Consider the following 115,343-nt stretch of genomic DNA (forward strand, 5'->3'; position numbering starts at 1 on the left):
TGAGCCTGGTAATCTGCTTCATTCTGTGGTTTGCCTATCAGCAACTGATCGTCGACAGTAAAAGAACCCTCGGTCATTTTTTTCTCAAGCCAATAAGGTTGACTAACCGGTTTGGTGGCAAAAACGTATAACGACTTTTGCAGGTTCAGGTTCTTATTGCGTTCCAGCATTGTTGCCAGCGTAGTATCCAGCACATCGAGTGTTATGCGGTTCAGTTTTATATTAGCGCCGAGGCGGTTATTGGCCGATATATTTACTTTTATCGTATCGCCCTCAACAGCCATTTCATTATTGGTGGTCGCCTCCAGCCATAACCCGCTGCATATTTCAATCAGTTGTTGTACTTCCTGCAGTTTTTGCGATCTCCAGTAATTATCGGGCTGCGCCGATAATGCCTTATACAAATTCACCAATGCAGGTACCGAGTTTTCGGGGCTCGATAAAGAATAGTTTTTTATCACATCATCGATCATGGCCTCAATAGCTGCGCTACCTTCTACCCTTGCCCATCCGGTGTTTACTCCGTCCATCAGGTCGTTCTGCGCGGCATCGCCTTCAGTTAAAGAAAAATATTCAAGCTGTGCGCCCCGGCTGCCCGGTACGCCAAATCCCTGGCTCTTATGCTGACTACGGCTTTGTGCTGCAATTTCACCATAGCTTTTACCTACCAGTGCATTATAACCGCCTACATCAATTTTCATCTGATCGTTGCTGGTAGTATTGGTTGAGCCGAAGTTGAATGTATTCCAGAATATCCGTTTTGCCTTCCAGGGTTTTACGCCATATTTAAATTGTTCAGGGAAACGGGTAGGATCTGCGGCAGCACGAAAAGCTTCATGCGCTATTACGGCAGAAGCCGAATGATGTCCATGCCCTGCCCGGCTGTCTTCAGGAAAACGGGTAATGATCACATCGGGTTGAAATTTGCGAATAACCCAAACCGCATCACTGAGTATTTTTTCTTTGCCCCATTTTGCTAATGCTTCATCGGTACTTTTACTGAATCCAAAATCAAACGCCCGGCTGAAAAACTGTTCGGCCCCATCCGTTCTGCGCGCTGCCAGTAATTCCTGGGTTCGTATCAACCCAAGATCAATGCCCTGTTCATCACCAATGAGGTTTTGGCCCCCATCGCCGCGGGTTAATGATAAATAGCCGGTACGATACAGCCGTTCCCTTGCCAGCCATGCCAGCAACCGGGTATTTTCATCATCGGGATGCGCCGCGATGTACAATACCGATCCTAATACTTTCAGTTTTTTTAATTGAAGATATATGTCTGCCGACGTATAGGAAGCAGGCGACTGGCCCAAAACAGGCAGCACATACAACAGAGCAAGCAATATTATAAATCGCTTAGGGTATAAAACATTCATTCATTTAGTTTTGATCTAACCACTTTATTAATTCAACCGAAAATTTGCCCGGACTTACAGAGGCATTTGTTAACACCACTACAGCTTTACCCGATTCAGGATTAAAAATCATTGAGCTGCAATACCCGCCTGTTTGACCGTCGTGCGCAAGATAATTTTTTCCGCCGAGGTTAAACAAGTGCCAGCCAAGACCAACCTTATTTTGACCATATTCAAATGTAAGCTGATGCGTTAATTGAATAGCCTGTTGAAGCTTTGTATTTTGTTTATTTACCTGTGCTTTGGCGTACAGCAACATATCATTAATGCACGACCTGATGGCGCCGCAACCGGCCAAAGACATGAACTCCCATGAATGAACAGGTAGCAATTGTACATTATAGCCAATGGCAAATTTCGATGTATCGCTGCCGGAAAGATTAACCCGGGTATTTTTCATTTGCAGCGGCTCACAAATAATTTCCTGTACCAGTTGTTCATAGGGCTTACCTGAAATTCTTTCCAATATTACACCTAATAAACCTACAGCCAGGTTTGAATATTCATATTGGGCGCCCGGTTCGCGGTATGGTTTAAAATGGGCGAGAAAAGAAAACAGGCGATCATCGTCATATTTTTTATACGGGTTCGAAGGATCAGCATTACTTAACAGGTTGTCAGGTATGCGGGGCAAACCCGATGAGTGATTGGCCAGCGATTGAATGGTCAAAGGTTTGCCATTGTACTGCAAGTTCACCACCGAATCGGGCAGGTATTTATTTACCGCATCGTTTAATCCTATTTTCCCCTCGTTTACAAAATATGCCAGTATGGTTGAAGTAAATGTTTTTGTAATACTACCGATCTCGAATAATGTATTTTCATCGGGGATTAACTGGTTATCTTTTGCCGTTTCACCATAGCCGTAAACATGCGTTTGACCGTTTTCGAGCACACCAAGGGCAAGGCCGATGGTATTGCCTTTTTTCATAAAAGGGGCAACGAGCGAATCAACTTTTTTATCGAGCGTCGAATGCAGCGGGTTATAAAAAGAAACGCCGCCGGCCCTGGGTGGCATATCGGGCTCGTACGGTTGCAATAAAAAAGTTTCCAGTTTGTTGCTACTATCAAGACTTACCCGCAGGGTCAGCATTACATTACCGAAGTTTGCTTTGTATTTGGATATCTTATTATTAACCGATTCAAACTGCCAGGAACCGAAATTGCCCGCCTGCTGGTACAATCCCTGTGCAACCTGGGTAAACTTTTGCTGATCAATAGTTGCTTTAAACTTATTACCGGCGAGGCTGTATAAAGAAGAAATATCTTTTTGATTATAATATTGCTGAATAAGGCGGGTTACCGAATCGGTCCTTTTCTGCAACAATGGCTGGGCCAAAGCTGATTGGATTGTTAATATGCTTACTATGACCGGTAAAATTCTCATACAGGTAACAACGCTTACATAAATACCGGGGCAAAGTAACACAATGCATGCAAGTGCGCCAATCCGCTTGTAAATTTTAACACCTCATACAATATCGAATATTAAATATCGAATGATGTATATCGAAGTGGTTTTCCCTTCGACATTCGAAATTAATTATTCAATATTCGTTATTTCTACTGTCCTACCATAAATACAGCGTTACTGAACAGCAGTTTGCCGTTTTCCCAGAAGCTGCGGAATAAAGGATCATCGGCCAGGAAAATTACATTACCGCGACCTATGTCCTGAACACCGAATAATAATCCGTCTTTGAGTTTATCTTTCAGTTTTGAACCAACAAAGCCGGCTACCTGGTTATCTTTTTTAACTATGCCTACGTTCCAGCCACCTTCTTTAAAAAACTCGTAAATGGTATTGTCCTGCTTCAGGGTGTAATAGGCACCATCATAGCCAAATGCCAGGGGATGCGAGTTATCCAATTCAACTTTATAAATGGAACCGGGGTTAAAGCCCGGAATAAAATCGCGTTCGCGGTTCTCGTACCGGCGCAGTGCACTATAATCTTCTTTTTTATCTTCCTGCTTGTCGCTTTTTTCGTCATCAGATTTTTTGACTTTAATACCCCAATCGGCAGCAGCCAGCTGCGCAACGGCGCCTTCGATAGCTATTAGTCTGCCACCACTGCTTACCCAGTCTTTCAGCGCTTCATTCATTACCCTATCAGATAAAAATCGATAATTGCCATCGGGCATAATTAATACATCCAGCTCCTTCAGTATATTTTTAGTAAGATCGTTCGACCATATAATGTTTACCGGATAACCAATCTGTACTTCAAAAAAATGCCAAACCTCTCCCATTCCCAAAGAAGAAACGCCCTCACCGGCCAGCAGTCCAACTTTGGGCGCCTGCATGCCATGCACTTTTTCTGAACCAAAATCAAATCCTTTGTCAACGAACGTTGAAGAAACTGAGGTAACTGTTATGCCGGCTTTTTGAGCAGCAGCCACAATTATATTGCCCAGTGTATTACCGAGCGATTGATTGCTGGTGCGGGTAATGATGAGTGTTCCTTTGTCGTAATCTTCGTTACCGGCTTTGAATGGTTGTTCGGCATACCGCACTTTTACCTTATGCTTCATGATCTCGCTTAAAAACTGAACACTGTTCAATCCGTTCCAGCGAACCAGCCAGGCCACTTTATTTTCACCATTCAAACCAGCTGCAGGTTGATTTTGTGTTTTCGTTAAACCGGTAACATAGTTGTTCAATCCGTAAGTGGTTAATCCGTATGCAAACGGAATCGACCAGGCAGTGATATCGTAGGTAACCGAATCGCTGAGGTGCGAATTTCTTTCGAAAAGAACGGTCAGTAAATTGGCATTGGGTTGATTGGCATTGATAATAATATCGCGGTTATCGGTTTTTACGGTTGCCATTTTTCCGGTAAAATAATTGATGCCGTTATAGCTTGCGCCACCTGCATTGTACCATTCAATATTATTCCGGTTAAGCAATTCGGTCAAACGCCCTATCTTATTTCCTTCATCGGCCTTTATTACATAGGCTTTAAATTCACCGGGGGGCGCTGTGCGTGCTTTATCATAATACTTTTTAAATTCCTGCACCAGCCTGCCGGCATTTTGTGAAGAAATTTCTATGGTCGACATGCCGGTTGTAAAGTGATGATACAGGCGGTCCCACAAGGTAAGCGTATCGCCATCCTGGTTAATAACAGCAGTGCCGCTACGGCTATGACCTCCCTGTTCAAAGGTCATTCCAATAGCGCCTTTATATAAGGGATAAGTATCGCCATAGCTTGGATAAAACAAATCGAATCGTTCTTTTGTAAAAAACAACCAGCCATTTTCATCAAAATACTTTGCATTGTTTTTTCCGATGGTGGTTTGAAATTCCCGTTGCCAGCCGGTAATCACCTCATGGTAAGGTTCGGCAGCAGGTGCAAAATAATAGGGGTTATTATAATTTTGTTCGTGGTAATCAACGTGTACCTGTGGCAGCCATTCATTGTATTTCACAATGCGTTGGCGGGTTTCAACCTGCGTTTGCCAGGCCCAGTCGCGGTTAAGGTCGAAATAATAATGGTTTGGTCTTCCGCCAGGCCAGGGCTCCGAATGTTCGCGGGTATATGGTTGCGGGTTGGCCTGCTGTCCTACCACCGAGTTAAACCAGTTCACGTATCTGTCGCGCCCATCGGGATTGATACACGGATCGATAATTACAACGGTATGCTGCAGCCACTCTTTTGTTTTTGTATTCGATGGATTAACCAGTTCGTACAGGGTTAGCATAGCAGCTTCGGAAGAAGATGTTTCATTGCCGTGCACATTGTAGCTCAGCCAAATAATTGCAGGGCCTTTTTCGTCGGGCGCCATTTTATCGCGGGTCATGCCCGCCAGTCGCAGGTTATTTTGCCTGATGGCCTCGAGCCTCGACAAATTTTCGGGCGACGTTACATATAACAGCAACAAAGGGCGGCCTTCATTGGTATTGCCATACTGCTCAAGCTTTACCATATTGGGCACAGTCTCTGCTACCTGCTTACAATAATTCACAATATTATAGTGGGGCGTATACCTGCTACCTAACTTATATCCCAGAAACTGTTCGGGAGATTTAACCTGTGCCAAAGCCATACTGGTGATTAACAACAACGCTACGCCTGCAGGAATTTTTTTCATAATTCAAATATGTTCTGTGAAAATAACTAAATCGGGCAAAAACGAAAAAACCATTTACCGCCCTGAACTGAGCCGGGAAATATGTCCTGCATAAGCGTCCGGCCTTCTTTTCGGAATATTTAAATTTTCGTGGAGGTATTACAGTTGATCAGCCGATGAAACTTTTTGAATAAAATAATCAGTACAAATCAACCTAATAATCAACCCTTAACCAAACAAAAAAGCACTCCGCCGAAACGGAATGCCTTTTATTTTCTCATGTGACTACTATGTTTTTGTATTAAATGGAAATTATCAGTTGATTTGAAATGGCCGTTATAAACACTGGCCCTGTCGATCAGGCACAACATATTGAAGTGAGCCTGCCTGAATTTGTAGGCTGGTTATATTATTAAACCTTATATATGTTACAGAGGATGCAAAAAAACGCAAAAAGTACAATATGGAATAAGAAAAGGAGGTTGTTACACGCTGTAATGTAATGCGTTTACTCATAAGCTCATGTACTTTGGGAACCCGAATTAGTTTTTGTTACTCAGTTTTAAAATTAAAACTTTTAACCGGATTATAAAAAAAAGCGACAGCTAATTTTGGTTCGTTAATTTTAGCATCAACTCATTCATTATACTATGACCCGATCATTTTTATATGTCATTCCCGTGGCAATACTATTTTGTGCCTGTTCCACTACCCGTTCAACCATTTCGGTACCGGTTAACCCATATGAATACACTATACAAAAAAAAGTAACCGGTTCAAACGGAGCTGTAGTTTCGGCCCATCCACTCGCCAGCGAAACCGGCATTGCTATTATGAAACAGGGCGGTAACGCCATAGACGCGGCCATCGCCACCCAACTGGCACTGGCGGTAGTTTATCCGGCAGCCGGAAATATCGGTGGTGGCGGATTCACCATCATTCATTTAACCAACGGATCGAATATCGCCATCGATTCACGCGAAAAAGCACCCGGCAATGCGAATCGCGATATGTACCTCGATAAACAGGGTAATGCACAAACCTCGCTAAGTCAAAATGGTCATCTGGCAGCCGGGGTTCCGGGAACAATTGCCGGCATTTTCGATTGCATGAAATACGCCACCCTTCCATTTAAAAAATTAATACAGCCGGCCATCGACCTCGCCGAAAAAGGATTTGTAATTACCGAATCTGAAGCAAAAAATCTGAATGATACAAAAGGTGCCTTTATCAAATACAATACGGTTACCCCGGTTTTTGTAAAATCCGGTGGCTGGAAAGCCGGCGATACCCTGGTGCAAAAAGATCTGGCCAATACCTTAAAGCGTATTCGTGATAACGGACAAAAAGGGTTTTATGAAGGCGAAACGGCCCGGCTGATCGTTGAAGAAATGAAACGCGGCAATGGCATTATCGGTTACGACGACCTGAAAAATTATGAAGCTAAAGAACGGCAACCAGTTGTTTTCGATTACAAAGGATATACATTAATTACCATGCCATTGCCCAGCAGCGGCGGCATATTGTTGCCGCAAATGCTGCACATGCTCGAAGACAAACCCATTAAAGAATATGGGTTTCAGTCTGCACAGGCGGTGCAGCTGATGACCGAAATCGAACGCCGGGCTTATGCCGACCGGGCCAAATACCTGGGCGATGCAGATTTTTATAAAGTGCCTGTAAAAATGCTAACCAGTAAAGCCTATGCTGCCGAAAGAATGAAAGACTACAATGCGCAAACAGCAGGCAGCAGCCAGACAACCGGGGCAGGCATTATTCCCGAAAGCGAAGAAACTACTCACTTCAGTGTGTATGATAAAAATGGTAATGCTGTATCAGTGACCACTACCCTAAACGGAGGTTATGGCAGTAAAACCATAGCAGGCGGCGCCGGCTTTTTATTGAATAATGAAATGGACGATTTCAGCATTAAACCGGGCGTGCCCAATCTGTATGGCGCCGTTGGCGCCGATGCCAATGCCATTGCACCCGGCAAACGCATGCTGAGCTCCATGACCCCCACCATCGTTTTAAAAAACAATAAACCGTATCTGGTGGTTGGCACTCCGGGCGGCACCACCATCACCACCTCGGTATTTCAAACACTTGTTAATATTCTTGAATTTAACATGAGCATTGATGACGCGGTAAACAAACCGAAATTCCATCATCAATGGTTACCTGATGAAATTATGGTTGAGCCGAATTTTCCGCAGGCAGTACGGCAACAGTTGCAGCAAATGGGTTATAAAGTTACCCAGCGAGGTTCCATTGGCCGTACCGAAGTAATTCGAATTGATGCCAATGGCAACATCGAAGCTGTTGGAGATCACCGGGGCGATGATGCAGCTGCAGGGTTCTGAGTTCTAAGTTTTGGTATACTATTGTTAAAAAATGGCAGTGGGTTTTGGGCAATGAGCAGCATGTCAGAGGTTGCTTATTGTTTTCGCTTTTTCGAACCGCCAACTACAAACCACAAACAATAAACCACAAACTACTAACTTTATAATAAAAAAATGTCAGCTTCATTTGCTACCGAATACCTGCAAACAGCTATTAAACGGCTGCGGTATTATAAACAGCTGGGCGAACAAACATTCGACCAGTTAACCGATGCCGATTTTCATTTTAAACCGGGCGAAGCATCTAACAGCATTGCCCTCATCATTCAACATTTGAGTGGTAATATGTGTAGCCGGTGGACGAACTTTTTAACAGAAGACGGAGAAAAAGACTGGCGCAATCGTGATGAAGAATTTGAAGTGCATAATTACTCCAAACAACAATTGATCGACATGTGGGAAAAAGGATGGTCGTGCTTTTTGAACAGCCTCAGTTCACTAACCGGCGACGATCTGTCAAAAACAATTTACATAAGGCAGGAACCGCTATCGGTTATTGATGCCATTAACCGGCAACTGGCGCATTACCCCTATCATGTTGGACAGATTCTTTATATCGGAAAAATAATTAAAGACACGAACTGGAAAAGTTTATCGATTGAAAAAGGAAAATCGGAAGCGTATAACAAGAGTTCAGATATAAAGGACCCGGCGAAAAGATTTTAACGGTTAAGAGAACTTGACCATTATCAATCAGCGCATATTCATATTTGTTGTATATTTCAAATATAAAATATACTAAATATGAGTAGCAGTAAAGTAATTGTAGTGAAAGAAACTCCTGTTACAATTATTGAAATAAACCAGCAGGACTATATTTCGTTAACGGATATGATAAAAGCGTTCGGGGATGAAAACCTGATTTATAGCTGGATGCGCAACCGGAATACAGTTGAATTTCTGGGGATATGGGAACAGCTTCATAACGATAATTTTAAAGGTAACGAATACGTTACCTTTAAAATGCAGGCCGGCCTGAACAACTTTAACCTTACGCCACGCAAATGGATCGACGCCACCCAGGCCATTGGCATCGTTTCCAAAGCCGGGCGGTATGGCGGAGGCACCTACGCCCACAAAGACATCGCCTTTGAATTCGGCAGCTGGCTCAGCGCCGAGTTTAAGTTATACCTGATCAAGGAGTTTCAACGGTTAAAAGACGAGGAAAGCCAAACCCATCACCTTGAATGGAGCCTGCAACGCACACTGGCCAAAATCAACTACCGCATTCATACCGATGCCATTAAAGAAACGTTAATACCCCCTCAAATTACCCGCCAGCAAACAGGTACCATTTATGCCAGCGAAGCCGACCTGCTAAATGTTGCCTTGTTTGGCAAAACCGCCGCTGAGTGGCGTAAGGATAATCCGGGAAAGGCAGGCAATATACGCGATGAGGCTTCCCTTGAACAATTAGTGGTGCTCACCAACCTCGAAAGCATTAATGCCGTGCTGGTTCGACAGGAGCTTTCGCAACCTGAAAGATTGCAGAAACTGAATGAAATTGCTATTTCTCAAATGAAGTCCCTGCTTTCGAACAATTCTATGAAAAAATTAAAATGAAACCAGATCGTAATTTCCCAACGGCTTTTACGAAGCTTTCATACTCCCCAGTTACCCTGGTATTGCATTTCAATCATTTCTCATACCGGTATTTTTACCCACATCACGCATGATTCTCCGTTTTCCGGTGTCTTATATCCACTCAACCATTTACATAAATTATACGTTAAAAACCAGTAAAATAACCAACCTTCGCAAACCGTTATCAGTATGTATTATAGCAACGCAAAAATCACCCAAACTTTTCACTGTGTTAAAGCCTCTGAAAAGTTGATCGAAAGCAAGTCATTGGTATTGATTTTGCGCAATAAACACGTTGGTTTTATTACATTTACACCTAATACGCTCCAACCCTGAGAAAGTTTTGGAAAATATCCCGGACCGTTCTGCTGATACTGATCGGCCTGATCATAATGGCGTGGTTGGCTATTCAAACTACGTTTGTCCAAAACTGGCTTGTAAATCAGGTTACAGGCAAATTGTCTAAAAATCTCCACGCCACCGTTCGCATTAAACATGTTGATTTTGCCTTATTTAACAAAATGCTGCTCGAAGGAACCCTCGTTAACGACCAGCATAACGATACCCTGCTATATGCGGGTACCGTAAAAGTAAACCTTACCGACTGGTTCTTTTTGAAAGACCGGATCGTTTTAAGCTACATTGGCCTGAATGATGCCGTTATTCATCTGAAACGCAGCGACAGCACCTGGAACTATCACTTTCTGGTTGATTATTTCAGCAGCCCTCAAAAAAAAGAAGTTAAAAAGCAGGACGATATCGACCTTGACCTCAATACGGTTGAATTTCGGAATGTAAAACTGATGCAAAAAGATGGATGGCGCGGTGAAAATATGTTGCTTCAGCTTGGTTCGCTCGATGTGAATGCCGAAGAGATCAACCTGAAGAAAAAACTGGCCCATATCAAAAGTATCGATATCGAAAAGCCTTTCTTTTCAATTTATAACTATACCGGCAACCGCCCCGATTCGTTGCGGCCTAAAGACGATACCACCGCCATTGTTAACGATCCCAAACATCTTCGCTGGAATGCCGGCAACTGGGACATTGTGATGAACCGCATGACCCTGAACAAAGGCACCTTCAGCAACGACGTTCAAACCGACAGGCAACCTTACCCGTATTTCGACGGCAATCATATTCTGTTCACCAATATCAACGGAGTTTTTAACCAGGTAACCTTTAAACAGGATACCATAACTGCCGGTGTTCACCTGTCGACCAAAGAACGCAGCGGCCTCCTGGTTAAAAAACTGAATGCCCTTATGGTATGGCATCCCGAGGCCATGGAGTTTCACCGGCTCGACATTCAAACCAATCGCAGCCATTTACAGAATTACTTCGCCATGCGCTATGCCACCTTCGACGATATGAGCGACTTTGAAACCAAAGTGCGTATGGAAGGCGATTTTACCAATGCCGATCTGAACAGCGACGACATTGCCTACTTTGCGCCCGAGCTGCAAAGCTGGAAAAAACAAATACGGATTACCGGCAAAGCAAAAGGAACACTCGAAAATCTGGTGGCCCGCAAACTGGTTATTCAGGCCGGTAAAGACACCTACCTGAACGGGAATGTAAGCCTTAAAAGCCTTACAAATATCGATAAAACCTATATCGACTTCGAGGCCAATGATTTCAGAACTACCTATCGCGATGCGATTGCCATTATTCCTTACTTAAAGGAAATTCAGCAACCCCGCCTCGATAAACTGGAATACCTGCGCTTCAGAGGCAACTTCACCGGATTCATAAAAGACTTTGTTACCTACGGTACCCTCGAAACAAAACTGGGCGTGGTAGTGAGCGACGTGAACATGAAATTCCCCGACAATGGACCTACCGTATATACCGGTGGCTTGGAAACACGTTCATTTGCACTCGGCGAATTTGTTGATGTGCCGCAGGTTGGGAAGATAAATTTCACCGGATCGGTAAATGGTCATGGACTTAAAGCCAGTACCCTCAATGCAAAACTCGATGGCAACATCCGCTCGCTCGATATAAACGACTATACCTACCAGAACATAGTGGTTAAGGGAACTATTGCCAAACGACTGTTCAATGGTGAACTGGTAAGCAACGACCCCAATTTAACCATGCACCTGAACGGATTGGTTGATTTCAGCAAACAGGTGCCCAACTTTAAGTTCGATGCCGAGGTTACCAAAGCCGATCTGAAAAATATTAAAGTATCAGAAGACAGCATCGATGTAAAAGGTAAGTTCAGGATGAACTTCACCGGTAACAGCATCGACAACTTTTTGGGTACAGCCCATATTTACGAAGCATCTGTTTTAAAGAACGGCAAACCCATTTCATTCGATTCGCTGAGCATTGAATCGAAGGCTATGGGCAATAACAAAGTAATTACGGTGGTGAGCAATGAGTTCGATGGGGCTCTTGTAGGTGAGTTTTCGATCAGGGATCTGCCCGCTGCCTTCAGAACATTTTTGAATAAGTATTATCCCAGTTACATTAAACCGGCAGATCATCCGGTTCAAAAAAACGAAAACTTCAGTTTTGTTTTCACCACCAAAAAAGTGGATGAATACATGGGCTTTATCGACAAAAACCTCAGCGGTTTTAACTACAGCACCGTTACAGGCCGCATAAACAGTAAAGAAAACCTGCTCGACCTGAATGTTGAAGTACCCCAGTTCAGTTATAAAAACACGTTCTTTTATAACGTAACCCTGAAAGGTACCGGCAACCTCGACACACTGTCGATGACCAGTTCCATTGCCGATGTGTACATCAACGACAGTTTGCATTTTCCCGGTACCGAGGTGAAAGTACGTTCGGCCAATGATATGTCGCTGGTTCAGCTAAAAACAGCGGCCAATCAAACCCTTAACTCGGCCGACCTTGCAGCACGCGTGCAAACCATGCCTACCGGTGTGCGCATTCTGTTCAATGAATCGAATTTTGACCTGAATGGTAAAAACTGGACGATCGATAAAAACGGTGAACTGGTTTTAAGTAAGGAACTCGTTTCGGCCGAAGGCGTAAAAATTTATAATGGCCAGCAGGAAATTATGGTAACAACCGAACCTGCTCCCGATTTTGGAAGCGCCAACGATATTAAAATAGAATTGAAAAAAGTAAATATCGGCGACTTCGCTCCGTTTGCGGTTACCAGCAACCGGCTTGAGGGTTTGCTGTCGGGTACCGTAAATATCATTGATCCCTTTGGCAAACTACAGGTTGACCTGAACGGGGAAGCCGATATGTTCAGGCTCGACAACGACTCCATTGGTAAACTGGAACTTAAAGGCAATTACAGCCAGCAAACCAAAAAGATAAATTTTGAAACCGTTTCCGACAACGATCAATACAATTTTAACCTGAAAGGTTTATACAACCTGGCCGATACCGCTAATACCAGTCCGTTAGACATTGCAGGCAATTTCAGGAACACCAAAATAAACGTGTTGCAAAAGTACCTGAGCGATGTGTTCACCGATCTTGATGGATATGCCACCGGCGATTTGCGCATCGTTGGCCCAACAGACAATTTAAAATACCTCGGGCGCATGCAATTGCACGATGCCCAATTACGGGTTATTTACACCAATGTATTGTATAAAATTCCATCTGCTGTTTTTGATTTCAAAGACGGCTCCATAGATTTCGGCTCCTTTGCATTTAAAGACGAGTTTGGCAATACCGGCCATATTAGCAAGGGTATATTAAAGCACCAGGCCTTCGATGACCTGTATTTTGATTTTGCCTTAAATACCAGTAAACTGCTGGTATTAAATACGCCCAGTACCAGCAAGGATCCATTTTTCGGAACCATGTTTGCCAGGGCTACCGCCACCTTTAAAGGGCCGATCGAAAATATGCGGCTTGATGTTCGCGGCGAACCGGCCGACAGCTCAAAACTGTACATCCGCTCACAAACCGGCCGCGAAAGCGGACAAGCCAGTTTTATTGTATGGAAACAATATGGTAACGAAATGAAAGCCGTGCGCAGTGCCGAAGAAAGCAGGCTGAACGTTTCGCTCGATATTATTGCCAACCAATATGCCAACATGTATGTGATATTGGATGAACTTACGGGTGATATCATTCAGGCTAACGGGCACGGTAATTTGAAAATACAGGCCAGCACCGAAGGCGATTTTACTATCACCGGCCGGTACGATATCGACCGCGGTAATTACAACTTTAACTTTCAGTCGCTGTTGCGCAAACCCTTCAAATTACGCGAAGGTGTGGGTAATTACATTCAATGGCGCGGCGACCCATACGATGCCACGATTAAAATCGATGCAGAATACGTTGCAGATGATGTTCGCTTCAGCGATCTGGCTACCGATGCGGTAACCAATGCCAATTCAATGGTTCGCAAATACCGTGGTAGTGTAATTGTTGTTGCCCAGTTAAGCAAAAAGCTGATGCAACCCGACATACAGTTCCAGATTGAGTTGCCACCAAACAGTTCGATAAAAGACGACCCCGACGCACTGGCCATTTTGCAGTTGATCCAACGCGACCAGAACGAATTGAATAAACAGGTGGCATTCCTGATCGTATTTAACAGTTTCGGACCAGTATCGTCTTCGAGCAACCAGAGTGCTTTAGGCAATAATATTATTAGCGGCGTGGTAGTAAATAGTATTTCAGGCGTGTTGTCGAACGCCCTGAGTCGTCAGTTTTCAAGCATTTTCCAAAAGATATTTAACGATAAAAGCATAAAGATCAACTTCAACGCGCAGTTGTACAACGGTTCAAACCTTGTCGACAACGTGAATAAAACTTCATTGGTCGATCGTACCAATCTGAACTTTAATATCGGTAAAAGCTTCATGAACGAACGGCTTACGTTTAGCTTTGGAAGCGCTGTTGATTTTGGCTTATCACCCCAACAGGTGCAGGCAACCAAAAACCTTCAGTTCTTACCCGATATTACAGCCGACTGGAAAATACGCCAGGATGGAAAACTGGTGCTGACCTTCTTTTACCGCGATTCATACAACTATCTCACTGGTACTACCGGCGCCCGCCAAAACCGTTCCGGCGCCAGCATCAGCTATCGCCGCGACTTCGACCGCTTAAGCGATTTGTGGAGAACCGACAGAAAGAAAAAACCCAAAGTTCCGCAGGTAAATGATACTTCGAAATCGGATACAGGAAGTTATTAGTAAATAGGCACCAGGCAATGGGCAATAGGCAATGGATATGCCTGGTAAAGTGTAAGAAGTAAAGTTTATGTACCCTGCTATATATTACTAATGAGCTTTCGTTGCGTCGCACACTTCAGCGTTCAGAATATACTTCAGCTGATTCGAATAAATAAATAAGGCGTGTATGATTAAAAAACCATTACACGCCTCAATATATTTATATTTTACAGTAGATAAATCCCACCTCTTCACTACTGCCTGTTTCTTACTATCTACTGCCTACTGCCCATTGCCTACTGCCTACTTCTTTAATATCTCATGCCCCAGCTTATCTCTTTTTGTAGTGAGGTATTTTTCGTTATGCGGATTGGGAACTACTTCTATGGGAACGGTTTCAACCACTTCGAGTCCGTAACCCAGCAGGCCGGCGCGTTTTTTAGGATTGTTGCTCATCAACCGCAATTTGGTAACGCCCAGATAACGGAGAATCTGAGCTCCAATGCCGTAATCGCGTTTATCCATCGGAAAGCCAAGGTGCAGGTTGGCTTCAACGGTATCGAACCCGCTTTCCTGCAGTTTGTAAGCTTTCAGTTTATTCATCAGGCCAATGCCCCTGCCCTCCTGGTTCATATATAAAATAACGCCTTTACCCTCTTTTTCAACATGTTGCATGGCAGCATGCAGCTGCTCGCCACAGTCGCACCGCATTGAACCCAGTATATCGCCGGTAAAGCATGAGGAGTGTACCCGAACCAGCACCGGTTCATCTTTTTGCAACTCTCCTTTTATAAGGGCCAGGTGTTCGTTCGTAGTATTTTTTTCGTTAAAGGCCACCAGTTTAAAGTTGCCGTATTTGGTAGGCATATCAACCCGAACAATTTCTTCTATCAGGCTATCGGTTTTCAGCCTGTATTCGATCAGGTCTTTGATCGAAATCAGCTTCAGATCAAACTTTTTGGCTATTTCGCGCAGTTCGGGCAAACGAGCCATAGAACCATCTTCGTTCATGATTTCAACCAAAACACCGGCGGCTTCAAAACCTGCCAGCCGGGCCAGGTCGATAGTAGCTTCAGTATGGCCGGCTCGGCGTAAAACGCCTCCTTTTTTTGCCCGCAGGGGAAAAATATGGCCGGGGCGGCCCAGATCTTCAGGTTTGGTAGTGGGGTCAATCAGCGCCTGAATGGTTTTAGAGCGGTCCTGTGCCGAAATACCGGTGGTACAGCCATGGCCCAGCAGGTCGACCGAAACGGTAAAGGCGGTTTCGTGCAGGGCGGTATTATTATTTACCATCAGGTCGAGCTGCAGTTCTTCGCACCGTTCGTCTATAATAGGGGCGCAAATCAGTCCGCGCCCGTGTTTACTCATAAAGTTCACTACCTCAGGGGTAACATTGCGGGCGGCCGTGATAAAATCACCTTCATTTTCACGGTCTTCATCATCCACTACAATAATCAGCTTGCCTTTTTTTACGTCTTCAATGGCACTTTCTATAGTATCCAGCATGTTAACAAATTTGGGCAAAGTTAGCATAAATGCGGTTAGTAATCAGGCCGTGGGCCGGTGTAGCCCGGCCTGGCCGATTACCTGTACGTTAGCGGCAGCGGAAGGGTTGCCATAGGGATATCCCAGAGATAAGCCAGAGATAACCCACTGATAAGCTACTTCTTTAAAGAAATGGGTTATATATAGGTTATCTAAGAGTCAACTGTGGGATAACTATAAAGGATTCATAAATCATTCAGGCGGATGCAGTAACCGAGCCTTTTTGGCCCGTTGACCAGCCCTTCATGCAGCCTTTTAAGTCCGGCAGTTGCCTGTATAGCAAACAGGGCAGCATCAACATACAAAACACCTCATCCTGATAATTTTATTCAATTATCAGCACTTATGTTTTCAGGGTAAAATTTAAAATTTAGTGTATATGTTGGCGTGAATAACTGGTGAACTGCTTTCTAACGGGATTATGTGTTTAAAATCCATTTTCTACTACATTTGCCGCAGAAACAAATAGATAATCACCCTAATGGCATGATTCTGTAGTGCTTTGCTTTCAAAAAAATATCCGGGAAGTACCAGTAATCCAACACCTGCGTTGATTCAGCATGACTTATGGCATACATGAAAAGTTTAATAAGGTGTTTCATAACGCTAACATTATCAATTAGGTGAATTAATCTTTTGATAATATTCTTCTTGCCGGTTTACATCCCATACCTATGATTTTTGCAATCAAAAATTAAACATGCATATATGAGAAGTTACACGACCTATTTATTAACCCTGTTACTCGTATGCACCGGGATGCTGAAGGGATATTCCCAGGTAACCACCAGTAGTATGAGTGGGATAGTAAAATCTGCTACCGGAGAGCTTTTAAACGGAGCCACTGTTAAAGCTGTTCATACGCCTACCGGAACAGTTTACACAACAATCACCACAAAAGACGGTGGATACAACATTGTAAACATGATACCAGGAGGCCCATATACGTTAGATATTACATATGTTGGGTATACCGCTTTTTCCGAATCGAATATTACACTCCGGTTAGGTGAAACGGGCAGGATTGATGCCAGCCTTTCAACCACCGGAAAAACACTCGAAAATATAGTTATAACAGCTACGGCCGGCGGTGGTACAAGCCGCAAAAAAACCGGTGCGTCTACCAATATTGGCAGGGAGCAGATCGCTTCATTGCCAACATTGAGCCGCAGTCTTCAGGATTATACCCGTTTGGTACCCCAGGCAAATGGTAATTCGTTTGGAGGAGCCAGTAACCGGTTTAATAACATCACCGTTGATGGTGCAGTAAACAATGATGTATTTGGCTTATCTGGTTCAGGTACGCCCGGTGGTCAGGCTTCAACCACTCCTATTTCACTGGATGCTATTCAGGAAATACAGGTAGTACTGGCGCCCTATGATGTTTCCTATGGCAATTTTACCGGCGGCGGTATTAACGCAGTAACCCGTTCAGGTACCAACAATTTTGAAGGATCGGCTTATTACTTTTTGCGTAATGAAAATACAGTTGGCAAAGACCCTGTAACACGCATAAAAACTGCCGATTTTAGCGATAAACAATATGGTTTGCGCTTTGGCGGCCCCATCATTAAAAACAAATTGTTCTTTTTTGTAAGTGGCGAACTGGCACGCAGAACAGCACCTACTATTTATAATGCCGGTGATTCAAATTCAGTGTTAACAGTTGCAGAAGCGCAACGGCTGGCTGATACATTAAAACAAAAATACAATTACGACGTAGGAACATTTAATGCTTTTGAAGCCCAAACCCAAAGCGATAAATTATTTGGCCGTATCGACTGGAACATTAATTCAAAGCATCATCTCACCGTTCGCCATAACTATATTAAAGCGTTTGATGATAATAGTACCCGCTCAACTACTTTATTTCGTTTTGGCAACAACACGTATCGTTTCAATAACAAACAAAATATTACTGTTGCTGAATTAAGAAGCCGCTTCAGCAATATGGTTTCAAATAACCTGATCCTTGGTTTACACCGTATCAGGGATTTCCGTTCGGTTTATGGCGCATTATTTCCTTCAATCGAAATTTCAAAAGGCAGCGGTACCATTCAGTTAGGTTCTGAAAGAAGCTCTGCAGCCAATGAACTTGACCAAGACATTTTTGAAGTAACCGATAATGTGAAACTATTTACAGGTAAACATACCATTACTATCGGTACGCATAATGAGTTCTTCAAATTCAGGAACCTGTTCATCAACAACTACAATGGCCGCTGGCGCTATAATAACCTGAATGATTTTTATGGCAACTTCCCCCGTGCATTTGATGTAACCTATTCGGGAGATAAAGCGGCCGATGCAAGGCCTGCAGCCAAATTCAACGCAGCACAACTTGGATTTTATTTACAGGATGAATACCAGATCAATTCCAAATTAAGGGTAACAGCAGGTATTCGCTTTGATATTCCCATTATTGGTACCGACCCTGCTTATAATTTAATGGTTGATACAACCTTTAAAGGCAAGTACAACACATCCAACACGCCGAGTGGCCAGGTTTTATTTGCACCCCGTGCCGGGTTTAATTACGACATAACCGGCGATAAAAGTAAGATCATTCGTGGGGGTGTGGGTATATTCAGCGGCCGTGTACCTTTTGTATGGCTTTCGAACCAGTTCGCCAACACCGGTTTGTTGCTGAAAACAACCAGCCAAACCGACGGAACGCCTACAGCCCCTCCTTATACTGTAAACAATGGCGCCGGCTTTAACCCCGATGTAAATGCCCAGAGCACCATAGGTTCTGCAGGTAATACATTTGAAGCTGATCTTATCGATAAAAAATTCAAATTACCGCAAACATTAAGAGCCGATCTGGCATTTGATGTAAAACTTCCCGGTGAAATCAATGCCACCCTGGAAGGTATTTACTCAAAAACCGTTAACAACGTTTTATACAAAGACGTTAATTTAACCGATCCCGTAGGCGTTGTTGATCCTGCTTACAACCTGGGCGCCGATAAAAGAATTGCCTATGCAACCAGCACCAATGCAAGAAGGAAAAACACCAACATCACCAATGCCCTTTTAATTTCAAATACCAGTAAGGGATATGCGTACAATATTGCGCTCACTTTAAGCCGTGCCTGGCCGCACATATTTGCCCAGGCAGCATACAACTACAACAGAGCAAAAGATGTAAACAGCGGCGCCAATTCAACAGCGCTTTCCAACTGGGAATTTGTACAGGTTGTAGGCGATCCGAATAACCCACCACTGGCAACATCTAACTACGAGCTCAGACATCGTATTACTGCAATACTGTCGTTCAATTATAGTTTTGCCAAAAACCTGAAAACCTCACTTTCATTCTTTTATTCAGGCAACTCAGGACAACCCTTTACCTATCTCGTAAATGGCGACCTGAACAGTGACGGACGTTTTGGCAATGATCTGTTATATGTACCAACTGATCCCAGCCAGATCAAGTTTGTAGACTATACCAAATCAGATGGTACATTAGTTACAGCAGCCCAGCAGTCTGCAGCTTTCGAAGATTTCATCAACAACGATAAATATTTATCAAAAAGAAGAGGTCAGTATACCGAAAGAAATGGCAGAAGCACCCCCTGGGAGCATGTTATCGATGCCCGTTTTGCGCAGGATTTTTCTGTTAATGCCGGCGGTAAAAAACATACGTTGCAACTTACGTTTGATGTTTTCAACCTTACAAATCTGTTGAATAAAGACTGGGGCCGCCAGTACTTTGTGACCAATCAGGCTTACTCAATATTAACTGTAGTTACTACACCTGTAAAAGGATATAATTATACCATTGGCCAGGATCCCTGGACAACAAACTTTGGTTCAAGATGGCAGGGCCAGATTGGCGTGAGATACAGCTTCAATTAAATAAAATAATAATATAACAAAAAAAAGTCCCGCCACGGCGGGGCTTTTTTTTGTTATAAATACAATTAAAACCAGTATCAGCCCGCATTTTGGTGAATAACCTGTGTACTTTTTTCGCATCAACATTTCTTAAATTGAATGTTAAATTCTATTATATTTGTCGCTGGCCCTGAAAAAAAATATCCTTATGTCTGACCTGAAGGACCTTGAGTTACCCTCCCCGATTGTTGCCAGCTAACGCCTGAAAAACAAAAGTTAACACCGGTATTCTTTTATTGCTACATGAACATCAAATGATAATTAATCATTTGATAATGACGTATTTCATAAATACGCTATACAACCTTGTTCCTTTGCGCCCGAAACAAAACCAAACAAGTCAATATGAGAAGATTCACTTTTTTCCTACTGATGTCCGTACTATGCCTTGGAATAAGGAGTTATGCTCAGGAAACAACTTCCGAAATCCGGGGTACTATTACAGACGATAAAAGTGCTCCGCTATCCGGCGCCACAGTAGTAGCCCTTCACACCCCATCAGGTACAAAGTATGCCACCACTTCCCGTAAAGATGGCCGTTTTAACTTACCCAACCTCCGCATCGGGGGGCCCTACACAATTATAGTAACCTATGTTGGCTTTAAACAATCACAGCAGGATAATGTGACTCTTTTACTTGGACAGGAGTTTAAAGCCGATTTTTCGCTGAGTGAGCAAACAAAAGAACTGAAAGAGATAACCGTTGCAGCATCGCGACAAAATAAAGTATTTAACTCAGGCCGTAACGGAAGCCAGGAAATCATCAATCGTGCACAGATTGAAAGATTACCCACCATCAACCGTTCGTTACAGGACTTCACCAAATTAGAACCAACTGCCAACGGTTTAAATATAGGTGGCCGCAGCAACCAATATAATAACATGACGGTCGACGGCGCCAATTTCAACAACTCATTTGGTTTATCTTCTGTATTGGGAGGTCAAACCGGTTCACAGCCTATCAGTCTCGACGCCATTGAACAAATACAGGTAAACATTTCGCCCTATGATGTTACACAGGGCGGATTTACCGGTGCCGGTATTAACTCTGTAACCCGTAGTGGTACTAACAAATTCAAAGGGTCTGTATACACTTATTTAAAGGGAGCAGGAACACAGGGATACAAGGTTCAAAATGCAACGGTTGCGAAAACGCCCATTAACTATAATTTACGCGGATTTACTATCGGAGGTCCGATCATAGAAAACAAAGTATTCTTTTTTATAAGCGGCGAACAGGTACGGCAGGAATTGCCCGCTACAAGTTTTACGGCATCAGATGCGTTGAACCCTGCTGTAACCGGCAGTGTATCAAAAGCGAATAAAGATTCTCTGGAAGCATTGATTTCATTACTAAAATCAAGCCCCAAATTAGGTGGTTATGATCCCGGCGCTTATCAGGGTTATAACTTTCAAACTAAAAGCGATAAACTTACCATAAAGCTTGATTGGAATATCAACCGCAACAACACATTGACTTTTAAATACAATTACCTTAAATCCTATGCCGACCAGTTTCCAAGCACCAGCCGGCCTAATAACGGATCATCACTTATCACCAGCGGTTCCGGTTCATCAAACAATAATGCCATGCCTTTTTATTCTTCAGGTTACGGCATCAACAACAACTTCAACATTTTTATTGCAGAGTTAAATACCCGTTTCAGCAATTCAGCATCTAATAAATTACAGATCGGATATACTGCTTTAAGAGATTTCCGTTCGCAACATTCACCTTCCGACACTATGCCTTTTGTTGATATCCTGGATGGAGGAAGCAATATCTTTACCTCATTCGGATATGAAATGTATACGTACAACAACAAATTAAACACAGACGTATACCAGCTTACCGACATTTTTAAATTGTATAAAGGGGCACATGAACTAACGTTTGGTACACAGGACTATTACAGAAAATATCAGAACGCGTTTGCACCCGGATACATGGGTGTATATCAGTTTAAAAGCTTGAACGACTTTAGAAATAGCTTGCTGTATGGTGCTGCCAATGCATCAAATTACTATTTACAGTATTCAGCCCTACCCGACGGCGCTTTCCCATGGGCATACGCCGGCTCTACTGAATTGGGCGTGTTTGCACAGGATAAATGGAGTGTTCGCAAAAATTTAACCGTAACCCTGGGCATTCGTACAGATCTGACTATCTACAAACAAGCGTTTACCGATAACTCAAATTTTGATGCTTTAAAATTCAAAGACGGAAAATCCTATAATATAGGTAAAGCACCAGGCAATGCATTAATCATATCTCCTCGCCTCGGTTTCAATTGGGATGTATTTGGCAATAAATCAATGCAGGTGCGCGGCGGAGCCGGCATATTTTCAGGCCCACCACCCTTTGTATGGATAAGCAACCAGGCAAGTAACAATGGTATTCAGTTTGGAGCTCTGCAAACCAGCAATGTACCTTTTGGCTATAAACCAACTACCAGTGGCGCTAATACCAGTTATAGTGTTGCATTGGTTGATGATAACTTTAAATATCCCACCGTATTTAAGACTAATATAGCAGTAGATAAAAAATTCGCGGGTGACTGGGTATTAACGGTGGAAGGAAGTTTTTCCAAAGACATTAATTCAGTATACTATTCGAATCTTAACCTAAATGAAAGTAATGCTATTGAAATGTTGGGATCGGATAACAGACAGCGGTATTTTACAGGCTATCTTAATTCTACATCAAGTACTTCAAATACCTACGCACAGTATACAAGCAACAAATATTATTACAATAAGCCGTCTATAACCAGTTTTACAGGAAACACCTTAGCAGATCCCTCTATTGGCACTGCTATATTAATGAGCAATTCACATAAAGGATATGCCTATACAATAACAGGGAGAGTAGAAAAAACCTTCAAAAACTTATATACCAGCATTGCCTATACTTACAGCCAGGCGAAAAATGTAGCTGAAGGCGGAAGCACGGCCTCTTCTTTATGGAGCGCAAGGGCTGTTAGCAATAGGGACCCTAATGCCGATAACCTGGCCTATGCTTCTTACTACCAGCCACATCGTGTAATTGCTGTAGCGTCGTATAGAATTGAATATGCGAAGTATTTTGCTACTTCAATCGGCGCCATCTTTGAAGCAGCTCCTTCAGGCGTCAGCTCTTATATTTATACAAATGATCTGAACGGTGATGGCAATACAAATGACCTTATATATATTCCCAGAAATTCAAGTGAAATCAATTTAATTGCGGCAGGTTCATATAACAACTCAACACATACAGGTTCAACTACAGGTACTACTGCAGACCCCAGAACAGCTGCACAAATATGGACGCAATTAGACAACTATATTAAACAGGATAATTATCTGAATGCTCATCGTGGTGAATATGCGAAAGCTAATGGTTGGGTATTCCCTTTTTATAAGAAGTTAGACCTGAATATTACGCAGGATGTTTATTTCTACACTAAAAATAAGGGAGACAATGATAAGCATACATTGCGTTTAAGCCTGGATATTATTAATTTCGGCAACTTTCTCAACAAAAACTGGGGACTTGTTAAAACACCAACGCTTACAAGCAATTCTTCCGGATACCAGCTTTTAACTTTTGAAGGTATGGCCGCAGATAATAAAACACCGTTATTCTCATTCCCTTATTCAGATGCTTCCAGCCTGGCTCCACGTACCAATAGCTTTACTAACAGCACAGGTATTGGTTCACGCTGGCAAATGCAATTCGGTATCAGGTATTTGTTTAACTAATGCATATACAAAGGCTGTTAAGCCAACAGCCTTTGTACTCTTTTAATTTTATAACCCAAAAGAATTATGAGAAATATATTTTTATTGATAGTAATAGCAGCAATTGGTTTTATGGTTGCGTGCAGTGACCATGATACGCTGCCACCATATACTACTTCCAACATCTTTGTGGTAAACTCCGCTATGACACAGGTAAGAGACACTATTTTGAGTGGTGGTGATACCGTTAAGATCAAAGCAAGCGGATTTATAAACGATACAACAAAAATGTATTCCATATCCTGCACATTAAAAGGAACAGATACAACCACTGCTCTTAACCTTATCAGTGGCAATTATATTAAGTCAGTGGCTGTAAAGTTTGATACCGTTGGATCTTCAGCAAACAACAACCTATTTCACTGGTATACTGATACCATTCGTACCGCCGTTTATACACCCAACGCCTATATGACTATTCCCGCAGTACCAGCCAAAACAAAAATCCAAATTACAGCGTTGTTTACCTATGGTTTAAACCTAAGCAGCCAAACGGGTAACACTACCGCTACCAGCAAAAAATTTGTGTATGCCAAATAGTTTATAGCTTATTCACAGTCCGAACTCTGGAAAAGGAAGATTCAATAAAAAACCGTCCCGACTTATCGGGACGGTTTTTTTATTTACTATCTTATTTCATCCTTCTTACTTCTTCAACCTCCATCCCCATTTCAAAAACACCGGCAGCGCTTTGGCCCAGGAGCGAACGTCGTGCTTGCCATCGGGTATTTGCAGGTAATGCATATCTTTTCCTTCGAGATAACCCTTGGCCAGCAATTCGCGCATGAGGTCAATGGTATCGTCGATTGAATCAATTACGCCATTGTTGTTGCGATCTTCTGTTTCATCCAGCTCACCGCATTCAAAAAAGAATTTCAGATTGGGTTTATAATCACCAAAACGTACCTGGCGATGCATTAAACGGTCGTTGGCTTCGCTAAAGTCTTTGTCTTTACGGTCTTTCGAACGCCACCACAGGGAACCCGAAAACACGCCCACTTTGCTGAATATATCGGCATGATTCCATACCAGATCAAGCGCACTTAAACCGCCCAGCGAAAATCCGGCAAAAGCCATTTCTTTGAAAGTAGTATTATAACGCTGATGTATAGCAGGTAATAATTCTTCAACAATAAACTGCCGGTACAAAGCGCCTTTGGCGCCCCTGCCTTTGAAATCGGCACTGCTTATCATTCCGTATTCCTGCAAACGGTCTTCGCCACAATGAATACCAACGCACAATAAGGGCGTAATGGTTTCAGTTTGAAACAGGTAGGCCAGCATTTTATCAAAGCCCATGGCTTCAATATCCTGACCGTCGTTCAGCAATAAAAGACTAAGGGAATTATTCTCAGTTATATTTGAGGGTCCGTATAGATTAATGGTTACGGTACGTTGGAGCGGTTCAGATTGCAATTCAATCGTTTCTACCATAACTCCGGTACTTACTTCTGTTTGCATAGAGGGCCAAAATTAGGTAAATATGCTAAAGGAGAAATGCAAAAACTGCTATAATTGTTCACGCATAAGAGAAATCCGCCATACCTGATCAGGGTAAAATTGGAGGCCCCGAAGGCTGAGGTCGGAAGAACGATGTCTGAAGTCGGAAGTCTGAAGTCTGAAGAACCTGCGGTTTGGTTCTGTTCAGTGTATTAAATTTCGGAGTCTTCTGACTTCAGATCTCAGACTTCGGACATCTGTTTAGCATGTTTAACCTTCGGGGTCTTCTGACTTCTGACTTCCGACTTCCGACATCAGACTTCACTTCTTATTTGTTTATTAATCGCCGTTCCGATAAATTTGGTTACAGGGTTTGCAGCTTCACTTTGCTAAATAAAAATGGAACGGTATGAAAAAGATAGGTATACTCTTCGGAAAAGAAAGATCATTTCCAATGGCTTTTATTGAACGGGTCAACAGTCGCAATGCCGATGGCATAACAGCCGAACCGGTTCGTATCGACAAAGTAATTCAGGGCGGCGCTACCGAATACGATGTGATCATCGACCGCATTTCACAGGATGTTCCGTTTTACCGTTCCTATCTTAAAAATGCAGCTATTTGCGGTACCGCTGTCATCAATAATCCATTCTGGTGGAGCGCCGATGAAAAATTCTTTAATAATTGCCTCGCTGTAAAAATCGGCGTACCGGTACCCAAAACTGTTATTCTGCCTTCATATGATCTGCCTACCGATACCAGCGCAGAGTCGTTTGCCAACCTGGCCTATCCTTTAAACTGGGAACAGATTTTTTCGTATGTGGGCTTTCCGGCTTATATGAAACCATTTGCAGGAGGCGGATGGAAAAACGTATACAAACTGCATAGCAAAGAAGAATTTTTTCACAACCATAAAGAAACCGGTCAGCTGGTAATGCTGCTGCAGGAAGAAATTGAATTTGAAGAATATTACCGTTGTTATTGCATCGGCGGAAAGTATGTGCACATTATGCCTTACGAACCCCGCAACCCGCATCACCTGCGATATACAAGCGATTTTTCGCCTTCGCCCGAGCGCATACACCAGATGGAAGATATTGTGCGACGCATTAACCAGTTTCTGGGTTATGATTTTAATACGGTAGAGCTCGCCGTTCGCGATGGCGTTCCATACGCTATTGATTTTTGCAACCCGGCGCCCGATGCCGACCGGCCAAGTGTAGGCGACGATAACTTTGAATGGGTTGTTGAAACAGCGGCCACTTACGCTATTGAAAGAGCGCTTACCCATCAGCCGGGGGTCGATAATCTTACCTGGGGTGAGTTTGCAAAACGCAGCGTTACACGCACACGGCTGGAAGAAATTAAAAATGAAGAATTCGAAACAGAGAAATGAGAAAGGAAATTTTGAATGTTTGAATGTAGCATGTTGAAGGAAAGTAACTTAACTTAGAACTCAGAACTTAGAACTCAAACATGGCAAACATTAACTTTACGCATTTTACGCTTGGCATTGAAGAAGAATACATGGTGCTTGACCCGGCAACCCGTGAATTGAAAAGTCACCACCAAAAAATAGTTACCGAAGGACAAAAAGTTATAAAAGATAAAGTAAAGGCCGAAATGCACCAGGCCGTGGTTGAAGTAGGCTCCGATATTTGTCGTAATGTAGATGAAGCTTATAAAGATGTAAGCAACCTGCGCAGGACTATTTCGCATATTGCCGGCGACCTGGGATTTTGGGTAGGCGCTGCCGGCACCCATCCTTTCAGCCATTGGGAAAGCCAGTTAATAACCGATCATGCACGGTATAAAGAAATTCTGAACGAATTACAGGATGCCGCCCGCAGCAACCTCATTTTTGGATTACACGTGCATGTAGGTATGGAAAGCCGCGAAATGGCCAATCACATTGCCAATTCAACCCGGTATTTTCTGCCGCATATTTATGCGCTCAGTACCAATTCACCTTTTTGGGAAGGCAGAACTACAGGATACAAATCATACCGCACAAAAGTATTTGATAAATTCCCACGCACCGGCATACCCGAAACTTTTGATACCATCGAAGACTATGATAATTTCGTAAAGCTGCTGGTAAAAACCAACTGTATAGATAATGCCAAAAAAATATGGTGGGACCTTCGCGTTCATCCGTTTTTTAATACAGTTGAGTTCAGAATATGCGATGTACCGATGACGGTTCAGGAAACAGTGGCCATTGCTGCTTTATTCCAGGCTATATGCGCCAAAATATACAAACTGAGGTTGCAAAACCTGAACTTTATACAATACTCACGCGCTTTGATCAATGAAAATAAGTGGCGCGCCAGCCGGTATGGTATCGACGGCCTGCTTATTGATTTTGGTAAGGAAGAAGAAGTGAATACCCGTGTGCTCATTTACGAATTGCTCGATTTTGTAGATGATGTTATTGACGATCTGGGCAGCCGCCATGCCATAAACTTTATTACAAAACTGCTCGAGGAAGGCACCGGCGCCGACCGGCAGCTAAAAGTGTTTCAGCAAACCAATAGCCTGGTGCAGGTGGTGGATTATATTCACAGCCAGTTCCTCAGCGGAGTGTAAATCATTGTTACAGGTTACAAGGTACAGGTTACAGGGAACCCCATGACCTCAAACATTCATCAATTGTATTATCATTTTTCATAACATATTTTGCCCCGTGGAGCCTTGTAACCTGCAACCTGAAACCTCCAACCAACCAGCAACAGCAACAATATTTACATACATTTGGCCGTTATTACGCTTCCAATCCCCTCCCTACTCCGAAAGTATTTCAGAAAAAAGATATATTTGAGATAGCAAATCTGTTCCGGTATGAAAAAGTTCCTGGTTAACTGGCCTGTCGCTCTGTTATTGGTATTGGTAGCATCTTGTGGGAAGGAAAAAAGTATAGAAGAAGATTTTTCACAATACTTCATCAAATGTAAGATAGGCGGCGTAGATAAAACATTTAATGTTTCTGCTGTAGCATCCAAACAGGATCTTGGCAATGGTACCAGCCAGTATTCTGTTTTTGGTAAAGCCGCACAGGACCCTGCCGACCTCCAAAGTCTTGGTTTTACAATACAAATATCTATTCCTTTTAAAACAGGAACGTATAAAGAAACAGATCCAACTACCGATTATTACCTCGCAGGTATTTACAATCCCAATACAAACAATACCAACAGCATATTTGCCAGCCGCTACAGCGACACAAATCCTTTTCAGATAACCTTTACAGATATCAGCAACAATGTATTAAGCGGCAGCTTTCAGGGAGCACTGTTTGTTAATTCATCCGACCCGAATGCCGATTCAACAATGATATCAAACGGACAGTTCAAGGTGAAGATACAATAAACAATAAGCAATTGACAATATGCAATGCCTGACATGCAACCATAGTTGTATTGCCTATTGCCCTTTTTCTATTGCCCATTGACTATCCTTCAACCCAACTCCCGACAGTTTCAGTCGCAGCGATTCATGTATGAGGAAAAATATTTTTTCGGCAGCGGCCGTATAATTTAATCCTTCGGGCCTGATATTCGATATGCAGTTGCGCGATTCATCTGTTAAACCAGGTGCAGGACCATAGGTAAGATATACACCTAAACTATCGGGCGAGCTGAGCCCGGGCCTTTCGCCGATCAGCACTGCCACCAGCTTTGCCTTCATCAGCCAGCCTGTTTCATCGCCAATAGCTACCCTGCCCTCCTGTACAATACAAACCGGCGCTACCGATAAACTGGCCTTTTCAAATCGTGGTAATAATTCTTTTAAAACAACAACAGCATGGTTGTTGATGGCGGTAGCTGATAAGCCATCGGCCACTACAAGGCATACATCATAACCTGTACTGTTAAATTCTTTCAACTGGTCAACAGACTGATCGTTCAGTCGCCGGCCGCGATCGGGATATTGCAGGTATTCGTGCCGGTTACCTGCCTGCGAATGCAATAAAAAAGCAGGCAGATGCAATGTTTGTAATTCATTCAGCAATTGCTGTTGCTCCAGTACAGCATATACCGCATCCCGGGCATTAGCATGTGCCAGCCTAAACTGCAACATAGCCTGCAAAGGTTCGGCATTGCCGGTTCGGCCCAATGCAATACGAGCGGCTGTAAAAGCCTTTAAATCAGCCCAGGGATCGGGTGTAACAATTGGTTTTTGTATGTTGTTGCTGTTGCTCAATTAATAAGTTGTAATAGTTTATGCTGGTCCTGTACAGGAAGCACTTTTCCATCTTCAGCCATTATACCCTGCTGCAGCAGCCATTGCTCAAACTCAGGTGCAGGCCGCAACCCCAGCACATTTCGTACATATAAAGCATCGTGAAAAGAGGTAGACTGATAATTCAGCATAATATCATCTGCACCCGGTACACCCATAATATAATTGCAACCTGCAACTCCCAATAAAGTAAGCAGGTTATCCATATCATCCTGATCGGCTTCGGCATGATTGGTATAGCATACATCCACCCCCATAGGCAGGCCCAGCAGCTTACCACAGAAATGATCTTCCAGCGCTGCGCGTATGATTTGCTTACCATCGAACAAGTATTCAGGACCAATAAAACCAACCACTGTGTTCACCAGTAGCGGCGAAAACTTTCTGGCCACGGCATAGGCCCTCGCTTCACAGGTTTGCTGATCAACGCCTTCATGAGCATTGGCCGATAACGAACTCCCCTGCCCCGTTTCGAAATACATTACATTATTACCAACTGTACCGCGCTGCAACGACAATGCAGCTTCATATGCTTCCTGCAGCATGTTTAAATGTATACCGAAACTTTTATTCGTTTTTTCGGTACCACCTATAGATTGAAACACTAAATCAACCGGCGATTTTCGCTGTACGAGTTGCAGGGCGGTGGTAACATGACACAACACACAACTTTGCGTAGGAATATTAAACCGCTCAATGATCGCATCGAGCATTTGCAGCAATGTATGCACATGATCGGGCGAATCGGTTGCGGGATTGATGCCAATTACCGCATCACCGCTGCCATACAATAATCCATCTACTATGCTGGCTGCAACTCCTTTCGGGTCATCGGTTGGATGATTCGGTTGAAGCCGCACCGAAAATCTTCCTTTTAATCCAAGCGTATTCCTGAACCCGGTAACCACTTCACATTTCCGGGCTACACTGATGAGGTCCTGGTTACGCATGAGCTTTGAAACTGCGGCCACCATTTCAGGTGTTAACCCTGCTGCAATTTGCTGTAATGTTTTGGTATCCGCAGCATCGCTTAGCAACCAGTCGCGCAACTGGCCGGTAGTAAAATGCCCTATTGCAGCAAATGCATTTGCATCATGTGAATCTATTATGAGCCGGGTAACCTCATCATGTTCATACGGGATTACCATTTCGTTCAGAAAGTTTTTAAGCGGAACATCTGCCAGCGTCATTTGGGCAGCCACCCGTTCTTTATAATCGGCTGCAGCTACACCTGCCAGCGCATCGCCCGAACGAAAAGGACTTGCCTTTGCCAGCAGCGTGGTTATATTTTCAAAATTGTAAGTATGGTGTTGTATGGTAAAACGATAACTCATAGCTCTGAACTCAACACTTTTTCAGATTTTCCTAAAATCATAAACCCTATTACTATTAATAACAGCAGGCCAAAGAAAATAATGCTCAGCAATACATTGTACCATATAATGGCGATCAGGCATATTATCGCAAGCACCAGGGCCGTATAGGGAAACCATGGATACAAAGGTACTTTGAATGGCCGAACCATATCGGGTTGTTTGCGGCGCAATACCAGCAAGCTGATCATGCTGATAATATACATTACCACGGCGCCTAAAGCTGATAAGGTAATAACCTGACCGGTTGTACCCGACCATAAGGCCAGAACGCCAACCAGGCCTCCTGCTATCAATGCAACATGCGGTGTACGAAAACGTTTATTTACGATTGCCAGCACAGCGGGCAAATATCCGCTTCTTGCCATGGCATATAACTGTCTTGAATAACTGATAATGATGCCATGAAAAGATGCCACCAAACCAAACAAACCAATACCGGCAAAAATTTTTGTCCAGCCGTTTTGTTTGCCCAGCACTATGCTTATTGCCTCCGGCAGGGGATAATCAATTTTTGCCAGGGAGTGCCAGTTGGTAACACCGCCTGTGAAAATCATTACGCCCAGCGCCAGTAATACCAGTGTTAAAATACCGTAAATGTAACCGCGCGGAATGGTGCGTTGCGGATCTTTAACTTCTTCGGCCACCATGGCTACTCCTTCTATAGCCAGGTAAAACCATATGGCAAATGGCAATGCGGCAAAAACGCCTCCCCAGCCATAGGGCATGGCATCCTGTTTAAAATTCTGCATATGAAAACCGGGCGCCACAATACCCATGAACAATAACAATTCAACCACAGCCAGCAGCGTAACAATAAGCGAAAACACGGCCGACTCTTTAATGCCCAGAAAATTAATAACTGTAAATACTACATAACAACCTATTGCCACCGGCATTACCTCAAACGACGGGTGCAAAAAATGCACATAACTGCCCAGTGCAAAAGCAATAGCCGGCGGCGCCAGCAAAAATTCAACAAGAGTAGCATAACCAGCAATTAATCCACCCAGCGGGCCCAGTGCTTTATGAGCATAAGCAAACGGACCGCCTGCATGTGGTATAGCCGATGTTAATTCGGTAAAACTGAAAATAAAAGTGATGTAAAAAATAGTCACCAATAAGGTAGCGATCAAAAAGCCGCCGGTGCCGGCCACATCCCAGCCCAAGTTCCAGCCAAAATATTCACCGGAGATAACCAAACCAACGGCCAGCGCCCACAGGTGCACCGGCTTTAAAACCTTTTTTAATGATGGGTTGCTTTGCATGCAATTAGTTTTAGTTTATAGCAACCGTGTAATTTTAACAGGTTCAAATTAGGGAAAACTAAATTAAAAGCGCATAAAATTTGAAAATTATGATTGGCTTCATTTATTTTCATCCTCCAAAATTTACCATCATGAGATTACTTCTTTTTATTTCTACATTTACAGTGTTGGCATTAGTAAGTTTCACCCGTATGCAACAAAAAGAACGTATCGTATTTTTTGGCGATTCCATTACCCAGGCAGGTGTACAACCAACTGGTTATATTACTGTGCTGGGCGATATGATAAAACAAAAGGGCCTGCAAAATCAATATGAATTAACGGGAGCCGGTATCGGCGGCAACAAAGTATACGATCTGTACCTGAGAATGGACGATGATGTACTGGCCAAAAATCCTTCAACCGTTGTTATTTGGGTAGGTGTAAACGATGTATGGCATAAAAAAACATCGGGTACAGGAACAGATGCCCCCAAGTTTGAACAGTTTTACAATGCCATCATTAAAAAACTACAGGCAAAAAATATAAAAGTATTATTGTGCACACCGGCCACTATTGGCGAAAGAACAGATTTCACCAATGAACTCGATGGCGATTTGAACAAATACGCCGGTATCATTCGCGATATTGCGCAAAAGAACAATTGTCAGCTTATTGATCTTCGCAAAACATTCCTTGCCTACAACCTTGCCAACAATGCTGAAAATAAAGAAAAAGGCATACTAACTACCGATGGCGTTCACCTCAATGAAAAAGGCAACCAGCTGGTCGCTACAGAAATGATGAAAGCGCTTGTTAAATAGGCAATGGGCAGCAGTGAATAGGCAGTAGAACGTTGAACGCAATCAACCTATGCAAATTTTACTGCCTATTGCCTGATTCGTCATCAACAATTTGCCTTGTGAATTGTTACTATGATATCGATCAGACAATGCAAGTGATATCAATCATGCAATGTAAGGCCTAAAAAAACGTTATGTTTGCATTGATACATCGATACTATGAAAGGTCCAAAAACCATACAGGTAGCCCTGCTCGACCTGTACGAAGGGCAGGCAAATGAAGGAATGCGTTGCATACGTGATATTTTGCGCCAATACGGTAAAAATCATGGTATTAAGCTCGTATGCACCGAATTCGATGTGCGGCAGAAGAATGCAATACCCGATTTAAGCTTCGACCTGTATATCTCTTCAGGCGGCCCCGGTTCGCCCCTGGCCAATGAAGAACATAGCTGGGAGTCTTTATATTTCGACTGGATACAAAAAATTTTGGCCTGGAACAGAACACATGATGTGAAAAAACATGTGTTTTTCATTTGTCATTCATTTCAACTCGCCTGCCGATATTTTAAAGTTGCCGAAGTTACCAAACGAAAATCTACCGCTTTTGGCGTATTTCCGATTCATATATTGCCGGCCGGCAACGAGGAACCCATTTTTACAGGCTTACACGATCCTTTTTATACGGTCGACAGTCGCAATTATCAGGTTGTGCAACCCGATCATGAGCAACTGAACCGCCTCGGCGCTACTATTCTGGCTATTGAAAAAGAACGTCCGCATGTGCCGCTCGAACGCGCCATCATGGGCATTCGTTTTAACGAATATATGGTTGGCACCCAATTTCACCCCGAAGCCGATGCATCCGGTATGAGCCGGTACCTGCAGCGTGAAGACAAAAAACAAACAGTGATCGCCAATCATGGCTTTGAAAAATGGCAAAGCATGATTGAACAATTAAACGACCCCGATAAAATTTCATATACGTATTCGCATATCCTTCCTAATTTTTTGAATACGGCGGTTGAGCAAATACCAGTAACGCTCAATAATGAATATTGAATGTAGAATATTAAATGTCGAAATAATGGATAATGAATGTTTTCATTGAACATTCGACATTCATTATTCGATATTAGTATTTTCGTACCTTCAAAAGAAATTATTGTAACCCATGGTTCCTGCTTTACGAAAAGCATTTAAAGAATCTTTTACCACTGAGCAATACGAGGCATTTTTAAAAGACCTGAACAGCAAATATCCGGGAGCTATTGAATTCAGGTTATCCGAAACACCCGTATTTGTTGATAAAGCCTTCGGTGAAAAAATGATCGATGCCTGCGAGCATATTATCGATATCGTTACCGATCCTTCGTTTAAACAGGTAACCGAACCTGCGATACCTGTACATGAACGCGTGCCCAATGAAAGCGACCGTTGCGAAATGATCGCATTTGATTTTGGCGTATGCCGGACTGAAAATAATGAAATGGAACCCCGGTTGATCGAAATGCAGGGCTTCCCTACTCTTTTTGGATTTCAGGCGTATTACCCCGATCTGTTCAGAAAATATTTTTCTATTCCTGAAAACTATAGTCAGTACCTGAGCGGTTATAACCATGATAGCTATCTGCAAATGCTGAAGGAAGTAATAACAGATGATATACCTGTTGAAAATACCATTCTGCTTGAAATAAAACCGCACGAACAAAAAACACGAATTGATTTTTATTGTACCCAGGAGTACATTGGCATACAACCTGTTTGCATTACCGAATTGATTCAGGAAGGAAAAAAACTATATTACAACAGGGCCGGTAAAAAAACCGAGGTTAAACGCATTTATAACCGGGTGATCTTTGATGAGCTGCAGACGCAGAAAAATACATTAGATCATTTTACTGATATTACACAGGACCTTGATGTGCAATGGGTACCGCATCCCAACTGGTTTTACCGCATCAGCAAATACACCCTGCCGTTTATACATCATCCGTATGTGCCAGCTACATACTTCCTGAATGAAATAAAGCAATTGCCGGCCGACCTGGAAAATTATGTATTAAAGCCATTGTTCTCATTTGCAGGCCAGGGCGTGGTGATAGATGTAACAGCAGCCGATATTGAAAAAATAACCGACCCGCATAACTGGATACTGCAACAAAAAGTGAACTATGCCGATATCATCGAAACGCCCGATATACCTGCCAAGGTGGAGATACGCATTATGTATGTATGGAAGAATGGCTGGGAACGACCCAAACCTGTTATCAACCTTGCGCGCCTGAGCAAAGGAAAAATGATTGGCGTACGGTATAATCAAGACAAGCAGTGGGTAGGCGGCAGTGTTTGTTATTTTGAACGATGAAATCAGTTCTAAGTACTAAGTTTTAAGTTCTAAGTTGTTCTAAAAAGTTTGAATTATGCAACACCTTGATGATATAAAAGGTAAATACATTGTTCCTGGTTTGTATGGCAGATTTGTACACGGCGATAAAATAACGCTTTCGTTTGTAGATATTCAGCAGGGCGCACAATTACCCGAACACAGCCATCCGCACGAACAGATCACCTATATTTTAGAGGGGGAACTGGAAATGACCATTGGCGGCGAAAAAATGTTGCTGACACCCGGCATGGTGCATGTTATTCCGGGCAATACCTCGCACAGCGCATATGCGCATACTTTCTGTAAAGTATTAGATGCATTTTCACCTGTGCGAGAAGATTACAAAATTCAGTAGTAAGTTCTAAGTATTAAGTTATAAGCTCCTTTAATACGAATGCGAACTTAAAACTTAAAACTTAGAACTTATTACTTACAACTCATTTTCCGTCCATCCAGTCGGGATGTTCGTCACTATCTTTTTTACGGGTTACCACATTAATGTTTATGACCCACTGATCGAGCTTGTACAACATCTCCAGCTCTACTTTAAAATTGCGATAGCGTTCGTCGGCTGTTTGTATTTTCAATTCACTTATCAGAAAGTCTTTTTCCTCGGCAGGAGTTTCATAGTTTCCGTCAAGCTCGTATACACTACCATCAACCATTTTTAATTTGCAATGGTTCAGCTGATGATAAAGACGCTTGTATTCCTTTGATGCTTTTTCAAATTCTTCGCTGTGAAACATCAAAGCCTGCCAGCTGGCAGTAGTATCAAGGGCAGAATGATAAATACCAATCAAACAACTTTCGGAACCGGGCAAAGTAACCGTTGAAGCATAATGTTCAATTTCACCTTCGGCTTGTACCAGATCGCCGGTAATATGTTTGTAGTTATAGGGAAAATCGCCTAATACAATTTCGATGCCTTTGTAAAATCCGGTAGGAGCATTGTTGAATAAATTGGGTTGAGCCGAAGCGGTTGCCATAGCCATAAAGGCTAACAGCAGGTTAGTAAGATTTTTCATCGGGTTTTGAAGTTTAGAATTTTGGGTACACAATTATAATGTAATTATATGATTCATTATTGTATAACTGTGACTAATACGTGAAAGTATTTAAGAGAACTTCCTGTAGTCAAGATTTTAAGCGGCAAATGTCGCCGTTTCTGACGACCCCAATCAACAATGCCACAGTTTGAAACCGTGGCACTGCTTTATTCAGGTGTGCCACGGTTTACTTTGCGACATAAACGAACCGTGGCACGGCTACTCCTCTGTTATTCCTCTTCGGCCGAATTCTTCATTTTACCCAGCACTGCATATGCATTCTTAGTAACTATTTGCATATTCAACAATTCAACATTATTACTGGTTATTGCTACACGGTTGTTTTCTCTGATACCGGCTTCTACAGTAACCAGCTGATAATTGTTTTTACCCGTTACCTGCACAATGTATTGCTGATTGCCATACCGAACCACCGCATCCTCAGGCACCGTAAGCGCCGGTACATTTTCAATCTGAATAGAAGCATTCAGGAACATACCCGGCAACAGGTTTTTAGGCCGTGTTTTAAAATGACAATGAATAGTGCCGCTGCGGTTATCATCAACATTACGCGTTACAAGAATCACTTCGCAGTCATATTCCTTTGCCGGATCATCAACAAATGACACTTTTACCAGTTGGTTTACCTTTACTTTAGGCATATCTTTTTCAAACACGGTAAGCGACGCATGCATATCATCGGGATTGATGAGCTCAAATAAAACATCCGTGGCATTTACAAACTTGCCGATGTTTACATTCACCTTCGATACAAAACCATTAATGGGAGAATAAACTGGTACGCTTCGCGAAATTTTATTTTCATTTAATGTAGCCGGATTGACATTCACCAGCCGCAGTTTTTCGGCCAGGCCTTTTACCAGTATTTTTTGTGCCGAAAAATCGCTTTGAACCTGTTGAAAGGTTTTGGCTGCACTTACCTGCTGTTCACTTAATTCTTTTTGCCGCTCAAATTCCTGCTGCAGGTAATTCACCCGGGCAACTGCCATCAGATAATCCTGTTGCAATTGCACCAGCCCCTGATCTTCAATTACACCAATCACCTCGCCCTTATTCACATGCATACCGGGCAGCAGTGTAGTGTTCTTTAAATATCCACCCAACGGAAAACTTACCGAAACGATATTCTGCGGTGGCACATCCACTACACCGTTTACCTTTAACACGGTATTGAGTGTTTGCGATTGTACTGTACCGGTTTCAATGCCGGCATTTTTGATCTGTGCATCCGTTAATGTTACGGCATTGCTATCGTGGGGTGCTGAGGCAACCGTATTTTTTTCGCCGGATTGTTTACAGGATACAGCTAATAAAACAGCAATTATATAAAAAAGCATTTTTTGCATAACGGATCATTTTCCGGTTAAATATTCTAATTCGATAATGGTATTATTCAATGAATGAACAGCCTGCAGATAACCCAGTTCAATATTAACGGCATTATTCATTTGCAACGTCCATTCAACGTAACTAACATCGCCCTTTTCAAAACCAAGGCGGGCATTGCGGGTAATCAAAGCCGCCTGTTGCAATCCGCTTTGTTCATAATAGCGCATCTGGTTGGTATATTTCTTATAGTCTTCACTCAGCTGCTGCCATTGGCTTACGAGGTACTGACTGGTAGCGGCCGCCTCCATTTTAGCGGTTTCTTCATTCAGCTTACCGGCTCGTATACGTGCTTTTACCGCTTTATTAAATAGCGGCAGCCCTACCGAAAGCTGATAAATATTAAACCGGTCGCCACCACCAAAGTATTGCTGGTTGATACCGTCTTTTGACTGATACCCTATTATTGACTGATTGCTATATCCCAGCATAAATCCGGGCGTTAGTTTTGCTTTTTCAATATTGGTTTGGGCGGCTGAAATCTTTACCTGCTGTTGTTGTAATTGCACTGCGGGATGCATAGCAACAGAAGCCGTATCATTTATCCATTCGCTTTGCTTTTGCAAACGGGTATAATCGGGCAGCAGGTTTTCGCGGGTGTTCAGCAACCACTGCAAACGCTGCTGCTCAATACGCAGGTCGGTTGTAACCTGCTCCTGCTGCAGCCGCAATTGCTGCATTTGCGCTTCGGCATTGCTTTTTTCGAGTATAGTGCTTTCGCCTGTTTTTAACCGCAGCGTAGCCGCTTCCAGAAAACGGTTGTACACAGAATCAAGACGTACCAACAACCGCTGCCGCTCCAGCAAATCGACCATATTATAAAAAACGGTCTTTACTTCTTTATGCAACTCCTGTTGTTTTAAAGCTGTTTGCGTAAGAACCGATTGCTCATGAGCCTGGTAATATTCTTTCTGCCGGCGGTATACAACAGGTAAATCAAATGACTGGTTGATATAAAAACGGGTATCGTTCTTCAAACTATTAATATTACCGTACTCGGCCCCTACCTGTGTTCGGGGCAATTCAGCTGTAGCGATTTGTAACTGCTTCCAGTAACCAGCACCTGAACGACTGGCCTGTAACGACAGGTTATGAGCGCCCGCCTGCTGCAACATTTGTTCAAGGCTCATTTTTTGTGAACCGGGTGTTTGAGAAAATGCAGATTTACATAAAACCAGCAATAATATAACAGGTAACACTTTAGAAGTACGTGCCCTTAGGGGTATCCTTTTTTCGAACCACATGTATAATACCGGTAATACTACCAGTGTAAGAAAAGTGGCAGTAACCAGTCCTCCTATAACAACAGTAGCCAGCGGACGTTGCACTTCAGCACCGGCGCCATGGCTCAGTGCCATTGGCAAAAATCCAAGCGAGGCTACCGACGCAGTCATCAATACCGGCCGAAGCCGTATTCGGGTCCCTTCCATAATAATTTCTTTTATATCGTGTATACCCTGATGTTTTAAACGGGAAAACTCTGCTATCAGCACAATGCCATTTAACACCGCTACACCAAACAATGCAATAAAACCAATACCGGCCGAAATACTGAACGGCATGCCGCGCAACCACAAAAACAAAATGCCGCCGATAGCCGATAAAGGAATGGCAGAAAAGATCAGTAACCCGTATTTCAATTTGCCAAATGCGAAATACAGCATTACCAAAATAAGCAGCAAGGCCGCTGGTACGGCAATGGATAATCGCTGGCGCGCTTCAGTGAGATTTTGAAACTGGCCGCCATAGGTTATATAATATCCTGCCGGTAACCGTACCTGTTTAGCTATTTTATTATTGAGCTCTTCAACGATGCTCTGCACATCTCTGCCGCGAACATTAAAGCCTACAATTATTCTTCGCTTTGCATCTTCACGTTGTATCTGGTTGGGACCTTCTTTAATATCAACCGTAGCTACCTGGCTTAAAGGTATCTGCGCTCCTTTGGGTGTTGGAATTAAAAGGTTTTGCACATCTGCCACATCCTGCCGCTGGCTGCCTTCAAGACGAACTACAAGGTCAAACCGTCTTTCGCCTTCATACACCAGCCCGGCGCTTTGCCCGGCAAATGCCGCATTTATCACGCGGTTGATATCTTCAATATTCAAACCATACTGCGCCATGGCAGCCCTGTTGAAACTAATCAGTATTTGTGGTATGCCTGTAACGGTTTCAACATACAAATCGGTTGCTCCTTTAACACCATTTACAATAGCGCCCAGTTTGTTGGCATATTGGGCCAGCGTGTCAAGATCTTCTCCAAAAATTTTACACACAACATCCTGGCGGGCCCCGCTGATCAGTTCATTAAACCGCATTGCTACGGGAAATTGAAAACCAAAAGTGGCGCCGGGAATATCCTGTAAGGCCGCGCTCATTTTTTCGGCCAGTTCATCGAATGATTTAGCGCTGGTCCATTCACTTTTATCTTTTAATATCACTATCAAATCACTCGCTTCAATAGGCATAGGGTCAGTTGGTATTTCACTGCTGCCGTTTTTGCCTACCACTTTTTGCACTTCTGGAAAACGGCTTTTTAAAATATGGGCGGCCAGTGTTAACGTGTGTACCGAAGTTTTAATATTGCTTCCGGTAAGCACCCGCGTTTCTACAGCAAAATCGCCTTCTTCCAAATCAGGAATAAATTCGCCGCCCAACCGGCTGAATATAAAAATGCTTAGCGCAAAGAGTAATAAACCTGAACCGATGATTATTTTGGGATACCCCAGCATTTTTTGAAGCGAATGCTGGTATATTCTTTCTATCCATGTCATCATGCGGTCGCTGAACGTTTTTTTATGCGTCATCTTTTTACTGAGGAACAGCGAAGTGACCATGGGCACATAGGTAAACGACAATATAAAAGCGCCCAGTAAGGCAAAGGTTACGGTTTGCGCCATGGGACGAAACATTTTTCCTTCTATACCCTGTAAAGAATAAATAGGCAGATATACAACAAGAATGATGATTTGTCCGAATATAGCCGCATTCATCATCTTTGAGGCACTCACCTCCACTTCTTCATCCATTTTGGCCTGATTCAGCAGCCGTACCTCTGTAAAATGTTTTGAATGGCTTAACCGGTGCATTACCGCTTCCACAATAATCACAGCGCCATCTACGATCAATCCAAAATCTATGGCTCCCAAACTCATCAGGTTACCACTTACACCAAATACGTTCATCAGAATAATGGCGAACAACATCGATAAAGGAATAACAGAAGCTACCACCAGCCCTGCACGCAAATTGCCTAAAAACAACACCAGCACAAATACAACAATTAATGCTCCTTCAACTAAGTTCTTTTCAACTGTTCCAATAGCGTTGTTCACCATTTTAGTACGGTCGAGAAAGGGTTCTATCATCACGCCTTCGGGAAGGGTTTTCTGAATCTGCTGAATTTTTTCTTTTACCCGTTTTATTACAGCCGATGAATTTTCACCTTTCAGCATCATTACCACGGCGCCGGCTACTTCACCCTTATCATTATATGTCATAGCTCCATAGCGAATGGCGCTTCCCAGCGCAACAGTGGCTACATCATGCATCAGCACGGGAATACCGGCTTCGGTTGTTTTAACTACAATATTGCCAATATCATTTTCACTGGTTAATAACCCTTCGCTGCGAATAAACAATACCGCCGGTCCCTTTTCAATGTACGCACCACCGGTATTTTGATTATTTTTTTCAAGCGCTGTAAATACATCTCCCATGGTAAGGCTATACGATTTCAATCGTGAAGGGTTAACCGCTATTTCATATTGCTTCAGCAATCCGCCAAAACTTGCCACATCGGCCACACCTTTTGTACCCATTAATTGACGCCGAACGATCCAGTCCTGAATGGTACGCAGCTGCATGGCATCGTATTTATCTTCATAGCCTTTTTTTGCCCGAATAACATATTGATATATTTCACCTAAACCGGTTGTCACGGGCCCCAGCTGGGGTTTGCCCAATTGCTCCGGTATCTGGCTTTGGATCAGCTGCAGGCGCTCGGCAATTTGCTGCCGCGCCCAGTACACATCTACTTTATCTTCAAAAACAAGAGTTACCACCGATAAACCAAACCGCGAAAAACTTCTGATCTCTTTCAGGCCCGATATATTACTGTTCGCCTGCTCAATCGGAAATGTGATCAGGCGCTCTACATCGGGCGCTCCCAGTGCGGGTGAAGTGGTGATCACCTGCACCTGGTTATCGGTTATATCGGGCACAGCATCAATAGGCAAACGGGTCGCTGAATAAGCACCCCATACTATCAATGCCAGGATAAATAAACCTATTACAAGTTTATTCTTTATAGAAAAGCGGATAATTGAATTAATCATGAAATGCTTTTTGAGTTGGTCACGCAAGGCGGGATGAATCGCCAATCGGCAAGCCGTGCCACGGTTTGGAACCGTGGTGCGGCTACGGCAAATGGCAAACCCGAAACGGTTATCCGTTAAACGTTTAATTATCCGGTTTCAAATCAATACCGGTTCACAAATTTGTGTTCAATAAGAAAAATGGAATATGCAGTCACAGAATTATGTTAGCGAATTCAATTGCGAATTGCTCCCGGATAGCCGGGATAAACTGTCAACTGCTATTACGCGCAACGGGGAGGTTGAAATATATCTGCTACAGACAACAGGGAGTGACTTTCTTCATCACTTACAATAAATTCATTTTTTGTTTCTGTTGTACGCACCGGCAATTCAATAACGGTATTAACCGGGCACTCGCAGGAAATGCCGGCATTTACAATACAGCAATCAGAATGACGAAAAGGAAGTTGATTGTCTTTTTGATAATCCTCATCCACCACATACTGGTGAATGTAATGCAAACTTAAAAAGTCTAATAATGAAATAGAAGGGTCCTGATGCCTGTGTTCAATAAAATGTTGTATCAATACGGGCATTCTCAAAAACTGATGCAGCTCTGAGAACGACAGCATGTATATACTCATGAAAAAAATGGCAACTGTTTTCTTCACGCGCCAAAGTTACAAAAACAGCCTTTCATTTTCCCTATTTAATTTTGCTATCTTTACTGCATTCTGTATTGATTATTATGGCATTCAACCGGCCTTTTCCATTAGATGCACCTTCGCTGAAATCTTTTCGCTACACGATGTACGCGGCCCTTTGTGTGTTTTTAATATTAGCATTACTGCAACCTTTTGGTCTTGATTCGCTTAACACATCGCAACGAATTGTACACTCTTTATAATATGGCCTGGTAACGTTTGTGATTGCCTCGGCAAATACCGTGTTGTTGCCTTTGATTTTCAGGAAGGTTTATAATGAGCAACGCTGGACGGTAGGAAAAGAATTACTGCATATGTGCTGGCAAATTGTATCCATTGCCATGGGCAATTTGTTGCTCACCCATTGGTTGTACAATACCCGGCTTTCGTGGCACAACCTGTTTATGTTTTTGTGGATCACCCTGGCGGTAGGCATTTTTCCTCTTTGGCTGAATATTTTGTTCAAACAGCAACGATTATTAAAGAAATATCAGACGGGCGCGGCAAGCATTGATCAGCAATTGCACCAAATAAATCCTGTTACTGAAAACGAAACTGTTATTCCCGGTGCAATAACATTTACAAGCGAAAACGGCAAAGAGCAGGTTACGATCGAAATCAACGACATACGTTTCATTACTTCGGCCGATAATTATGTTCGGATATTTTATGTACAGCAACATAAGCAAGCCACTCAGCTGCTGCGCAATACCCTTCGCAAAGCCGAAGAAATGCTAACCGCTTATCCGCAGTTTTTCAGGTGTCATCGCACTTATATTGTAAACCTTTCTGCCGTAGAACATGTTAGCGGCAACGCCCAGGGATACAAGCTGCATTTGAAAGATGTTGAAGAGCTGATCCCGGTTTCGCGCAACCTCAATGCCGTTCTTACGGAGCAAATAACCCTTCGCCCCCGCTTTGGAAATTGATAGATACGACACTATTTTACAGGCATTTCGGCTCATAATTCAGTTATAATAGTATGAGACATGCAGATAAGACAGAAACTGATATGGGTTGCATATGGGAGGACTATGGAAGTACTATGGCTGTACCATGTAGCGTGTATGGAGTTAGTATGGAGTTAATATGGAGTAAGGGGATCTGTGTTGCTATTTGCCCCAAATAGCTGCAACTCGCCCCTTGCATTTGGAAAACGCCCTGAAACACAGGCATTTTTGCATTGACGATTTGCAGCAATAATTTTTAAAACTAAACTCCGTCAATGTATGGCTACCCTGTTACATAGTGCGTTAATTCTTCATATCATCTGCGGCTTTGCATCTTTGACCTGCGGTCTTATTTCGATGATCAATAAAAAAGGCGCACGCATGCACCGGCTTACCGGCAAGATATTTTTTACGGGCATGACCGGCGTGTTTATTACCGCCACTTTTATATCGCTTGTAAAGAACATCCCTTTTTTGTTTATGGTAGGCTTTTTCAGCTATTACCTTACCTGCTCGGGATACCGCGCACTATATTTAAAAAAATTACATATGAATCAGCATCCGGCTTTTACCGACTGGCTGATCAGTTGTACAGGAATTATATCGGGGCTTGCCCTTACCGGTTTTAGTTTTATATGGTTTATGCAACGGGGTATGTGGGGTATGGTGCCTCTTTCATTCGGTATTTTTTGCTTTTTGAGCGGTGTAAAAGACATTCGGCGTTTTTATAAAAGGCCAACCAATAAACAACATTGGTTCTTTACCCATGGCGGCCGCATGGGTGGAGCGTTTGCGGCAACAGTAACTGCTTTTATTGTAGTGAACGTGCAAATAGGTTCATTCACCTGGTTATTATGGATCCTTCCCGGTGTATTGATCGGTTTATGGACGGGGCGCATTTTGAAAGGCTACCGCAGGATTTTTGAAGGTAAACAATCAAAGAAAGATGTTTTGCCGGTTAATGGCTAATTACCTTACTGCATCAATCCCGGATAAATTCGTATAAAAGCCTGTATGGCCCAAGGATTTTTGCCGTATAAAGTTTTTAATGCATCAGTGGCAAAATAAGCAGTAGCCTGCGTGCCGAGCGCTATATTGGTTTTACCAATGGCAAATAATTGTCTGTCAACACCGGCAGTAATGGCGTTTACCGGAAATTTTGCATCATGCCCGAATGTTGCTTCATTAAGCGCAAGCTCCTCAGCCGATTTTTCGACAAATTCATACCGGGCATACAATGCATTCTTTTTAAGGCTATAGGCCGATTCAAACAGTACCGAATGTTCTTTATGTTCTTTATCAACCCGGTTATACCCCCACACCAATGCTGAATTTATGCGGGCACCGTTTGTTAGCTTTTTGGCATGTAAAACGGAAGCGGTTGTTCTATAAATATCTTCGTTGGGGTGTAATTCTTCGGGACTTTTTATGAATCCCTGCGACACCTGCAATGCCCATTGTGCCGATGGATTGTATGATAAGCGGGCCGACCATGAATCAAATCTCGCCTTATCAAAATTATAACGGTCTTCATTAGGCTCGCGGCCGGTGAAAGAAGAACCTTCGAGCTTAAATTGTTTATAGCGCACACCAGCGGTTGCTACACCAAATGTTATGTGCGTTGCATCCTGCCAGTGATGCCCCAGTGGCGCATCGGGATTGAATAACGACGATGGGCAATGCATAAAAGCAGTTGCACCAATAGCCGGTTCGCCGGGATAGCCTAGGTAAACAAACACATCGGCATCTTTACTAATCATGTGCGTATAACCAACAGATAATTCAGAAAACAGATCGTGCGGATGCTGCCGGTTAACCAATGGTTTTCCTTTCCACGTTTCACCCGATTGAAACAATAAAGGATAACCATTACCACCTTCAGTTAACGGATCAAGCGAAAGCATTACATGAAAATTGAATAGCCCTCTTTTGCCAACAAGCGTTTGCCCCATGAGCATGCCCCAGTTTGGCGCATCAAACTTATGGCCACCGCGGCTGCCTGCATTGCCAACATCCTGATTGGTATAACGTAAAAAAACATTGCCATGCAGCATGAACATCCATTTGGGTGTATGAATCATATAAGCGTACATAGGCGATTCATCTGGCAGCCACGATGTACCTGAACCGTTGCGGGTCATCGATAAATTACGGCTAAAGGCATGCGACATAATGCCCATATTGTCATGATTCATAGATGCATGATTATCGGGCATAGTATCTTTTTTCATTGAACCCATTTTCATGGGAACCATGGTTGTATCTTTTTTCGATTGCTGAGCAGGCATTTGGTGATGCTCATGTTGTGCAGCAACAGTTATGGCAACAACACTGAGTAAACTGAGCACTATTGCTTTTTTCATAATACGCTTTTACTGGTATAAGTGATTACTGTAATTATTATGCCACAAAGCTATTAAGTAGTAGAAGGTATTCTATTATAGAATTATGGAAGGGATTTATATTAACTATTCGCTAAGGATTAAATTTTATCGAGCGACTTGCGCTGATTGTGCTTTAAATTTTTAAAATGGCGCGGGGTTAGCCCTGTTACTTTTTTAAACTGGCTGCTCAGGTGCGCCACACTGCTATAGCCAAGTTCCCAGGCAATTTGGGTTAAACTTAATTCATCATATACCACCAGTTCTTTGGCCCTTTCAATTTTTTGCAAAATGAAATATTGTTCAATGGTAATACCTGTAACTTCAGAAAACAATTTGCTTAAAGCGGAATAATCTTTATGCAATTGCTGCGAAAGGTATTGCGACAGATTTTGTTTTTCAAGCTCGTCGGGCTTTTTTACCAGCTCTATGATCAGCGTTTTGATTTGTTCAATAAGCACCGACGACTTATCGCTGATCAGTTCAAAATCAAATTCCTGCAGCTTATGCTCAATTTCGTGCAACTGTTCAGGCGTTACTTCATTCTTCAATTCTACTTCGCCAAGGTTTACAACCATTACCTCATGCCCCAGTTTTTCGAGTTCGGTTTTAACTACCCATTTGCAACGGTTGCACACCATATTTTTTATTCGTAATAACATAGTAATTTTTTATCATCAGTCATGATATGCAAGTTAACTTATAAAGCTAATAACACTTTTTTACAGGGTTTTGTTAACCACCTGTAAGAAAGCAAACATACCGGTACCTTTTTTATATAATTACCGATTTGATTTACAGTATTATGTGTTACCGGAAAGATGGAACATCCTATAGGATTCCCGTAAACTAATTTACAAAGCTCCAGAACACGCCCACCCGTATTTGCATTCCGGGGTAGGGATAATTTATGGTAGGAATATTATTCTTTGTAAATCCTTTACCTGCAGGATTAAAGGTGTTCAGGTTTTCGGCCCGTACATAGGCGGTAAAGCTTTTAATACGGAAGTGCAGATAAGCGCTTATATCAGGTAGTTTTAAACTAACCGTGGCGCTGTCCTGGAAAAAATATTGTCCGTTAACCGGTGAATAGCGTGGCGCTTTGTAAGATGTGAAATAACGCATTTCGGCGCCAAAGCTAATCCGCAGGTTTTTGAAACCAAGTGTTCCATCGTACCCAATCTGGTTGCGGGTGGTAAGCAGCGGAAGGTTAACCGGTCCGTCGCCTAACCGTTGTTGCAGTACCAGCCAGGTTTTCCAGTTCCATTTACCGCCTATTCTGAAAATCTTTTCACCGGTTACCTGCAATACATTAAATAAGGTAGATGCCTGCCCAACAGTTATAAAACCTGAATTATAGGCGTAATTGGTAACCAGATAATAAGTGCCCGAAAGCTTCAGCCGTAATTTAGGCTGTTCAAACGAAGCAAAAAGTGTTGTAATATTTTCTTTTTTAAAATTAACTGCCGCTGTATCGAGGTAAAAGCTGCTGGTAGTATTGTATACAAATGAAGGCGTGCGGTTGGTATTCTGAAACCCTACCTGTAAATAACCGATCTGGCGGCTGATCAGCCGGCGCAGACTTATATATGCATTATAGTCGCCTGCATTAAATCCGTTTACATAAAAATTACCCAGCGCCTCAACGTCCCACTTCTGATTTCGCGTTCGGTTCCGGTATTCGCCGTGTACAAAAAAGTTATAATAGTTCTTAGTGGTAGCATTGTAATACCCTGAATCGAATGTACCCTGCAGTGTTTGAAAAGCAGCGCCCAGCTTCAGGAATTGTTGTGCGTTTTTTGCATCGGGGAAAGTGTATATCGAAAAATCATTTATTACTTCTTTCCAATGGTCACGTAAAAAAATAGTATCAGTAGTTCTGGTTGAGTCGAGCCGCAGTTTTAAAACATACAGTGAATCGTAATAGGTGCTATCTGTAGCACGGTTATCCCTGAAACGATAATTATACGTGCTTAAACTGATAGTATGTTCAAGCCGTAACCGCGGATAAAACAATGGAATAACCGTTGTATCATTAACAACCAATGAATCTTTCTGTCCCACATCATACTGTTGCCGCATCATGTAGGTTGCATTCGTATAAAAAGTACCTGTAAAAATATTTGTGCTGAAAAAATTGCGGCTACCGGGATTATCGGGGCCCAGCTGTGTAGGAATATTCGACCGTTCGTTGTAAGCGCCGCCGGCACTGTCTAAATAATTGGCATTAGTTTTAATACCTCCGTTTTCGCCCGTTTGCAGCTTGTTGCCAACAATAACTATAAAATTCTGGTACCGTTTATTTTTCGACTGGTACCACGAGGTGAACCTGTAATTATTGTGATTGGTGTTCTGGTTTTGAAAAAACCCGGGCGAATTGATCAACCGGTATTCAAATGACATGTTCCAGTTAGGCTTCAGGTTTTGTGTATGCATTAACCTGATCATTTGTTCCGACTTGGTACCCAGCATATAGTTCAGTTCGGCATAAGGCCTGGTAGTATTGTAAAAACGGGCCTCGCTTACGGTGAAATTATAAATATCCAGGGCATGAAATCCATGGTCCCAGCCCGGTTTCATTACAGGAGAAAAAAGTAAGCTGCGCGATGGATTTCCCAAATTACCCAGTGTTACATGATACCAGGGAACCGGCAAACGTTTGGTGAAATCGTATAACACCGAATCAAAGTTCTGCACTCTGCTTGTATCGAGATAACGGAAACGGATAGTGATCGAATCTTCCAGCCCGGTACGGTGGGCAATGCTATCGCCCCCTCCTTTTCCGCCACCCAGGCCGCTGAAGCGTCCCTGAGCCTTACGAAGAATATCATCCTGCCCCTTTGTTGTATTCACAAGGCCGGTCAGTAATATCACTAATAAAAAAGATATATAACGGATATGCAACAAATATGAACGATTATTAAACAAGGCAACAAATTAATAATTAATAAACCGTTCCCGGTTATAAGAAAGTTAATTGTACAAATTACAGTTCGGCCACCAGTTGTTTAAATATTGCGGTAAGTTTTGGTTCGGCTTCCCGGGCGGCCTGTAACACTTCTTCGTGTGTTATAACATTTTCTTCTTCCCGAATACCAATATCGGTAATTACACTCATGGCAAAAACCGGTAAGCCCATATGCGCCGCAATGATCACTTCCTGCACGGTGCTCATACCAACAGCATCACCACCCAGGCGGTGTATCATTTTGTACTCGGCCCTTGTTTCGAATGTAGGTCCTGTAACTCCAAAATAAACGCCTTCCTGCACTTTTACATTCAAATCAACTGCAATTTGCCGGGCTCTTTTAATGATATCCTTTTTATAGGGTTCACTCATATCGGGAAAACGGGGACCCAGTTCAGTATAATTTTTACCAATCAGCGGATTTACCATGCTCAGGCTGATGTGATCGTTGATGATCATAAGGTCGCCCACTTTAAAAGAAGGATTTACTCCGCCGGCAGCATTGGATAACAGTAAATGCCGTATGCCCAGTTGTTTCATTACGCGAACAGGGTATGCCACCTGTTCGGGTGCATAGCCTTCGTAAAAATGAAACCGTCCGGCCATAACTACAATCTTTTTGCCACTTAGTTCGCCAAATATCAGTTTGCCATGATGGCCTTCAACCGTAGAAACAGGAAAATGCGGAATGCTTTCGTAGCCGATTTCCTTTTCAACGATCAGCTCCTGGGCAAAATTTCCCAGGCCGCTGCCTAACACAATGCCGGTTTCGGGAGCATGGGGATAAATACTTTGGATAAAAGAAGTGGTTTCCTGTAATTGCTGGATAAAATTGGGCATAAAAGATAAATAATATTGATAGCGGCACTTACCGATGGTAAAATGCGTGCAAATATAAGGAATACCGGTTACCGGTTGCCAGGAAGCCGGTTACCCGGTCACAGGTTACAAGTTTCAGGTTTCAGAAATTCACTGCGAATTCTAAATTAAAAATCGGAAACAAAGGTGCCGGTAACCGGAAACTGGTAACCGGTAACAGCTTTTTCCCTAATTTCGCCAAAATTTTTACGGCATGAATCTTCACGAATACCAGGCAAAAGAATTGCTCAAGAAATACAACGTACCTGTGCAGGAAGGCATTCCGGTCGACAGGGCCGACGCAGCTGAAGAAGCATATAAGAATTTAAAAGTTCAGTTCGGCAATAGTTTCGCAGTAGTAAAAGCCCAAATACATGCAGGTGGGCGTGGTAAAGGAAAGGTACAAGGCACTGAGCAACGGGGTGTGGCAGTTGGTAAAAATGCCGAAGAAATAAAACAAATCGCTTCGAATATATTAGGCGGTACACTGGTTACCATTCAAACCGGCCCCGCTGGTAAAGTGGTGAACAAAGTACTGGTGGCCCAGGACGTTTACTATCCCGGTCCCAACCCGGTAAAAGAATTTTATTTATCCATTTTGCTCGACCGTACAAAAGGACAAAATGTGATCATGTACAGCACCGAAGGCGGAATGGATATTGAAGAAGTAGCACACAAAACACCTGAAAAGATTTTCAAGGAGTGGGTACATCCCGGTGGCGGTTTGCTGGGCTTTCAGGCACGCAAAATTGCCTTCAACCTTGGTCTTAAAGGCGAAGCATTTAAAAACTGCGTAAAGTTTGTTACCAACTTATACAACGCATATGTAGGACTTGATTGCGCTATGCTCGAGATCAATCCGCTGTTCAAAACTGCCGATGAAAAGATCATTGCGGTTGATTGCAAAATGAACCTCGACGACAATGCGCTCATGCGTCATCCCGACCTCGAAGCATTACGCGATATCAGCGAAGAAGATCCTACCGAAGTAGAAGCAGGTAAATACAACCTGAACTTTGTAAAGCTCGATGGCAATGTGGGCTGTATGGTAAACGGCGCCGGTTTGGCCATGGCTACCATGGATATGATCAAGCTCAGCGGTGGTGAACCTGCCAACTTTCTGGATGTAGGCGGTACAGCCAATGCACAAACCGTTGAAGCCGGTTTCCGCATCATCTTAAAAGATCCGAAAGTAAAAGCAATTTGTATCAACATCTTTGGTGGCATCGTTCGTTGCGACCGTGTTGCCCAGGGTGTTATCGATGCCTATAAATCGATCGGCAACATTACTGTTCCCATCATTGTGCGCCTGCAGGGCACCAATGCTGAGGAAGCTAAAAAGCTGATCGAAGAAAGCGGACTTAAAGTACAATCTGCTATTCTGTTAAGCGAAGCTGCTGCTTTGGTTAATAAAGCTGTTGCTTAGATCGGAAGTCTGAAGACAGAAGCAGAAGAAAGATATAAGAAAATCCCGTCTCGAAAGAGATGGGATTTTTTCATTTAAACACCTGCCTTTTACTTATTACTTACAACTTATTACTTAGAACTTATTACTTAGAACTTATTCATCATCTTTCATATACTTCTTCAGCCACCCTATCATAAAGCTCACCCGTTTGTGTGTGTTTTGAATAAGCTGATCGTATACAATTGATTTTACCGAATCGGGCTTATCTTCAAGCGGAAAGTAGCTACTGCCGTTTTTGCCATTTACTACAAAATGATTTATGGTGTAGCGATAATGACCGTTGCGAATTTCAATTTTCATGCGTAATGAAACCGGTATTGGAGAGGGCATTGATATTCCGTGTTGTTTTGCTTTTACAGTAATATAGCCTGTACCGGTTACCTGCATATCTTCGGGTTGACCTTCGCGCGCTATTGAATCCCAGTGCACCAGAAATGGCTGATTAAAAAATGATCTGGCTTTTTCCATTACACGTGGCATATTTTCGGCAATTATTTCACCCGTATATTCAAATTGTCCTGAATTGGTTCGGGGAATTTGCCCTTGTACGCCTGCCTGCAAAACCAGTAATGAACATATTACAATAAAATGCCGCATAATGTGTATACAAGTTAATGTAATGCAGGCACAGCTAAAAGCCGTTCAGCACATTTTCAGGGGGCATCCAACTATTTTGCCTTTTATCAAGCGGTAGCTAAAGCAAGCTATACCTGCTACCTCGCTTTACTTATCTCCGTACCATCACCGTACCAGGTCCGTAATTTTTATGCTTATGGTACAATTACAGCACGTTGGTCATACTGTTTTAAGGCAACAGTAATACTGTCCAAATTGCAGGCAGATATGTAACAGAAAGGGGGCGGGCTGTAATAATTAAACGTGGCAGGCATTATTAAAGTGAAACAGGCCTAAAATAAATGTCCCCGCAACGGAAAGCGGGGACAATTTTTTTGCGAGACGGTTTTGTTTTCAATTAGGATGCTTGGATTCAGTTCTCAATAGGAATTTCGGATCATTTTGGTTTTCAACAGAATCGGGTTTTGGTTTTTACGGACATTGGACATGGATGGTTTTACACAGGAATACGGTTTGGTTTTTCGGACGTTGGACTGGTTTTTCTATCTGGATTTTGGATTCTCTTATTCTAAACGAATTATTTTGTTTTCCGGTATAAAGATCGAAACATTTTATTCGCTTTTCAAGTTTTTGCTCCTTTTATTCGCTCAACTCGGAGGTAAACTTAGATGCCAATAGGAATAAACCCCTACCTGTATACGTATTATACAATCGTGTACTGTTAACGGGTATTAAAATAAAAAAACCCGTTTGCAATAACAAACAGGAAATTCCTTTGGCGATGACCTCACTGCACATTTTCAATGATGCAGTACCGTTATAAACTATGTTAGCGTTATGTATGTTTTCGGTTTTCACTAAACGTTGGACTTTTTTTTAACGATGCAAAAGTAAGCATTACTAACAAATATCTCATCGCTATTGTAAAGATGTAACGTTAAGTTTATATTAGGAAGTATATCCATGACGAACTTTCGTACATCTGCGATTATTTTAGAAATGGCTACGATGAAATATGTATTACTCGTATAAAGCACAATTATTGTAACTCGTAAATTTACGAGCACCGCATATCAAGTTTCACAATGTGTAACAGACACTGGTTACAGAGATTGCAAAAGTTGCAACGGTCGATTCAAACTGTGGATATTTAATTCCGTTACACTTCTATGAAAAATGCAGCAGGAATATATCTTTGTACTGTTATAATATAAAACCAGGTACAACCACTACCCCTAATAATTACCCCCTATTGTACCGTTAGTACTGTTACGAAAAGCATACCGTATTTTCTGTAATTTAAAATGTTCGTAATTATCTCGTGTGGATAATTCGTGTTTGGCATAGAATTTTATCAAATAAACTGTTAAAGCATTCGTTAACCTGATTAATCTGTAGCAAATGAAAAATCCCGTACGACTATTCTTCGGCTTCATCTTTGTAGCCTATGTCATCATCTATAGTTTGATGGCCATTCTTGCTTAATTCGCACTACTCCCCTTCCCTTATTTATTCTTGATCTTAACTGTATCAGGAATTATCATTGTATAGTTCCAGGGCAATCTGTTTTTCAGCCATTGTAATAGCATGTTCAATTGCATATTACCTTCCTTGTTGCCTCGTTGGCCGATGCCTTTATCCCCTGTTGCCTTAACTTCGCATCATGTTAACCGCATCCATCAGAACCATTCAGCCATCCGATAACAAACCGCTTGCTATTATTGTACGTAATGCATTGGCCGAATTTGGCGCCAATAAACCCGGCACCGTATATTACGATGCCACCACCGATGCCTTATACGAACTGTTTCAAACACCCGGCAGTATTTATTATGTAGCCGAATTAAATAACAACATCCTTGGCGGCGCCGGTATTTTTCCATCTGCCGGTTTGCCCGAAGATACCTGTGAGCTGGTTAAAATGTATTTAACCCCTGAAGCCCGTGGAAAGGGAATCGGTAAAATGCTGATCGAAAAAGCACTGGAGTATGCAGCCGGCACGGGCTATAAAAAAGTGTATATCGAAACCATGCCCGAATTACGAAAAGCTATGTCGGTATACGAAAAATTCGGGTTCCGGTATTTAAATGGCCCCATGGGAAATACGGGGCACTTTGGGTGTGATGTTTGGATGCTGAAAGAATTGGAATGAGTTTCTGGTTTGAGGTTTGTGGTTTGTAGTTGCTTCGCGGTTCGATTACTATAAGCACAATGTTACATCCCTTATTTATAAACTAACACTTTTCAAATAAACGTGTGAATTCAAAACGAAAGAACCACAAACTTCAAACCACAAACCCGAAACAGTATTTAACACGCTTTCACCTCATATATCGGACTAAACAAATACAGCTTCCCGGTTTCCACTTCTACACACTGATATCGTTTGCGCAGCTTCTTTCCTTTTTTAAAAATGCGCCCTTCGCCAATGTCGAACAATTGTCCTTCGGATAAGCTTTCTACCATTACCAGTCCGTTATGCGGATCGAACTGTTTTAATACACGCATCAGGTCTTCATCGGCACAACTGCTTGCCGGCAGGTCGTGCATCGATTGCTGCAATGCCTGCTCAACCAGGGCGGGAAAAATTTGTTTTCCCATAAAATCCTTTAACAACAAGGCATAACAGTTTTTCCATTCACGGCCATGGGGCTGCACCCGGTGGCCATACTCATTAAACGTTACCAAATGCGCCAGCTCATGAATAAGCGTAATCAAAAAAGCGTAAGGATTTAAATTGCCGTTTACACTGATGCGGTGATTTTTGTGCAACGTTGCATGGCGGTAATCGCCCAATACCGATTTGCGTTCACGCGTGATAGTTAAATGTACCTTATACTGGTGCAGAAATTCCAGCACACGGGGTACAGCCGCGGCAGGGATAAATTTACTGAGGTATTCGAGTGGCGCCTGCTTCTTAGACATGCTTATTTTGCTTGCTCAATTTCATCAGAATAGCAACTTCACCAAACGTGTAAAGCAGGTACAGGATCATGCATCCGATTATTGCCCCTTTATTGGCTGCTTTACGCGTTATGCTAATATAAATAAACACAGCAATCAAACAAATCATCATTTTCGCTAATACACCCGAATACACGCTTCGCACAATGGCCTGCGCGTTTTTTGTTTGCATCGAGCGGGTAAACAAATAAAACGAAAGGGCTGTAGCCACAAACAAAATCAGGTTGCCGGTAATTAATACATTCGTGCTCAGGTTCCAGGCAGCCAAACGCGCACTGGCTGTTAAAAACAAAGCATTGGTAATAATAAACATCAGCAACAGCGGAACAAAAGACCTGAAAACCGTTTTATTTGTCATTGTAGTAAAATAAAGGGGGCAAAGATAAGCAGGAACAAGCTACAAGGCACAAGGTTCAAGGCACAAGGAAGGCAGTGGGCAGTAGTCAATGGGCAGTGGGGCTTCGCAGGTTCAATCTTTAAAAGATCTTGCAACCATACCTAATTTTAAGCAAATAGTATCCTTTTTCGATAACTTATGGTTTTCGAAAGATTATTGATTAAATGATAAAACCGGTAACCGAAAGTCAGGCACCAGCACAAAGGTCAACGGCTAAAAGAAACGATGCTCCGTCTTTGTAATCCTGAGCGCAGTCGAAAAACTGAACACAGTCGAAGAACTGAGCATAGCCGCAGGTCTTAGGCTTTCTGTAATTTCTCGGCTTTCTTATCAGCAATTACTTCATTCACCACCCCATTGGTAGCAGAAGTCATGTGGCACTGGCCATTGAAATTGGCGCTTGGCTCTATCTGCAGTTTACCTGCATATAAATTGCCATTTACCTGGCTGCCGCCTTTTAACTGTAATAACTCTTTTACTTTAATGGTGCCGGTTACCTTACCCATGATATCGGCCTGCTGACCCGAAATATCCCCCTCTACAGTACCATTGCTGCCAATTACCACTTTGGCCTGGCATTGAATGTTACCCTGCAGGGTGCCATCGATACGAATATCACCATTGCTGGCAATATCTCCTTTTAATGTAGTTCCTGCTGCAATAATGGTGGCAGCACCGGTGCCCGGAGCAGCGGTTTCACTGTAGGTTTCGGACTTGGATTTTTGATTAAACATACGGAATGGTTGGTTTATTCTTCAATATTTTCAGTGCTGGGAATTTTAAGCGTTGTGGTATCTAACTTAACGCTGATATTTCCCTGCAATACACTTTTTACATTGTCAAGGTACTTGTCTTTATACTGCATCACCTGTTCCAGCGAATCGGTACGCACTTTCAATTCCCTGAGTTCCCGTGCAGCATTTACATCCCCGTAACCGGGAATATACATACGCAGGGGCGTAAACACAATAAGTGCCACAGTTAACCCGGTCAGCAACACAAAAATGGTGCTCAGCGTTACATAAACACTCAGTCTGGATAATTTAAACGTCACAACCTCTTCGTAAGTATCATCGTTCATAACTACCAGCCGGTACCGGTTCTGAAGGCGCTTAAGGGTAGATTGGGCAACGAATTTAGCCATAGAGAGAGTTTCAAAACGCTAAAGGTAATAAGTTATTTTAATTGAATTACATCTGTATAAAATTTAACGGGTACACAAAATATTTTTCTTGAAAATCAGTTAATAAGGTTTAGTTTGCTGATAGAAATAATAAACGGTTTTGACGAGGATATTTGTATTTGTTGTATTACTGCTAACCGCGCTGCCGGAAATATACGGGCAGCCCACGCTTTCTTTTGACCTGAAAAAGCCAAAGAAATACGAAAACCGGAAGCTGGGTTCCGAAAAAACCGAAGAAAAAAAATTCACTATCGTTCGCCGCTTTACCCAAAACGGCATCACCAAATTCAACTGGCACTTTAACGCCAACAAAAAGCTCGAAGAAGTAATTGCCCGCGCCAAAGCACACCACAAAGACGACTACACCCGGCTGCTTTCGTTTTACAATTATAGTCTTGATGTTACCTCAAAAGATAAGGTTGAGCTCGACTCGGTGATTTATAAGGCCAATGCAGGCATCCTGATACACGATTTGCGAAACAGCTGGATCGACAACCTGTATATGCTCATGGGTGAAGCCTATTATTTCAAAAAAGAACTCGACTCGGCCTATTTTAGTTTTCAATATATCAACTACGCTTTTTCGCCCAAGGAAAAAGACGGGTACGATAAACCCATCGGCAGCAATGCCAACGAGGGCGGTAACGCATTTTCCATTTCTACCAAAGAAAGTAACAGCATCACTAAAAAAGTGTGGTCACGCCCGCCCAGCCGAAATGAGTCCTTCATCTGGCAAATCAGAACATTTCTGGCCAAAGATGAAACGCCCGAAGCGGCCGGTTTAATTGAAACGTTAAAACACGACCCGCTTTTTCCTGAACGGCTGAGAACCGATCTGCGCGAAATGCAGGCCCTTTGGTTTTACAAACAACAGATGTACGACAGCTCGGCTATTTATCTTGAGCAGGCGCTCGATAATGCCGAAAACCGCGAAGAAAAGGCACGCTGGGAATACCTTATCGGCCAGATGTATGAAAAGGCCGGAAAACATGAGCAGGCCGGTGATTTTTTCGACAAGGCGGTTAGTCATACCCTTAACCCCGTGCTTGAAGTGTATGCCCGTTTGAACTCGATTCGCCAGCATAAAGGCGACGAAAAAGTGATCCAGGAAAATATCAATGAGCTGTCGAAAATGGCTCGTAAAGACAAATACCTCGCCTACCGCGATATCATTTATTATGCGGCCGCCGAAATGGAACTGGAGCGTAATAATGTACCGGGCGCCAAAGCATTTTTATTAAAAGCAACGGCAGCACAGGGCGATGACAATACCGTTCGTACAAAAGCATTTTTACTGCTTGCCGACCTGTCGTTCAAAGAAAAGAATTATGCCGATGCCAAAAGTTATTACGATAGCATCACCACAGTAAGCCCCGACCTCGCCGATCCGGAAGCATTAAAAAAATTAAAATCGGCACTGGCAAAAATCGTTGCTTATCAAACGACTATCAATCGTGAAGACAGTCTGCAACGTGTAGCCGCCATGCCCGATGCCGAACGCGAGGCCTATATCAAAAAACTGATAAAGCAATTACGTAAAAAACAGGGCCTGAAGGAAGATGAAAACGCTTCAGGCACAGGCAACGGGCCGCTGGATTTTAACAACGACAACGGGCCAACCGATTTGTTTGGATCCACCGCAAAAGGCGACTGGTACTTTTATAATACCTCTCTTAAAGCCAAAGGATATACTGATTTTAAAGGTAAATGGGGCAACAGACCCAATGTCGATAACTGGCAGCGTATGGCCTCCATTAAGCAGGCACTCCCTGTTATGGGCGTTACAGCGGATGCCGGTAAAACCGGTGCAGATCCCGTAGCAGCGGGACCAATTACCTATGAATCGTTATTAAAACAGGTGCCGCTTACCCCGGCCCAGTTAAAAGTTTCGAACGATTCTATTGAAAATGCCCAATTCGGACTGGGCAAAGCCTACCTCGAAGGTTTGGAAGATTACCCCATGACCATCAGTACGCTGGAAGACTTTCTTACACATTTCCCCGACAGCAAAAAGCGGCCCGAAGCGTTGTTCATGCTGGCATATTGTTATTCAAAAACCGGCGATGAAGCAAAGGCAAAAGCTGTTCAGGATGAACTGAAGCAGAAATACGCCGGCACCAGTTATGAAAAAATTGTTTCCAACCCTACCGGTATATCGGCCGACAGCAGTGCCAAACTGGATATGACACGCCGGTACGACAATATTTACAACCTGTTTATTGAAGGCAGTTTTGATCAGGCGCTGGAGCAAAAGAAAATAGCCGACAGCCTTTACAGCAATAATTACTGGACGCCCCAGTTGTTGTACATACAATCTGTTTATTACATTCAGCAGCGGCAAGACACCACGGCCAAAAAAACATTGCAGGATATCATTCGTTTATATCCCGGTTCGCCACTGGCCATTAAAGCCCGCACGTTAATAGATGTACTGGGCCGTCGTCAGCAGATTGAAGATTATCTTACCAAACTGCAAATTGAGCGTCCGGCCGAAGACACTACCGGTATGGCAGAACCTACAGGTATTGTGGTTCCACCCCCTGTTGTGTACGTGCAGCAAACACGCGATACAGGAGCCATAGCCAAACAAACGCAGCAACCGCCACCGGTTGGTGCCAAAAAAGATTCTACGCAAACCAGCGTTCCCAAACCGCAGCAACCGCCGGTGGTTAATAAACCCACCCAGCAGCAGCAACCGGTTGTGGCTAAAACGGATAAACCAGTTACACCTCCGGCGCAAAAGCCTACGCAGCTGCCACCACCACCCGTGGTTAGAAAAGATACGGTGCAGGCCAAAGTGGCTCCGCCCAAAGCATTGGTGCTTACCAACAATGTTGAGAACCCGCATTATGTGATTTTATTGCTCGATAAGGTTGATCCTGTATATGCAAACGAGGCGCGTAATGCCTTTACCCGGTACAACAGGGAACAATATTCATCAAAAGGTTACAGCGTTAATAACCAGGCTGTTTCAGACGATGTTAAGCTGGTATTGATCGGTTCATTCCCCAATGCCAATGCCGCCATCGAATACATCGATAAAAGCCGCAAGCTGGCCGTAAGCGAAATCATTCCCTGGCTGCCGGCCAATAAATACTCCTTTGGAATTATCACCGACAACAACCTCGAAGTGTTGAAAAATACCAAAGACGTTGAAGCGTATAAGAAATTCTTATCGCAGTCTTTTCCCGGAAAGTTTTAAATATTGAATATCGAATTTTAAATGTAGAATGTTGAAGTGAAGAACACTTCGGAGTTCGACCTTCATTATTCAGTATTCGATATTTTTAGCAATTGACTACCAGCACTTTAACAAACCAACCAGGCTGTCAAACAACCGCATTTGGATAAATTAAGAATTCTTTCGTAGCTGTACGCTCTTTTATCGGCTATAAAGCATGATTTTTGCAACTCATAAGCCCAACAAACCGACGATTCCATTTGCTAAATTCCCAGGTATGACGCGCGCAGTTAAAATTTTCTGGAAAATCTTTCTTATCGGATTTCTTATCGTTATCCTCATGCTCACCCTTATAAGCTTTGGCTTATTTGGTGAAATGCCTTCGCTGGCCCAGTTGGAAAATCCTTCCATTACCCTGGCCTCTGAAGTGTATGGCGACGACGGCACCATGCTGGGTAAATATTACAAAGAAAAAGGCAACCGCAGCTTTGTACAGTATAAAGATATTTCGAAACATGTGGTCGACGCGCTGGTGGCTACCGAAGACGAACGCTTTTACGACCACTCAGGCATCGATGGCCGGTCGCTGGCCCGCGCCATTTTCTTTTTGGGTAAAGAAGGCGGTGGCAGTACCATTACCCAGCAGCTGGCATTGAACATGTTCGATGAAAGGGCCGATAACCGCGTGGCCCGTATGATACAAAAATTAAAAGAGAACATCATTGCCGTTAAGCTCGAAAGGAATTTTACTAAACAGGAAATTCTGGCTTTATACCTCAATACCGTTTCTTTCAGTGATAACGTATACGGTATCAGAAATGCCGCCCGCACCTTCTTCTCAAAAGAACCCGATCGCCTGAATGTTGAAGAAGCCGCTGTGCTGATCGGTATGTTGAAAGCTACCGGCACCTATAATCCCCGAACCAATTACAAGTCCTCGTTCGAACGCCGCAACACGGTGATCGACCAGATGGCAAGGAATAGTTACCTCACTACCACCGAAGCAGGTGACCTCAAAAAACAACCTATTCGGCTTAACTATAAAAAATTAAATGAAAACAACGGCATTGCACCTTATTTCCTCGATGTAATACGCGATGATGTGAAAAAATGGTGCAGCGAGCATAAAAAGGCCGACGGCGATAATTATGACCTGTACGAAGATGGATTGCATGTGTACACTACCATCAATCCGCGTATGCAGTTATATGCCGAAGAAGCAGTGGCCAAACACCTGCCCGTACTGCAACGTGTACTGGCCGCCCAAAAAAGCCTGCGTAACGATGCCGTATGGAAGGGCCACGAAAACATTATTGAGAATTACATGAAAAATTCTGATCGCTGGAGGAACCTGAAAGCCGAAGGACTAAGCGATGATGAGATCAGAAAATCGTTCAAACAAAAAGTGCACATGAAGGTATTTGCCTGGAACAACAAGCGGGAAAAAGACACCGTGATGACCCCGCTCGACTCCATAAAATACCATCGCGAAATGCTGCAAACCGCTTTTATGGTAACCGATCCTATGAGCGGACAGGTAAAGGCCTGGGTTGGCGGTATCGACTTTAAAAATTACAAGTACGATCACGCAAATCTTAAAACGAAACGGCAGGTAGGTTCTTCAATAAAACCTTTCCTGTATGCGCTGGCTATTGAAGAATATGGCTTTACCCCCGAAACTATGTGCGAAGCCACGCAGCAGTACTTCCCGGGATCGGGTTATGTGCCTGCCAAACCCAATCCCAAAGTATCGGGCATGCGCAGCATGGCCACCGGTTTGGCCTATTCAATCAACGAAGTGGCAGCTTATATAATCAAGCAAACAACACCCAAGCGGTTTGCCGAATTTTTACATCAGATCAATATTCCAACGAAGGTTCCACCCTACCCTTCAATAAGTTTGGGTTCCTGTGAACTGTCGTTATACGAAATGATGTGGGGCTACAGCATGTTCCCCACCGGTGGTTTTAGTATTAAACCTGTTTATATTACCCGTATTGAAGATAAGAACGGCAATGTGCTGGCGCGTTTCGATACCGAACGCAAAGAAGTGATCAGCCAGGCCTCGGCCTATACCATGGCACGCATGATGCAAGGCCCGGTCGACTACGGTACTGCCGCCGGTTTACGCGGCCGTTTGGGCGTTGCCGAAATGGGTGGTAAAACCGGTACAACCAACGATAATTCCGACGCCTGGTTCTTTGGATTTACACCTCAGTTGATGGCCGGCGTGTGGATCGGTTGCGACGACCGGTTCATTCGACTCGAAAGCGGCCTGGGTTATGGCGGCGCCGCCGCAAGGCCCATCTGGGAATATTTCTTTTCAAAAGCATTTGGCGATAAAACACTGGGGCTCGACAGACAGGCCAAATTTGTGCAGCCCGAGAGCATGAAAAATCAGCAGTTTTACGACTATACTTATCCCATTGAGCAAACACCGCCCCCCGGCGCCGAAGGCGCAGATGTTGGCAATGGCGGCGTAGACGCTTATCTGGGCAAACCCGATACACAAAATATTCCTACCGAATCAAAAGAAGCTATGGAAGAGCAAAAGGTGCTGAAAGAAGCCACCAATGCTAAAAACCAGCTTGGTAAAGATTCTGTGGTAGAAGACGATAAAAAGAAGAAAGGCTTTTTCAGAAGGTTATTCGGTGGTAAAAGAAGAGATGATTAAGAAAGTTACAGGTTACAGGTTTCAGGTTGCAGGGAGAAACCCCCGTAGCTTGTACTTGTAACCCTACATGTTGCAGATAATATTCCCCACTACAACCACAGCAGATTTTACAAGCCTTGTACTCTGCATTCTTTAACCTGAAACAATATCGCCGGAGATAAAATTTCCCGCTTGTAAATACTGCACTATTTGCATCCTGACAACGCCCCCGCTGGTTTTTCACCCCCCCTTTTGCGATAAAATCTGCAAAAAACTTACAACTGCTTTTTACATATAACTGCCATTATGAACAACAGGTTATGGTCTGAAAATTGAATAACTGGTTAATACTGACTTTAATAACCACTATTCTTCTATAAAATTTGCTGGTAATGTCGAACTCGTATCATTATTCACGCCGCCGTTTTATACGTGATGTGTCGCTGGGAGGCACCGCTATATTATCACCGGCGCTTACAACCCTGGCCGCCTATTCCTCAACCCCAAAAAAACTCGGCATAGCACTGGTTGGTTTGGGTAGTTACAGCACATACCAGTTAGGCCCTGCATTGCAACAAACACAGCATTGTTACCTGGCCGGTATTGTAACCGGCACGCCCGCGAAAGAAAGATTATGGGCCGGGATGTATAACATTCCCGCTAAAAACATTTACAACTATCAGCGTTTTGATGAAATAGCCGATAATAAAGATATCGACATCGTTTACATTGTATTGCCCGTTTCGATGCATAAAGAATTTACTATACGGGCGGCCCGGGCAGGCAAGCATGTGATATGCGAAAAACCCATGGCATTGAATGCAGCCGAGTGCGATGAAATGATTGCGGCCTGTAAAAAAGCTAACCGTATGCTGTCGATCGGCTACCGGTTGCATTTTGAACCCTATAACCGCGAAATGATGCGGCTTGGCCAGCAAAAGGTATATGGCGCTGTTCAGGAAATTGAATGTGGTAATGGCATTCGCTGGAGCGATGATACCGATGCCTGGCGGCTGAATAAATCATTGGCAGGCGGCGGCGCATTGATGGACATGGGCATTTATGCCATACAGAGCGCCCGTTATATAACCGGGGCCGAACCAACCTATGTTATGGCAACGGAAGAAAAAACACGCCCCGATATTTTTAAGGAAGTAGATGAAACCATTCACTTTACGCTTGAATTTCCCGGCGGTACTATCGCCAAAGGAACAGCCAGCTACAATAAACATATAAATTACCTGAAAGCCAAAGCCGAAAAAGGCTGGTTCGAATTATCAGAGGCCTACCGCTACGGTGGTATGGTAGGCACTACTCCACAGGGCCCTATGGCTTTCGACGCCAACATCAATCAGCAGGCTTTGCAGATGGACGATTTTTCCCGAAGCATATTGCAGAATAAGCCAAGCTGCATACCCGGCGAAATGGGCCGTCAGGATATAAAAATCATTGAAGCCATTTACCGCAGCATTGAAAGCGGGAAAAAGGAAAAAATATAAACACCTTTAACCCCAACCATCAAACAGGTTAACCACCCAACCACTTCGGCCCGCTTTCAAATTTTCAAATTGATTAATTTCCTTACTCCAAAAAACTAACTGAAATGAAAAAGATTTTGATTGCCTGCTCAGCATTGCTGTTTCATGCTGCTTCGTTTGCTCAATTAATGGTACCTCCTAATGGCGGTAATAAAAAAGCCATGGTGGGCGAACGTTTAGGTATTACCGACATTACCATTCATTACGACCGGCCGGGTGTTAAAGGCCGTGAAGGCAAAATATGGGGCGACCTGGTTCATAAAGGTTTCACCGATTTAGGATTTGGCACCAGTAAAGCCGCTCCCTGGCGTGCAGGGGCTAATGAAAATACAACCATTGAATTTTCTACACCTGTAAGCATCGAAGGACAGGCATTGCCTGCCGGCATCTATGGTTTCTTTATTGCCTATGACCCCGATGAATGCACGATCATCTTTTCAAAAAACTCTACTTCGTGGGGCAGTTTTTATTACGATCCCAAAGAAGATGCTTTGCGCGTTAAAGTAAAACCACAACCGCTCGATAAAAGCGTTGAATGGTTAACCTACGCATTTACCGATGAAACCAATACAGGGGCCACCATTGCCCTGATGTGGGAAAAGCTGAAGATCCCGTTTAAAGTTGAAACGGATTATAACAACCTGCAGCTCGAATCTTTCCGCCGTGAGTTGCGCAGTGAAAAAGGGTTCAACCCCGGATGGCAAAGTTTTAACCAGGCAGCTCAGTTCTGTTTGCAAAACAACGTTAACCTCGAGGAGGGCTTTCAATGGGCCGAAAACGCCATCAGCTTACCATTCATAGGGCAAAAGAATTTTATAACCCTATCAACCAAAGCGCAGTATTTACAAAAAATGAACCGCGAAGCCGAAGCGCAGGCATTGATGAAAGAAGGCCTGGCCATGGGCACCGTTCAGGAGGTTCACGCATATGCCCGGCAGTTACTGCAGCAGAAAAAAGGTAAAGAAGCGTTCGAAGTGTTTAAAATAAACTACGATAAGAATCCCAATGAATTCACCACACAGGTTGGCATGGCGCGTGGATATTCGGCTATAGGCGATTATAAAAAAGCATTGCCATTTGCCCAGAAAGCACTTACACATGCACCCGATAACGGCAACAAAACCAATGTTGAAAAGATGATTAAAACCCTGCAGGAAGGCAAGGACATCAATAATTAGAAATGAGGAATTTGAAATGAGAAATGAATAAGTGAATATCGAATGTTGAATGTTGAAGTGAATACAAAATACAAAAAGAATGGCCGTCTCCGCTGATTGCGGGACGGCCTTTTTATTAAAAGTGCACTTATTATCTCAGCTATTAAAACTTACTTGCATCCTAACAATTCGCATAATTTGCTTTCGAGGTCGGCGCCGCGAAGGTTTTTGCCAACGATCTTTCCGCTGGGATCGATGAGAAAGTTTTGAGGAATGCTTTCAATTTTATACTTGCGGGCAACTTCGTTATTCCAGAATTTCAGGTCGCTCACTTGTGTCCAGGTAAGATTATCATCTTTTATAGCCTGTATCCAGGGGTCGCGGGCTTTATCGAGCGAAACACCAACCACGGTAAAGTTTTTGTCTTTAAAGCGGTTATAGGCCGATACTACATTTGGATTTTCCATACGGCAGGGTCTGCACCAGCTTGCCCAGAAATCGATCAATACATATCTACCCCTGAATGAAGTGAGCGATACCGGGCTACCGGTAGTATCGTTTTGAGTAAAGTCCATGGCATCACTGCCAATCGATCCTATTTTTCCTTCGTTTATGCTTTCCTGCAATATCTTACCGTAAAAACCCTGTTGCACCGGAGCGCTTAATTGACTAAATCTTTTTTCAAGCGTTACGGGGTCCTGCTCCAGCTGCCTTGTTACCAGCAACATGAACGCCGTTACCGGCGAAGCCTTTTTGTCAACAACAAATTTGTCGATAGCGGCTACTATATTGTCATATGTTTTTTTATAGGCTACCATTAATGAATCGGTGGGTTGAAGGGAGCCTCCCCGTGCATTTATTTGCTGGTTCTGGGTGGTAAGTGTTTGAAATAAAGGATTGAAGATGCCCTGAAACTGCATAAAATCATCATTGCCCGGCGATCCTTTTACATCCAGCTTCTGAACATTGTCGATATTGCCCTTAACGGCGATCGTTTCATTACCCATAAACAGCACCGCTTTTTTGCCGGCCACATCAAAGTTCAGTTGATGCAGGTTGGGCTCAGCCAGAGTGCCTTTTAATACAAAACTGCCTTTGCTTACTACGCCCCGCGCCACCGTATCGGTAGGCTTATTTAAATCGGTGAGTGTAACTTTTGAATTTTCGGCAAGTCCGGTTATGGTGCCTTTTATAACAAAGCCCTTTTGTTGGGCAAGCAATGAAACAGGTATTAAAAAAAGTAAAAAAAGCCCTGGTATCAACTTCTTCATTGAAAAACTATTTATTTGAATGGCGGTTTTGCAATATACCAACCACCTGTTGCAAATTATAACCTTTTGCGTTAAGTAATACCAAATAATGGAAAAGCAGGTCGGCGGCTTCGTTTAAAAAAAGGTCTTCATTGCTGTCTTTTGCTTCAATAACCAGTTCCACGGCTTCCTCCCCCACTTTTTGGGCAATTTTATTGATTCCCTTATTAAAAAGCTGTTTAACATACGACTTTTCGTCCTGGCTTTTTTTGCGTAACTCAATGATATCCTGTAGGTAATACAAAAAATCATCGGCATGGTTGCGTTCGCTCCAGCAGGTATCGGCCCCGGTATGGCAGGTAGGTCCAAGGGGGTCGGCCTTTATAAGCAGGGTATCGTTGTCGCAATCGCTCAAAATTTCTTTTACCAGCAGGTGATTGCCACTCTCCTCGCCTTTTGTCCACAGCCTGTTTTTGCTGCGGCTGAAAAAAGTTACTTTTCCTTCGGCCATTGTTTTTTGCAGGGCCTCATCGTTCATAAATCCCAGCATCAGCACTTTATGGGTTTTAAAGTCCTGGATAATAGCAGGCGCCAGGCCATCGGCGTATTTTTTGAAATCTATTTTCATGGTGAATGGTGAATAATTTATTGCTGAAGTTGGCTATTGTAATATGCCATCGGGTTGTGGGTCCGGGGGTTCGAATCCCTCTCTCTCCGCATTGCATCCACAAATTGCCAACTTTATTTATTTTTTTCTTCTTTTCGCTTTCTCAAAATTTCTAATAATTGCTCCTGTTTTTCTTCGAACCGTTCTCTCTTATGAATTTCCCGTTCAGTTTGTTTATGTTTCATATATATAAACACACCTAAAGCAAGGCACAATAAAAAGAGAACAAGGACTATCATACAGGTCGTATAGAAATTTGTTCGTATTAAATTTCTGATGACTTCTACATGACCGCCCTTCGACTACGCTCAGGGCTTAGAAAGTCATCCTTCGACTACGCTCAGGGCCTTATACGGGTCTTATCGAAATTTGTTGCTGCTGCAAATATCCCTTTAATTCCGGAATTGCGATTTCTTTAAAGTGAAATATGCTGGCAGCCAGTGCAGCATCGGCCTGAGCCTGCTCAAACACGTCAACAAAATGTTGCATAGTGCCGCCGCCGCCCGAAGCAATTACCGGCACCGGCAAATTCACCGCAAGCCGCCGGGTTATATCTAACGCAAAGCCCTGTTTGGTACCATCGTGATTCATGGAGGTGAGCAATATTTCACCTGCGCCCAGGTCTACCGCCTGTTTGGCCCAGTCGAAACAACGGGTATCGGTTTTCAGGCGACCGCCATTCAGGTACACATACCATTCACCATCTTCTTCCTGTTTGGTATCGATGGCCAGCACCACACACTGGCTGCCAAATTCTTTCGACAGATCATTGATCAGCTGCGGATTTTTAAAGGCTGCGGTATTTACCGATATTTTATCGGCCCCGTTTTGCAGCAGGGCATTCACATCTTCAACACTACTGATGCCGCCACCTACTGTAAAAGGTATATTGATATGATGTGCAATGCGGTTCACCAGCTCGCGCAGCGTTTTTCGTTTTTCAACAGTGGCTGTAATATCAAGGAATACCAGTTCGTCGGCGCCCTGTTGTGCGTATAATGCACCCAGCTCAACCGGATCACCTGCATCGCGCAGGTTCACAAAGTTGGTCCCTTTCACAGTTCTACCATCCTTAATATCCAAACATGGTATGATTCTCTTACAAAGCATTTTTATTTTTCATTTATAACGTGAACGGCCAATTGCCCGGAGCCGTGCCACAGTTTTGAACCGTGGCACGGCTTGTTCAATTGCCTACTGCCTATTGTTTATTGCTTTCAACTCCTGCAATGAAATTCTATTCTCGTAAATCGCTTTTCCAACAATCACCCCTTTGCAACCTGCAGCGGCCAGCTCTTCGAGGTCTTTTACCGAACTAACGCCGCCACTGGCTATAAAGTGAAGCGATGGAAAACGCTCAATAATTTTTTTATACAAATCAACAGCGGGGCCTGCCAGTAAACCATCTTTACTTACATCGGTACAAAATACCTGCTGCACACCCTGATCGATATACTTCTGCAAAAAATCGTATATCCGGATATCGGTGGTTTCGAGCCAGCCGCCTACCGTGATCTTTTCATCTTTTACGTCGGCGCCTAACAAAAACTTATCGGCACCGTATTGTAACAACCATTTCACAAATTCAGCTTCGTTTTTTACCGCCAGGCTGCCAATGGTTGCCAGCGCCGCTCCTGAATTAAATACAATGTTTACATCTTTTTCTGATTTGATGCCACCGCCAAAATCGATCACCAGAGCAGTTTTTGCGGCAATTGTTTCGAGCACCTTCCAGTTTTTTACGGCGCCTGCTTTGGCGCCATCCAAATCAACGAGATGCAGGCGATGCAATCCCACATCCTCGAATTGTTTGGCCACTTCAAGCGGATGTTCGTTGTAAATTTTCTTTTGTTCATAATCGCCCTGCGTAAGCCGCACGCACTTTCCGTCGATAATATCTATAGCGGGAATGATCTGCATACTTTGTTGCTGTAATTGTTTTTCCATTTTAATAAACTCAATACCATATTTCTGCCAGGTATCGCCAACTGCTTTCATGCCGAACTTTTTGTAAATGTCAATGGCCGATGTTCGGGCATTGCACCAGATATTTTTCTTATTGGTTGTAACCGCCTGATCCATTACATATTTAAGCAAAGCGGTTCCATACCCTTTGCCCTGCATGTTTATTTTTGTGGCAAACTTTCTGAACTGAACAGAACCCTCTTTTTCAAAAACCGAAATCACGGAGATCAGTTCACCGGTTGTGTACAATCCCCAATGCATTCCTCGTTCATCATCTTCAAGTTGTACAAACGACAGGCTTTCGTGTGGATACATTACGCTTTGCCGCATGGCCCATACATCATCAAGGCCAACTCGTTGTATATGCATATTATATACTCAAAAAGTTTTTCAAAATCTGTTCACCGGTCTTTGCACTTTTTTCGGGGTGAAACTGGGCGCCATAAAAATTGTTCTTATGCAGTGCAGCGCTGTACGGTTGTACATAATCGGCAGTAGCTATCGTGTGTTCGCCCAATGCGGCATAATAACCATGTACAAAATAGCAATAACTGTTCTCGGGTAATCCGCTGAACAGTTTTGTTTTCAGGTTGAAGATGTTGTTCCAGCCGATCTGGGGCACTTTCAGACGGCCCCGGCCCCCCCTATCCCCCCCGGTGGGGGGGTATAAAACCCCTTCACTTTTTTCATCAACCTGAGAAGGCTTAAACAGCTTCACCTGCTCATCGAATATACCCAAACACGTGGTATCGTTTTCTTCGCTATAGGCGCACATCAGCTGCATTCCCAGGCAAATACCCAGTACAGGTTGCTGCAGATTTTTGATAATAGCATCCAGCTTATGTTCTCTCAGATACCGCATGGCGCTGCTGGCCTCGCCCACACCCGGAAAAATAACTTTATCGGCCTTTTGAATTTGTTCGTAGTCGTCGGTTACAATGGCGTTCATACCAATGCGCTCCAATGCATACAGCACCGATTGAATATTACCTGCATTGTATTTTATAATTACCAGATCCATTGGTTTATTGCTTTATCAGCTTTTAATATCTGTTATAAATTTTTTCGCAGCCCCTACTACGTCCACCGCACCTTCAATTGCTTTTATGAATGCCGTTCCTATAATAGCGCCATTGGCATGCGCACAGGCCTGCTGAAAAGTAGGTTTATCTTTTATGCCAAAACCTACCAGTACCGGGTTTTTCAGTTTCATGTTCTGCAGCTTTTGCAAAAAGCTGTTCACGGCATTCATGTCTTTGTCTTTGCCGGTGGTAGATGACGATGAAACGGCATATAAAAAGCCGGTGCTTAAACTATCCAGCTTACGAATGCGCTCTTCAGAGGTTTCGGGCGTAACCAGAAATATAAAGTTCAATCCGTAGCGTTGTATAATAGCGCCATATTCGGTTTCAAATTCATATTCGGGTAAATCGGGCAATATCAATCCATCTATAGGAGCATCGGCCGCATGCTGACAAAATTTTTCAAAGCCATACTGCAACACCGGGTTCATATAGCCCATTAAAATAACAGGAACGTATATCTGCTGACGAAAGCCTTTGAGCTGATCGAATAATTTAGCGATCGTCATGCCATTGGCCAGTGCGGTTGTGCTGCTTGCCTGTATTACGGGCCCGTCGGCCAGCGGATCGCTGTACGGCATACCCAGTTCAATCATATCAACTCCGCTTTCCTGCAATGCCTTCATTACCGGTACGGTGCTTTCCAGCTTTGGATAACCGGCTGTGCAGTACACATTGAGAACGTTATTTTTTTTCTGCTCGAATAATTCCTTTATACGGCTCATTTTTTTTTATTAAAGTTCCTTCTTAAAGTAAAGGTTATACACCATGGATACGGTTACAGGTTACAGGTTTCAAGTTTCAAGTTACAGGTTACAGGTTTCAGGGGCCTTGTAACCTGCAACCTGTAACATGTAACAGTTTTATTTCTCCATTGCTTTCATATACGTTGCCATATCTTTATCACCTCTTCCGCTAAGGCAAAGCACTACCACCGAATCGCTTTTGAACTTTGCCCTTTCAGGTATCTGTACTGCTGATGTTTTTGCTTTTACAGGATTCAGGTATTCGAGACTTGCCAGTGCGTGCGAACTTTCCAGCGCCGGAATAATGCCTTCCTGCTTTGCCAGATTAAAAGCGGCCTGCAGGGCTTCTTCGTCGGTAGCGCTTAAAAATGTACCACGGCCACTGTCGAACAAATGCGCATGCAGGGGACCGATACCGGGGTAATCAAGACCGGCCGATATACTATGCGGTTCTACCACCTGTCCATCTTCTGTTTGCATAACCAAACTTTTGCTTCCATGCAATACGCCGGGTTTGCCCAGCTGCGTGGTAGCAGCGCTAAGGCCGCTGTGAATGCCATGCCCGGCAGCTTCAATGGCCACTAATTGCACGCTCAGTTCATCGAGAAAATGATAAAAAGCACCGGCGGCATTACTGCCACCACCCACACAAGCCAATACATGGGTTGGCAACTCACTGCCTGTTTTTTCTTTTAACTGCCATCTGATCTCTTCACTGATCACACTTTGAAAACGCGCCACCATATCGGGATACGGGTGCGGCCCCACTACGCTTCCAATGATATAATGCGTATCAACCGGATTATTGATCCAGTCGCGAATGGCTTCGTTGGTAGCGTCTTTCAGCGTTTTGCTGCCGCTGGTAGCGGGGATCACAGTGGCTCCCAGCATTTTCATACGTGCTACATTCGGCGCCTGGCGTTCAATGTCTTTTTCGCCCATGTACACAATACATTCAACTCCTTTCAGCGCACATACGGTAGCGGTAGCCACGCCATGCTGACCGGCCCCTGTTTCGGCAATGATGCGCTTTTTACCCAGTCGTTGCGCCAGCAGAATTTGTCCGATGGTATTATTTATTTTATGTGCACCGGTATGACACAGGTCTTCGCGCTTGAGGTAAATTTGCGTACCATACTGTTTACTTAACCGTTGGGCAAAATACAGCGGCGTAGGACGCCCTGCATAATCGTGCAACAGAGTTTTAAATTCTTTCTGAAACGAGGCATCGTAAATGATATCGAGGTATTTCGATTTCAGTTCCTCCACATTGCGGTGCAGCATTTCGGGTATGTATGCGCCGCCAAACTTTCCGTAATATCCCTGTGCGTTGGGTTGCTGATATGTTTTTGTTGTGGTCATTTGTAATTCTATTAGCTTCAGTTTTCAGGTTAACAAGAAAAGTTAACCTGTTGGAAAAACTTTTTAACTTGTTAACTTTTCAACCTTTCTACTTGCCAACTGCTGTTCCATGGCAGTAAGCAACGCTGTTATTATAGGATGTGGTTTTTCATATGTTGAACTGGCCTGTGGTATAAACAGTGTGCCAATAAAAAACGGATGATCCTTTAACTCGAGCATCCTCGCTTCATTATGTTTATCACTGGCTACCATGTTGAATCCGGCTTCATGTATTTGCTGCTGATATTCGGGATTCAATCCAAAGTTGCAATAATAATTTTCGACGATTGTATCCGTTTTTAACACCGCATAGGCCAGCGAGCTTTTGTCGATTATTTGTATTTCGAGCGGCTGTCCTTTTAATGAACAGGTTAACGGATTTATGACCAGCTTCGATGCATAGGGATTGGTTTCGGCATGTTCCGCATCCTGTATGCCCAAAACATTACGCGCAAATTCAATAACCATGTGTTGAAAACCACCACAGGTGCCCAGGGTTGGTATTTTATGCAGTCGGGCATATTCAATTATTTTAAGTACGCCCTGCATGCTTTTATACGGACTGGCCGGGGCAATCAGCAAACCGCGATACAACCGGCAAATGGTATCAAACTCCGGTTCAATGCGTTCGGTTCCTACCCATTCGTATCGAAATGGTATTCCCAGTTTTTTTGCGGCATGATCTAATGCATCGTTGGTGGCGGTGTGCGTACCATTCGATGCATCAAAATCGCCCATGATTCCCAGTTGTATCATAACGTATGGTTTAATTATTACTCTGCCGGATTCTCCGGTGTTTTCAGCACCAGTTGCAAAAACTTCAAATCGAGCCAGCGACCGAATTTATAACCAACCTGTTTAAAATGCGCTACCTCTTCAAATCCAAAATGGCGGTGTAACTGAATGCTTGCATCATTGGTGGCATCGATACCGGCCAAAATGGTATGCATGTTTAATTGTTCGGCCGCTTCAATTACCGGTTGCATCAGCAATTTACCAATGCCCTTGCCTCTTTCGCTGGCAGCAACGTATACCGAGTTCTCAACCGAATATTTATACGCCGCCCATGCGCGAAAAGGACCGATAGAACTAAACCCAACCACTTTGCCATTCTCTTCTGCTACAAAAACCGGAAAGCCCTGTTCCAGTTTGGTTGTAAACCATTGCATCCGCATTTCGATCGTATGCGGTTTATAATCGTACACCGCAGTGGTGTTCAGGATGATGTCGTTATATATCAACAACATGCCTTCAAGGTCATTTTCAATTGCTTTTCGTATCTGTACCATAGAATAAGTTTTATCCATTCAGCTTCAGCACAAACTCCTTCACTTTCGCCATATCTTTTATACCGGGAGTTACCTCGAATTTGCTGTTGATATCAACCGAAAACAAAGCTTTGCCAATAGGCAGGTTGGTAAATTCCTTCAGCTTTTCTTCATCACCCGGTTCAATGCCACCGCTTAAAAAAAAGGGTTTACCAATGGTTGCATCTTTCAGCATGTTCCAGTTGAACTTTTTTCCGGTACCGCCATAGCCTGCGCCCATGGTATCGAACATAAACATATCGCACACATCCATATACGGCCGTATCATCCATTCAATATTGTCACTCTCACTGATGCGAAAGGCTTTTACCACCGATACATAGTCGGCAATTTTTTCGCAATACTTGGGCGTTTCATCACCATGTAACTGAACCATGTGCAGGCGGCATTCATCTACCATATGCAATACTTCTTCGATGCCTGCATTTACAAAAACCCCCACCTTATTCACGCTGTTCTCTTTTCTGATTTGACTGGTGGTAAGGTGTTTGAATACATACCGCGGACTTTTAGGGTAAAATATCAACCCCGCAAAGGTGACGCCCATTCCTCCCAATTGTTCTAGTTGTTCAGGCAATGTCATACCGCAAACTTTTACTCGCATAGCGTAGTCAGATTTAAGTGTTAGTTAGGGTTTTGGCCATGCAATCGTTACAATATGTATCATTACAGTTGCGCTATGAATTTACGAAATGCCTCACCTGGCTCCGCTTCCTTCATAAAATTTTCACCAATCAAAAATCCACAAAAGTGGTGTTGCTTAAACAGTTTGATATTGGCAGCAGAGCTGATACCGCTTTCGGCGATCTTAATTTTATCAGCAGGAATGCGCTCAGCCATTTTCAAACTTCTTTCAATATCAACTTCGAATGTTTTCAGATTACGGTTATTAATGCCTACCAGCTTTGTTTCGTCGCAAATATGCTCCAGCTCTTCTTCGCCATGTAACTCGAGCAATACTTCAAGCTGTAGCGAGGTGGCAAAAGCAGCCAGCCGTTTTACTTCGGCGGGTGTTAAACAGGCGGCAATAAGCAAAATCACATCGGCTCCCATTGCCCGGGCTTCTACGATCTGGTATTCATCGATCATAAAATCCTTACGTAAAATGGGCACTTCGTTCACTCTTGCTTTCAGGAGGTCGGCCGTGCTGCCTCCAAAAAAGTTTTCATCGGTTAACACCGATAGGCCCGAGGCACCATAGCGGGCATAGGCCGAGGTTACGGCAACCACATCTGCCTTGTCGTTAATAATGCCTTTTGATGGAGATTTTCTTTTAAACTCGGCAATGATGCCGGTTTTTGATTCATCTAACAAAAATTTTGCAAGCGATAAAACCGGCCGTTTAAACAGTTCCTGTTTTTCAAGTTCCTGAACAGATACCCGTGCCCTGCGTTCGGCAACTTCCTTTTGTTTGTGTTCAATTATTTTATCTAAGATGTTCATGTCGTGAATGGTCAATGGTGAATGATGAATGGTCAATGGTCAATAGTGAATTCGTTCACAACTCAAACCTGCATTCTACCGGCAACCCGCTATTTGCCTGTTGCCTATTGTCTACTTCTTACTTCCTGTTTCCCACTTGCCACTCCCTACCTGCAACCCGCTATTGTAAAGCAATCAGCTTCTTCAGTGCTTCATTAGCCTTTCCGCTTTCGAGGCTTTCAACTGCTTTGGCATAGGCTTCGTCGTAGGTTTTAAAATTGCCGGTGCAATGTAAAGCCATGGCCGCATTGGCCAACACTACCGCATTTTGCGCCCAGCTTCCTTCTCCTTTCAAAATCTTCGCAAATATTTTGGCTGCTTCCTCAACACTATTGCCTCCATAAATATCCGATGGGTTCACCATGCGCTTGCCCAGTTGTTCGGGCGTCATTATCTTTTCGCCGTTATTGGTGATCACTTTGGTATCGTTGGTAAGCGAAATTTCGTCGTACCCATCCAGGCCATGAATAATGGTAAAGGCTTTATTGGTTAACTGCAACAGGTAGTTGTATATGCGCGCCATTTCGAGGTTGTACACCCCCACCAGCTGATAGGGCGGAAAAGCCGGATTTACCATGGGCCCCAGCATATTGAAAAAAGTGCGCATGCCCAGGTTTTTCCTGATGGGCCCTACGGTTTTTAATGCCGGATGAAACAGCGGCGCATGCAAAAAACAAATATTGGCTTCGTCTACTTCTTTTTTCAGCCGGGCTGCATCGTTTTTAAACTTATACCCCAACTGTTCCATTACGTTCGATGCACCACTGATAGATGATGCTCCGTAATTGCCATGCTTGGCCACTTTTTGTCCGGTACCTGCCACTACAAAACAGCTGAGCGTTGAAATATTGAAGGTATTTTTTCCGTCGCCGCCTGTGCCCACGATATCAATCACCGGAAAGCCGTTCAGGTCAACCTTTACACACAGCTCCAACAGCGCATCCTGAAAGCCCTGTAATTCTTCAATGGTAACACTGCGCATGAGGTATACGGTCATAAAAGCCGTTACTTCATGTTCATTGTAAACGCCCTTACCAATGTTTAATAAAACATCTTTCGCCTGCTCACGGCTGAGCGTTTTATGTTCGAACAGAAATTGTAGTATCTTTTTCATCTTGACTGGGATTTGTTACTGGGATTTGTTGGATTTTTGGGATTTGGATAAGGATACCCCAATATTAATGCTGCATAATTTTGTCATTAAATTTTTTATTAGTGAATCTGTGAAACTCTAATCGTTTGCTTCCAAAATTTATTAACAGGCCTATCTCAAGATTGTATGCTTCGAGATAATTCATTGCCTGTGCCAGATGAACGTCTTCCAATTTGATAACTGTTTTCAATTCTACGCTTATTTTACCATCTACTAAAAAGTCTACTCGTCTTGTACCTATTCGCTGATCCATATAATATATAGGCATTTCAAATTCCCGCACATGCTCTATCTGGTTTGTTTTTAATTCCAACTCCAATGCCCGCTGGTAAATCACTTCCTGAAATCCGGTACCCAGCGTATTGTGAATTCTGAAGGATGCTCCGATAATCTTTTCGGTTATTTCCCCATACTTAAAATTTGTCATAAAGGAGGTTTTGCTATAAAACCCCGTGTGCATCTCATATCCCACCTATCCCCAAAATCCCACACATCCCAGTTTAGACAGTTAGCCAGTTTCTTAATATCTCTTCTCCCCGTGGGGTTAGTACACTTTCCGGGTGAAACTGCACACCCTGCACATCGTATGTAGTGTGCTGCAATGCCATGATGTAATTATTGGCATCGCGGGCAGTGATTTCAAGCTCGGCCGGAAAATTTTTTTCACTTATCACCCAGCTATGGTAGCGGCCAACTTCAAATTCATCGGGCAGGCCGGTGAAGAGTGAGTGGTGAGTGGTGAGTGGTGAGTGAGGGTCCTCGGTTATAACCTCACTTGTTTTTGCCGCATTGCCAATTGCCTTTTGCTTATTGCCCACTGACAACTGACCGCTGACCACTGATCTTTCCCGCTTCACGATCTTCACCGGCGTGGCCACGCCATGATACACGGTGCTCAAATTGATCAGCTCACCGCCAAAGGCCTGGCCTATGGCCTGGTGGCCCAAACAAACGCCCAGTATCGATTTGGTGGCGGCATATTCTTTTATGAGGGGCAATAATAAACCTGCTTCTTCGGGTATACCAGGCCCGGGCGATAAAATTATTTTATCGTAGTCTTTTACTTTCTCCAATGGTATCTGGTCGTTGCGGTATACATCTACTTTCTGATGCAATATCTTTTCAACCAGGTGTACCAGGTTGTAGGTAAAAGAGTCGTAGTTATCAAATACAAGTATTTTCATACTGTTCATTTATGATATGCTGCTGAAGTGTGCGACGCAAGGGACGATGACAGCATTACTTCAGCCGGGTACATAATTAATTTATTTCCTGGGCAAACAGAATGGCTTTTTTCAAAGCACCCAGTTTGTTGTTTACTTCCTGTAATTCGCTTTCGGGTTTACTGGCGGCAACCACACCTGCCCCTGCCTGATAAATCAGTTTATTGTTGCGGCTGAGGAAGGTACGTATCATGATAGCATGATTGCATTGTCCGTTGAAACCCATAAAACCGATAGCGCCTCCGTAGTAACTGCGCGATGTTGGCTCATAGGCGTCGATCAGTTCCATAGCTTTAAATTTAGGCGCTCCGCTCAGGGTGCCGGCGGGGAAAGTTTTGGCCATCAGCTCAAAGGGGTTACTGTTAGCCCGCACTTTGCCGCTTACTTCGCTCACAAGATGTATGACATGAGAATAATATTGCACTTCGCGGTAATGCTCAACTTTTACCTCATCGCATAAGCGGCTGAGATCGTTGCGCGCAAGGTCAACGAGCATCACATGTTCGGCATTTTCCTTGGCATCGTGCAACAGGCGTTCGGCTTCGCGCTGATCGACTTCATCATCACCGGTTCGTTTAAACGTGCCCGCTATAGGGTGTACCACCGCCTTACCGTTTTTCATGATCAGCTGTGCTTCGGGCGAAGACCCCATAAGCTTGTAATCGCCATAATCGAAAAAGAAAAGATAGGGCGATGGATTGATACTGCGTAATGCCCTGTATACGGCAAATTCATCGCCGGTAAAGCCCTGTTCAAAGCAACGGCTTAACACGATCTGAAATACATCGCCCCGCAGGCAACTTTGAATGCCCTTCTTCACCATATCCATATAATCAGTATCGGTCATGTTGCTGGCCTCAACGCCTTTTGTTTTAAAAGGATAAACGGGCACATCCTTACTTCGTATCAGCGATTCAACCACAGCCAGTTCGCTTTCGACCCCGTTCATAATGTTTTCGCAGATGAACAGTTCGTCTTTATGGTGGTTGATGGCAATTACATACTGGTATAGGCGGTAACGCATTAAGGGAATAAGGGGCTGGCCGTTGGGCGATTTGCGTTCGATACCGAGGTGAATGGTATCGAAAAACTGCACGGCATCATACGTGGTATAGCCGTATAAACCCTGTGCAAAGCCTGCTTCCCGACTGCCCGGACTTATTTCAAACCGGTTCATAAATTCCCACAGCATTTCGGGCACTTCGGCGGTATTTGAAATGGCCGTTTTTTCGGGTGGCTGGCCGGGCAATTTAAATTCTATGCTTTTGGCAGAAGTGATTTCGATACCTGCAATGGCATTGATGCAAATGAAGGAGTAACTGTTTTCTGCAGCATGGTGATCGGTGCTTTCGAGCAGCACGGTATCGCGAAAACGGTCGCGAACCCGCAGATAAATACCAACCGGTGTAAATACATCGGCCAGTAGTTTTTTACAGTTGGTGGTGATGTTAATCTTTTTCATTATCAATTATGAAATAAAAAAAGCCCCGATTATACATCGAGGCCCTGAATATGGTGTTAAAATAAACAACAATAGCAGCTTACATGCCTCGTTTAAGGATTGTATGCCACCACCAATGATTATTTTGTAATTGCTTTTTCATTATGTTTACAAAAGTGCTTTGCAAAAATGATTTGACCAAATTTTTTTCTTACAATTTATTTTTGCAGCCATGTTCTTGCTAATTTCATTGCTTCCGAATGAGGTATCGTTTTTCCTTCATCAGCCTGTTTAATTGACTCCTCCAATCATTTCAATTGTTCGGTGTTAGTTCATCCAATATATCCTTATTTTCTTTTGTTTTATATTCTACTGTTGCCTCGTGAAGCATATACAATTCTGTTTCATCTTCCAGACTATCAATATATTGGTGAAATTTTTCTTTGAGTTTCTTCTTATCCATACTCAATTATTTCAAATAAAAATACGAATTTTAGCCGTGAATTGACCAGGCGTGGTTATCAGCTGATCTTCATCAGTATAGGCATAACAGCCCTTCAATTTCCCCCTATACCCCCCAGACCGCTTGCCGGTATAAATAATTTTTGCAATTATTACATTGCATTATTCCAAATACATTATGCTTATACAACACAAACTACTCCAGGGAAAAGGTATGTTTTATGTAGGTCAGGATGGCGCTATTGCGGCTGAAATGGTTTATACTATGACGGGCAATAAAATGATCATCGAACATACCGAAGTTGATGACTCCTTATCAGGAAAAGGCGTTGGTAAACAACTGGTTCATACCGCCGTTGAATATGCCCGCACCCATAATCTTAAAATCGTTCCTTTATGCCCTTTTGCCAAATCGGTGTTGGATAAAGAGGAAGAATGGCAGGATGTACTTGTTTAAGGCTCAAGGGCTCAAGGCAAAGGAAAGCAAAACACAAGACTTAAGGAAAAAAGACCCTGAATCAGACAACAAGGAACAGCGAATTATGATGCGAACACATTATTCCCTGTTCCTTTTTTTATTATTTAAAGCAACTGCCGTTTATACAACTGAATGGCATTCTCATACCCAAGATACAACGCATCGCAAATCAATGCATGACCAATTGAAACTTCCAGCAAGCCGGGGATGTGTTGTGAAAAATAAGCCAGGTTATTCAGGTCAAGATCATGACCAGCATTAATACCTAATCCCAGCTCATTAGCCCTTTTAGCGGCTGCCACATAGGGAGCAATGGCTTTTTCTTTATCACTCAGGTAATGCCGCGCAAACCCTTCGGTATACAACTCAATGCGATCGGTACCGGTATCGGCAGCGCCGTTTACCATATCGATAACCGGATCAACAAAAATTGAGACCCTGATACCGGCCGACTTAAATACGCCGATCATTTCGCGCAGGTAATCGCGGTGCTTGATGGTATCCCATCCGTGGTCGGATGTAAGCTGCCCCTCTGCATCGGGCACCAATGTTACCTGATGAGGTTTGTTTTCCAATACCAGGTCAACAAACTTTTGTTCACTGCAGTTCCCTTCGATATTAAATTCGGTACTGATGATCTTTTTAATCGCGCGTACGTCACTGTATCGTATATGCCTTTCATCGGGGCGCGGATGTACGGTTACGCCATCGGCGCCAAACCGCTGGGCATCTATAGCCGCTTTTACCACATCGGGGTTATTTCCACCGCGGCTATTGCGCAGGGTGGCAAACTTGTTGATGTTTACACTGAGCTTAGTCATGCCCAAAATTATTTAAAAAAGTCCGGAAGACGGAAAGTCCGAAAGAAAGTCCGGAAGTAAAACAAATACACAGGATACTTCTTTCCGACTTGCGGACTTTCGGACTTCCCGACTTAAAAAAAAGAAGGAGTCGTTTTTGCAAACAACTCCTTCAGCAGGGGTTAGGGGTTTAATCTTTCACTTTTTATCCTTTGGAAATGAGGGTGCTGTATAATACATCACCTTCCAGATCTACAATGTCGAGCGAATAATTGCCCAATGGCAATAACGATACTTCGCCAATGTTGGTTATATTAATTCCTTTTACAAGAAACCAGCTGAACATTTTTACTATTTTTTCATCTTCATCGAACATTCGCACAATTACATGCTTGCCCTGTGAACAGGTTACGTCGAGTGTAATAGATGTAAAAAATGGGTTTGGGCGCACAATCACTTTAGGGATCATAATTTCGGTGTTTGAATATTCAGAAGTAGCATTATCATCGGTACTTTTCTGGTTAATCTCCAGAATCCGATTCAACTTTTGCATGATCGATAAAGTGCTTTTATCTGACTTGTGCTTTTCCGGATGATTATGGTTTAATGGTATCACAATTAAATAGTTTAAATTAAGGTGGCTAATGCAATGCCATTTTTCAAGTTATTCATAATCAGCCATATACACAATCTATTCCATGCAATTCTGTCTCAGTTTGGGATTAGTTTTTATTAAATTGGGAAATTCGGCAACTGTTTCCTGTAAACGATACAGGTTTCTGCTGTACAATGAGCAGAACCCTGTATCTGTGTTCAATAGTCATTCGTGTTCGGTTGGTCATTTACTTTATTACTTTAGTGCTGCACATAATATGGCCTTTTTCATCCATAACATCCAGCAAATACATTCCATTACCCAGCTTATTAAGGTTATTAATATTGCTGATATTAACGCCCTTCTTCAGCTTCCATAAAAACAAGCTGATGATCTTACCTTCGGTATCCACCATACGAACAACACCGGGTCTGTCTTCCGATGTCGTTATCTCAAGTGTTATAGAGGTTATGAAAGGGTTGGGCCGGGTGGTGATAACATTTGTAGCAATCATAAGAGTTACAGTTAAAGTGAGAGAATTACTATCATCCCTCCATAGGGTTGCTACAACACATCCTATTAAAATGCCAAAAAATAAATCACTGATAAACAAACGCTTAGGTGCATTTGACGGCATATACTGTTCTCGTTTTTGGAAAAAGAGGAATAAATCGGGAAAATGTCTTGTTTGTGGTTTGTAGTTGCTGCCGCGCTAAATTGTGTTTCTGGTTTGTGCCCGCCCGGATGACCCGGTCGGACGGGGTTTGAGGTTTGTGGTTGCTGCCGCGCTTTGGAGTTCATTATTAAGATCAAAATTGCATGGCAAGATTCACTGAAAGAACCACAAACTTCAAACTTCAAACTGAATAAAAGAACCTCAAACTATAAACTGCTTTCGCCTTTGCAGGAAATAAAAATTATTAACTAAACGCCATGGATTGTCTATTGCCTGCTTACTTTAGAACCGTGCCACCAGCTTCAAATTCAGCAAGCGGGGTGTAAGGCGGTTAGGCATGGCATAAACGGTGTTGGAGAAATCCTTGATCAACATGTACGAAATGGTATTGTCGCGGTCGATGAGGTTGAACACTTCGAATGTAGCCCATATATTTTCAAAATTGCGGAAGGGGCTATGGCTGCGGCGATTGCTTTTTTCGCTGTCGAGCAGCAGGGCGCTGAATCCAATATCAATACGTATATATGGTTCTATGATAAGCGCATTGCGATATTTTACACTACCCGGAATATTGTAGGGTAAATTGCTTCCATATAAAAAGTTCAGGTATACCTTAAGGTTTTTATTGGTGCTCAGGTAATCCTGCAAAAACATACCAAAGGTTAAAAACCTGTCGGAAGGCCTGCGTAACCAGCCTGCTTCTTTCAGCGAACTGTCTTTTACCGCACCGGTCGAATCGAGCGTATAATCATAATAGGTATCGCCCTTGATGTTCTCACGTGTACGCATAAGGCCAATACTGATCCAGCTTTCTGCATCTTTTACCAGTTCGCCAAACAAGCGGGTTTCCCAACCCACAGCATAGGCTTTGGCACTGTTTTCACCAAAATACCGCAAACGAACATTGTCAATATCATAAGGCACCACATCCCACATATTTTTATAATAAGCTTCGGTGGTTAACCTGAACGGACGGTTGCCCGATCTGAAATTATAATCGAACCCGGCCGAAACCTGCCAGCTCTTTTGTGCTTTCAGGTCTTTATTAACGGTACCATCGTACCGGCGCAGCTCGCGGTAAAAAGGAGGCTGGTCGTATATGCCAACAGCGCCACGGAAAATAATATCTTTTTTCCAGCGGGCGGGCTTCCACGAAAAACCAACGCGGGGCGATATCAGCAATTCGTTATTTAATGTATTGTAATTGTACCGCGCACCGGCCTGAAGCACTACGCCCATTGAATCGTGTACAATTATATTATCCTGCAAATAGCCCGACAGCCGGGTTATTGACAGATCGGCTTTTGAATTGAGCACTTTGTTCATCACAAGCCCATCGGGATTGTACGGCAGGTTATAGCCGGCTGAATCCTGGTACTCCCATTCGTGCAGCTTATCGTTGATGGTTTGCCGCTCTATGGTTTGCCCCCACTGCAGGTAATGATGCCCTTTATCGAGCATGCCTTTGTGTGAGGCATTCCATACCTGAATATTCAATTTATTGCGGGCGAAGGTTTGATACAATCCGGCGCCAAGCGGGTTGTTGATGAGTCCAAAATCGGGTTTGCTTTTGTCGAATTCGCGTTCGCCGAATAAATAAGCTCCGGTGATATCGATGTTTTCTCTTTCGTCGTTTTCAAAACGGCTCAGCATCCATTTTAACCGCAGGTTCTTTTTAGGCTGCTGTGTTAACGACAAACCAAGCATATTGGTACGGTACTTGTCTTCTTCACGGCCATCAAAATAAATATCCAATCCCAGGTTGGCGCTGAAGTAAGGTGAGAATACCGAAGAAGTAAGCTGACTGTATTCAGGAATAAGCGTAAACTTTGTTTGGGAGATATTACCCAACAGCTCGATGGTATTTTTTGCATTGAGCTGGTAGGTTAGTAAAGCCTGCAGGTCAGAACTTGAAGGCACATAGTTGCCCTGCGTTTCCTGGCTTTTAAGCAAATTGCGGTTGCTGCGGTTGCGAATACCGATCAGGTAAGTGAATTTATTATTTTTTGTTATGCCTTCGAGATGAAAGCCCTGTTCGAGTAACCCTACATAAGCCGATCCCCCAAACTGCCGGGGCTTTTTATATTGAATATCCAGCACCGACGACATTTTATCGCCATACCGGGCCTGAAAACCGCCGTTATAAAAGCTAACATTTCGCGCCAGTTCGGGGTTTATAAAGCTTAACCCTTCCTGCTGACCGCTGCGTACAAGATAAGGCCTGAACACTTCAAAATCGTTTACATATATCAGGTTTTCGTCGTAGTTACCGCCACGAACCGAATACTGGGAGGTTAATTCGTTATTGGAGCCTACAAATACTTTTATCAAACTTTCAATGCCGCCTGTAGGAGAAGGAATATTGATAGCGTTTTTGGGATTGATGACAACCAGCCCCGCCTCGCGACGCTGCCGCTGATCGGTTACAACTACCGGTTCCAGTTCCCGCGTTCCGCGCTCCATACGAACAACCACATATTCCTGTTCATTTTCATTGAGCAGAAGGTTGCGTTGTTCGGATTTATAACCGGTATAGCTGAATACAATGGCAAATGCTTTATCGGCCGGTACCCGAAGTCTGAATGTACCGGAATCTGTTGTAGTAATACCTTTTAAACGCCCCAGCACAACAACCGAAACATTTTCCAGGGGCTGTTCGTTTTCGCCCACCACCCGGCCCGAAACCCAGGCCGTTTTCTTTTGCGCTACTGCTTCACACGAAAAACAAACAGCGAAGGCTATTAGTAAAAATGGGATAAATTTCACCCGGGTTAGTTTTATTGCGGTCGAAATTAGTTGAAATTGGTCTTACTGTAAACTGAAAATGGTCAATTTTATTGTTCGTCGAAGGTCAATGGTGAATGGTCAATGGTGAATGCTTCGCCCACTTTAAGCGTGTTGCTGAGGTTTTAGGCTCCTGCGAAAAAGCTTCATCCGACGCCATAGGCTTTGGCCGACGGTTGTCAGCGCCCGGAGCACAAAGGCGTAAGCTTTATCAAAAGCGGGGGTCAATGGATGTAATAATTATTAAAAACCCACACTAATTAATTAGCCAGACCTTTATATTTACGATCCCAAAGCGCAGGGAAGTACGCGCCCATTTAACCCATATGCCTTACCTGGTTTATTGTTTTGTAGCGTTGCTCATTTTTTGCGGCTGTTATTCACCCGGCAACCGGTCATCATCGAAGCATAGCAAAGATTCTTTTATTTTCAAAGAAACTATTGTAACCGGCAAAGATACCGCCATGAACAGCGTTGCCGGTTTTCAAAAAATAAATATCAGTGATATTCTTTGCCAGCACTGGGAACTGGCTGGCATGAACGATATTTCTTCTATCGAACTGGTAATGGATGAAAAAAATATACGTATCTATCCCGAACTGGCCCTGTTTAAAGATTCGGGCGTAGTGCAAAATCCGCGTAGTCATTTTCGCACAGGTAAGTGGCGCCTGCGCAAATCTAATCAGGGACCGGTTTTAATTCTTTCGTTCAGCGGAAAGAAACAGGAAGAATACCTCATACAACATATCGGTGCATACCGTTTATCGCTTGCCTGTAAAGGAAAGAAAGATTCCTTGTACATCAATTTAACATCCGATGCGCTGAATCATCAGAATATGTACAACGATCCATTTCACCCGGTCAATAATCAGTGGCGCATTAAACCGGCCCATGCTGAAAATGATTCGGCTATCAAACAACGGGTAAAACAATGCATTCGCTTTTATGCCTTGTATTACCGCGATAATATTAAGCGCAACAAAGCCAATATTTCATTTTTGGGATTACCGCATATTTTCGAATGGTACCACCGTGGTATTGGACTGCCCGACAGAGATAAGGTCGACGACTCGTGGATTAACTGTTTTTACAATAATGATCAGGCAATGAAAGGGTATGATATATTACGCGACCTGATTGTACAATATGAATTTGTATGGCCCGACAACGCACCTATATGGGTATATGAAACACACTCGGTACTTGAACAAATGTATCATAAGTTATAACCTAACGCACTATCACACTTGCATTTGATCAATTTTAGTATAAGCCTGCCCTTTATACCGGTAAGTACTTTTATGTACATCTAACCTGCACGCATACTATAGTTGGAAAAGGTTTCCCTTGCCGGGACAGGAATCTTTTTGGCACACCACACAACACAATGACTATCAATATGTTATTTTTTGGCATTTGGTTGGAAATATACATGCCAACAACGCAATCAGCGAAAAGCGCAGAAAAGGAAAAAGAAAATGAGTGAGGTACAAATGGAAATTGGTTGCTGATTGTACGGCCGTGGGGGCCCTGGGGGATTCTTACTTTATACAGTTATATACTTTACAATATTAATTTGGAAGGCGTGTTTTGTAAAGGGGCTGATTTTCTAATCGGGCCCCATTTTTTTTATCGGAAGTCCGAAGTCGGAGGTCGGAAGTCAGAAGACTCTGAAGGTTAAATTCACTCAACAGTATCGAACCGGAGGTTCTTCAGACATCATACATCAGACTTCTGACCTCGTTCTTCAAAAAAAACCGGCGGATATTGCGGGTACGATTTTACTCGTTTACAATAATCCCCCGGTTAACGAAAACGGAACGAATCTATTATTTCAGGGTAATGTCGAAGGTTCGTTGTATCCATCCTGTTGTAAAACCAACCACAATCAACACTACAAGCAATAACAATACAATGGCCCATGCAGGTATGCCCCTGCGATGTACGGCCGAACGCCTGGCAGCAGTATGGCGGTCAGTTATCAGTTCATCATCTTTTACTACTCTTGCTTTAATAATATAACCGGCATAACGGCTGCTGAAAGTATCTGCTTCTGCCTGTGTGTTTACCATTTGTTCTGCCACAAATAATTCGCCGGTAGTTGTTGACTGATACGCCTGTACTACCACTGGAAATTCTTTTTCGTTAATTACCATAACAAACGTATTTGTTTGTCAATAACAATGCAAATCCACTGCCAGCGGGCATTTGATCATTACGCCCTGAAAATTAAGGGAATTGGTTCCTGAGGAAATTATTTCTCAGTTGACTATAAGTTTACAGGTTAACCTGTTAACCAGTTAACATGTTAACTTTTCAACTGATCAACTTTTCAACTTTGTTTACATATTTTCCATCTCAACAGGATCTTTCTTTTTCGATGAAACTTTCTTTTTTGCTTTAACCGGTGTGCGTTTAACAGGCGCCTGGTTAGGTTTTGGTACCACTTTGGTATCGGGCGCCTGGTTAAGATTGGCGGGTTCTTTCTCTAACTGGCCGATTAATTCTTTCAATATCTTAATCAACCTTTTTCGCTGGGCCTTTTCACTGATATTCCATTTGTCGTTATTGGCTCTGCGGTGTGCCAGTTTGTATTTAAGACCTGTAAGCGAAGTCGTGTAACTGTTCGCGTCTAACTTCCGTACATTCTGATGCGCCAGAATGTACCAATGATATTCTGTACCCACCGGTACACCCGAACCTTCGGGCGCCTTTCCTGCCCTGCGTTTGGTAACGGCATAAGATATCGTCCATAGATCGGGAGTTACCTTTGTTTCTTTCCATTCGCCCTGATCATAATACCACTTATGGCTGCGGCCTATTTTCATGCCTGTATAAAGCTGCCCTTCAAATTGCTTAAACTCATTGTATGTTTTGGAAAGATCTTTCTCAACTTCTTTTTTCTCTTTCTTCGTAGCTCTTGTTTTTGTTGCCATAACAAGTTGTTTTATCAGCAGCTCACTGTAACCAGTAGCCTGCTCTTATTTGAAAATAAATCACTCACATATATCTATGCAAAAAATGTCCCGCACTTCTGCGGGACATTGATAAAAGATATTTTTCTGTAGAATTAATTTCTCAAAGTCAATTGGGTGAGAAGTTCCTATTGCTTATTGCCTATTGACCATTGCCCATTGACTACAATGGCCAGCGCACGGGTTTTCTCTCCTTCATCGAGCGATATAAAGCGGTAAACAGTTCAACCGTTTTTCTTCCTTCCTGTGCAGTTACAAGCGGTTGCCGGTTTTCTGATACAGCCAATATGAAATCCCTGATCTGCATACGTATATAATATTCAACCGGATCGCCGGCATTGAACGCTGCGGTGTCGGCCTCATGCCACGATTTCAATAACTGTTCGTCACCCGGTATGGTCCATATATCGTTTAAAGGCGGTTCTAAAATAGATGATTGTCCGGCTATGAACATGGCGCCGCCATCGGTTTGTACACCGGCCGATGCGCCATTCGACCCGTGTATATGCACCTTGCCGTAAATACCCGGTTTTTGCGCATTGCTTACAATGACATTTCCTACTGCTCCGTTTTTAAAACGGATAATAGCAACAGCCGTATCTTCTACTTCAATATAAGGGTGATTGATATTTTGCCATACGCCGTACAGTTCTTCCATTTCGCTGCCCATGTACCATTGCAGCAGATCGAGCTGGTGAGGCGCCTGGTTTACCAGCACCCCGCCTCCTTCTTCTTTCCATTTACCGCGCCAGGGATCGCTGCCATAATATTTTTCATCGCGCCAGCCATACATAACAACCGAACCCAGCATAGGTGTACCCATCTTACCTTCGTCGATAGCTTTTTTTATTCGCATACAGGCCGGAAAAAAACGGCGCTGGCTAACCATTCCCAACTGTTTGTCATAAGTTGCTGCCGCCTTTATCATGGCATCACAATCTTCAAGCGAAACAGCCAATGGTTTTTCGGTAAGCACATGCGCTCCGTTTTGCATGGCAATAACAGCCGCCTCGCGGTGGGCAGGATGCGGTGTACATATCACTACCACCTGCACCTGCTCGCTCCGGATCATTTGTGCAATATCGGTATATGGTTTAACCCCAAAACGGTTGGCTGTGGCAGTTGCCTTTTCTTCATTTCGGCTTTGTACAGCCACCAGTTCTGTTTCATCGATATTTTTTAGGACCTGCGCATGTACCTGCGCAATTTTACCACAACCAATGATAGCCGATCTGAGTTTTTGCATGAGAGATTCTTTTATTTTATTCTGTTGTCCTTCGACTGCGCTCAGGACATGATTGAAGTCCCTTCGACTTCGCTCAGGGATGCAACACCACCTTCATCAATCCCTTCTCTTTTTTATATAATCGTTCAAACCATGAGGCGCCTTCTGCCAGCGGCGCTTCGGCCGATAAGATTGCGCTCATGTTTAATCGCTTATTGGCTATTAAGTCAAGAATAGCCGGGTATTCGCCATTGATGGCGCAGGAACCCTGCAGTCGCAACTGACGTGTAACAACTGCCTGCAATGGTATGGTTACCTCGGGCGACAAATTGCCAAGCAAAGTAAGCGTACCACCTTTTCGTAACAAAGCAATAGCCTGTTGAATGGATGCATTTACACCAACTACCTCAATGGCCACATCTGCCCCGCGTTGGCCGGTGAGCTGCATAATGGTGTTCTGCAATGCTTCATCATCCGGCGTAAAGCAGGCGTTGGCGCCCAGTTGTTTTGCCATGGCCAGTTTATCTTTATCTACATCAATAGCAATTACCTGTTTACATCCTGTAATGGTCAGCAACTGAATCACAAATGTGCCCACCATTCCTGCACCTATAACAATCACTACATCGTTGGTTGTTATGCCGCTTAAATTAATAGCATGCAGAGCCACTGCTGCGGGTTCGGTAAGCGCTGCTTCGGTAAAACTTACGGTATCGGGAATACGATATAAAATATGTTGGGGAACAGTTACGTATTCTGCAAAGGCGCCCTGTTTTTTAAATTCAGGGGTCGAAACGCCCAGCACCATACGTCCATCACTGAGATTGTACATACCGTTTTGGGTAAACCAGTCGTTACGGCGGTAAATGGTTGAATCGAAGGTGACGCGGTCGCCGGGTTGCCAGCCGGATACCTGTTTGCCGGTAGCTTCAATTACACCGGCTGCTTCGTGTCCCATGATAATTGGCGGCAGGCGGCGGCCGGTGCTTCCATCCATACCATGCACATCGCTGCCGCAAATACCCACAGCCTTTACCTTCACCAATACATCCTCCTCTCCCATCTCAGGCATGGGAACATCCTGGTATACCAGCTTCATATATTCTTCCAGCACCAGGGCCTTCATAAAACGTTCATTTATCAAACAATGAAAATGCTAACTAAATACGCAAACCATACTTTCAGCTGTATGTTTCTGATTTCCGACTTCAGACTTCAGACTTCCAACTTCTTTACTCTTCCCAACTTCAGGAAAAGCGGAAAATAAAAATCCATCACATCATCACCACCCCATACCTGCTCAATGGCAGCAGCCAACTCGTTAACCGGATTGTACTGAATAGCTTTTATAAAATGCTGCACGCTCGACCATGTATTGAAATAACCAATCAGTTGCTGCCGGGTCCATTGAACGTTTATCTTAAATTCTTTTGAAGGTAATACATCGTAGGGAAAGGGAACCGTAGTGTAATGGTCATCGATATAGCGTCTTTCCTTATCCCAATAAGGGCCTACTGTTTCGCGGTAAAATGTTTTGATGATATTGTTCAGCGCTTCATGGTCGCAAATCACCAGGCTATATCCCCAAATGGCAATTACAGCTTGTGGTTTTGCCACCCGTACTACTTCTTTATGAAAGGCATCAAACTGAAACCAGTGATAAGCCTGGGCTACGGTGATGCAATCAAAACTGTTATCGGCAAAAGGAGTATTTTCGGCTGTACTTACCTGCCAGATAATTTTTTCGTGCGATGGCGCCTGCTGCAATTGCTTATCGCTGATATCGGTAGCTATAACTTTTTCGAAATACCGGGCCAGTTCAAGGGCTGCCTGTCCGTTGCCGGTGGCGCAATCCCAGGCAGTTTGTTTGTTGTTTACATACTGCAGTATATGATCGAATAATTCGTGCGGGTAACCGGGACGGTATTGCGCATATATCGATGCCTGGTTCGAAAAAAGGTCTTTTGCCATGCAGGTATCACTATATTTTTTTCAATTGAGCGATCGTTGCTTTGGGATCTTTTGATCTGAACACGGTATTGCCAGCTACCAGTACATCGGCGCCGGCGTGTATGATGCTGTGCGCATTCTCTAATGTTACGCCCCCATCTATTTCAATTTTTGTTGATAGTCCTCTTTCGTGTATCATGCGGCGCAGGGTTCGTATCTTTTGTATCGTATTCAAAATAAACTTTTGTCCGCCAAAACCGGGGTTTACGCTCATGATCAGCACCACATCTATATCATCTAAAACTTCGTTCAATGATTCAACCGGTGTATGCGGGTTCAGCGCTACACCGGCCTGCATGCCCAGTGATTTAATCTGTTCAATATTCCTGTGCAAATGCGTGCAGGCTTCAATATGAACCGTTAATATATCAGCCCCTGCTTTTTTAAAGTCCTCCACATATTTTTCAGGTTCAACGATCATCAGGTGCACATCGCATACTTTGGTAGTTGTTTTGCGAATAAAGTTGATGATCATTGGGCCGAAAGTGATGTTGGGAACAAACCGCCCGTCCATAACATCCAGATGAAACCAGTCGGCCTCACTTTCATTGATCATTTTACAATCTGCCTCGAGATTTAGAAAATTGGCCGATAAAAAAGAGGGTGCTACGATTGGCATTGTCTATTAGTTGAAAAGTTAATTTGTTAGTTTACAAGTTGACGAAAGTTGATAAGTTGAAAGGTTGATAAGTTAAAAAGTTAATCAGTCAACCTGTTAACTTGTTAACTTGTTAACTTGTTAACTTGTTAACTGATCAACTTGTTAACCAATCAACTCTTCTTCAATCTCCTGATCCCTTCCCTCGCTTCTTCAAAATTTTTATCAATAGCTAAGGCTCGTTCATAATTCAGCAGGGCCTGGTCTTTTTTGCCAAGCACTTCGTAACAACGCCCCATCCAGAACCAGGCATCGGGATTGGTATTTGATACAGTAGCCGCCATAACAAATACGTTCAGGGCCGAGTCGTATCTTTTTTGTTCATACAACACAATGCCCTTTTCAATGTATGCATCGGCGAACTTCCAGTCGCGGCGAATGCATTCATTAAACAGCGCCATGGCCTTATCGTATTGTTTGGTATCGGAGTAATAACTGCCTTTCAGGTACAATACATCATTCACAATACCGGTGGTATCTTTGTGTATCAGTTCATCGCAAATGGTAAGCACCTTCGGATTTAACGTGGCTTCATACAAACCGGCCAGTGCAAGGCCATTGTAATTGATGGGTTGCAGTTTATATGAATGTTCCAGCGCCTTTATAGCGGCGGCGGTATCCTGTATGCGTGCCAATAAAACGCCTTTTTCATAAAATACTTCAAAATTCAGTGAATCCTGCTGCGCCCACTCATCATATTGCTCTACTGCTTTTTTTATTTGACCGGTTTGTGTGTAAATTTCGCTTAACCGGCGATGCAATTCGGGATTAGCAGGCCATGTAGCTACGCATTCTTTCAATAAACGTACGGCTTCATCGGTACGGTTTACCAGCATCAGATTAGCAACATATTGCAAAGCCACATGTTCTTCGGGTTTCAGTTCCCATGCTTTTTTATAATCGGGCATGGCCAGCTCGTGCCGGTTATTTTGCGAAAGCAATACGGCTCTTTGCAAATACAGATCGGGATTTTTGGGAAATTTACCAATGCTGTCGGTAAGACCTGCATAGGGAGGCGAGCTCAATATTTTTTGGTCCGATGCTGCGTTGTTTTCGCCGGATCTACAACTGCACAACCAACATATACCAATTAATAACAAACCATGTAAGGACAACCTTTTTTTCATCGTTGTATATATATTTATTCAAAGGCCCGCCGGCCGATCGCAAAACTAACCGATTTTTACAAAGTACTTATGACAATATTCCGGCATGCAAAGCTATTTAACAAAATTAACTTCATTTTCGGTGCTCCTTCGCTACGCCCGGCAGTCCCGCCATTTGCGGGACCACGGATTCGCCTTCGGCGCCCCGATATCTTTGCCACAGATTACACAGATAAACACAGATTTATTCAAGGGCAAAATTCAAAATTAATAGCTACTATACGCTCATATAAAAATGTTTATACATGAAAAAATGGATATTCTTCATTATGCTGTTTTGTTCAGCCGGGTTCATAATCAGTTTTAAAAAATTTACCGTTCAGTATGATCTGAAAACTCAACCCGGCGATACGGTTTTATATCCTGAAGAAAAGCATTTTAAGAACATACAACAACTTACGTTTGGCGGCGACAATGCCGAGGCGTATTTCAGCTTTGATGGAAAATGGCTCGTGTTTCAACGTACCAACGCAAAAGAAGGTTTGCCATGCGATCAGTTGTTTATTGGAAAGATACCCGAACCAGGAGCCCCTTTTCAATACAAAATGATAAGCTCCGGTAAGGGCAGAGTTACCTGTGGCTTTTTTACCAAAGACGGCAAACATGTGATCTATGCCTCTACGCAATCTGGTGGTGATAGTTGTCCGCCATTGCCCGACCGTTCAAAATACGGTAATAAATACATATGGCCTTTATACAGCAGCTATGATATTTTCATGGCCGATTTAAACGGAAAGATCGTTAAACAGCTTACACACAGCAAAGGATACGATGCCGAAGCAACGCTTTCGCCCGATGGTAAAAAAATGATCTACACCAGTGTTAAAGACGGCGATATCGACCTGTATATAATGGACCTGCAAACCGGTAAAGAAAAAAGAATTACCAATACATTGGGCTATGATGGCGGCGCCTGGTTTAGTCCCGATGGCAAAAAAATAATATGGCGCGCTTCGCGGCCCCAAACACCCGAAGAAATAAAAACGTATAAAGATCTGCTGGCCGAAAATCTGGTAGCGCCTACACAAATGGAGGTGTTTGTAGCCAATGCCGATGGCAGTAATGCGCAGCAGATCACGCATCTGGGAAAAGCCAACTGGGCGCCCGCTTTTTTACCCGATAGCAAACACATCATCTTTGCGTCGAACCATGAATACACAAGAGGTTTTCCTTTTAATCTTTACACTATAAACGAGGATGGCAGCGGGCTACAAAAGATCAGTCGCGATAAAGGCTTCGATGCTTTTCCCATGTTCAGCCCCAACGGAAAAAAGATCGTGTTCTGCAGTAACCGCAACAATGGCGGCACCCACGATACCAATATTTTTATTGCTGACTGGCAGGATTAAGCAATTTCTGATTTTGTGATTTTTTGATTTAAATCCAGAAATCGCAAAATCCCTAAATCTATATAAATCTTTTTCGCATTTCAGCAACCAGCCTTTAGCTTTGCGCCAAATCACACATATGAATGCTTTAGTTATACTTCATAGTTATCTGCGCTGGGTTTTGCTGGTGCTTTTACTGGCATCAATCGTTAAAAGTTTTTCGGGCTGGAAGAGCAATAAAACGTTATCGGCCGGTGATAAAAAATTATGGTTGTTCACCATGATCTCGGCTCATACTACGTTGCTGGTTGGTTTAATTCTGATATTGTTCGGGCGCTATGGTATGTTTACAACTACCCTGCCAGAAGGTACCAAAGTAATGAAAGATGCTTTCTACCGTTTTTACTGGGTTGAGCATCCGACTATGATGATCCTTGCCATTGTACTGATAACAATTGGGCGGGGACAGGCAAAAAAATCAATTGCCGATACCGTTAAATATAAAAAAGCATTCTGGTTCTTTTTAATTGCGTTACTGGTAGTGCTATCATCTATTCCCTGGCCTTTCCGGGAAGCTATAGGACGCCCCTTAATTCCAGGCATGTAACAATGAATGAAGTCTGAATAATGCTACGGACCTATCCGTGGCATTTTCGTTTCTACAATCGATTTTAGGATTTCGTTATCTGTTTCTCAAAATATATTTACCAAAAAAATGAAGGCCCAACTGCTTTTTCCGGTGGCCATAGCAGCCGCAATATTTTCTGTAGCCTGTCAAACAGGAAAATCATTCACTGCCCCAACTATTTCCCGCGAAGAAATAATGGCTTTTTTGAAGCAATACGATGATGCATGGAACTCAAAGAATATTGCACGGGTTGATTCATTATTTGGTACTTCGTATACCTATTTTACATCTACCGGAAAGGTTAATAAACGCGCCGAATCGCTGGCTATGCTGGCTGCTGATTATTACCGGTTACTCAATGCCAACCGAAGTGAAGTGGAGGTGTTTATCGATGGCTATACAGCAGTAGTAAGTTCAAGATGGAAGGGAAACGGCACCTGGAAGGGTTCTACATTTAAAGATGATCAACGATGCGGGTTGATTATTCAAAAACAAAATGGTCGCATGAAACTGTTGTCGGAACATTGTGTACAGATAGCGAAAGATACTCTATAGCACATTCATTTGCCCGAAAAAACAAAATATCAGCCCTTTCACCAATAATATTATATATTTTTTTCTTCATACATAATTAATATCAAAACAACAGGTAATATAATTACTTAGGTATTAACCGTGTATTGAAGCTTTTGCAGGCCAACGTATTTATACTAACACCCCACGGCAATCCCCATACACCGGCATATGAAATTAAAATAATCCTATTATATTTGCAGCTCAGGTAATGTTCAGTTCAAAGTCGCTCACTTCGTCATTAATATTCTTTTCGTAGAAAAGGAAGCAATATTAGTGATATCGGATACATAAAAACGATATGCTATATCTGCTGCTGCTCCTGCTAATTCATCCGCTTTAAAGATTGATCTTTTGATTAAGGCTATTGCTATTTCGGCAAACTTTTTGAATTTTTATATACAAACGTTAACATGACACTTACCATTTTCAAGCGAATCCGTACCGGCGTTTTATTTTTATTATCGCTGTTATCCATTACAAACCTATGGGCACAAAATCAAACTATTAATGCAGTGTATGCAGGCACTGAGTATGAGTACAATCAAAGCTCAGATGCCGGAGAGATGGAAAGAACCGATTATGTATACTACTTCCGCCCTAATTTCTCTTTTTGCAGTCAGCTCGATAAGCCCGACTGGCAAAAAAGGGTTGATGGCACCTATACTATTACCGGCAACCAGATAAGAATGAAATTCCTCAGCGACGGAGCTGAAAAAATAATTCTGTTAAGCGTTACCGGCGAAACCGGTCAGTCGGGCGCTGCCACTTTTGTTAAGATAGACATTACCGAAAAAGTTCCTGCAGGATTTTTCAAATATATCAGAACCAATGGCCGCCAGGATGGGTTGTCATTTACCGATGCAGGCCGCTTCAGCCGTAATCGCTTAAACGCGCTCAACAATTCGGTTGGAACAAAAAGCGAAGACGAAGGCACCTTTACCATTAAGCAAAGTCAGTTAACCGTGAAATCAGACAAGGGAGCTACCGAAACCTGGAGCTTCTTTTGCAGCAAAAATTCCATTGCAGTGATCGATGGTCGCATATACTATCGCGATGAAGAGAACAACCCTGCAAAAGCACAAACAGGCGATGTTGCTGTCACCAAACCCGCTGCCAAACCAGCCGATATACTCGATGCAGGTATGGCCCTGATGCAAAAAGCCAATGTTACACACGGCGGTAAAAACCTTGATAATTTAACCACGTTAAAAGCAGTGATGAGCAGCAATAACCTTACATTAACCATGATAGCTGATTATCATCGTCAGGCGGTTCGCCTTGAATCTTCGCTGCAGGGTAATGTGATTTTAACCGAACAGCTCGAAGGCAATACCGGCTGGAGCTATGACGGAACCGGGTATACCACCATGTCGCCCCAACGTGTAACCGAATTAAAACGCTTTTTGCTTTGCGGGTTGATTGGTTTGCGTTCCGACATTCTGGCCAAATCAACTGCTACGTTGCAAAGTTCACAATACGATCTGTCGTCGGTTATGGTGCTCGTTGAAAAAGTCCGCGCCGGTTATATCATCAATAACAAAAGCAGCCGCCTCGAAGCGCTTGTAATAGCCGATGCGAATAACAGCACAACAACTGTAACTTATTCTGACTACAAAAGAACAGGCAATATCTTATTGCCATATACCGAAATCATTCAGGCAGGTAAACATGCGCAAACAGTTACCTATGAGAGCTACGATATAAATCCTGCATTATCAGCAGCAGCCTGGGCTAAACCGCAGTAGAAAGCAGTGTCAGGTTGCAGGTTTCAGGTTACATGGAACAGCGTACCACTATTTCATATACAGAGCATTGAGCATTGATTTTTCAATCGCCAATGCTCTTTTTCTTTTTTACTGCTTATCGCTCCCTGAACCTTGTAGCCTGTAACTTGTAACCTGGACTCTGAACCTTGTGCCTTGAATCCTGTATCTTGCAAACAGTATGATCACCTATAATCCAAAAGACTGGTTTACGTTTATTTTCCGTTTTCACAAGGCAGACACGCTGCGAAAACTGGCACCACTTATTATTGGCATTAGTGTATACTGCTGGATCATCGCTTTTCTGGAGCTGCATATTTTTAATATTTCCGATAACAGCCATGTGAAGAACATCATCAGCATGCATACCCTGCTTAGCTTTGTGATTTCGATGCTGCTGGTATTTCGCACCAATACAGCGTACGACCGCTGGTGGGAAGGACGCAAGCAATGGGGCGCGCTGGTGAACAACAGCCGCAACCTGGCCATTAAACTGCATACCATGCTGGGTTATCAGGAAGAAATGCACCGATCCTTCTTTCGTAAAACCATTCCCATATATGCGTCGGTATTGTCGCACCACCTGCATGCCGAATCAACCCGGCTTGAGTTAGATGAAAATGAACATCCCGAACTGGCCGACATAGATAAAAACAAGCATTTGCCCAACCAGGTAGCCACCCTGCTTATTCAACGTGTGAATCGCCTGTATGAAGAAGGAAAAATAAAAGGCGATCAGCTGATCATTCTCAATAACGAACTGCAATCATTTACCGAAATATGCGGCGCCTGTGAACGCATCAAAAACACACCCATCCCCTTTTCTTACAGCGTATTCCTTAAAAAGTTCATCTTCTTTTATGTAATGACACTGCCCTTCAGCTTTGCGCTTAGTTTGGGCTATATTGCCATACCGGTGGTAGCGTTTATATTTTATGTACTGGCCAGTCTTGAACTGGTGGCCGAAGAAATTGAAGATCCTTTCGGCGGTGATGAAAATGATTTACCTACCGGCAAAATTGCCCAGAATATAAAGAAGCATGTAACGGAGATACTCGGCTAAGAGGCAGAACGCATAACGCATAATGCTTAACGCTTAAAATCAGGGAGCATCTGCGTTCAGCGTTTAGCATTCAGCGTTTAGCGTTCAGCGTTCAGCGTTTAGCGTTTAGCGTTTAGCGTATCTCATGAAATATCTTTTTCAACTCCTGATTTTCAGTATTTGCTTCAGGCAATTGCTGAATTTGTTTTTCGATATTGCTGATCCTTTCTTTAAACACCGGGTGGGTACTTAAAAAAAGAGCAGGCTCTGCACCACCGGTTTGCTGTTGCAATAGTTGCATTAACCGCAGCATACCATTTACATTGATATGGTTTTGCGACATCAGCTGTAATCCATTATTATCGGCCTCGGTTTCGAGCGAGCGGGAGTATTGAAGTCCTTTTAGTTCATCAGCATTTTCAATAACGCCCGAAACAATACCCGAATGATTGCCTGTGATCAGCATCAGGAACATGCTGCGGGCCAAACTGCGAAAGATGCTGCGCAGCGAGTGCCGCAATTGTATATGCGAAGCTTCGTGCCCCAATAAGGCTGCGAGTTCATCGGGCGTTTTCATTCTGTCTAAAATTGCATCGTATACAACAATATGACCGCCGGGTATAGCAAAGGCATTCACTTCGCCCGATTCTACAACAGTTATTTGCACCGGATATCCGGTATTGTAATGAAGCTGCTTATAAAACTCATTCAGCATAGCCGTTTTATGGGCATCTTTTTTATATTGCTGCAATACCGATTGATACATTTGTTCGCCTATATTAATCTCTTCTTCTTTCGAAAATCCCATGGCCATGCGTTCACCCAGCCAGGGAACCAGCCACAGATAGGCGATCAGCAATATGGCTACAATAATCCCGGCCACAAGGGCCAGTTTTGTCCATACATTGCCCAGCACACGGGTATGCGCCTTTCCAAACAACCGGTGATGCGCCAGGTTCTTTTTCAGCGCCTGCAACAGCAATTCGTCGCGTATTACAAGTCGTTCGGTTTGGCCTTCTTTATTGCGGTACTGCAATTCACTGTTCATGGCATGTTCATGAAAAGCAATAATGTCCTTTGCCAGCCAGTACACATCTTTTTCCTCATTCTGTTCATTACGATATCGTATAGAAATAGTTACCGGCGATAAAAAAATGGTAGCCTGGTAAAAATAACCCGAAGGATTATGGTAGGTGGCGGTATAGGTTGTGCTCATATCGGAAAATGAAGCAGGATCCACATCCGGCTTCATTAAGTTATAAAGTATTTATGGTATAGCAGTATTAATAGCTAAAAATATCATTCTTCACCTCTCCGCCTCCAAACCACGGCCGCAGATAAATAGTTTTCCCGGCACGGCCAAGTATTGTGAAAATTTCATCAATCGCATCGGGTGTCCATTGCGATTTATGGCAGGCATAGGAAGTACGGGCGGCCTTCAGATCATCATCGGTGTAGGCAATGCGGTAAGGTAAAAATTTTTCCTGTGAAGGATGCAGGTTTTTGCTTAACCACATACCGGCAAATGTTTTAAAGGGCGGAGGATCTTTTAACGCCGCTGCTGAAAAACCGGCATAATATAACTGTTTGGGCCAGCTGCTGCCGCCCTGCTGAAATACTTCGGTTACCAGGTTGCTGACCATCCGGTGATCGGCATGGCCATAACCACCTTCGGGCCCCCAGGTGATAACCACTTCGGGATGCAAGGTTGTAAATAAGCTATCAATTTTTTTGTGCAGCAACGGCATGTTATCGCGTTCCGTTAGCTGTCCATCCTGCATGCCCAATAATATGGGAGGTGGAATATGTAAAGCGGCGGCAGCGCAACGCGCTTCTTCTGACCGCACCTTCCCCAATGAATCTCCCGCCGGGATATGGGCATGCGGCATTACGCCCTGTTGCCCGTTGGTAGCAATGGCCAGGTAAACAGTAACACCTTCACGGGCATACCGGGTAAGCAGGGGCGATACACAAATTTCATCATCGGGATGTGCAAAAATGGCCAGAATAGAATGCGCAGCAGGGCGTAGTAAATAAGATTGGTGATTAACCGGCGCATGGCCGGCAAATGGCAGGCTGTTTAACAACCAAACAGATAAGGTGATCAGCATTTTCATATTAGTGGTTTTGATTATGCTCTCAATCGGATATATTTTTGACTACATTTTTTAACGCCTTGTTACAGTAGCCGGTAATAACTTTACCAGTACCGGCCTTCATAATAAAGATCTGGAATATTGGCATGAATTTGAATAGAGGTAAGTTGCCTGATTAAAAAAAACAGATATTTGACTGTTGAAAATTTGGTTTTACACTATGAAACGGATTCCCGGTTATTTTCCTGTAGTAGCGTTACTTTTACTTTTATCAGCCTGTGGCAGCAGTAAAAAAGTTGCCATTACACCACCAGCCGAATCATCAGCGCGGTTGTTGCCGGCGCTGCCTGCTTCACAAATCAATATTCCCATTAAAATATACATGAGGCCATTGCTGGCTATCATGGACTCATCTACTGCCAAAGAATTCACCAATGACAAATGGCCCAACTATACACAAACCGGTTGCGATTTCCGTTATAAATACCGCTTTGTTCGGTCGCCCTTTGTTTTTGGATGTGTAAATAATAAAGTCACCATTTCGTTTCGCGGCAATTACCAGATCGCCGGCAGTAAAGCAGTGTGCGCATTCGACAAACAAATTTCGCCCTGGGTTAACGGCAGTTGTGGTTTTGGTAATGAACCATTACGACGTGTTGATCTCAATATCAGCTCTACGCTTACGCTGCTGCCCAATCACCAGGTGCTTACCTCCACGCGCTTAGATAAACTGAATGCGCTGGATAAATGCCAGGTTACCATACTGCAAAACGATATGACCGGCGAAATACTCGACAGCATCAAGGCTTCGATAGAAACTTATTGCGGCACCTTCGACAAATTTGTGCAAACCCTCAATAACAACGATATACTTCGCCAGTGGCGCAGCGGCGGAAGCCGGGTAATGCCCATCAGCACCTATGGATTTTTGAATTTGAATCCTGCCATGTTGCGCGTAGGTAAATTCAACGTGTATAAAGACACTCTGTATTTTTCATTGGGCTATGGCGGACATCCTGAGTTTTCGTCAGACAGCCAGCGATTGGTAACCCATGCTCCTTTGCCACCGATCAATAACACCGATAACAACGGCGGCATCAGCACCTACCTGAATGCCGTGTATGAATACAAATTTTTCAATAAGCTGATGAACGACAGCTTGCGCAACAAACCATTTGAGGTAGAAGGCAGAACCTTTGTAATTAAAGATGTGAACATCAGCGGCAGCAACGACGGCAAAATTCAGGTAGATGTTTCTTTCACCGGCAACCGCAAAGGCGTTCTGCATTTAAGCGGCACCCCCATACTCGATACCGTCAAACAGGTTTTATCGATGCCCGATGTAAGTTTTGCGCTCGATACCAAAGACATGATGGTAAATATTGCCAAAGCGCTGTTCCGCAAAAAGATCATGAAGCAACTACAGAATCAGTCGGTACTCGACCTTGCCGCACTGATCGAAAAAAATAAAACCGCCATTGAGGCCCGTTTAAATCAAACCGTAACGCCCTGGATGAGCACTGCCGGCAATTTTCAGCAGCTGAAACTGGTAGGACTCCTTCCTCAAAAAGATTACATCCAGGTGCAGGCGTATATACGGGGCAATCTTATACTTATCGGGCAGCCCCCTGCTAATTTGATGAAAACCACGAAGTAAGCACGAAGTCCGAGGTCAGAAGTCGGATGTAAGAAGAGGTTCAGTGCCACATGGGTAGCCTAAACCCGGTATTAAATATGCATTATCCTGGGGTATTCTTAGGGTTTTCTTAGGGTTTTTTCAGGGTTTTTACCCAAGGATGACCCTAAGATAACCCTAAGATGAACCTATTATTATACTACAATTGAACTACTGTAACATTTGTTTGGTTCATGCTTTAAAGTATAGGCATTGACAATCATTACATATGGCTTTTGACCCGCACTTCTTTCTGATATTTCCTGTTTTTCTGCCTCATTTGCTGTTCCTTGCCCTGTGAAAGTGTACCTTGCAGCATGAGACTTGCTTGTCCGCCATAATCTGCTAAACGGCTGAGAGGGCAGCATTGAGCGTTAAGCGTTCGACGTTTAGCGTTCTGCATTGAGTCTTTTTTCAAAAACCAGGCAACCAACGAACCACATTCCTACGTATCAGCAAATGAGTTATGAAAAACAGATAATTAGCAATATTCCTGCAAACCAACACCCTTGCTAAATAACTCGAACATTACTTCAGTATTGAGCGGCTGTCGCAAAAATGACCGCAACAGCCAAAAGGAGCTGTATTACATGCTCCGTGGCTTTGCTATGAAAATATGTTACCGATACACAAATGCCATGGAAGAGTGCGAAGAGATTGCAAATGAAGGATTTGTGAAATTGTTTAAGAATATTCATCAGTTTGATGAAACCAGGCAGGATGATACCTTATTGTCGCTCAAAGGATGGTTCAAACGTATTTTAATAAATACCTGTATTGATCATTACCGTAAAACAAATTCAACCATTAACGGCCATGTACTTACGCATGAATCGGAAACCATTCCCGACCACAGCGAAAATGGCCTTGATGTGTTGTCTTATAAAGAAATTATTGAGTCAATAAGGCAACTTTCACCGGCATACAGGGCTGTTTTCAACCTGTTTGTTATTGAAGGGCTTAGTCATGAAGAAATTTCGCAAACACTGGGCATTTCAGTGGGCGCATCAAAATCCAACTTATCAAAAGCACGGGATAACCTGAGAAAACTATTGCAGAATAAAAATATTACAAAAGAATATGTATCCCCTCCAAGACAATGACCTTGACCGTTTAAGTCGCGAAGCTGCCGAGCACTTCGAGGTGGAGCCCGTTGGTTCCGGGTGGGAACATCTGGAAAAGCGGCTCGACAAGGAGCTTCCGCAGAAAAAAGACAAGAGGCGCTTCCTGTTCTGGTTGTTACTGGTTTCATTGGCAACAGGTGGAACCCTTACGGCCATTCTTAAATACAATCAGCCTGTTTCAACGCTGGCAACAAATTCTATCAAAGTTTCATCAACTGCCGATGATAAAACAATACCCTCAACATCTACAGAATCTTCAAACAATAACACCGATAATTCTTTAAAGAACAATAATACCCCTGGCAATACAGCAACACCAGCCACAATAGTACCAGCCGGCAAGGGAACTGCTGCACCAACAACCAACAACAGCACTTTGCCCCAGGCAACGTTGAACAACAGCAAAAACATAAATAGCAATAAAGACAAAACACAGCCGGCCATTAACCCGGTAACTGTTGATAACATTAAAGTGGTACACCCCGGTAACAACGCAACCGCCACCAAAACAACCGGTAACCGTAAGCTGCATAAAACCACATCGCCTGATGTGATCGACCAGCAGCCACTCAGTTTGAATTATGCCATTGCAAAAAATAATCGGGAAAAGCCGGATTTAAACCGCAGCAAACAGCCCAAACACAAACAGGGCCGGCCGCAACGCACAACAGGCACAGTAAACGATCCTTTGTTACAACGTAATAACACTGTTACCGACGCACCTGATAAACAGCTTACCGCCACTGACCGTGCAACCAGCGATAAGGCGCCGGTGAATAATGATAATAATACAGCGCCGGATCAAATGGCACCTCAAAACAATACTTCATCTGTTACTGAAAATAAAACAACCGCGGCCGATTCAGCCGCTGTTCCCGTTAAGGAAACGGTTAAAAAAGACAATAGCGTTAAAAAGAAAAATACCTCCATTCAACGGCTTGAGATCGGTTTTCTGGCAGGCCCAGATGTTAGTACGGTTCAATTCGGGCCTTTGTATAAAACCGGATATAATTTTGGTTTGCAGATAGGTTACCGTTTAAGCAATCGCTGGTCGCTGAATACCGCTATCATTTATACCAAAAAGTTTTACAAGGCCGATAGCCAGTATTATAAGCCCAAATACAACCCATGGCCTAACTGGAACCTCGAAAATGTAAGAGGTAATTGTGCCATGTGGGAAATTCCTGTAAACGTTCGCTACGATGTTTCGTACAACGATAAACGCCGCTGGTTTGTAAGCACCGGTTTAAGTACCTATTTAATGACTAAGGAAAATTATAAGATCAATTATTCGGTTAATAACAACTACTACTCAATTCCGATAAACTCAGATTCCAACTCAAACTACCTGTTTTCGATAATAAATCTTTCGGCCGGCATGGAACGCTCGCTGGGTAAACATTTCTCTATTCAGGCAGAACCCTACCTGAAGATTCCGCTGAAGGGATTGGGTTATGGTTCTATGCGAATGGATAGTTATGGTATTTTATTTTCGCTGAAGTATAAGCCAACATTCCATTCAAAAAAATCCGCATCAAATAAATAGTAATGCCGTGCGTGCGCGGCACCATTTGATACACACGTTAAAGCAACACCCACAAACTGCCCCGGTGCTCAACACTTCCGGGGCATTTTTTGTTTTGCTTCCGAATTGAATGCCTCGCGCAAAGGCGCAGAGGCGCAAAGCCTTTTCTTTGCGTTCTTACAGTCCCGCCACGGCGGGACAACTTTGCGCCTTAGCGACTTTGCGAGAAACAAAAAATCTTTAACCCGACATTGATTGCCAACAGCCTACTGCCCATTGCCTTTTAGTAGTACTCCTATCAACTAACTGGGGAATATCGCGGTGGTTATTCCGGAATAGCATACTCTTTTAGTAGTAATTGTATACACATATACTCTTATATTTCATATTTTATATATCTTGTTCCCTTAACACCCGTTTAAAACACCAAAGCAACTCTTATGATCAAATTACGTCCTGTAGTACCGGGCGTTTTTCTTGCACTATTATGCCTACCCTCAAAAGCACAGGATATCAGCCGCATCGGCCAGGAAAAGCCTTTCGCGGTTTCGGGATATCTCGATCTCAAAGGCATCTTTTACAATGTTTCCGGCATTGAACCACGACGTAAACCATTCTCTTATTTTATTAATGGTGCACCGGTTTTTTCCTTTTATGGGATAACCATACCCGTATCATTCACCTTAAGTGAACAGGAACGCTCGTTCAGGCAGCCTTTTAACCAGTTTGGGTTAAGTCCGTACTACAAATGGCTTACCGTACACCTTGGTTATCGCAACATTCAGTTTTCACCGTATACCCTGGCAGGTTATACCATGCTGGGCGCAGGTGTTGAAATGCATCCCGGACTGTTTCGATTTGGTTTTATGTATGGCCGGTTAAACAGGGCCACCAAACTCGATACCACGCTGGGCGTTGTACAGCCTTATAGCTTTTCACGGCATGGCATGGCCATGAAAATCGGCGTGGGAAATGAGAACCATTATGTTGATTTCAGTTTTCTGAAAGCGAAAGACGATACCAACAGCCTTAAATCAAAACTAAATCCGGGCGATACACTTTCGGTAATGGCTGCGGCTAATTTCGTTGCCGGCGTTTCAACACACCAGAAAATAGGCACCAAAGTATTCTTTGACGCCGATGCAGCGTACAGCATCTATACAAGAAATATTCAATCGCAATTGGAGTTGCCCGAAGACCTTGAAAATTTAAAGAAGGTAGCCGGCTTCATCATGCCCATTAATGCCACTACCGAAAAATATATGGCTTATTCGGCCGGACTTACTTTTAAAGACAAATACTTTTCATTGAAGCTGGGTTATAAACGCGTTGATCCCAACTTTCAAAGTATGGGCGCTTACTTCTTTAACAACGACCTGCAGAATATTACCATTGCGCCCTCCTTCTTTACAAAGAACAATAAATTCCGTTTTGCGGGCAGCATCGGTTTTCAGAAAGATAACCTGCTGAAACAAAAAGCAGCTACTACCAAACGGGTCATCGGCTCAGCTAATATGTCGTGGAATATCGATCTGCACTGGGGTATCGATGCCAACTATATGAACTTCTCGGCCAATTCAACGCCCGAAGTGGTTTCGGTTAACAACAAATATCTGCTGGCGCACACCACCAATAATATATCGGTTAATCCCCGGTATATTCTAACAAAAAACAACTACACGCATGTGGTGTTACTGTCGTACAATTATTCGATTTTATCAGATGCCAACCAGGACACCAAAGCATGGAATACGGTTAAAACCAATGTGGTATTCCTGAATTATAATATAACTGTTTTACAATCTGCCCTTACACTTATGGCCGGCGCCAATTATACCACCAACGAACTTTCTATCGGCACTACCAAATACTATGGGTTCTCAATCGGCGCATCGAAAAACGTTGCAAAGAATAAGATAACACTGGGTACCAATAATTCATACTCATTGGGTAGTAATGATAATAGTCCGAATGTATTGAATACCTCGGTCACCGCCAGTTACCGGCCTGCAGCGAAACACCAGTTCAACCTGCGCTGGGTAATGATAAAAACCACCTATGGAAGCGCCTCCACAGCGCCTTCGTTCAACGAAAATACCGGTGAAGTTGGCTATACACTGAGCTTTTAATTAAACCTATATAAACTGATTGCACTTTAAATATTACCCTTTTAACACCATGAAGAAATATATCCTGTACACGTTGTTACTCATTCCGCTGCTGGCAGCATGTTATACAGGTCGTGCCAATGCGCCGCTTGTAAGCATCAATCTGCAGGTGGTACCGCCCTACCCCACCCGGCTTACCGATTTGGCCGAACAACCGGGCAAGGTGATTATGACCCTGCAAAATCTGTCGCAAAGAACGCTGACCATTTATCTGCGCGTAGCCATTTCCGGTGATAATGGCATAAGCGGTATTACCGATCCCAATTATGTACCGCCTACGGCCATTACCCTGCAGGCCAACCAGATAATTCAGGCCGATTATCAAACCATCAGGAATTTATTCGACGTAAACCATATTAAATTCCAGGGCATCAAGCTGCAGGACATTATTCAAAAACAGGGCGTGCCCGAAGGCATTTATCAGATATGCGCTCAGGCATACGATTTTCAGCAACCCTCCGTAGCGCTTTCTGATCCTGCGCCCTTTGGCTGTTCTACCTTCCGGCTGGTAACGCTTGAACCGCCGATATTGATCAAACCCATGGAAGAGGAAGAACTAACACTTTTCACGCCGCAGAATGTGATCTTTTCATGGACGCTTCCCGCAGGCGCACCGCCCGGAACCCGTTACCGGTTACGCATAGTTGAAATGCTCGATGCCAAACGAAACATCAACGATGCATTTTTGTCGGCCACACAACCAACCTTTTTTGAAAAAACAGTACAGGGCAATATTTATGTTTACACACCGACCGATCCGCCCCTCGTGCAGGGCCGCAAATATGCCTGGGCAGTAACAGCGCTTGATGAAAATTATTATCAAAACCGGGTATCACATGAAGGCAACGCCTTTCGCAATAACGGCCGAAGCGAGGTACGCGGATTTATGATCAGCAAAAAAACCGACAACGACAACCGGGGCGTAGCTAAATTACCGGCAACAAATACAACACCGCGCGAGCGCGGTGGCAAAACGAAATTTACGCCCAATCTAAATTATTCAGCGCTTAACAAAAATACGTTCAAAGGACAATTAACCTGGGCGTATCGCAAAACCGAACACGGCATAGTTGGTGGTTCTATATTAATAAAAGATATGGGCAAAGCGGCTACCACCATCGGTGTAAGCACCAGTGTTGACCAGGCGCTGAATACATTTGAATCGGGCGCCGGTTCACCGGGGGCGCTGAAAAAAGCCGGCCCTCAAAAGGCCTATGGCCCTACGCCAAAAGGCAGTTCATCAAATAACAATTCGTCAGGCAGCGGTACACTCACCGGTAATCCCGATGGCGCCATGATGAACATTGTGGGTGGCGGTATGGTATCGAATGCCATGTACATTAATGGCACCGGTGCATTTGCCACAGCAGAAAAAGATTACCAGCAGGAGCTGCAGAACCAGATCAATGAAATGGCCGATGACAAACATTATCCATTGGCCAATACCGATGTGGAGTTGCATCTGTACATCAATCCCGAGATGTATAAAAAATGGCAGGCCCTGCAAAAACCGCTTGGTGAAAGCAACATCAAAACACATATTTTTCTGGGCAAAACCAAAACCGATGCACAGGGTAATTTCAATTTAAACTATTATGGCGAAATGGGTATTGGTTACGACCTTGAACTGGTGATCAACAATCCCTACTTCACCTACTCTACTATCGGCATCAAAATACAAACCGATACCAATGGCATATACGATGTAGGCGAAATGCTGGGCCTTGCTGATACTTACCGGTTAAAAGTGCAGGTAACCGACGACGATGGTAATAAATTAGATGCAGCCAAGGTAGATTTATTAAGAACCGGCGGCTTCTACGATAAAAATGCCATTACGAACAGCCTTGAGCATGAAGTGATGCGTGATGACCTTACAGATAAAGACAAAGATGAGTACAGAGGCGGTAAATCGGGCTATGCCAAACAAATTGCACCCGAGCTGGCAGGCTCCGCCAAATGCGGCGAAACCTTTACCCGCCTGTTCCTGAACCAAAGCTATAACGACCGCTACCTCGTGCGATTGTCTTTCGAAAAAGCAACCCCTAAAACATACAATTTATTCGTAAGCAGCGCTTCGGGCGGGTCGGTCGAAAATGGTGTACCGGTTATTGAAAAAACATATGTGCTGAGTTTGCCCAATCCCATCTTAACCGGCCGGGTGGTATCAAAAACCGGTGGCATACCAATAAAAGATGCCATTGTATTTGTATCGCCCAAATCAACCGAGGGCATGAATATATGGCAGATAATTGCCAAAAGCTATTCCGTAAAGACCGATGCTGAAGGAAAATTTACTGTTGAAAACATTACTCCATCCGATAAACCATACCAGCTTCAGATTACCTATAAATCAAAAACCTATACCGAATCGAAGCTGCTGTTCCTCACGCGTAGAGGGGCAACCGAAAATCGTGATCCGGTATTTATAACAGCAGCATTAACCACCGTGTGCGGTTCGGTAACCGATGCATCGGGTAATGCCATTACCGGCGCAGCCCTGCACTGGAAAGAGGGCGGCGATGTGTTTTATACCGATGATAAAGGACAATTCCTGAGCGCTCAAACAGAAGGAAAACATATAGTGATTGTACAAAGTCCGGGATATAAAGACCTTGAACAGGAGATAGAAGTAAAAGCATCAACCGATAAAGGCAAAATGCCCATTCTTGTACAAACCGGCAATATGACCGATGTGATAAATACCTGGTCGGCCGGTACCACAAAGAATGCCGGTGGCTTAACCACAGGTATGCCTTCTACCATACAAAAGATGACAGGCGCCGGTAAAGCCGGCCGGTTCGAAAATGGCGTAACAGCCGAACAGGCGGCCTTTAAAATGGTGTTTAACGGAGGGGATATTGTAACAGGTGAATATTCGTGCAACCACACACTGGTAATGACGCGCTTTTTTGTAAAAGCCACCGTAAAAGACGCCGCTACCGGCAAGCCGGTGCAAAACGCAACGGTGCAGGTGCAGTTTGCCTCAAAATCGTTTACAACCGATAAAGATGGCATAGCAGTGTTAAGTGATGTGCCTTCAGGCAGTCCGCAACTGATCACCAAAGGCCCTGCCGATGCATTGTACGAATCATCCGGCAATAACATTACAGTCGATAATACCAAAGACACCGTGGCTGTTGACATTAGTTTAAAAGCGGGCAGCAAGGCCACAGGCCAGGTAATGTCAAAAGGAGTTGCTGTTAAAAATGCTACGGTGTATGTGGTAGGTAAAGATTATATCACCACTACTACCGATGACCAGGGTAAATATTCATTAACAGGTGTGCCTGCAGGTGAGTATACCCTCCGTGGCGCCAAAGAAGGATTACTGGCCGACGACTCGGCGCTTAATTTTCTGGCCAATCAGTCGTACACGGTCAACTTCAGCTTAACCGATCCCGGATTTAATGCCACCTCGTTGTATGGCTTTAAACTCAACCTGTTTACCTCAAAACCGGGATTATCGCCCGATGAATTCATTATATCAGGCGAGTTAACCGATTTGCCCGATAACCCTGTATTTAAAAAGATGCCGGGTGAAGCGGTCAAACTGCCATTCACAGACCTTACCATTATTAAAACCGGTAGCAGCATCAAAGCCAAAAACGGTGAAGTAAAAACCGATGTATCGGAAATACAATTGCAGGCGTTTGGATATGCAGTTGTAAAATTGAGCACCGGCGATGGCTTACGGGTGAAGCCACGCAGCGGCGATATTACCAAAGGCGAAGTAACCGGCGAAATAAGCCTTGATCTGGTAAAATCCTTTGCAAGTCTTGCAGGATGGAAAGCACCTTCGTTACCCATTGCCTTTAACTCAGGCAGTGTATCGAACATTGCCGCCATTACCAGCGACGGCGCCTTAAGCGCCACATCGTTTAAACTGGGTGGTGGTGCAACCGGCTATTCTATTTATAATATCGAATTACAACCCGATTTGGAAAACAGTTCCATCAGCGCGCAGGGATTGCAGTTTAAAGGCAGTCTGAAACTGGATAAAATTCCCCTGCTGAGTGATGTTACTTTAAAGCTGAATGAAATCGACATCAATAAAAATGGTAAGGTTACCAAAGTTGACATCGCCCTTGATCCGCAACCGGTTTTGAAATTGGTTACCTGGAGCCTGAAGGTAAACGGCGTTAACCTCGATCAGTACGGATTAAAGTTCAGTGGCAATATGGATGTGCCGGTTCCCGGTTCACCCGTTGCGCAAATTGGTTTTAATAATTTGTCTGTGGGAGAATCAGGTATCAGCGCCGGCAGCTTTTTCATGCCCGATGCCGGTATAAACATCTTCAACCTGGTGTCGTTTAAGTCGCCCGCGGGTACCGAGTTCTCGTTACAAAAAATGCCCGGTTCAACCCATTACCAGTTAATAGGCGGGGGTACGTTCAGTGTACCTAAGTTTATCAAAAAAGAGCTGGTGCTGGATAATTTCAACGTATCGACCAACGGCAATTTTGGAGCAACTGCCAAGGTAGATTTTACAGTAGGCTTTGCCGATATGGCCGATTTAACCATTAATAAAGTTGGTTTTAATACCGCCGACAAAGAAATTATTGTAGGGGGTAAGTTCAAACTCAGCATACCCAACTTTGGCATCGGCGCACAGGGCACCATTCATTATAAGCCCGGTTCGGTTTCGGTTGATGACCTGGGTATTGAATTCAATTTGTCGTCGGCCATAGCCATGGCCGCTACGGTGAAGTTTAAAAATGAAAATGAATTTGGCGGAGAGGGCTATTTAAAACTGGCCGGATTGATCGATGGCGTAGGACTTGGTTTCTCCTATAAAAAACTAACAGGCGGCATCGATGTAAACGCATCATTCAAAACGGGTATGATAATACCGCTTGGACTGGTAAAGCTCGATAATCTCGGTGGTGGTTTTGGATTGAACACGGCTACTTCAACCTACACGGTTTTTGCCAGCGGCCGCATTACCGCAGCGCCCGACCCCGTTGGTTTGATTGCCATGGACCCGGTTAAATTAACCATCAGCAGCACGCCTGCCGGCCCGGTTTTAACCGGTGAGGCCGAAGTAAAAGTATTAACCAGCTGGAAGGTGGCACAGGCTGTGTTGAAAATTGATTTTCCCAATAAACAATTTTATATAGATGCCAAAATGGGTGCGGGCTTTAATCTTATAAAAGGCATCGGTGCTCAGTCAGATGCCGGTGTTCATATGGAACTGAATGCCAAAGACGACTTGTACTGGTTTGTTTCGGCTTATACCAATACCAGCATTGCGCATATATTCAGCAGCGGAGTAACCATTGCCGCAGGCTGGAACGTACCGCGTACCGCGCATCCCTCACTGAGCAGCATACCCGATTTTGTATTAACAGGCGGCCGTTTATATGGTGGCTATTTTGGGGCTGCTACCTACCTCGATCTTACATCGCCTGATGTGGGCGTAAAAGACATTGCCAGCGTAAAAGGATGGTACCGCTATAACAGCGATGTAAAAGTGTATGCCAACTTTAAGGCGCCTGCCTTCGGCATTAAATTCGATGGCGCCTGGGAAGCCGGTGGCGAGGCCGACTTTGTTAGCCTGCCGGTGGCATCGGCCAGCATTGCAGTAAAAGGAGGTTTCGATGGCAACTATTCTTCTGGCGGATGGGGTATTGGCGGTTCGTTAAGCGCTGATGTAAGCGCCCATATCGGATGCGATGGCGGTTGTAACGGCATTACCTGGGGTTGTTGTTTTAATGCCTGCATAGTAGGTTGCGAAGTATGTCCCTGCCCCTGCGGCGCAAAAATATGTGTTGGCGGCACGGTGAATGTCAGCTACAACAGCGGTGATGGATTACATTTTGGTTTGTCAGTTTTCTAAATAATAAACAATGAACAAGTATTTATATAGCCTGTTATTATTTGCAACGCCTGTTCTTTGCACAGCGCAAACAGGTTCTTCGGTACCTGTAAAAGAAGGCAAAGAGGGCATTTATATTTTTCTGGCCAATCAGGCACTGCACCCGCGCAACACTGCTTACTTTTTCGGCGGCGCTACTATTTCAAGGGCCGAAGGCGCTAACGGTAAAATGCATGAAGTAGCCCGGTTCAAAGCAGCCGAATCGCTCGAAGCATTTCGAAAGATTACAGGTAATGATGCCATTTCTTTTATTAAAAAGTTGAAAAAAATAAGCGATGATGATGCTTTGTGGAAGTACATCACTTCGCATCATAAAATTGAAGAGTACGGTTTGCTGGCCATGAACCCGCTGTTTCTCGAAGCGATGGGCGCCTGCTACATCGATCGCGAAAGCAGGTCATTGCCCGGCAATACTACACTCCGTTATAAAATTGATTTTATTCCTAACCAGTCTGCCACAAAATCCGGTGCAGTTGAAGGCAGCATTATAACAGGTGTTAAACCGGCCATAGCCAAACCGGTGATTGAAAAAATGATCGAGAACGATTCGTCGATCGTTGTATCATGGAAAAGTACGGTGGCCGCTTCGCCTGATGCTATTTATGGCGAAATATGGCGAAAGAAAGGAAATTATGGCCGGTACGAACGCGTTGGGTTAACATTGGCGCGTAAAGACGACAAACAACAATCGATCATTTATTCATGGCACGAAGTAACGGAACCCAATACGCAGTATTATTTTTATGTATTGCCCACTACTCTTGCAGGCTTACCCGGTCCTGCTTCTGATACGGCATCGGCCATTGCAAAAAGCTTTGCTTCCATTGAGCAAAGCAGCTTTATGAAAGCAACCGACACCACGCATGGTATTTATTTATCGTGGCAGCCTCCGCAGCAGGTGAATTTGTTTGCAGGATTGATTGTTGAAAGAAGCAAGATCAACACTACCCGCTTTGAACCGCTGGATACACTGTCTGCTTCGGCATCTGATTATCTCGATGCTCATGTGTTGCCCAATGTTTTGTATCATTATCGCATTCGCATGATCAGCATACGGCAAAATGCATTAACGGTATCGGCACAAACGTCGGCCACGCATAAAGATGAACATCTTTTTATGGAAGCGCCCGAAAACTTCAGGGCTGTGCCACAGGAAAATGGCATTACGCTCAGCTGGAAAAAATCGTCATGGCCCGATGTGTCGGGCTATTATGTATACCGAGCCGGTAATAACAACGAATGGGAACTGGTGTCGAATCTTGTTAAAGACACCGTATTTACCGATTCATCGGTACATAATGCCCGCATGCAGTACAAATACACCGTAGTCTCGGTTAATTATAATAATGTAAAAAGTGAATTTGCCACCGCAGCTTTTGCCCGTATAAATAAAACAGCGGCGCCAGCTATGCCGCTGGGTGTACTGGCAGCAGCAGATGGCGGAAGAATATTGTTAAGCTGGAAGGATATGCGCGGCAATGATGAACTGGTGAGCGGATATAATATCTATCGCCGTAAAATCAACACCGTTACGCAAAAAACCGACCGCGAACTAACCACGGATGCATTAAAACAAAATGGTTTTGCAAAAGTCAATACACAGCCATTAACTGAAGTAACCTATACCGATGTTACGGCCGGCGCCGGCCTGTTTGAATATGCCGTTACATCGGTAGATGCAATGACCAGTGAAAGCAATGCCTATAGTTCGGTGATTGTTACAGCTGCCGCCATAGGTTACCGGGCTCCGGCCGATGTTTCGGCCCGAAAAACCAGTAAGGGTATTGAAATTACCTGGGGCGCCAGTCTGCAACCCGGCATTTCGCAGTACCAGGTATACCGCCGTGTTTCAACAGAAAAAGCGGCAACGCTGATAGGCAGTGTACCGTTGAGCCAGCTTTCTTTCATCGATACCAAAGTCGCAGCCGGACAATTATATTTTTATTCGGTAAAGGTTAATGCCGGCAATGCCACCAGCGAAGCAAGCATTGAAAAGGGAGTGAGAAACTAAGGTACAAGGCACAAGAATCAAGGCACAAATATAAGGTTACAGATTACAAGTTACAGGTTGCAGGGGTACCGGGAGTATCCTTGTAACTTGTAACCTGCAACCTGAAACATTTACCCGGCCTATTGCCCATTGCCCACTGCCTTTTTTACTTAAAACTTAGAACTTAAACAGCCTCAAACCACAACGGCTTTGCATCATTCCAGTCGCCGTTGTAATTAATAAACAATTCCTCCCCTGCTTTAATGGCTCGAATGGTTTTGATGGTGATCAGTTCGTTGTCGTAATCCATTTCATATTCGCAGTTTGATTTGTAGGAATGATTATACACAGGCACATACCCCAAAGCCATACAGCACTGGTTTCGTTTATCGCCCCATTCAAATATGTAATCGTGCAGTAAAGTCTGGTCAAGCAACTTGCGGTCGTTTTGGGTCATTACGATCACTGGTGCTATTTCAACCACGGTACCGGACTTTAATTTTTCCGAAGTAAACACGCCCCGCCCCATTTGTTGGGTAGGCGCAATAAAAAGACAAGGCAAAATCATTGCAAATGTTGAATATTGAATGATGAATTTTGAATGTCGAATGTAGAGAATTTAATGGTTTTATTGTTGAAGGTTTGATTATTGGTTTGCCGAATGATCAAACTGTTAATTCTTCCCGCCCCGCTGTCCGCCACTCGCTATTTACCGCCTGCTTTTATTAATTTTCAAATTTGCACATTTTCAAATTTTCAAATTATTCCTCGGTAAATTTGGCGCATGAGTACGGAACTTGAAAATCCCAGAGAACAATTCCTCGACCTCATGAGGCAGGAAGATGTATTGCAGATGCGGGAATTTTTGAACGACCAGAACATCAGCGAGGTGGCTGAACTGATCAATGAA

The 115,343-nt window shown here is 43.5% G+C and carries 88 protein-coding genes (2 of these 88 cut by a window edge); 36 read left to right on the plus strand and 52 right to left on the minus strand.

Going from position 1 to position 115,343, the window contains the following annotated elements; all coding sequences use genetic code 11:
• From AC59IL_RS13195 to AC59IL_RS13205, 3 genes are all read right to left on the minus strand, one after another.
• Window positions 1–1,376 carry the 5' portion of a PIG-L family deacetylase gene (locus tag AC59IL_RS13195; RefSeq protein WP_496552610.1) on the minus strand. The gene continues 1,141 nt to the left of window position 1, outside the view, so the window shows 1,376 of its 2,517 coding nt (coding positions 1–1,376); its start codon is at window positions 1,374–1,376; its stop codon lies beyond the left edge, outside the window.
• Window positions 1,377–1,380: 4 nt separating this feature from the next.
• Window positions 1,381–2,754 (minus strand): serine hydrolase, encoded by a 1,374-nt coding sequence (locus AC59IL_RS13200; protein WP_496552611.1) that lies wholly within the window; start codon window positions 2,752–2,754, stop codon window positions 1,381–1,383.
• Window positions 2,755–2,978: 224 nt separating this feature from the next.
• A complete protein-coding gene (locus AC59IL_RS13205) occupies window positions 2,979–5,507 on the minus strand; it encodes a M14 metallopeptidase family protein (RefSeq protein ID WP_496552612.1) in 2,529 nt (842 codons plus the stop codon).
• A 629-nt stretch (window positions 5,508–6,136) separates the two neighbouring features.
• On the opposite strand from AC59IL_RS13205, the gene ggt reads away from it, so the two are divergent.
• From ggt to AC59IL_RS13225, 4 genes are all read left to right on the plus strand, one after another.
• Window positions 6,137–7,849 (plus strand): gamma-glutamyltransferase, encoded by a 1,713-nt coding sequence (ggt, locus tag AC59IL_RS13210; protein ID WP_496552613.1) that lies wholly within the window; start codon window positions 6,137–6,139, stop codon window positions 7,847–7,849.
• A 153-nt stretch (window positions 7,850–8,002) separates the two neighbouring features.
• Window positions 8,003–8,554 carry a DUF1572 family protein gene (locus AC59IL_RS13215; protein ID WP_496552614.1) on the plus strand — a complete coding sequence of 184 codons (552 nt, stop codon included), beginning with the start codon at window positions 8,003–8,005 and terminating at the stop codon, window positions 8,552–8,554.
• A 78-nt stretch (window positions 8,555–8,632) separates the two neighbouring features.
• Window positions 8,633–9,451 carry a KilA-N domain-containing protein gene (locus AC59IL_RS13220; protein ID WP_496552615.1) on the plus strand — a complete coding sequence of 273 codons (819 nt, stop codon included), beginning with the start codon at window positions 8,633–8,635 and terminating at the stop codon, window positions 9,449–9,451.
• 479 nt (window positions 9,452–9,930) lie between these two features.
• The gene (locus AC59IL_RS13225; RefSeq protein ID WP_496552616.1) at window positions 9,931–14,622 is read left to right on the plus strand and encodes a translocation/assembly module TamB domain-containing protein; all 4,692 of its coding nucleotides are present in this window, start codon (window positions 9,931–9,933) and stop codon (window positions 14,620–14,622) included.
• A gap of 282 nt (window positions 14,623–14,904) precedes the next feature.
• On the opposite strand, the gene AC59IL_RS13230 is transcribed toward AC59IL_RS13225, so the two are convergent.
• Window positions 14,905–16,107, minus strand: coding sequence for a bifunctional 3,4-dihydroxy-2-butanone-4-phosphate synthase/GTP cyclohydrolase II (locus tag AC59IL_RS13230; protein ID WP_496552617.1), 1,203 nt, complete (start codon window positions 16,105–16,107; stop codon window positions 14,905–14,907).
• 747 nt (window positions 16,108–16,854) lie between these two features.
• On the opposite strand from AC59IL_RS13230, the gene AC59IL_RS13235 reads away from it, so the two are divergent.
• From AC59IL_RS13235 to AC59IL_RS13245, 3 genes are all read left to right on the plus strand, one after another.
• Window positions 16,855–20,007 (plus strand): TonB-dependent receptor, encoded by a 3,153-nt coding sequence (locus AC59IL_RS13235; RefSeq protein WP_496552618.1) that lies wholly within the window; start codon window positions 16,855–16,857, stop codon window positions 20,005–20,007.
• Between the two features lie 384 nt (window positions 20,008–20,391).
• Window positions 20,392–23,790, plus strand: coding sequence for a TonB-dependent receptor (locus AC59IL_RS13240; protein WP_496552619.1), 3,399 nt, complete (start codon window positions 20,392–20,394; stop codon window positions 23,788–23,790).
• Between the two features lie 66 nt (window positions 23,791–23,856).
• A complete protein-coding gene (locus AC59IL_RS13245) occupies window positions 23,857–24,369 on the plus strand; it encodes a hypothetical protein (RefSeq protein ID WP_496552620.1) in 513 nt (170 codons plus the stop codon).
• A 105-nt stretch (window positions 24,370–24,474) separates the two neighbouring features.
• Here AC59IL_RS13245 and AC59IL_RS13250 read toward each other — a convergent pair whose 3' ends face one another.
• Window positions 24,475–25,290: an alpha/beta hydrolase gene (locus AC59IL_RS13250; protein WP_496552621.1), complete on the minus strand. Its 816-nt coding sequence runs from the start codon at window positions 25,288–25,290 to the stop codon at window positions 24,475–24,477.
• 388 nt (window positions 25,291–25,678) lie between these two features.
• On the opposite strand from AC59IL_RS13250, the gene AC59IL_RS13255 reads away from it, so the two are divergent.
• The 3 genes from AC59IL_RS13255 (at window position 25,679) to AC59IL_RS13265 (ending at window position 28,638) form a co-directional block, all read left to right on the plus strand.
• Window positions 25,679–26,665 carry an ATP-grasp domain-containing protein gene (locus AC59IL_RS13255; protein ID WP_496552622.1) on the plus strand — a complete coding sequence of 329 codons (987 nt, stop codon included), beginning with the start codon at window positions 25,679–25,681 and terminating at the stop codon, window positions 26,663–26,665.
• Between the two features lie 80 nt (window positions 26,666–26,745).
• A complete protein-coding gene (locus AC59IL_RS13260; RefSeq protein ID WP_496552623.1) occupies window positions 26,746–27,858 on the plus strand; it encodes a carboxylate-amine ligase in 1,113 nt (370 codons plus the stop codon).
• A gap of 252 nt (window positions 27,859–28,110) precedes the next feature.
• Complete coding sequence (locus AC59IL_RS13265; protein WP_496552624.1) at window positions 28,111–28,638, plus strand: hypothetical protein; 528 nt, start codon at window positions 28,111–28,113, stop codon at window positions 28,636–28,638.
• Between the two features lie 54 nt (window positions 28,639–28,692).
• Here the strand turns inward: AC59IL_RS13265 and eutC are convergent, their stop codons facing one another.
• From eutC to eat, 3 genes are read right to left on the minus strand one after another with little or no spacing between them, the layout of a single operon-like run.
• Entirely contained in the window at window positions 28,693–29,472 is a 780-nt protein-coding gene (gene eutC / locus AC59IL_RS13270; RefSeq protein ID WP_496552625.1) for an ethanolamine ammonia-lyase subunit EutC, read from the minus strand.
• Window positions 29,469–30,845 (minus strand): ethanolamine ammonia-lyase subunit EutB, encoded by a 1,377-nt coding sequence (locus AC59IL_RS13275; protein ID WP_496552626.1) that lies wholly within the window; start codon window positions 30,843–30,845, stop codon window positions 29,469–29,471. Before AC59IL_RS13275 ends, eutC begins: the two co-directional genes overlap by 4 nt.
• Window positions 30,842–32,152, minus strand: coding sequence for an ethanolamine permease (gene eat, locus AC59IL_RS13280; RefSeq protein ID WP_496552627.1), 1,311 nt, complete (start codon window positions 32,150–32,152; stop codon window positions 30,842–30,844). Before eat ends, AC59IL_RS13275 begins: the two co-directional genes overlap by 4 nt.
• A gap of 131 nt (window positions 32,153–32,283) precedes the next feature.
• Here eat and AC59IL_RS13285 point away from each other — a divergent pair, with 131 nt between their 5' ends.
• The 4 genes from AC59IL_RS13285 to AC59IL_RS13300 all read left to right on the plus strand — a co-directional run bounded on the left by AC59IL_RS13285 (window position 32,284) and on the right by AC59IL_RS13300 (window position 35,678).
• Window positions 32,284–32,955 carry an SGNH/GDSL hydrolase family protein gene (locus AC59IL_RS13285; RefSeq protein WP_496552628.1) on the plus strand — a complete coding sequence of 224 codons (672 nt, stop codon included), beginning with the start codon at window positions 32,284–32,286 and terminating at the stop codon, window positions 32,953–32,955.
• A gap of 198 nt (window positions 32,956–33,153) precedes the next feature.
• Complete coding sequence (locus AC59IL_RS13290; RefSeq protein WP_496552629.1) at window positions 33,154–33,996, plus strand: type 1 glutamine amidotransferase; 843 nt, start codon at window positions 33,154–33,156, stop codon at window positions 33,994–33,996.
• Between the two features lie 112 nt (window positions 33,997–34,108).
• A complete protein-coding gene (locus tag AC59IL_RS13295; RefSeq protein ID WP_496552630.1) occupies window positions 34,109–35,302 on the plus strand; it encodes a hypothetical protein in 1,194 nt (397 codons plus the stop codon).
• Between the two features lie 55 nt (window positions 35,303–35,357).
• Complete coding sequence (locus AC59IL_RS13300) at window positions 35,358–35,678, plus strand: cupin domain-containing protein (RefSeq protein ID WP_496552631.1); 321 nt, start codon at window positions 35,358–35,360, stop codon at window positions 35,676–35,678.
• An 82-nt stretch (window positions 35,679–35,760) separates the two neighbouring features.
• Here AC59IL_RS13300 and AC59IL_RS13305 read toward each other — a convergent pair whose 3' ends face one another.
• The 4 genes from AC59IL_RS13305 to AC59IL_RS13320 form a co-directional block, all read right to left on the minus strand.
• Window positions 35,761–36,348 (minus strand): hypothetical protein, encoded by a 588-nt coding sequence (locus tag AC59IL_RS13305; RefSeq protein WP_496552632.1) that lies wholly within the window; start codon window positions 36,346–36,348, stop codon window positions 35,761–35,763.
• A gap of 251 nt (window positions 36,349–36,599) precedes the next feature.
• Window positions 36,600–37,736, minus strand: coding sequence for an efflux RND transporter periplasmic adaptor subunit (locus AC59IL_RS13310; RefSeq protein WP_496552633.1), 1,137 nt, complete (start codon window positions 37,734–37,736; stop codon window positions 36,600–36,602).
• A gap of 6 nt (window positions 37,737–37,742) precedes the next feature.
• Complete coding sequence (locus AC59IL_RS13315; protein WP_496552634.1) at window positions 37,743–42,113, minus strand: CusA/CzcA family heavy metal efflux RND transporter; 4,371 nt, start codon at window positions 42,111–42,113, stop codon at window positions 37,743–37,745.
• Between the two features lie 263 nt (window positions 42,114–42,376).
• Window positions 42,377–42,766: a hypothetical protein gene (locus AC59IL_RS13320; RefSeq protein WP_496552635.1), complete on the minus strand. Its 390-nt coding sequence runs from the start codon at window positions 42,764–42,766 to the stop codon at window positions 42,377–42,379.
• Between the two features lie 287 nt (window positions 42,767–43,053).
• Here AC59IL_RS13320 and AC59IL_RS13325 point away from each other — a divergent pair, with 287 nt between their 5' ends.
• Both AC59IL_RS13325 and AC59IL_RS13330 read left to right on the plus strand, forming a co-directional pair.
• On the plus strand, window positions 43,054–43,728 hold the full coding sequence (locus AC59IL_RS13325; protein WP_496552636.1) for a LytR/AlgR family response regulator transcription factor: 675 nt from the start codon (window positions 43,054–43,056) through the stop codon (window positions 43,726–43,728).
• Window positions 43,729–44,028: 300 nt separating this feature from the next.
• Window positions 44,029–44,718 carry a DUF2306 domain-containing protein gene (locus tag AC59IL_RS13330; RefSeq protein ID WP_496552637.1) on the plus strand — a complete coding sequence of 230 codons (690 nt, stop codon included), beginning with the start codon at window positions 44,029–44,031 and terminating at the stop codon, window positions 44,716–44,718.
• A gap of 5 nt (window positions 44,719–44,723) precedes the next feature.
• Here AC59IL_RS13330 and AC59IL_RS13335 read toward each other — a convergent pair whose 3' ends face one another.
• The 4 genes from AC59IL_RS13335 to AC59IL_RS13350 form a co-directional block, all read right to left on the minus strand.
• The gene (locus AC59IL_RS13335) at window positions 44,724–46,112 is read right to left on the minus strand and encodes a hypothetical protein (RefSeq protein WP_496552638.1); all 1,389 of its coding nucleotides are present in this window, start codon (window positions 46,110–46,112) and stop codon (window positions 44,724–44,726) included.
• A gap of 119 nt (window positions 46,113–46,231) precedes the next feature.
• On the minus strand, window positions 46,232–46,792 hold the full coding sequence (locus tag AC59IL_RS13340; protein ID WP_496552639.1) for an AraC family transcriptional regulator: 561 nt from the start codon (window positions 46,790–46,792) through the stop codon (window positions 46,232–46,234).
• A gap of 187 nt (window positions 46,793–46,979) precedes the next feature.
• Window positions 46,980–48,983, minus strand: a complete 2,004-nt coding sequence (locus AC59IL_RS13345; RefSeq protein ID WP_496552640.1) for a putative porin — start codon at window positions 48,981–48,983, stop codon at window positions 46,980–46,982.
• 133 nt (window positions 48,984–49,116) lie between these two features.
• On the minus strand, window positions 49,117–49,938 hold the full coding sequence (locus AC59IL_RS13350; protein ID WP_496552641.1) for a purine-nucleoside phosphorylase: 822 nt from the start codon (window positions 49,936–49,938) through the stop codon (window positions 49,117–49,119).
• A gap of 232 nt (window positions 49,939–50,170) precedes the next feature.
• On the opposite strand from AC59IL_RS13350, the gene sucC reads away from it, so the two are divergent.
• The gene (gene sucC, locus AC59IL_RS13355; protein WP_496552642.1) at window positions 50,171–51,382 is read left to right on the plus strand and encodes an ADP-forming succinate--CoA ligase subunit beta; all 1,212 of its coding nucleotides are present in this window, start codon (window positions 50,171–50,173) and stop codon (window positions 51,380–51,382) included.
• Between the two features lie 135 nt (window positions 51,383–51,517).
• Here the strand turns inward: sucC and AC59IL_RS13360 are convergent, their stop codons facing one another.
• Window positions 51,518–52,021 (minus strand): DUF4468 domain-containing protein, encoded by a 504-nt coding sequence (locus tag AC59IL_RS13360; protein WP_496552643.1) that lies wholly within the window; start codon window positions 52,019–52,021, stop codon window positions 51,518–51,520.
• Window positions 52,022–53,663: 1,642 nt separating this feature from the next.
• On the opposite strand from AC59IL_RS13360, the gene AC59IL_RS13365 reads away from it, so the two are divergent.
• Window positions 53,664–54,152 carry a GNAT family N-acetyltransferase gene (locus AC59IL_RS13365; RefSeq protein ID WP_496552644.1) on the plus strand — a complete coding sequence of 163 codons (489 nt, stop codon included), beginning with the start codon at window positions 53,664–53,666 and terminating at the stop codon, window positions 54,150–54,152.
• A gap of 158 nt (window positions 54,153–54,310) precedes the next feature.
• Here AC59IL_RS13365 and AC59IL_RS13370 read toward each other — a convergent pair whose 3' ends face one another.
• From AC59IL_RS13370 to AC59IL_RS13385, 4 genes are all read right to left on the minus strand, one after another.
• Window positions 54,311–54,925, minus strand: a complete 615-nt coding sequence (locus AC59IL_RS13370; RefSeq protein WP_496552645.1) for a SprT-like domain-containing protein — start codon at window positions 54,923–54,925, stop codon at window positions 54,311–54,313.
• Complete coding sequence (locus tag AC59IL_RS13375; RefSeq protein ID WP_496552646.1) at window positions 54,918–55,322, minus strand: hypothetical protein; 405 nt, start codon at window positions 55,320–55,322, stop codon at window positions 54,918–54,920. The genes AC59IL_RS13370 and AC59IL_RS13375 overlap by 8 nt, the downstream gene beginning before the upstream one ends.
• Window positions 55,323–55,660: 338 nt before the next feature.
• Window positions 55,661–56,095, minus strand: a complete 435-nt coding sequence (locus AC59IL_RS13380) for a bactofilin family protein (protein WP_496552647.1) — start codon at window positions 56,093–56,095, stop codon at window positions 55,661–55,663.
• Between the two features lie 14 nt (window positions 56,096–56,109).
• Entirely contained in the window at window positions 56,110–56,505 is a 396-nt protein-coding gene (locus tag AC59IL_RS13385) for a hypothetical protein (protein WP_496552648.1), read from the minus strand.
• 139 nt (window positions 56,506–56,644) lie between these two features.
• On the opposite strand from AC59IL_RS13385, the gene porW reads away from it, so the two are divergent.
• The 4 genes from porW (at window position 56,645) to AC59IL_RS13405 (ending at window position 65,094) form a co-directional block, all read left to right on the plus strand.
• Entirely contained in the window at window positions 56,645–59,746 is a 3,102-nt protein-coding gene (gene porW, locus AC59IL_RS13390; protein WP_496552649.1) for a type IX secretion system periplasmic lipoprotein PorW/SprE, read from the plus strand.
• A gap of 256 nt (window positions 59,747–60,002) precedes the next feature.
• The gene (locus AC59IL_RS13395) at window positions 60,003–62,399 is read left to right on the plus strand and encodes a transglycosylase domain-containing protein (RefSeq protein WP_496552650.1); all 2,397 of its coding nucleotides are present in this window, start codon (window positions 60,003–60,005) and stop codon (window positions 62,397–62,399) included.
• A gap of 371 nt (window positions 62,400–62,770) precedes the next feature.
• Entirely contained in the window at window positions 62,771–63,877 is a 1,107-nt protein-coding gene (locus tag AC59IL_RS13400) for a Gfo/Idh/MocA family protein (RefSeq protein ID WP_496552651.1), read from the plus strand.
• A 104-nt stretch (window positions 63,878–63,981) separates the two neighbouring features.
• Window positions 63,982–65,094: a DUF2911 domain-containing protein gene (locus AC59IL_RS13405; RefSeq protein ID WP_496552652.1), complete on the plus strand. Its 1,113-nt coding sequence runs from the start codon at window positions 63,982–63,984 to the stop codon at window positions 65,092–65,094.
• A gap of 149 nt (window positions 65,095–65,243) precedes the next feature.
• Here the strand turns inward: AC59IL_RS13405 and AC59IL_RS13410 are convergent, their stop codons facing one another.
• The 16 genes from AC59IL_RS13410 to AC59IL_RS13485 form a co-directional block, all read right to left on the minus strand.
• Window positions 65,244–66,344 (minus strand): redoxin domain-containing protein, encoded by a 1,101-nt coding sequence (locus AC59IL_RS13410; RefSeq protein WP_496552653.1) that lies wholly within the window; start codon window positions 66,342–66,344, stop codon window positions 65,244–65,246.
• 7 nt (window positions 66,345–66,351) lie between these two features.
• A complete protein-coding gene (gene hisIE / locus AC59IL_RS13415) occupies window positions 66,352–66,951 on the minus strand; it encodes a bifunctional phosphoribosyl-AMP cyclohydrolase/phosphoribosyl-ATP diphosphatase HisIE (RefSeq protein ID WP_496552654.1) in 600 nt (199 codons plus the stop codon).
• A 387-nt stretch (window positions 66,952–67,338) separates the two neighbouring features.
• A complete protein-coding gene (hisF, locus tag AC59IL_RS13420) occupies window positions 67,339–68,100 on the minus strand; it encodes an imidazole glycerol phosphate synthase subunit HisF (RefSeq protein ID WP_496552655.1) in 762 nt (253 codons plus the stop codon).
• A gap of 84 nt (window positions 68,101–68,184) precedes the next feature.
• A complete protein-coding gene (hisA, locus tag AC59IL_RS13425; protein ID WP_496552656.1) occupies window positions 68,185–69,324 on the minus strand; it encodes a 1-(5-phosphoribosyl)-5-[(5-phosphoribosylamino)methylideneamino]imidazole-4-carboxamide isomerase in 1,140 nt (379 codons plus the stop codon).
• Between the two features lies 1 nt (window position 69,325).
• A complete protein-coding gene (gene hisH, locus AC59IL_RS13430) occupies window positions 69,326–69,976 on the minus strand; it encodes an imidazole glycerol phosphate synthase subunit HisH (protein ID WP_496552657.1) in 651 nt (216 codons plus the stop codon).
• A 15-nt stretch (window positions 69,977–69,991) separates the two neighbouring features.
• The gene (trpA, locus tag AC59IL_RS13435) at window positions 69,992–70,762 is read right to left on the minus strand and encodes a tryptophan synthase subunit alpha (protein WP_496552658.1); all 771 of its coding nucleotides are present in this window, start codon (window positions 70,760–70,762) and stop codon (window positions 69,992–69,994) included.
• 138 nt (window positions 70,763–70,900) lie between these two features.
• Window positions 70,901–72,145, minus strand: a complete 1,245-nt coding sequence (gene trpB / locus AC59IL_RS13440) for a tryptophan synthase subunit beta (RefSeq protein WP_496552659.1) — start codon at window positions 72,143–72,145, stop codon at window positions 70,901–70,903.
• Between the two features lie 63 nt (window positions 72,146–72,208).
• A complete protein-coding gene (locus tag AC59IL_RS13445) occupies window positions 72,209–72,940 on the minus strand; it encodes a CTP synthase C-terminal region-related (seleno)protein (RefSeq protein WP_496552660.1) in 732 nt (243 codons plus the stop codon).
• A 17-nt stretch (window positions 72,941–72,957) separates the two neighbouring features.
• Window positions 72,958–73,473, minus strand: a complete 516-nt coding sequence (locus AC59IL_RS13450; RefSeq protein WP_496552661.1) for a GNAT family N-acetyltransferase — start codon at window positions 73,471–73,473, stop codon at window positions 72,958–72,960.
• A 10-nt stretch (window positions 73,474–73,483) separates the two neighbouring features.
• A complete protein-coding gene (locus tag AC59IL_RS13455; protein WP_496552662.1) occupies window positions 73,484–74,116 on the minus strand; it encodes a phosphoribosylanthranilate isomerase in 633 nt (210 codons plus the stop codon).
• A gap of 62 nt (window positions 74,117–74,178) precedes the next feature.
• Window positions 74,179–74,955, minus strand: a complete 777-nt coding sequence (trpC, locus tag AC59IL_RS13460) for an indole-3-glycerol phosphate synthase TrpC (protein ID WP_496552663.1) — start codon at window positions 74,953–74,955, stop codon at window positions 74,179–74,181.
• Window positions 74,956–75,115: 160 nt separating this feature from the next.
• Window positions 75,116–76,108 (minus strand): anthranilate phosphoribosyltransferase, encoded by a 993-nt coding sequence (trpD, locus tag AC59IL_RS13465; RefSeq protein ID WP_496552664.1) that lies wholly within the window; start codon window positions 76,106–76,108, stop codon window positions 75,116–75,118.
• 64 nt (window positions 76,109–76,172) lie between these two features.
• The gene (locus AC59IL_RS13470) at window positions 76,173–76,574 is read right to left on the minus strand and encodes a GxxExxY protein (protein ID WP_496552665.1); all 402 of its coding nucleotides are present in this window, start codon (window positions 76,572–76,574) and stop codon (window positions 76,173–76,175) included.
• Between the two features lie 73 nt (window positions 76,575–76,647).
• Window positions 76,648–77,331 carry an anthranilate synthase component II gene (locus AC59IL_RS13475; RefSeq protein WP_496552666.1) on the minus strand — a complete coding sequence of 228 codons (684 nt, stop codon included), beginning with the start codon at window positions 77,329–77,331 and terminating at the stop codon, window positions 76,648–76,650.
• A 76-nt stretch (window positions 77,332–77,407) separates the two neighbouring features.
• Entirely contained in the window at window positions 77,408–78,832 is a 1,425-nt protein-coding gene (locus AC59IL_RS13480) for an anthranilate synthase component I family protein (RefSeq protein WP_496552667.1), read from the minus strand.
• Between the two features lie 292 nt (window positions 78,833–79,124).
• Complete coding sequence (locus AC59IL_RS13485) at window positions 79,125–79,274, minus strand: hypothetical protein (protein ID WP_496552668.1); 150 nt, start codon at window positions 79,272–79,274, stop codon at window positions 79,125–79,127.
• Window positions 79,275–79,451: 177 nt separating this feature from the next.
• Here AC59IL_RS13485 and AC59IL_RS13490 point away from each other — a divergent pair, with 177 nt between their 5' ends.
• A complete protein-coding gene (locus tag AC59IL_RS13490) occupies window positions 79,452–79,730 on the plus strand; it encodes a GNAT family N-acetyltransferase (protein WP_496552669.1) in 279 nt (92 codons plus the stop codon).
• A gap of 125 nt (window positions 79,731–79,855) precedes the next feature.
• On the opposite strand, the gene AC59IL_RS13495 is transcribed toward AC59IL_RS13490, so the two are convergent.
• From AC59IL_RS13495 to AC59IL_RS13510, 4 genes are all read right to left on the minus strand, one after another.
• Window positions 79,856–80,572, minus strand: coding sequence for a pyridoxine 5'-phosphate synthase (locus AC59IL_RS13495; RefSeq protein ID WP_496552670.1), 717 nt, complete (start codon window positions 80,570–80,572; stop codon window positions 79,856–79,858).
• A 184-nt stretch (window positions 80,573–80,756) separates the two neighbouring features.
• A complete protein-coding gene (locus AC59IL_RS13500) occupies window positions 80,757–81,167 on the minus strand; it encodes a hypothetical protein (RefSeq protein ID WP_496552671.1) in 411 nt (136 codons plus the stop codon).
• Between the two features lie 226 nt (window positions 81,168–81,393).
• Window positions 81,394–81,660 carry a T9SS type A sorting domain-containing protein gene (locus tag AC59IL_RS13505; RefSeq protein ID WP_496552672.1) on the minus strand — a complete coding sequence of 89 codons (267 nt, stop codon included), beginning with the start codon at window positions 81,658–81,660 and terminating at the stop codon, window positions 81,394–81,396.
• A 444-nt stretch (window positions 81,661–82,104) separates the two neighbouring features.
• A complete protein-coding gene (locus AC59IL_RS13510) occupies window positions 82,105–84,588 on the minus strand; it encodes a TonB-dependent receptor (protein ID WP_496552673.1) in 2,484 nt (827 codons plus the stop codon).
• Window positions 84,589–84,932: 344 nt separating this feature from the next.
• On the opposite strand from AC59IL_RS13510, the gene AC59IL_RS13515 reads away from it, so the two are divergent.
• Window positions 84,933–85,835: a hypothetical protein gene (locus tag AC59IL_RS13515; protein WP_496552674.1), complete on the plus strand. Its 903-nt coding sequence runs from the start codon at window positions 84,933–84,935 to the stop codon at window positions 85,833–85,835.
• 600 nt (window positions 85,836–86,435) lie between these two features.
• On the opposite strand, the gene AC59IL_RS13520 is transcribed toward AC59IL_RS13515, so the two are convergent.
• The 7 genes from AC59IL_RS13520 to AC59IL_RS13550 all read right to left on the minus strand — a co-directional run bounded on the left by AC59IL_RS13520 (window position 86,436) and on the right by AC59IL_RS13550 (window position 92,499).
• On the minus strand, window positions 86,436–86,762 hold the full coding sequence (locus AC59IL_RS13520) for a hypothetical protein (RefSeq protein WP_496552675.1): 327 nt from the start codon (window positions 86,760–86,762) through the stop codon (window positions 86,436–86,438).
• Between the two features lie 186 nt (window positions 86,763–86,948).
• Window positions 86,949–87,542, minus strand: a complete 594-nt coding sequence (locus AC59IL_RS13525; protein WP_496552676.1) for a hypothetical protein — start codon at window positions 87,540–87,542, stop codon at window positions 86,949–86,951.
• 202 nt (window positions 87,543–87,744) lie between these two features.
• Entirely contained in the window at window positions 87,745–88,827 is a 1,083-nt protein-coding gene (locus AC59IL_RS13530) for a Gfo/Idh/MocA family protein (protein WP_496552677.1), read from the minus strand.
• Between the two features lie 73 nt (window positions 88,828–88,900).
• Window positions 88,901–89,932 (minus strand): galactitol-1-phosphate 5-dehydrogenase, encoded by a 1,032-nt coding sequence (locus AC59IL_RS13535; RefSeq protein WP_496552678.1) that lies wholly within the window; start codon window positions 89,930–89,932, stop codon window positions 88,901–88,903.
• A gap of 89 nt (window positions 89,933–90,021) precedes the next feature.
• Window positions 90,022–90,777 carry a class I SAM-dependent methyltransferase gene (locus AC59IL_RS13540; protein WP_496552679.1) on the minus strand — a complete coding sequence of 252 codons (756 nt, stop codon included), beginning with the start codon at window positions 90,775–90,777 and terminating at the stop codon, window positions 90,022–90,024.
• Between the two features lie 10 nt (window positions 90,778–90,787).
• Window positions 90,788–91,435, minus strand: a complete 648-nt coding sequence (gene rpe / locus AC59IL_RS13545; protein WP_496552680.1) for a ribulose-phosphate 3-epimerase — start codon at window positions 91,433–91,435, stop codon at window positions 90,788–90,790.
• 152 nt (window positions 91,436–91,587) lie between these two features.
• Window positions 91,588–92,499: a tetratricopeptide repeat protein gene (locus AC59IL_RS13550; protein WP_496552681.1), complete on the minus strand. Its 912-nt coding sequence runs from the start codon at window positions 92,497–92,499 to the stop codon at window positions 91,588–91,590.
• A 386-nt stretch (window positions 92,500–92,885) separates the two neighbouring features.
• On the opposite strand from AC59IL_RS13550, the gene AC59IL_RS13555 reads away from it, so the two are divergent.
• From AC59IL_RS13555 to AC59IL_RS13575, 5 genes are all read left to right on the plus strand, one after another.
• Window positions 92,886–93,989 (plus strand): TolB family protein, encoded by a 1,104-nt coding sequence (locus tag AC59IL_RS13555; protein ID WP_496552682.1) that lies wholly within the window; start codon window positions 92,886–92,888, stop codon window positions 93,987–93,989.
• A 118-nt stretch (window positions 93,990–94,107) separates the two neighbouring features.
• Window positions 94,108–94,575 (plus strand): hypothetical protein, encoded by a 468-nt coding sequence (locus tag AC59IL_RS13560; RefSeq protein ID WP_496552683.1) that lies wholly within the window; start codon window positions 94,108–94,110, stop codon window positions 94,573–94,575.
• A gap of 108 nt (window positions 94,576–94,683) precedes the next feature.
• Window positions 94,684–95,151 carry a nuclear transport factor 2 family protein gene (locus tag AC59IL_RS13565; RefSeq protein WP_496552684.1) on the plus strand — a complete coding sequence of 156 codons (468 nt, stop codon included), beginning with the start codon at window positions 94,684–94,686 and terminating at the stop codon, window positions 95,149–95,151.
• 431 nt (window positions 95,152–95,582) lie between these two features.
• Window positions 95,583–96,917 (plus strand): hypothetical protein, encoded by a 1,335-nt coding sequence (locus tag AC59IL_RS13570; RefSeq protein ID WP_496552685.1) that lies wholly within the window; start codon window positions 95,583–95,585, stop codon window positions 96,915–96,917.
• A gap of 199 nt (window positions 96,918–97,116) precedes the next feature.
• Window positions 97,117–97,998, plus strand: a complete 882-nt coding sequence (locus tag AC59IL_RS13575; RefSeq protein WP_496552686.1) for a bestrophin family protein — start codon at window positions 97,117–97,119, stop codon at window positions 97,996–97,998.
• Window positions 97,999–98,110: 112 nt separating this feature from the next.
• On the opposite strand, the gene AC59IL_RS13580 is transcribed toward AC59IL_RS13575, so the two are convergent.
• Together AC59IL_RS13580 and AC59IL_RS13585 are read right to left on the minus strand one after the other, a co-directional pair.
• Window positions 98,111–99,229 carry a M48 family metallopeptidase gene (locus AC59IL_RS13580; RefSeq protein ID WP_496552687.1) on the minus strand — a complete coding sequence of 373 codons (1,119 nt, stop codon included), beginning with the start codon at window positions 99,227–99,229 and terminating at the stop codon, window positions 98,111–98,113.
• Between the two features lie 31 nt (window positions 99,230–99,260).
• On the minus strand, window positions 99,261–100,094 hold the full coding sequence (locus AC59IL_RS13585) for a PIG-L family deacetylase (protein WP_496552688.1): 834 nt from the start codon (window positions 100,092–100,094) through the stop codon (window positions 99,261–99,263).
• Window positions 100,095–100,293: 199 nt separating this feature from the next.
• Here AC59IL_RS13585 and AC59IL_RS13590 point away from each other — a divergent pair, with 199 nt between their 5' ends.
• A complete protein-coding gene (locus AC59IL_RS13590; protein ID WP_496552689.1) occupies window positions 100,294–101,730 on the plus strand; it encodes a DUF4403 family protein in 1,437 nt (478 codons plus the stop codon).
• 241 nt (window positions 101,731–101,971) lie between these two features.
• On the opposite strand, the gene AC59IL_RS13595 is transcribed toward AC59IL_RS13590, so the two are convergent.
• The gene (locus AC59IL_RS13595; RefSeq protein WP_496552690.1) at window positions 101,972–102,151 is read right to left on the minus strand and encodes a hypothetical protein; all 180 of its coding nucleotides are present in this window, start codon (window positions 102,149–102,151) and stop codon (window positions 101,972–101,974) included.
• Between the two features lie 106 nt (window positions 102,152–102,257).
• On the opposite strand from AC59IL_RS13595, the gene AC59IL_RS13600 reads away from it, so the two are divergent.
• The 5 genes from AC59IL_RS13600 (at window position 102,258) to AC59IL_RS13620 (ending at window position 114,454) form a co-directional block, all read left to right on the plus strand.
• On the plus strand, window positions 102,258–102,851 hold the full coding sequence (locus AC59IL_RS13600) for an RNA polymerase sigma factor (protein WP_496552691.1): 594 nt from the start codon (window positions 102,258–102,260) through the stop codon (window positions 102,849–102,851).
• Complete coding sequence (locus AC59IL_RS13605) at window positions 102,829–104,418, plus strand: outer membrane beta-barrel protein (protein WP_496552692.1); 1,590 nt, start codon at window positions 102,829–102,831, stop codon at window positions 104,416–104,418. Before AC59IL_RS13600 ends, AC59IL_RS13605 begins: the two co-directional genes overlap by 23 nt.
• A gap of 419 nt (window positions 104,419–104,837) precedes the next feature.
• Window positions 104,838–106,526, plus strand: coding sequence for a hypothetical protein (locus AC59IL_RS13610; protein WP_496552693.1), 1,689 nt, complete (start codon window positions 104,838–104,840; stop codon window positions 106,524–106,526).
• 49 nt (window positions 106,527–106,575) lie between these two features.
• Entirely contained in the window at window positions 106,576–112,404 is a 5,829-nt protein-coding gene (locus AC59IL_RS13615; protein WP_496552694.1) for a carboxypeptidase regulatory-like domain-containing protein, read from the plus strand.
• 10 nt (window positions 112,405–112,414) lie between these two features.
• Window positions 112,415–114,454, plus strand: a complete 2,040-nt coding sequence (locus AC59IL_RS13620) for a hypothetical protein (RefSeq protein WP_496552695.1) — start codon at window positions 112,415–112,417, stop codon at window positions 114,452–114,454.
• A 163-nt stretch (window positions 114,455–114,617) separates the two neighbouring features.
• Here the strand turns inward: AC59IL_RS13620 and AC59IL_RS13625 are convergent, their stop codons facing one another.
• The gene (locus tag AC59IL_RS13625) at window positions 114,618–115,001 is read right to left on the minus strand and encodes an SET domain-containing protein (protein ID WP_496552696.1); all 384 of its coding nucleotides are present in this window, start codon (window positions 114,999–115,001) and stop codon (window positions 114,618–114,620) included.
• 216 nt (window positions 115,002–115,217) lie between these two features.
• Between AC59IL_RS13625 and mgtE the strand changes: the two genes are divergently transcribed.
• Window positions 115,218–115,343: the beginning of a magnesium transporter gene (gene mgtE / locus AC59IL_RS13630; RefSeq protein ID WP_496552697.1), read on the plus strand. The gene runs 1,257 nt beyond the window's last position; only the first 126 of its 1,383 coding nucleotides appear in the window; its start codon is at window positions 115,218–115,220; the stop codon falls past the right edge of the window.

This window comes from Niastella sp. sgz303648 (assembly GCF_059587045.1).

Bases quoted from the DNA above. Each gene is read 5' to 3' on its own strand.
- AC59IL_RS13340 (WP_496552639.1), bottom strand. From the start codon at position 46,792: ATGTTATTACGAATAAAAAATATGGTGTGCAACCGTTGCAAATGGGTA.
- AC59IL_RS13605 (WP_496552692.1), top strand. From the start codon at position 102,829: ATGTATCCCCTCCAAGACAATGACCTTGACCGTTTAAGTCGCGAAGCT.
- AC59IL_RS13205 (WP_496552612.1), bottom strand. From the start codon at position 5,507: ATGAAAAAAATTCCTGCAGGCGTAGCGTTGTTGTTAATCACCAGTATG.
- AC59IL_RS13380 (WP_496552647.1), bottom strand. From the start codon at position 56,095: ATGTTTAATCAAAAATCCAAGTCCGAAACCTACAGTGAAACCGCTGCT.
- AC59IL_RS13230 (WP_496552617.1), bottom strand. From the start codon at position 16,107: ATGCTGGATACTATAGAAAGTGCCATTGAAGACGTAAAAAAAGGCAAG.
- AC59IL_RS13505 (WP_496552672.1), bottom strand. From the start codon at position 81,660: ATGATTGCTACAAATGTTATCACCACCCGGCCCAACCCTTTCATAACC.
- AC59IL_RS13240 (WP_496552619.1), top strand. From the start codon at position 20,392: ATGAGAAGATTCACTTTTTTCCTACTGATGTCCGTACTATGCCTTGGA.
- AC59IL_RS13540 (WP_496552679.1), bottom strand. From the start codon at position 90,777: ATGGCAAAAGACCTTTTTTCGAACCAGGCATCGATATATGCGCAATAC.
- AC59IL_RS13395 (WP_496552650.1), top strand. From the start codon at position 60,003: ATGACGCGCGCAGTTAAAATTTTCTGGAAAATCTTTCTTATCGGATTT.
- eat (WP_496552627.1), bottom strand. From the start codon at position 32,152: ATGCAAAGCAACCCATCATTAAAAAAGGTTTTAAAGCCGGTGCACCTG.
- sucC (WP_496552642.1), top strand. From the start codon at position 50,171: ATGAATCTTCACGAATACCAGGCAAAAGAATTGCTCAAGAAATACAAC.
- AC59IL_RS13555 (WP_496552682.1), top strand. From the start codon at position 92,886: ATGAAAAAATGGATATTCTTCATTATGCTGTTTTGTTCAGCCGGGTTC.
- AC59IL_RS13335 (WP_496552638.1), bottom strand. From the start codon at position 46,112: ATGAAAAAAGCAATAGTGCTCAGTTTACTCAGTGTTGTTGCCATAACT.
- AC59IL_RS13580 (WP_496552687.1), bottom strand. From the start codon at position 99,229: ATGAAGCCGGATGTGGATCCTGCTTCATTTTCCGATATGAGCACAACC.
- AC59IL_RS13385 (WP_496552648.1), bottom strand. From the start codon at position 56,505: ATGGCTAAATTCGTTGCCCAATCTACCCTTAAGCGCCTTCAGAACCGG.
- hisIE (WP_496552654.1), bottom strand. From the start codon at position 66,951: ATGAAAATAGATTTCAAAAAATACGCCGATGGCCTGGCGCCTGCTATT.
- AC59IL_RS13255 (WP_496552622.1), top strand. From the start codon at position 25,679: ATGAAAAAGATAGGTATACTCTTCGGAAAAGAAAGATCATTTCCAATG.
- AC59IL_RS13620 (WP_496552695.1), top strand. From the start codon at position 112,415: ATGAACAAGTATTTATATAGCCTGTTATTATTTGCAACGCCTGTTCTT.
- AC59IL_RS13405 (WP_496552652.1), top strand. From the start codon at position 63,982: ATGAAAAAGATTTTGATTGCCTGCTCAGCATTGCTGTTTCATGCTGCT.
- AC59IL_RS13400 (WP_496552651.1), top strand. From the start codon at position 62,771: ATGTCGAACTCGTATCATTATTCACGCCGCCGTTTTATACGTGATGTG.
- AC59IL_RS13470 (WP_496552665.1), bottom strand. From the start codon at position 76,574: ATGACAAATTTTAAGTATGGGGAAATAACCGAAAAGATTATCGGAGCA.
- AC59IL_RS13445 (WP_496552660.1), bottom strand. From the start codon at position 72,940: ATGATACAACTGGGAATCATGGGCGATTTTGATGCATCGAATGGTACG.
- trpD (WP_496552664.1), bottom strand. From the start codon at position 76,108: ATGAAAAAGATACTACAATTTCTGTTCGAACATAAAACGCTCAGCCGT.
- hisH (WP_496552657.1), bottom strand. From the start codon at position 69,976: ATGGATCTGGTAATTATAAAATACAATGCAGGTAATATTCAATCGGTG.
- AC59IL_RS13625 (WP_496552696.1), bottom strand. From the start codon at position 115,001: ATGATTTTGCCTTGTCTTTTTATTGCGCCTACCCAACAAATGGGGCGG.
- hisF (WP_496552655.1), bottom strand. From the start codon at position 68,100: ATGCTTTGTAAGAGAATCATACCATGTTTGGATATTAAGGATGGTAGA.
- AC59IL_RS13365 (WP_496552644.1), top strand. From the start codon at position 53,664: ATGTTAACCGCATCCATCAGAACCATTCAGCCATCCGATAACAAACCG.
- hisA (WP_496552656.1), bottom strand. From the start codon at position 69,324: ATGCATATACAACGAGTTGGCCTTGATGATGTATGGGCCATGCGGCAA.
- AC59IL_RS13250 (WP_496552621.1), bottom strand. From the start codon at position 25,290: ATGCAAACAGAAGTAAGTACCGGAGTTATGGTAGAAACGATTGAATTG.
- rpe (WP_496552680.1), bottom strand. From the start codon at position 91,435: ATGCCAATCGTAGCACCCTCTTTTTTATCGGCCAATTTTCTAAATCTC.
- AC59IL_RS13490 (WP_496552669.1), top strand. From the start codon at position 79,452: ATGCTTATACAACACAAACTACTCCAGGGAAAAGGTATGTTTTATGTA.
- AC59IL_RS13310 (WP_496552633.1), bottom strand. From the start codon at position 37,736: ATGCAAAAAATGCTTTTTTATATAATTGCTGTTTTATTAGCTGTATCC.
- AC59IL_RS13330 (WP_496552637.1), top strand. From the start codon at position 44,029: ATGGCTACCCTGTTACATAGTGCGTTAATTCTTCATATCATCTGCGGC.
- AC59IL_RS13535 (WP_496552678.1), bottom strand. From the start codon at position 89,932: ATGAAGGCCCTGGTGCTGGAAGAATATATGAAGCTGGTATACCAGGAT.
- AC59IL_RS13305 (WP_496552632.1), bottom strand. From the start codon at position 36,348: ATGAAAAATCTTACTAACCTGCTGTTAGCCTTTATGGCTATGGCAACC.
- AC59IL_RS13370 (WP_496552645.1), bottom strand. From the start codon at position 54,925: ATGTCTAAGAAGCAGGCGCCACTCGAATACCTCAGTAAATTTATCCCT.
- AC59IL_RS13245 (WP_496552620.1), top strand. From the start codon at position 23,857: ATGAGAAATATATTTTTATTGATAGTAATAGCAGCAATTGGTTTTATG.
- trpC (WP_496552663.1), bottom strand. From the start codon at position 74,955: ATGAACATCTTAGATAAAATAATTGAACACAAACAAAAGGAAGTTGCC.
- AC59IL_RS13315 (WP_496552634.1), bottom strand. From the start codon at position 42,113: ATGATTAATTCAATTATCCGCTTTTCTATAAAGAATAAACTTGTAATA.
- AC59IL_RS13300 (WP_496552631.1), top strand. From the start codon at position 35,358: ATGCAACACCTTGATGATATAAAAGGTAAATACATTGTTCCTGGTTTG.
- AC59IL_RS13350 (WP_496552641.1), bottom strand. From the start codon at position 49,938: ATGCCCAATTTTATCCAGCAATTACAGGAAACCACTTCTTTTATCCAA.
- AC59IL_RS13595 (WP_496552690.1), bottom strand. From the start codon at position 102,151: ATGCAGAACGCTAAACGTCGAACGCTTAACGCTCAATGCTGCCCTCTC.
- AC59IL_RS13475 (WP_496552666.1), bottom strand. From the start codon at position 77,331: ATGAAAATACTTGTATTTGATAACTACGACTCTTTTACCTACAACCTG.
- AC59IL_RS13480 (WP_496552667.1), bottom strand. From the start codon at position 78,832: ATGAAAAAGATTAACATCACCACCAACTGTAAAAAACTACTGGCCGAT.
- AC59IL_RS13375 (WP_496552646.1), bottom strand. From the start codon at position 55,322: ATGACAAATAAAACGGTTTTCAGGTCTTTTGTTCCGCTGTTGCTGATG.
- AC59IL_RS13530 (WP_496552677.1), bottom strand. From the start codon at position 88,827: ATGCAAAAACTCAGATCGGCTATCATTGGTTGTGGTAAAATTGCGCAG.
- AC59IL_RS13295 (WP_496552630.1), top strand. From the start codon at position 34,109: ATGGTTCCTGCTTTACGAAAAGCATTTAAAGAATCTTTTACCACTGAG.
- AC59IL_RS13275 (WP_496552626.1), bottom strand. From the start codon at position 30,845: ATGAGTTATCGTTTTACCATACAACACCATACTTACAATTTTGAAAAT.
- AC59IL_RS13525 (WP_496552676.1), bottom strand. From the start codon at position 87,542: ATGGCAACAAAAACAAGAGCTACGAAGAAAGAGAAAAAAGAAGTTGAG.
- trpA (WP_496552658.1), bottom strand. From the start codon at position 70,762: ATGAGCCGTATAAAGGAATTATTCGAGCAGAAAAAAAATAACGTTCTC.
- AC59IL_RS13285 (WP_496552628.1), top strand. From the start codon at position 32,284: ATGAGATTACTTCTTTTTATTTCTACATTTACAGTGTTGGCATTAGTA.
- AC59IL_RS13220 (WP_496552615.1), top strand. From the start codon at position 8,633: ATGAGTAGCAGTAAAGTAATTGTAGTGAAAGAAACTCCTGTTACAATT.
- AC59IL_RS13290 (WP_496552629.1), top strand. From the start codon at position 33,154: ATGAAAGGTCCAAAAACCATACAGGTAGCCCTGCTCGACCTGTACGAA.
- AC59IL_RS13585 (WP_496552688.1), bottom strand. From the start codon at position 100,094: ATGAAAATGCTGATCACCTTATCTGTTTGGTTGTTAAACAGCCTGCCA.
- AC59IL_RS13450 (WP_496552661.1), bottom strand. From the start codon at position 73,473: ATGGTACAGATACGAAAAGCAATTGAAAATGACCTTGAAGGCATGTTG.
- AC59IL_RS13520 (WP_496552675.1), bottom strand. From the start codon at position 86,762: ATGGTAATTAACGAAAAAGAATTTCCAGTGGTAGTACAGGCGTATCAG.
- AC59IL_RS13410 (WP_496552653.1), bottom strand. From the start codon at position 66,344: ATGAAGAAGTTGATACCAGGGCTTTTTTTACTTTTTTTAATACCTGTT.
- AC59IL_RS13515 (WP_496552674.1), top strand. From the start codon at position 84,933: ATGCCTTACCTGGTTTATTGTTTTGTAGCGTTGCTCATTTTTTGCGGC.
- AC59IL_RS13260 (WP_496552623.1), top strand. From the start codon at position 26,746: ATGGCAAACATTAACTTTACGCATTTTACGCTTGGCATTGAAGAAGAA.
- AC59IL_RS13485 (WP_496552668.1), bottom strand. From the start codon at position 79,274: ATGGATAAGAAGAAACTCAAAGAAAAATTTCACCAATATATTGATAGT.
- AC59IL_RS13215 (WP_496552614.1), top strand. From the start codon at position 8,003: ATGTCAGCTTCATTTGCTACCGAATACCTGCAAACAGCTATTAAACGG.
- AC59IL_RS13590 (WP_496552689.1), top strand. From the start codon at position 100,294: ATGAAACGGATTCCCGGTTATTTTCCTGTAGTAGCGTTACTTTTACTT.
- AC59IL_RS13360 (WP_496552643.1), bottom strand. From the start codon at position 52,021: ATGCGGCATTTTATTGTAATATGTTCATTACTGGTTTTGCAGGCAGGC.
- AC59IL_RS13565 (WP_496552684.1), top strand. From the start codon at position 94,684: ATGAAGGCCCAACTGCTTTTTCCGGTGGCCATAGCAGCCGCAATATTT.
- AC59IL_RS13455 (WP_496552662.1), bottom strand. From the start codon at position 74,116: ATGCGAGTAAAAGTTTGCGGTATGACATTGCCTGAACAACTAGAACAA.
- ggt (WP_496552613.1), top strand. From the start codon at position 6,137: ATGACCCGATCATTTTTATATGTCATTCCCGTGGCAATACTATTTTGT.
- AC59IL_RS13560 (WP_496552683.1), top strand. From the start codon at position 94,108: ATGAATGCTTTAGTTATACTTCATAGTTATCTGCGCTGGGTTTTGCTG.
- AC59IL_RS13575 (WP_496552686.1), top strand. From the start codon at position 97,117: ATGATCACCTATAATCCAAAAGACTGGTTTACGTTTATTTTCCGTTTT.
- AC59IL_RS13610 (WP_496552693.1), top strand. From the start codon at position 104,838: ATGATCAAATTACGTCCTGTAGTACCGGGCGTTTTTCTTGCACTATTA.
- trpB (WP_496552659.1), bottom strand. From the start codon at position 72,145: ATGACCACAACAAAAACATATCAGCAACCCAACGCACAGGGATATTAC.
- AC59IL_RS13265 (WP_496552624.1), top strand. From the start codon at position 28,111: ATGAAAAAGTTCCTGGTTAACTGGCCTGTCGCTCTGTTATTGGTATTG.
- AC59IL_RS13570 (WP_496552685.1), top strand. From the start codon at position 95,583: ATGACACTTACCATTTTCAAGCGAATCCGTACCGGCGTTTTATTTTTA.
- AC59IL_RS13615 (WP_496552694.1), top strand. From the start codon at position 106,576: ATGAAGAAATATATCCTGTACACGTTGTTACTCATTCCGCTGCTGGCA.
- AC59IL_RS13495 (WP_496552670.1), bottom strand. From the start codon at position 80,572: ATGACTAAGCTCAGTGTAAACATCAACAAGTTTGCCACCCTGCGCAAT.
- AC59IL_RS13235 (WP_496552618.1), top strand. From the start codon at position 16,855: ATGAGAAGTTACACGACCTATTTATTAACCCTGTTACTCGTATGCACC.